Below are 108,650 nucleotides of genomic sequence, written 5' to 3'. Positions count from 1 at the left end.
GGGGGGGTGGGTCATTTGTCTTGATTTTAAGATAAATCGTGCATAATGGGTTTGTCTTGAATTGAAGATAAATCCATGTCCTCCTCCTCATCGTCCTGTGCCTCCACGGCTCCTGCTGCAGCCAGCGCTGCCATGTCATGGCGCGACATCCTGCTGACCGCGCTGGCGCCCGCCATCTGGGGCTCCACCTACATCGTCACTTCCGAACTGCTGCCGCCGGACCGGCCGTTCACGGCCGCGCTGATCCGCGTGCTGCCGGCCGGGTTGCTGCTGGTGCTGTTCACGCGGCGGCTGCCAGCGGGTTCGGGCTGGTGGCGGCTGGCGGTGCTGGGCGCGCTGAACATCGGCGTGTTCCAGGCGCTGCTGTTCGTGGCGGCCTACCGTCTGCCGGGCGGGCTGGCAGCCGTGCTGGGCGCCGTGCAGCCGCTGCTGGTGATGGCCCTGGCCTGGGGGGTGGACGGGCGCTCCCCCGCTCGGCTGACGCTGTGGGCCGCCGTGGCGGGCATTGCGGGCATGGCAGTGCTGCTGCTGTCGCCGCAGACGGTGTTCGAGCCCGTGGGCATGGCGGCGGCGCTGGCCGGCGCGGTGTGCATGGCGGCCGGCACGTGGCTGACGCGGCGCTGGCGCGTGGACTTGCCGGTGCTGGCGCTGACGGGCTGGCAACTGCTGTTTGGCGGGCTGATGCTGCTGCCGCTGGCCTGGTGGGCGGATGCGCCGCTGCCCGCGCTGTCTCTCACCCAGCTGGGCGCCTATGCCTACCTGTGTCTTGCCGGCGCGCTGCTGGCCTATGTGCTGTGGTTTCGCGGCATCGGGCGCCTGCCTTCGGTGGCCGTGTCGTCATTGGGCTTGTTGAGCCCGCTCACGGCCGTGGTCCTGGGCTGGGCGCTGCTGTCGCAGTCCATGACGGGCATGTCCTTCCTGGGCCTGCTGGTGGTGCTGGCCAGCGTGCTGGTGGTGCAGTGGTCTGCTTCGCGCGGCGCCTGAGTTTCTGGCATCGGGGTCCTCTTTTTGCCCACCGAGCGTTTCACATGACTTCTTCCGAACTTTCCTCCATGCCCATCGGGCAGGCCATCGCTTCACGCATTTCCGCAGACCGTTTCGAGCCGGGCCGCCCGCTGGCCGATGAGACGCTGGCCGCGCTGGTGGCCCAGGCCTCGCTGTCCCCGTCGGCCTACAACCTGCAGAACTGGCGCTTCATTGCCGTGCGCACACCCGAGGCCAAGGCGCGGCTGAAGGCCGCCGCCTATGGGCAGCAGAAGGTGGAGGACGCCTCTGCCGTCTTCATCGTCTGCGGCACGCTGGCCGCCCATGCGCGGCTGGCGGAGTTCTTGCAGCCCAGCGTGGACAGCGGCGTGATGAGCCAGCGCACGGCCGATGGCTGGGTGGCGCAGGCCCATGCCGCGCATGCGGACAACCTGCAGTTGCAGCGCGACGAGGCCGTGCGCTCGGCCTCGCTGGCGGCCATGACGCTGATGCTGTCCTCCCAGGGCCTGGGGCTGGCCAGCTGCCCCATGGTGGGGTTCGACGCCCAGGCGCTGGCGGCGGGCTTTGGCCTGCAGGCCCACGAACTGCCCGTGATGCTGGTCGCCGTGGGCCACGCGGCAGGCACGCCACGCCCGCAGAAGGCGCGCAGGCCGCTGGCCGACATCCTGGCCTACGCCTGAGCGTGGGATGGGTTGGCCGGGCGCGGGCTCAGCTGGCAGGCTGCAGCTGCATGCCCAGGCGCGAGAACAGGATCTGCCGGCCGTCGCCCTGCAGGCGCTGTATCACCATGCCACCATCGCGATGCAGGTAGATGCGCAGGGCGCTGCCGTTGCCGGGATCGTGGTCCAGGTAGCAGGGGTCCTTGTCCAGGTCCTTCCAGCCATGGGGTTCGACCAGCCGGCGGCCGGCGATGCGACGCAGCTCGGACTCGGGCGCCGCGAAATAGGTGTGGGTCTGCAGCCACAGCGTGCGCAGCTGTTCGAAGGCCTGGTCGCGAGAAGAACAGGCGGGCGCAGCCTCCAGCAGGGACAGCAGCATGTCCAGAAGCTGATCGAATGAATACTGCATGCCGCGCCCCTTTCAGCGATCGACGGTGCGCACCGCGCATCCTCGATCAGCGTAACCGGATATGGCGCGAATGTGAACAAAGCATGACCGTGGTGGTTTGTCGCTATTGCCAGTCCGTACCGACAGTGATTGGCGCGGCTGTTGCATGGGGGGCATGTGAGGGATGTGGGGCAAGGGCCTGGATGGCCGGACAATGGCCGGCAGATCCGGCGTGATGCCTGTCTTTTGCGCCTGCCCCGCTGTTGCCGCCATCTTCCTGTTTCCCTTCACTTGTGCTGCCCATGGAACGCTTCACCATCTCCATCGACGACGACCTGGCCCGTGATTTCGACGGCTGGATCGCCGCGCGCGGCTACGACAACCGCTCCGAAGCCATACGCGACGTGCTGCGTGCCCACCTGGCCCAGGTGCGCGAGCGCGAGGACGCCGACGGCCTGTGCGTGGCCAACCTGTCCTATGTCTACAACCACCACGAGCGCGATCTGTCCGAGCGCCTGGCCAGCCTGCAGCACGACCACCATGAGCTGCACATGGCCACCACGCACGTGCACCTGGACCACGAGCAATGCATTGAAACCGTCATGCTGCGCGGCCCGGCCAGCGCCGTGCGGCGCTTTGCCGACACCATCACGGCCGAGCGCGGCGTGCACCACGGCCAGCTCAACGTGGTGATGGTGCGCAGGGCAGAGCCTGGCGGGCACGATCACGCGCACCACCATCCGCATTCGCACGACGATTGAGCCAGCCCGGGGCTGGGCGCCTTGCGCAGGCCCTGTCATGCAGGTCGGTATGAAGTTTGCTTTTTTCTTCATACAACTCCTGGAAACGCATGACACATCCCCTGAATTCCCCTTCCCGGCGCCTTGCCGTGCACCAGATTGCAGCAGCTGGCCTGCTGGGCCTGGGTTGCATTCCCCATGTCGGTGCACAGCAGGCGGGCGACGCCACGGCCAGCCTGCAGGCTGTCGAGGTCAAGGGCCAGACCGCACGCGGCGCCTCGGCCGCCTACACCACCAGCGTGATCGAGGCCGAGGACATCGCCAACGCCCATGTCAGCCATCCGCAGGAGCTGCTGCGCCAGGTGCCGGGCATGAATGTGCAGAACTACCAGCTGTCCGGCGTGGGTGACGCCATCGTCATGCGCGGCTTCGGCGGTGGCGGGCACGGCGGCGACGTGGGCGTGGTGCTGGACGGCATTCCACTGAACGAGGCCATGTCGCATGCCGACGGCTATGTGGACCTGGGCGTCATCGTGCCGCTGGAGATGGAGCGCATCAGCATCTACAAGGGGCCGGTGTCGGCGCTGTACGGCAACTTCAACCGCGCAGGGCTGATGGCGATAGAGACGCGCAAGCAGGGCGACTACACCCCCTACCGCGAGGCCGACGTGAGCCTGGCCTCGCACGGCACGCTGGACGCTCAGGCGGCGCTGGGGCTGAAGCCGGGCGATGGCGAGTTCCTGAACCTGGCGGCCCAGCACTACCGCACGGACGGTTTCCGCGCGCAGTCGCAAATGCAGCGCAGCACGGCATCCCTGCGCTGGAGCAAGCGGCTCTCGTCGCAGCTGGAGGTGGCGCTGTCGGCACGGCTGCACCACGGCGAGGGCGACTCGCCTTCGTACCTGACGGCGGGGCAGTTCGCACGCGATCCGCGTGGCATCGATCCGCGCGCCATGAACGATGGCACGCGCAAGAACTTCGCCACGCTGCGCGCCGATGTGCAGTACGCGCTCTCGCCACGGCTGACCTGGCTGGGCTATGCCTACACCACGCAGCAAAGCTTCACGCGCTGGTTCAGCCGGCCCATCGACGCACTGCAGTGGCGCCAGCGCGAGGAAAGCTATGACCGCGCCGTCTATGGCGCAGGCACCAGCCTCAATGGCCGCCATGCCACGGCGCTGACCCCGATCAACTGGGTGGCGGGTCTGGAGGCCGTGCGCGAGTCCACCGACTACCAGTTCTACGACGGCCTGCAGTGGCGCGAGCGCACGGGCGCTGCCCTGGATGACCGCAATTCCAGGCTCAACACCCTCTCGGCCTTTGCCGAGGTGGATGCGCCCGTTCACCGACTGCTGCAGCTGTCCGCCGGCCTGCGCTGGGATCGCTTCACGGGCGGCTGCCGTCCCAACGGCCCTGAGGCGGGCAGCGACCCCTGCGGCCCGCTGGCGCGCACCTCGCATGCCAGCCCCAAGCTGGGCCTGCGCTCGCAGGTGGCGCCGGGTGTGCTGCTGCGCGCCAGCTGGTCCGAAGGATTTGCGCTGGCCAGCGATTTCGCCAAGTACGCGCTGGGCGCCGCGCAGCTCGATCCCAACATCTTCCGCCAGACTGAAGTGGGCGCGCAGATCAAGCCCATGCCGGGCCTGGTGCTGGATGTGGCCGCCTATCGCCTGCAGTCCTCGGGCGAGATCCGCAGCGTGGCACCCGGCGTCTATGAGAACTTCGGCGCAACGCGCCGCACGGGCGTGGAGGCCAGCGCGCTGTGGGCCGTGCGCAAGAACCTGGACTTGCAAGTGGCCTGGGGCAGCGCCCATTCGCGCGTGACCGAGAACGGCAACCCGGCCCTGGTCGGCAACCAGGTGGCCGGCGTGCCCCGGCAGACGGCCACCGTGGGCCTGGCCTGGCGCCCGCTGGCGCAGTGGGAAGGCTCGCTCACCTGGCGCCGCGTGGGCCGCTATGCCGTCACCGCCGACAACAGCGTCTTCTATGGCGGCTACGCCACCTGGGACCTGGGCCTGAGCTGGCGCCTGCCTTCGGCGCGCAGCCGCATCTACGCCGTGGTATCCAACCTGGGGGACAAGGCCTATGCCACGTCGGCCTCGGTCATCCGCGGTGTGCCGCTGTTCGCGCCCGGCGCGCCGCGCACGCTCAAGGTCGGCGTGCAGACGCAGTTTTGAGGAAACCCCAAATGAGAAACAGGTACATGACAGCCCGCCATCCCTTCGCCGCCGCAGCGTTCGCTGCGCTGCTGGCCTGCGCACCGCTGGCCCAGGCCCACAACGTCTGGCTGGAGCCCGACGCCGACGGCGCCTACACCGTGCAATTCGGCGGCCATGAGGGCAAGCTGGAGAACTTTGCGGCCGGCAAGCTCAAGAGTGTTGAGGCCTACGACACGCGCGGCCGCCGCATCGACGTGGCCGTGCAGCCCGTGCCCGGCGGCGCCCGCGCCACGCCGGCGCGCAAGGCCGCGCTGCTGTCCGCGCATTTCGACAACGGATTTTTCAGCCGCGTGGGCGAGGGGCCGATGATTGAAAAGCCCATGACCGAGAACCCCGGCGCCACCAGCGGTGTGCATGCGCTCAAGTTCCACAAGACCATCCTCGAATGGGGCCCGGTCACCCGCGAGAAGCTGGGCCAGACCCTGGAGATCATCGCCAGGACCCGCCGCTCGCCCCACGCGGGCGAGCCCCAGCAATTCCAGGTGCTGCTGAACGGCCAGCCCCGGGCCGGCGTGCGCGTGTCGCTGGGAGAAAGCGGTCCGCCACTGGCAACCGATGCCGACGGCCTGGTGACCGTCACACCGCGTGCCGGCATGAACCAGCTGCTGGCCATCGTGCGCCTGCCCGTGGCAGGCGATGCGCGCACCACCAGCCTCAGCTACGAGTACCTGCTGGGGTTCTCGGCGCATTGAAAGGGGCTGGCGGCCAGGCCCGGCGTGGCCCGGCCTGGCGCGGCCCGGCGCTGTGGGGTCAGTCCAGCGCCAGGCGCCGGTCTGCAGCCAGCTTCTTCCACTTGGCGTTGTCCTGCGACATGAAGCGCTGGATTTCGGGCAGGGACATGGGCGTGGCCACGGCCCCGGCGGCCTGCAGCGTGGGGCGCAGCTCGGGCGACTGTATGGCCTGGTTGATCCACTGATTGAGCTGGGCCAGCCGCTCGGGGGGCGTGCCGGAGGGCACGGCCACGGCATACCACTGGGTGGCCTCGTAGCCGGGCACGCCGGCCTCGCGCATGGTCGGTACATCAGGCAGGCTGTCTATGCGCGTGGCGCTGGTCACGGCATAGGCCTTCAGCCGGCCCGACTGGATGTGCGGCAGCACGGGCGTCACGCCCAGCATGGCCAGGGGGATCTGCCCGCCCACCACATCGGTCACGGCCTGGCCGCCGCCCTTGTACGGCACATGCACCATGCTGGTGGCCGCCAGGGCGTTGAGCAGTTCGCCGGCCAGATGCTGGGAGGTGCCCGTGCCCGAACTGGCGTAGCTCCATTGGCCAGGTTTGGCTTTCATGGCGGCTACCAGTTCGCCCAGGCTGCCGGCCGCACCCGGGGCCGGGCCCACCAGCACCATGGCGCCCCGGGCCATCACGGCCACGGCGGTCAGCTCGCGGCCCACCTCGGGCTGGCGCGGGCCGGATAGCTGCGGTCCGGGCACGGAGACCAGGGTCAGGCCATCGGCAGGTGCCTTGGCCGCCGCCTGCAGGCTGATCGCGCCCGAGGCGCCCGGACGGTTTTCCACCACCACGCTGACACCGGCCCTGGCCTCCAGTTGCCGGGCCACATGGCGGGTCAGCACGTCCAGGCTGCCGCCGGGCGCAAAGCCCACGATCCAGGTGATGGGCTTGCCCTGCGGCGCGTGCGCCGCCGGCTCGGCCGCGCGGGTTGTGGGCAGTGCAAGGGCCAGCAGGGCTGCGGCGGCCAGGGGGCGCAGTGCATGGCGGCGGGTGGTCGGCAGGCGGCCGCTGGCCTGCGGGGCGGGTAGGGGTGCGCAGGTCATTGGTCGGGGGCGCCGGGCGCGGTGTTGGGGTGTGCCTTGCAGCTTTCGTTGAAGCGCTGGACCATGGTCAGCATGGGGTTGAGCACCCAGGTGTTGAAGATCAGCACGTCATGCTCCTCCTTGGGATCGCGCACGATGTTGAACAGGTAGGGTGACTCCAGCTTGCCCTTGCTCTCGTTGACCTCGGGCTCCCAGTAGAAATGCAGCTTCCAGTCGCGCCACTTCGCGGCCCGCAACTGGCCCTTGATGTAGAAGAGAAAGCCCTCGCGCGCGGACCGGGGCTCGCCCAGCAGGAAGGCCGTCTGGTCCAGGCCGTCGATGGGCCGGTCCTGTGGCACGGCGGCGCCCGCCACCGCCGCCAGGGTGGAGAAGATGTCGGTCACGTGCATGATTTCGTTGCTGGTGCGCCCGGCCTGGATGCGGCCCGGCCAGCGTGCGATGAAGGGCACGCGCAGGCTGCCCTCCATGGCCGTGTGGTAGATGCCGCGCCAGGGGCCGGCCGTGCCGCGGTAGGGCTGGCGGAACTCGGGGCCGTTGTCGCTGCAGAAGATGAACAGCGTGTCCTCGCGCAGGCCGAGCCGGTCGATCTCGTCCGAGATCTGGCCCACGCGGTGGTCCATCTCCACCATGGAGTCGGCAAAGTCGCCCTGGCCGGTGCGGCCCGCGAAATCCGCATGCGGCAGCGTGGGAAAGTGCAGGTGCACCAGGGGAAGGTACAGAAAGAAGCGGCGGTCCCGGGCGTGGTTGCGGCGCATGAAGTCCAGCGAGCGCTCCACCAGCTCGGCATCGATGTTGCGCCGCGATTCCAGGTCATAGACCTTGACATCGTCCGAGAGCGCGCCCGCGCGGCCTTCCATGATGTGGGGCAGGGGCGCCACCAGGGGGTCGTAGCCCGTGGTCGCGGTGAACTGGCTTTCGTCCGTGGTGCGCGGAATGCCGTACCACTCATCGAAACCCCGGTCCGAGGGATAACGGCCCGGAATGTCCCCCAGATGCCATTTGCCGAAATGCGCCGTGGCATATCCCTGGGCGGACAGCAGCTGCGCCAGCGTGGTCTCGCCGCGCGTCAGGCCCTGGGGCAGCCCGGCCGGCACCGATTGCAGGGCACCCGTGCGGATGGGGTGGCGCCCCGTCATCAGGGCCGAGCGCGTGGGCACGCAGTCGCTTTCCACGTTGAAGTTCTGCAGCAGCAGTCCCTCGGAGGCCAACTGGTCGATGCGCGGAGTGGGCGCGCCGCGCAGCGCACCGCCGCCGTAGCAGCCCAGCTCGCCCCAGCCCAGGTTGTCCGCGACGATGAGCACGATGTTTGGTGGGTTCATGATGTGGCTCAAAAAGTTTCCATGCCAAAACTCTAGCCACAAGCCCTGTCTTGGTGATAACCAAACCAGCGAAAATCGATGCACATCTGGAATGGCTTTGCTCGGCAAGGTAGCAAGCTTTCTCGTTTTTCTTCGTTGACAAGGAATGGCATGACGGGATTTGCCTATAACGAGCTGGCCTGCTTTCTGGCCGTGGCCGAGCATGGCCATTTCGGGCGTGCGGCCGCTGCCCTGCAACTGACCCAGCCGGCCGTCTCCAAGATCGTGCGCCGCGTGGAGCAGGGCGTGGGAGCGGCCCTGTTCACGCGCGGAACGCATGGCGTGGCTCTGACCAGCAGCGGCCAGCTGTTCATGGAGCCCGCGCGTCAACTGGTCTTGCGGCATGAGGAGACGATGCGCGCCGCCAGCGACATCCAGGCCCAGCATGTGGGCCTGATCCGCCTGGGCTTCACGCAGGCCACCTCGGAAAGCCGCGCCACCCGGGCCGTGGCCGAGCTGCTGCGCCGCCGCCCCGGCCTGCGCGTGCGGCTGACCGTGGGCAAGTCCGATGACCTGGAGCGCGCGCTGCTCGACGGCAGCCTGGACCTGGCCGTGGTGCCGTCCTACCCGGGCCATGCCACGCGCTGCGCCCAGGTGGTCATCGGCGAGGACGAGCTATGGGCCGCCGCACGGCCGCGCCACCCGCTGTTCCAGCTGGCGCTGGAGCAGGGCCTGAGGTTCGGGCATTTGCAGGGCTACTCCTGGGCCTTGCCGGCACCGGGCGCCGCCGTGCGCAAGGTGGTGGACGAGGCCTTCGCGGCCCAGGGCCTGGGCGCGCCCACCGTGGCCCTGGAGATCCAGCACAACACCGAGGCCACCATCGACATCGTGGGCCAGACCGACCTGCTGTGCTACGTGCCCAGCCATGTGCTGCGCAGCAATCCCGAGCGCCTGCAGTCCCTGCCCATCCCCGAGCTGCGCACGCGCCGCAGCTGGCTTCTCATCAGCCACCCCAAGGCCCATTGGTCGCCGCTGATGTCCGCGCTGCGGGACCTGACGCTGGGGTAGCGGCCCGTAAAGCAGGGCCGGTGCGGGCTGGCTTCAGATGTTCAAGGTGTCTTGCGCTCAGGCAGAGACGGGCGTGGAGCTGCCCCCCAGATGCCGGGCCGGCCGGTGCGTGTAGCGGTCCAGCGCCAGGCCGTCGGTGCTGATCTCTGGGCTGCGGCCGGTGATCAGGTCGGCGATCAGCCGGCCCGAGCCGCAGGCCATGGTCCAGCCCAGCGTGCCGTGGCCGGTGTTCAGGAACAGGTTGGAGTAGCGCGTGGCGCCGATGATGGGCGTGCCGTCCGGCGTCATGGGCCGCAGCCCGGTCCAGAAGCTGGCGCGCGCCACATCGCCGCCCGGGAACAGGTCGTTGACCACCAGCTCCAGCGTGGCGCGGCGGCGCGGGTCCAGGCGCAGGTCGAAGCCGCCCAGCTCGGCCATGCCGCCCACGCGGATGCGGTCGTCAAAACGGGTGACGGCAATCTTGTAGGTCTCGTCCAGCACGGTGGACTGCGGCGCCAGCGCCGGGTTGCCCAGCGGCACGGTGAGCGAATAGCCCTTGACGGGGTAGACGGGCAGGTCCAGCCCCAGCGGCTCCAGCGCCTGGCGCGAGTAGCTGCCGAAGGCCATCACATAGCGGTCGGCGGTCAGCAGTTCGCCATTGACGCGCACGCCGGCAATGCGGCCGCCTTCGACCACCAAGCCATCCACGTTCTGGTTGAAGCGCAACTCCACGCCCAGGCCGGTGGCGATGCGGGCCAATTCATTGGTGAAGCGGTGGCAGTCGCCGGTCTCGTCCTTGGGCAGGCGCAGGCCGCCGGTCAGCCGGTCGCGCGCCTGGGCCAGGGCGGGCTCCACCTGGGCCAGCTGGTCGCGGTCCAGCAGTTCGTAGGGCACGGCGCATTCGCGCAGCACGGCCACATCGCGCTCCACGGCGTCCAGCTGGGCCTGGGTGCGGAACAGCTGCAGCGTTCCGCCCGTGCGCTGCTCGTAGGCGATGCCGGTGTCGGCGCGCAGCTGCTGCAGGCAGCTGCGGCTGTACTCGGCCACGCGCATCATGCGTTCCTTGTTGACGGCGTAGCGCTGGGCAGAGCAGTTGCGCAGCATCTGCGCCATCCAGCGCAGCTGGAACAGGCTGCCGTCCAGGCGCACGGCCAGCGGCGCGTGTTCCTGCAGCATCCACTTCAGGGCCTTGAGCGGAATGCCGGGCGCCGCCCAGGGCGTGGAGTAGCCGGGCGAGACCTGGCCCGCGTTGGCAAAGCTGGTTTCGGACGCGGGCGCATCCTGCCGGTCCAGCACCGTGACCTCGGCACCGGCCCGCGCCAGGTAGTACGCACTGGTCACGCCGATGACGCCGCCGCCAAGAACAAGGACTTTCATGGGATTCACCGCCAAGTCAACAAGATGAAATCAAAGTCTATTGACGATGAGGCAGTGGAAACCACTGAAATATTGATACTCTCCAGTGATTGATCATCCTCGGGAAGCACCGCCATGGCCGCCAGAAGTGAAAACCGCGTACTCGACCGCACCGACCGCAAGATCCTCGACATCCTGCAGCGCGACGGCCGCATCTCCATGACCGAGCTGGCCGAGCAGGTCAGCCTCTCGGCCACGCCCTGCTCGGAGCGCGTGCGCCGCCTGGAGCGTGATGGCGTGATCACCGGCTACCACGCCCATCTGTCGCCCGAGGCGCTGGGCAAGACGCTGCTGGTGTTCGTGGAGATCAAGCTGTCGTCCAAATCGGGCGAGGTCTTCGACAAGGTGCGCCAGGAACTGCTGCACGTGCCCGACGTGCTGGAGTGCTTCCTGGTCTCGGGCAGCTTCGACTACCTGGTCAAGGCCCGCCTGGGCGGCATGCGCGAGTACCGCCGCCTGCTGGGCGACATCCTCAAGAAACTGCCCGTGCCGGCCGAGTCGCACAGCTATGTGGTGATGGAAGAGGTCAAGGAGACGCTGGCGCTGCCTTTGGATCGGTGAGGGAGCCGTCCTCGGCGTTCCAGGGTCGGATCTACCCCCATTCCTTATTGTTATTTACTGTTTGAAACTTTTGTCACAATAGATTTGATTCAAATGGGGTATTGTGCGATCCAATCAAAATGGATATTGGACGGCAGATCGGTTGTTATGAAGTTCCGCATTCATTGGCGCTCTCCGTTGAAAAGTAGGCAGGATGGCAACTTGGAGTTCCATTCCAATGGCGGTATTGCAAATATTTGTCATTGAATGGTGAATTTTTGGGATTGGTGATTTTTAAAGTTCAATACCAGTGATACCTTGATAGCGCAAATCTATCTATCACTGGGAGTTCTATGAAAAATCACGCCCTCATGGCTGCCTTGATGGCCGGTGCAGCAATCTCGGCCTGCCCACCCGCCAGCGCGCAAGTGACGCGTTACTTCGGGGAGATGAGAACCTCCTACTCGGATTTCCAGGATCGCACGGCTTGTCCCCTGGGGCCTCACGGCTCATGCCAGGATTTTCCGAGGACCGCCCGCCTGGCCGGCTGGTTTGAAACGACCGCACCCTTGCAGCCCGACCTGGACGAGAGCGAAATAAGGGCGCTGGTCACTTCCTATAGTTTCTCGGACGGATTGACCACCTACAGCAGTGCCGACCCGGATGTGCGCGCATTCATATTCAGGGTTTCCACGGACAGTGGGTCCAATATCGTGAGAAACAGAATCCACCTTCAACGCTGGCTGACGGGAAACAATCCGCACCGCTCCATCAATGGCGTTGGCCCGGGTGGATCTCCCAATGATGTGGATATGCTGAGCCGGTTTGAAATGGCCACGGAACAGGTGGCGGCCGTGAACAACGCGATGTGCGCTTCCCTGTTCTCGGAAACATCCCAGCAGGTCAGCCATTCGGGTGAGAGCGACACCTGTCTGGGGACCTATGAGATGCCCGACAACGGCGTGTCCGTTGCGTGGACCGGGGCGCCCGTGCAAAACCAGAACGTCATGTCCTGGCACAGGGAGGCCGTGCATCCTGCCCTGTCGTTGACCCACAGCATCTCGCCCGCAGGCCAGGTGCAGGCGGGGCAGGAGGTGCGCTACACCATCACCGTCAGGAATACGGGGACCGTGGCCGCCACCCAGGCGCAGATTGCCGACAGCCTGCCTGCCGGCCTGGAGCGCGCCACCTGGACCTGTACGCCCGGCGCCAGCACGCCATGTCCCGTGGCGTCAGGCTCCGGATCGCTGGCGGTCACGGTGCCCGTGTTCGCGGCAGGAGACTCGCTGGTGTTCACCGTGATGGCCAGCGTGTCCAACCCGGCGCCCGCAACCATTACCAATGTGGCCACCGTGGATGCCGGGGACCCGGCGGTGCAGTGCATGCAAGCAGGGCAGGTCGTGGGAACGGTGCCGTGCATGGCTTCCGCGTCCATCAATACGGTGGCGGCTTTCCCCGGCGGTGGCCAGGTGACCCCCGTGCCGACGCTGCAGCACACAGCCCTTGCGGTCCTGAGCCTGCTGGCCGCAGCCATCGGATGGATGGGGCTGGGGCGGCGCCAGCGGGTCGGCGCGGGCCGCTGACGCGGCCACAGGGGCGCTGGCGCAGCTAGGTCGCGCTGGCGTCCTGCGCGGCGGCGCCCATTTTCTGGCGCGTGTCCTCGTCGAGCAGGCTGCGCACCTGGGCGAACAGAGGATCGGCGCCCGTGTACTTCCTGCCGTAGCCCAGGTTGAAGCCGTAGTCGAAATCCTGCGGATTGATCCCCTGGTTGTGCTGCAGGATGGTCTCCAGCTTGTCCAGGGCCTTGACGGCGCGGGCCTCGGGCGTGGCGGCGTCTTCGTACTCCTGCCACAGGGCCATGATGGCGTCGCGGTGCCCGGGCTGCAGCGAGCGGGTCAGGTGCAGCAGGTCGGCCTTTTCCTGCGCGCTCTTGTCGGGGTGCTGGTTCTTTTCCACGGCGGGGATGTCGCCGTGGATGGCCTCGCCCAGGTCGTGTATCACGCAAAGCTTGAGCAGCTTGAGCATGTCCAGCTGTGCGAACTGGTCCTCGAAGGCGATGGCCATCAGGCACAGGCGCCAGCTGTGCTCGGCCGTGCTTTCGGTGCGGCCGGTGGAGGTGTGGGCGCTGCGCAGCACGCTCTTGAGCTTTTCCGCCTCGCGCAGGAAGTCCAGGCGGCCCTTGATGTTGTTGATATCCATGGCGGATATTCTCGTCGGCTTTCACCAGGGCCGCGCGCGTCCGGGCTCAGTCGATCAGCCGCCCCTGCGCATCCCAGAACGGGTGCGGGCCGTCAAACTGGCCGCTGGCCACGGCATGGCTGACCAGCCGGCCGCCGGGCGGCAGGGCGTGCAGCATGAAGCCGGGCGGCTCCAGCGTCCAGGCCGATGCGGCGTCGGGCGCCAGGTCCAGGCAGACCTGGTGGGCGGGCGCAGGCGAGGTCATGGCCACCGTGCCGCCGAAGGCGACCTGGATGCTGCGGTGCAGGTGGCCGCAGATGACGCGCTGCACGTTGGGGTGGCGGCGCACCAGGTCTTCCAGCGCCTGGGCACCCTGCAGCAGGCCGATCTTGTCCATGTGGCCTATCAGGGTCTCGAAGGGCGGGTGGTGCATGGCGATGACCACGGGGCGGCCTTCGCTGGCGGCCAGTTGCAGCTCCAGCCATTGCAGGCGCTCCTCACACAGCGCGCCCTCGCTGTGGCCGGGCACCACGGTGTCCAGCGCGATCAGCCGTAGCGCGCCAATGTCCACGGCGTACTGGATGAAGCCTTCGCTGCGCAGCCAGGGATGCTCGGGAAAGGCGGTGCGCAGCGCGTCGCGGTCATCGTGGTTGCCGGGCAGCAGGTAGACGGGCAGGGTGCCCAGCGGTGCCAGCAGGCTGCGCAGGTGGGCGTATTCGGCAGGCCGGCCGAAGTCGGTCAGGTCGCCGGTGATCACCAGGGCGTGCGGCTGCTGGGGCAGGGCCAGCACGCTTTGCACCGTGCGCTCCAGGTATTGGGCGGTATCGATGCGGCGGTAGGTCAGGCGGCCGGGTTCGCGGATGTGCAGGTCGGTGAGCTGGGCCAGGAAGGTGGTCATGGAGGGGCGCAGGGTTTCAGGCGTGGGCATGGTTGGGCATCCATTGGTGGGGGGCGATGCGCAAGGCCACGCGGTCGCCCGATTGCGCGGCGTGGTCGCGGGCCACGTCGGCCATCAGCGGCGTGTGGCCCGCCAGTTCCAGCGTGAGCTGCAGGCGGTCGCCCAGGAAGACGCGGCGCGCCACCGATGCGGGCACGGCGCCCGGCGTGCCGGCGGCGCAGACCTCGATGTCTTCAGGGCGCAGCAGCAGCCGGGCCGCGCCCGTGCATTCGGCCGGGCAGGCCAGCTCCATGCCGGCCAGCGCCAGCCGGTTGCTGCGCGCATCGTCTTCGCTGCGTTCGACCTGGTTCACGCGCCCCAGGAAGGTGGCGACAAAGGGATGGGCCGGTCGGCGGTACAGGCTCTCACCGTCGCCCACCTGCAGAATGCGGCCTGCCTGCATGACGGCCATGCGGTCGGCAATGGCCATGGCCTCCTGCTGGTCGTGCGTGACGTGGACGGCGGTGATGCGCAGCTGGCGCAGCAGCTGTGCCAGCTCGTCGCGCAGGGTTTCCTTGAGCTTGGCGTCCAGCGCGGTCAGCGGCTCGTCCAGCAGCAGCACGCGCGGGCGCGATGCCACGGCGCGGGCCAGGGCCACGCGCTGGCGCTGGCCGCCGGACAGTTCGGCCGGGCGCTTGTGCTCCAGGCCGTTCAGGCGCACCAAGTCCACCAGTTCGCCCACCACGCGGCGCTGCTCCTGCTCGGACACGCCGCGTATGCGCAGGCCGTAGGCTATGTTGGCCTGCACGCTCATCTGCGGGAACAGCGCGTAGTGCTGGAACACCATGCCCACCTGGCGCTTTTCTATGGGCACGCGGGTGACGTCGGTGTCGCCGAAGGCGATGCGGCTGCCCGCATCCGGCGTCTCCAGCCCCGCGATGATGCGCAGCAGCGTGGTCTTGCCGCAGCCCGAGGGTCCCAGCAGGGCCAGCACTTCGCCGGGCTCCACGCGCAGGTCGGTGGCCTGCAGGCCGCGCGTTCCGTCGGCATAGGTCTTGGCGCACTGCCGGATGTCGATGGCGACGCTGTTACTTTCCATAATGCTTCTCGATGAAATGCCCCAGCGCCTGCAGCAGCCACATCACGGGCAGGATGACGATGAGGAAGATGAGGGTGTAGGCCGAGCCCACCTCGATGCGCATGGACGCATAGCTGTCGGCCAGGCCCACGGGCAGGGTGCGCGTCAGCGGCGTGTGCAGCATCCAGGTCAGGTTGAACTCGCCCATGGACAGGGTGAACACCATCAGGCAGGCAGCCACGATGGCAGGCAGCACGGCAGGCACCAGCACGCCCAGGAAGCGCTGCGCGAACGAGGCGCCCAGGCTGCGCGCAGCCTCCTCCAGCGCCACCAGCTCCTGGCGGCGCAGTGCCGAGCCCACCATGCGCACCATGAAGGGCAGGGTGAACACCACATGGCCCACCAGGATGAAGGCAAAGCTCTGGCGGAAGGCGGCCACGCTGCCATAGGCCAGCAGCAGGGCCAGGGCGCTGGCCAGGCCCGGAATGGCCACGGGCAGGGTCAGCAGTTCCTCGAAATGCCGGGCCCAGGGCGAGCGGCTGCGCGCCAGCGCATAGGCGCAGGGCACGCCCAGCACCAAGGTCATGGCCACGCAGGCGCAGGCCAGCAGCAGCGACATCAGCACGGTATTGCCGTAGCCGGCCCAGACCTCGGCCAGCCAGCGCGTGGTCAATCCGCTGGACAGGCCCTGGCCGTAGTTCTGCACCAGCCCGGCCAGCACCGACAGCAGCATGGGCGCCAGCATGAACAGGGTGACGGTGGCGGTCACCAGCCACATCAGCGGTGGCATTTTTTGTGTGGTCCGCATGGTCAGACTCCTGTGGCGGCGGGACCCGCCCAGCGCCGCGACAGCCACAGCACCAGCCAGGTGATCAGCCCCAGGCTGATCGACAGGCTGGCGGCCAGGGCAAAGTTGGCGTAGTTGGTGAACTCGTTGTAGATGGTGATGGGCAGCACCTCGAACTTGCTCGACAGGGTGAAGGCCGTGCCGAAGGCGCCGACCGACGTGGCGAACACGATGGCACCGCAGGCCAGCGTGGTGGGCAGCAGCTGCGGCCACCACACATCGCGCGCCACGCTCCAGCCATTGCCGCCCAGCGAGCGCGCGGCCTCTTCCAGGTGCGGGTCCAGCGCCTCGGCCGCTGCCGTGTAGGAGGCAATGGCGCGCGGCAGCGAGAAGTACAGGTAGCCCAGGAACAGGCCCAGCAGCCCGTAGGCGAAGGTGATCCGCTCGCCGCCCAGGGCCACCGACAGGTCGGCCAGCGCGCCCTGGCGCCCGCCCAGCAGGATGATGAAAAAGCCGATGATCACGCCCGGAAACGACAGCGGCAGCGTCAGCAGCGACAGCAGCAGGCCGCGCCCCGTGAAGCGGTGGCGCGCCAGCGCAATGCCCATCACCGCGCCGATCAGCAGCGTGGCCAGGGTCACGGCCAGCGACAGGGCCAGCGTCTGCAGCAGGCTTTGCAGGTACAGCGCGTCGGTCAGCGTGGCGAAATAGGTGCGCCAGCCTTCACGCGCCGGCAGCGCCAGCAGCAGGCCGGCCGGCAGCAGCCAGAACGCGGCAAAGAAGGCCACGGCCGGCGCGCTGCAGGCCAGCAGCAGCGCGCGGGCGCGCCAGTCGCCTGGCGCTTGGGAGGAAATGCCCACGATGCAGTCCGCCTGGCTCAACGCACTTCACGCAGGTAGCGCGTGGAGAAGCCCTTTTGCACATCCGCCATCTTCTGGTAGTCCACCGAGGTGGCGCGTGCGTACTCGCTGGCGGGCAGGAAATGGCCGGCCACCTCCTTGGGCAGGGCCACGTCACGCACGGGGCGCAGGTAGGCGTTGGCCCAGATGGACTGGCCCTTGTCGGACAGCACATAGTCCAGCACCTTCTTGCCGTTGTCCGTGTGCGGCGCCTTGTTCACCAGGCTCATCACATAGGGCATCACCACGGTGCCTTCCTTGGGGATCACGAAGTCCACGTCGGCCTTGTCCTTGTAGCGGGCGCGGTAGGCGTTGAAGTCGTAGTCCAGCAGGATGCCGATCTCGCCCGACAGCAGGCGTGCATACGAGGTCTGCTTGGGCACGATGGGCTCGTTCTTCTGCAGCTTCTTGAAGTAGTCGATGGCGGGCTGGAAGTTGTCCAGCGTGCCGCCCATGGCCTGGTTCACGGCCACGGCGCCCACATAGCCCACGAAGGCCGATGCCGGGTCCAGGTAGCCGACCAGGCCCTTGTACTCGGGCTTGAGCAGGTCTGCCCAGGACTGCGGCACGGGCTTGCCGCCCAGCGCCGCCTTGTTGACCATGAAGCCCAGCGTGCCCGAGTGGATGGTCACCCACTCGCCCTTGGGGTCCTTGAGGCCGGCGGGAACCTGGTCCCAGTGGGCGGGCTTGTAGGCGGCGACCACGCCTTCTTTCTGCGCCTGGATGGCGAAGGTCACGCCCAGGTAGGTCACATCGGCCACGGGGCTGGCCTTCTCGGCCACCAGCTGGGCCAGCGACTGGCCGGAGTTCTTGTTGTCGGGCGGCACGGTGATGCCGGTATCGGCCTTGATGGCCTTGATCTGCGTGCCCCAGTCGGCCCATTCGGGCGGGCAGTTGTAGCAGATGGCGCTCTGGGCCAGCGCCGTTCCGCAGACGGCAGTGGTGGCGGCCAGCAGGGCAAGGCGCTTGAAGGAGAGCTTGAAGGGGAGGGCAGTCAGTTTCATGGTGCGTACTCGAAGAGGTGGGGGAGCGTGGGGAAGGGAAGGGCGCGGCCTTGGCTTGCGCGGGCCGCTGTTGTTGGTTTCAGAGCCGGCAGGACTCGCCGCTGCGCCAGCCATGCGGCAGGCACAGGCTGTCTTGCGCGGCCAGGGTTTTCTTGCCCGCCAGCGCATCGCACAGCAGGCGCACGCAGGCCGAGCCGATCTCGTGGTTGGGCTGGGAAATCGAGGCCAGCGAAGGCGTGAGATCGCCGGCCATGGCAATCCCGTCAAAGCCGACCACGCTGAGGTCCGCAGGCACGGAGAACCCGGCCAGCGATGCCGCGCGTATGGTGCGTATCGCCAGCAGATCGTTGCTGCAGACAATGGCCGTGGGCGGGGCCTGCTCGCTCAGGTGCTGCTGCAGCATCTGCACGGCGGTGGCGGCAAAGGGCACCTCCCAGACCGGCAGCGGCGCCAGGCCTGCGGCCTGCATGCCCAGCGCATAGCCACGGCAGCGCTGCTGGGCGCGGTCGGACGCCTGCAACTGGCCCGTGACCATGCCGATGCGGCTGTGGCCTGCCGCAGCCAGGCGCAGCACCAGCTCCCTGACGGCGCCCGTGTTGTCCACGCCCACGCAGGCATGCTCATGGGTGTGGTGATAGGCCAGCACATAGGGCTTGCCGGCCTGGCGCACACGCGCCAGCGCCGCCGAATCGCCAGGGTTGGAGACCACCAGCACCAGCGCATCCACCCCGCTGGCCAGCAGCCGCGTGGTGGCCGCGTCTTCACCGGCGTGGTCGTATTCGGTGGTGCAAGGCGAAATCGCATAGCCGCGCAGCGCCGCCTGTGAGGCAATGCCCTGCAGGCACTCGGCAAACACCGGATTGGTGAGCGTGGGCAGCACCACGCCCAGCACCTTGCTGCTGCGCGTGCGCAGCGTGCGGGCGCTGGCATTGGCCACATAGCCCACTTCCTGCGCCACACGCAGCACCGTGCTGCGCGTTTGCGCATTGACCACCTCCGGCGAATTGAAAACCCGCGAAACAGTGGCGACGGACAGGCCCGCGCGGCGTGCAACCTCGGTGATGCTCATGGATGTAAACGATTTCTTGAAAACGTTTACATTGCACCCGCTGCGCGTGACGGTGCGGTGACGGAGATTTGAAGCTTTTGTGGCAGCCAGGCGTTTGGCGGCTTGGGCCCTGGCGTTGCCCGGTACCTAGACTGCCGTAGATGCAGCCCGCTGGCGCCGAATCCAGCTGATGAAGGCCGAAAGCTCTGCGTTGAAACGAGCTCTGGGTGCCTCGGGCGTCCTTGACTGCGCCAGAAAGAAAGCCATGGACTGCGCCATTCCCGGATGGAGCTGCGCAAAGCAATCGGCGAACTCCTCCAGCGTGCGCGGCCAGAAGCCCCCTGAGCAGGGGCGCAGCACATTGGTGGCCCGGATCAGCTTGCGTGCGGCTTCGCGTTGCAGGCGCAGGGCCTCCATGTCGTCCCGGGTTGCAGCAATGCGCTGCAGGTAGTCGTTCAGCACCTGCACGTAGTCACCATTGACGGCTTGTGCAATCGCCCTGGACAGCTCGAACGCCTCAAACTGCTGCGCCAGGTCTTCTCCATGGATGCAGCGGCACTCATGCTTGAGCCAGTAGCCCCAGCTGTAGAGATGGGCCGGGTCCAGCACCTCTTGCAGAGTGCCCAGGTCGAAATCGATCTTCACGACTTCTTTGTGACGTAGTTGCAGGTCCTGGCGCGATTGTTCCAACCGGGCGCTCTCCTGCCTGGAGAGGGGGCGGGCCAGCACGATCGTCAGGTCCAGGTCCGAGAAGCCCGCCCTCGCGCAGCCGCGCGCCACGCTGCCATACAGGTAGAGGCTGTCCAGCGCCTCGCCGAGGGCGCTGGCGATGGCTGCGCGCGCATCTGCCACCAAATCCACAAATTCCGGCTGGATGGGGGCTCTGACAAAGACTTCGAGAGTGCCAGCGGAGCCGAGGTTGTTCATTGGTCTTGCAGTAGTGGAACGGGAGGCACGGCTCTGAGCCAGTCTCCTGCGAACAAGCCTGGAGCCTACAGGCCCCCTTCAGGGTCAGGCATAGGATTTGTAGCGATTGGAAACCGCATGCATCCCAGCGTGCGGGCGTCCATCATAAAAACACAACTCCAAGCCTCCTATGTCTTCATTCGATGCCCAACTGCTGCTCATCGCGCTGGCCAGCGTGCTGGTCCTGGTCGCGCTGATCGTCTCGCGCATCCGTCTTCATCCCCTGCTGGCGCTGCTGGTGGTTTCCATCGGCGTGGGCTTTGCCACGGGCATGGCGCCGGGCGAGATCGTCAAGAACCTCACCAACGGGGCGGGCAAGACGCTGGGCGCGGTGGGCGTGGTGATTGCCTTGGGCGCCATGCTGGGCAAGATCCTGGCGGACTCCGGCACCACCGAGCGGCTGGCCGGTGCCATCCTGCAGCGCACGTCCGAGCGCATGATTCCCTGGGCCATGACCCTGGTGGCCTTCGTGATCGGCATTCCCATGTTCTTCGAGGTGGGGCTGGTGGTCATGCTGCCGCTGATCTTCAGCGTGGCGCGCAAGCTGGAAAGCAATGAGCGCTTCAAGGGATCGGCCTATGTCTATGTGGGCGTGCCCGTGATCGCCGCGCTGGCCGCCATGCACGGCATGGTGCCGCCGCACCCCGGCCCGCTCACCGCCATTGCCACGCTGCACACCACGGTCGGCCCGACCATGCTGTACGGCTTTCTGGCCGTGATCCCCGCCATGGTGCTGGGCGGCCCGCTGTACGGCGCCTTCATCACGCCGCGCATGAGCACGCGCCCCGATGCAGCCCTGCTGGAGCAGTTCACATCAGGCAAGAAGGAAGGCGGGGAGGGCAGTGCGCCCAGCATCGGCATGGGCGTGCTGTGCGCCTTGCTGCCCGCGCTGCTGATGCTGGTGCATGCGCTGGCCGAGGTGCTGCTGCCCAAGGATTCGGGCCTGCTGCATGCGGCGGCCTTCCTGGGCAATCCGCTGGTGGCCATGCTGCTGGGCGTGGTGTTTGCCTCCATCACCCTGGGCTATCTGCGCGGCGCCGATGCAGAGAAGCTGCGCGACGCGCTGGGCCAGAGCCTCAAGCCCATCGCCGGCATCATGCTCATCATTGCGGGCGGCGGCGCCTTCCAGCAGATCCTGACCAGCGCCAAGGTGGGCGATGCCATCGTCCACATGACCCAGCAGTTCGCCCTGCCTCCGCTGGTGCTGGGGTGGATGATCGCCATGCTGCTGTCGGTGTCCACCGGCTCGGCCACCGTGGGCATCGTGGGCGCGGCTGGCCTGCTGGCGCCGCTGGCGGCCTCCGATCCTTCGCTGAACGTGCCGCTGCTGGCGCTGGCCATCGGCTGCGGCTCGCTGTTCTTCAACTATGCCAACCACGCGGGCTTCTGGATGGTGAAGGAGTCCTTCGGCATGAGCATGGGCGAGGCCACCAAGACCATTACCGTGGTGCAGTCCATCGTGTCCTTTGTGGGCCTGCTGATGGTGCTGCTGTTCAACCTGCTGCCCAAGCTGGGATAGGTGAAAGGCATGAGTGAAAGGCATGAGGCGGGCCGCCGGCGGCCGCTTCGATGCCGCCACAACCACCAAGAGAGGGCACTACTTCCGGTTCGACTGCGAATTGCCCCAGTCGCGACAGGGAAAATGCCGCCCCGTACAGGTGCGGTACCCGGCACCGCTTCAACGCGGGGCCGGCAATTGACCTATACTGCTGGAGGTGCTGTCCTTGTTGTTCGCCTCCTCAGTGCCCGTCTGACATTCTTGCAGTCCCCGGACTGCCGTTGGCCGCCCACTGTGACGAAGTCCGCAACTGTCACTCCCATCGGCGAGCACCACGCGGGTCCAACACCCTTCCCCGGGCCCGCACTCTCCCTGCCACCTGCAGGGGCCTCTTTCCCTTTTTTCCGATGATCCGCTGCCTGTGTGCAGCGGTCATCCTGCGCTGGCCCAAGGCCGCAGCATGGTGCTGCACCGGCAACTTGCGGCGACGCACCCCTTTCAACATGTACTCACAGGAGTCCCATTGGCTAAAGAAGAACTGATCGAAATGCAAGGCCGGGTAGACGAAGTGCTGCCTGATTCCCGCTTCCGCGTAACGCTGGAAAACGGCCACCAGCTCATCGCCTATACCGGCGGAAAAATGCGCAAGCACCGCATCCGCGTGCTGGCCGGCGACAAGGTCACGCTCGAGATGTCGCCCTATGACCTGAACAAGGGCCGCCTCACGTTCCGTCATATTGAGCAACGCTCCGGCGGCGCCCCGGGCCAGCGCCCACCGCAGCGCCGCTGAGGTCTGCCAGCCCGCTCTTGCCTCGGAGCGGGCATGGGGGGTGCACAGAAAGGACCCGGCTTTGCGCCTGGTCCCATGGCCGGCAGCCCCGCCAGCCCGGCCGCCCGGGCGGCATCGGCCGGGACAGGCGAGTTCCCCGGCTTACTTGGACATTCCGTCCTTGCCCATGGAGTCCTTCTTCATTGCGTCCTTGGACATGCCATCCTTGTGCATGCCGTCCTTGTGCATGGAGTCCTTCTTCATTCCATCCTTGGACATGGAATCCTTCTTCATCCCGTCCTTGGACATGGAGTCCTTCTTCATCCCATCCTTGGACATGGAATCCTTGGTCATTGCGCCCTTGGACATGCCGTCCTTGGACATCTCATCCGCAGCGAATGCCGAGGTGGCGCCGGCCAGGGCGAGGCAGGCGGCGAGCACGGTGGTGGTGAACTTGGTCATTTGAGTCTTCCTTTGGATTAGCGGTTTGCAGGTTGCACAATCGGCCGGCCTTGCATGGCCCGGCCTCGCACCTTCGTTGGCGGCACAGCGGCTTGTGAGGCCGCTCAGCTGCCTCCGAACCAGTTGTAGCCCTGGTCTTCCCAGTAGCCGCCGGAGTAGGTGTTGGTGACGAACATGGCCTGGACGTGCTTCGGGTTCTTGTAGCCCAGCTTGGTGGGCATGCGAAGCTTCATCGGGAAGCCATATTTGGGCGGCAGGGGCTGCCCGTCGTAAGTCAATGCCATCAGCGTCTGCGGATGCAGGGCCGTGGCCATGTCGATGCTGGTGAAGTAGTCGTCCACGCACTTGAAGCCGACGTACTTGGCGCTGGTGTCGGCGCCTATATGGCGCAGGAAATCGGCGAAACGCACGCCGCCCCAGCGGCCTATGGCGCTCCAGCCCTCCACGCAGATATGGCGCGTGATCTGTTCTTCCTGCGGCATGGCGCGCAGCTCGGCCAGGCTCCAGGCATGGCGGTCGGCGACCATGCCGGTCACCTCCAGGCGCCAGCTGGCCTCGTCCACCTCGCGCACCTCGTCCTCGCCGTAGTAGGCATTGAAGGGGAAGGGGCGCGTGATCTCGGCTGCTGAATAGGTGGGCGCCAGCCGCGTGGGGCTGAACAGCAGGCCCTGCACGCGGTCGTTGAAGCGCGATACCTGATTGAGCGCGGCCTCGACGTGGCTGTCATCGCTGATGCTGCAGCCCGTGAGCAGGGACAGGCCGCCCAGCGTGAGCGATCGCTGCAAGAAGGCGCGGCGTGCGGGCTGGTCCAGCTTGCGGGCGATCAGCGAGCGTGCCTCGCGCACCACGGCCTCGCCATCGACGCCGGGCAGGGAAGGGGCTTTGAAGATTTTCATGGTGTCTTGGGCGCACGGCCGTGGATCATGGTCAGGAAGGTCCGGGGCACCAGGGCGACCATTGCCAGGTGCACCACCACAAAGGCGACCAGCGCAGCCATGCCGAAGAAGTGCACGCGCCTTGCGGACTCATAGCCGCCCAGCAGCTCGCGCAGCAGCGGGAACTGCACCGACTTCCAGAGCACCAGGCCCGACAGCACGATCACCACCAGGTCCAGCACCACGAACAGGTAGGCCAGCTTTTGCACATGGTTGTAGCGGGCCGGGTCGGCATGCGAGAGCCGGCCCTTGAGGGCGGACACCAGGTCCTGCCGCACGCCCTGCACCGTGATGGGAAAGAACTTGCGCAGCCACCGGCCGCTGGCGATGTTGAGCAGCAGGTACAGCAATCCGTTGAACACCAGCAGCCACATGGCCGCGAAGTGCCATTGCAGCGCCCCGCCCAGCCAGCCGCCCAGCGTGATCGAGCCCGGAAAGCTGAAATCAAAGAACGGCGCCGCGTTGTAGATGCGCCAGCCGCTGGTCACCAGGATGACCACGGCCAGCGCATTGAGCCAATGCGTCAGGCGCAGCCACAGCGGGTGGATGCGCTGACCATCCTGGGGCTGTGCCGGTTGGGGGGTGATGAGGGCGGTGTTCATGGGTCCCATTGTTGGAGGGACCCTGTAGCGGATGTATCACGCAAACTTCAAATAATCGTGATAACTCCCAAGGCCGGCTCAGCCCGCCTGGGCGCACCCGGCCAGATAGTCCACCAGCGTGCGCGCCGCAGGCGATAGCCGGCTGCCGTCCCTGAAGCAGATGGCGAACTGCCGCCGCGCCCAGGCATCGGTGAGCGGCACCATGTGCACACCCTGCGCGCCCTGCGCGCCCTGCACGCCCTGACCGGAGCCCGCCATGCCCAGGATCTCCCTGGGCATGATGGCCACGCCCAGGCCGGCGCGCACGCAGCGGATCGTGGCGTCGAAGGAGCTGACCACGGCGCGGTAATTGATGGGCCGGCCGATGATGGCCGCCGCCCGCGCCAGCATGGTGTAGACGGCCGTGGAAGCGGGCAGGCCCACATGCTCGCAATCCAGCGTTTCGCTGAAGCTGCAGCGGTCGCGCAAGGCCAGCGGGTGGCCGGCCGGCACGGCCACGGCCAGGGTGTCGCAGCGGTAGGGCAGGGTCTGCAGGCCCTCCAGATCGGCCGCGTTCCAGCACACGCCCACCAGGGCCAGGCCTTCGCGGATGGACCGGATGATTTCGCTGCTGGTCAGCTCCTCGATGTCCACACGGATCTGCGCGTGCTCGGGCTTTTGCAGAAAGGCCGCAATGTCATCGGGCAGGGACTCGGCAATCGACGAGACCGAGGCCAGTATCCGCACCTGGCCCTTCACGCCATGCTGGTAGGCCGCCATGTCGCGGGCCGCGCGGTCGGCGCTGGCCAGCATGGCGCGTGCATGCTCCAGCAGCATCAGCCCGGCTGCCGTGGGCACCACGCCCCGGCGGTGGCGCTCCAGCAGCGGGGCCTGCACCTGCTCTTCCAGCAGCGCCATGCGCTTGCTGATGGCCGATGAGCCGATGTGCTGCTGCTCGCCCGCGCGGGCGATATTGCCCAGGTCGCAGGCCGCGACAAAGAGCCGCAGGGTGGTCAGGTCCAGGTCTTTCATGGTGGTTATGGATTTCCATTCGGGAAACTCTGAGGCGAAAAATTATCGCTTCTGCACGCTGGTTGGAATGTCTAAAGTGCCATTCAAGACAAACCACCCCACGCGAACCTTCCCATGCCAGAACCCATCCGTGCCCCGCAGTCCGCCGTCATCCGCGAGGTCGGCCTGCGCGATGGCCTGCAAAGCATCCAGACCGTGCTGTCCACCGAGCGCAAGAAGGAATGGACACGCGACGCCTACGCTGCCGGCCAGCGCGAGATCGAAGTCGGCTCCTTCGTCCCCGCGCGCCTGCTGCCGCAACTGGCCGACACGGCCGAGCTGGTGGCCTATGCCCGAACGCTGCCGGGCCTGTTCGTCTCCGTGCTGGTGCCCAATCTGCGCGGTGCCGAAAGCGCCCTTGCCAGCGGGGCCGACCTGATGCTGGTGCCGCTGTCGGCCAGCCATGCCCACAGCCTGGCCAACCTGCGCAAGACGCCCGATGAGGTCGTGGCCGAGGTGGCCCGCATGCGTGCCGCACGCGATGCCGCAGGTTCGAAGATGCTGATCGAGGGCGGCATTGGCACGGCCTTCGGCTGCACGCTGCAGGGCCGGGTGGAGCCGGCCGAGGTGCTGCGCTGCATGCAGGCCCTGCTGGACGCGGGGGCCGACCGCGTCAGCATGGCCGACACCGTGGGCCATGGCGGGCCGGGCCAGGTGCAATCGCTGTTCGAGCAGGCGCGGCGCATTGCGGGCGAACGCTTTTGGTGCGGCCACTTCCACGACACGCGCGGCCTGGCCCTGGCCAATGTGCATGCCGCACTGCAAACCGGCGTCACGCGCTTCGACGCCACGCTGGCCGGCATCGGCGGCTGCCCCCATGCGCCCGGCGCCAGCGGCAATGCCTCCACCGAAGACCTGGCCTTCATGCTGGACACCATGGACATCGACACGGGCCTGGACATCGAGGCCCTGCTGCGCCTGCGCGCCAAGGTGGCCGCCTGGCTGGATGGCGAAAGCCTGCATGGCGCGCTGTGGCGCGCGGGCCTGCCTCGCAGCGTCACCGCCGACGCAGCCCCCGCCGCTGCATGAACCCCTTACCTTCCCACGAGCACACCTGTATGGCCACCGAACCCCTGCTGCCGCTGTCCGGCATCCGCGTCATCGAATTCACCCACATGGTCATGGGCCCCACCTGCGGCATGATCCTGGCCGACCTGGGCGCCGAAGTCATCAAGGTCGAGCCGCCGGGCGGCGACAAAACGCGCACGCTGCCCGGCCTGGGCATCGGCTTTTTCCGCAGCTTCAACCGCAACAAGAAAAGCGTGGTGCTGGACATCACCACCGAAGCGGGCCGCGCCACCGCTGCCGAGCTGGCCGCTGGCAGCGATGTGGTGCTGGAGAACTTCCGCCCCGGCCTCATGCAGTCCCTGGGCCTGGACTACGCCACGCTGTCGCAGCGCGCGCCCGGTCTCATCTACGTCAGCCACAAGGGCTTTCTGCCCGGCCCCTACGAGAAGCGCCTGGCGCTGGACGAGGTGGTGCAGATGATGGGCGGCCTGTCGTACATGACCGGCCCCGTGGGCCGGCCGCTGCGCGCGGGCACCAGCGTCAACGACATCATGGGCGGCATGTTCGGCGCCATCGGCGTGCTCGCCGCCCTGCGCGAGCGTGAGCGCACCGGGCGCGGCCAGGAGGTGCAAAGCGCGCTGTTCGAGAACTGCGTCTTCCTGTCCTCCCAGCACATGCAGCAGTACCTGATGACGGGAGAGGCACCGCCGCCCATGCCCTCGCGCGTGTCGGCCTGGAGCGTCTACGACGTGTTCACCCTGGCCGGTGGCGAGCAACTGTTCATCGGCGCCGTCAGCGACAAGCAGTTCGCCACCCTGTGCCGCGTGCTGGACCGCGCCGACCTGCTGCAGCGCCCCGAATACGCCGACAACGCCGCCCGCGTGGCCGTGCGCCCCCAACTGCTGGCCGAGCTGGGCGCCATCCTGGCCAGCCATGAATCGGCCCGGCTTGCGCCGCAACTGGAGGCCGCCGGCATTCCCTACGCGCCCATCACGCGTCCCGAGCAACTGGTGGACGACCCGCACCTGCGCCAAAGCGGCGGCCTGGCTTCCATGCAGACCGAAGACGGCGGCCAGACCGACGTGGTGCTGCTTCCCCTGCTCATGAACGGCCACCGTCCCGGCGTGCGCATGCCGCTGGCCGGGATTGGCGAGCACACCGAAGAAATCCTCGGAGCCCTTGCATCACGGACCTGACAGCCAACCCCGGGCGCCGAAGGCCGCAGAAAAACCACCCCGGCGCGCATGAGACAACACAAAAAGGAGACAACCCCATGCACTCGTCCCATCCCTTGCGCCGCCGCACCCTGCTGGCCCTGGCCGGCGCATCGCTGGGGGCCGCTGCCCTGGGCGTGCGCGCCCAAAATGGCACGCCGCTGCGCGTCATCCTGCCCGTGGGGGCAGGCTCGGGCGCCGACACCATCGTGCGCTCGGCCCAGACTGCGCTGGTGCGCTCGCTGGGCGGCCAGCCCGTGGTCATGGAGAACCTGCCGGGCGCGGGCGGCATCACGGGAACGCAGGCCCTGGTCAAGGCGCCGGCCGATGGCAACACCATCGCCTTCATCTCCAACAACCACGCCGTCAACCCCAGCGTGTTCAAGAAGCTGCCCTACGACAGCCTGGCCGACATCACGCCGCTGTCCATCGTCGGCGGCTCGCCCTTCGTGCTGGTCGTCCACCCCAAGGTGGCGGCGCGCAATGCGCGCGAACTGCAGGCGCTCATGAAGGCGCGGCCCGGCGACCTCAACTACGCCTCGTCCGGCAACGGCACCATCTTCCACCTCGCGGCCGAAGTCTTTCTGGACGCGGCCGGCACCACGGCGCGCCACATTCCCTACAAGGGCGTGGGCCAGATGGTGGTGGACCTGCTCAGCGGGCAGGTGGACTTCGGCGTGATCGCCGTGGGCACGGCGCAGGCGCACCTCAAATCCGGCGCGCTGCGTGCCATCGGCATCATGGGCCGCGAGCGCGTGGCATCGCTGCCCGATGTGCCCACCGTGGCAGAGCAGGGCTTTCCCGGCGTGGACATCGCCGGCTGGGTGGCCGCCATCGGCCCCAAGGGCATGCCGCCCGCCCAGGTGCGGCGCCTGCACGACGGCATCGCCACCGCCTTTGCCGACCCCGAGGTCAAGGCCGGCTTTGCACGGCGCGACGAATACACCGTGCTCAACAGCCCCGAGGCCGCAGCCCAGTTCCTGCGCTCCGAGCAGGAGCGCTTTGCGCGTCTGGTCAAGAAAGCCAATGTCACGCTGGAATAAAAACTCGGCCCTCTGACTCCTAAGGACAATGCTGGGGCTGTGATCAGCGGGGCGGAGTGGGTGCTGTTGCCGCTGGATCCGCAGCCGGTTGGCCGGACGACATCACCGCCTCCAGCCCGCTTCTCGGGAAGACCGGGCTGTAGTTCACCTGGATCTCGGAGAGCTTGTCATTCACCCGCGTCGTCATGAAATAGCGCGGCATGCCGAATCCCACTTTCATCACCAGGCCGCGAAGTTCGGAGAGGGCGCCGACCTTCACATCGGGATCGACCAGCACGGCAATGCGAACCGTACTTTTGGCATCGGGGGCAGCGGTCAGCTTCCTGGAGAGTGTGTTTCTCAACTGAGCCGGACTGACCCGCTGGCCATCCAGACTGTACGGGCGATCATTGCCGCTTGCCGCATGCATTTCGATCACGGTCAGATCTGCAGCAAGAGCGGGTGGGCCGAGCAGGGCGGCCAGCAGCAGGAATCTTGTTGGTTTCATGGTTCTGTTGTGCGATGCAGAGCTTGTTGACTCACTCGCTCTGTGAGCTTGTACCAGCTCGTCCCCACTTCTCCCAATTTCCCCCCAGATTGGTCGCAAGAATTCCTGTGCAACTCCAGGAAAAGACCATGATTGATTTCTCGCAAACCAACGCTTCACGCATTCGCCCGGCCCTTGTGCTGGCTGTGGCGGCCTTCGCGGCGGCCTGCAGCCATGCGCAGGGCCACGGGGGGCACGGCAATCCGCCGTCGCCGCCGCCCGAGGCCTATACGGCCTGCCAGGGCAAGGCCGAGGGCGACAGCGTGACGCTGACCATGCCCGATGGCAAGACGCTGGCCGGCACCTGCCGCAGCCTGAACGGGCAGCTGGTGGCCATGCCGGCCGGCGGACCCGGCGCAGGCGGGCCGCCGCCCCATCCGCAGCAGTGATCGCGTGGCCCGGCGGGCCACGCCGCCGGGCTGTCTGCAACCCCACGGGCCTGCGCACAGGCCCTCATGAAAAGCCATCCCCATGAACCATTCTCACGATGCCCATGATCTTGCCCACGACCTGGGCCTTCAGCACGATCTGCAAGTCATGGCGCGCCGCCTGTTCGACCGGCGCCGCATGCTGGGCCTGATGGCCTCTGGCGGCGCCGCGGCGCTTCTGTCCGCCTGTGGCGGCGGTGGTGATTCCAGTGATTCGACAGGAACTGGCACGGGCACCGGAACCGGGGCAGGAACGGGCACCGACACGGGTACGGGCACAGGTACGGGCACGGGGACTGGAACCACGACCGGCACCTGCATGGTCGATCCCACGGAAACCGAAGGCCCTTACCCCGCCGACGGCTCCAACGGCTCGCGCGGCAGCCTGGTCAACGTGCTGTCGCAAAGCGGCGTGGTGCGCAGCGACCTGCGCAGCAGCTTTGGCGGCATGAGCGGCACGGCTGCGGGCCTGCCGCTGACGCTCAAGATCACCCTGGTCAACGTCAGCACCAACTGCAGCCCGCTGGAAGGCTATGCCATCTACCTGTGGCACTGCACCCGCGAGGGCGAGTATTCGCTGTACTCCACCGACCTGCTCAACCAGAACTTCCTGCGCGGCGTGCAGGCGACGGACAGCAATGGCGAATGCACCTTTGTGACCATCTTCCCGGGCTGCTATGACGGGCGTTGGCCGCACATGCACTTCGAGGTGTTCCGCAGCCTCAACACGGCCGGCAGCTACACCAACAAGCTGCTGACCTCGCAGATGGCCATGCCCAAGGACGTGGCCAGCGCCGTCTATGCCGGTGTCAGCGGCTACAGCGCCAGCGTCTCCAACCTGTCGCGGGTCAGCGTGACATCGGACAATGTCTTCGGCGACAACACCAGCGAGCAGATCGCCTGGCAGACGCCCACCTTCACCGGAGACACCACCAATGGCCACACCGCCACGATATCCATCGGCATTGCCGTCTGACGCAGCAACTGAATGAGCCTCCGCCTCCCGCGCCTGAAGCTGCAGCACAAGGCCTTCTTCGCCCTTGCCGTGCTGCTGGTGGCCCTGCTGCTGGTGTTTCTCGGCTTCTCGCGCCTGGGGCTGCAGAGGGGCTTGGGGCCCTACATGGCCGAGGTGGAGCTGACCGGCATGGACGGGCTGGCCGAGCGGCTGGTGCAGCACCATGAGCAAAACGGCGGCTGGGATGCGGCGCGCGCCAACCCCGGTTTCTGGCGCGACATGGTGCGCCCGGGCGCAGGCATGGGCCGGGGCTTTCCTGCGGGCGAGCCCGGGCCACGGCCCCCCATGCCCATGCCCATGCCGGAGCCGAGGCCTGGTTTTGAGGGAAGCCACGGCCCGGGGCCGGGCCCGGAGTTTCCGCCGCCGCCTGGGCTGGAAGGCGGAGAGCGTGCCGATCGCTCAGATCGATCAGATCGCTCCGACCGTACAGACCGTACAGACCGCCCCGGCCCGCCGCCGGACCGCCCCTTCGGCGGCCCGTGGGCGCGCGTGGGCCTGCTGGATGCCCAGGGCCAGCTCATCTCCGGCATGGCGCCGCAGCCCGGTGCGGCGCACCGCGTTCTGCGCGCCGCCAACGGGCAGGCCATTGGCGAGATCGTGCTGTCCCCCGTGCAGACCGGGCAGGGCATGCAGCGCGACCTGGACCGTGCCTTCCTCGCGCAGCAGATGGGTTTTGTGGCCTGGACCGGGCTGGCCGGCCTGCTGCTGGCGCTGCTGCTGTCGGCCTGGCTCACGCGGCGCTGGCTGGAGCCGCTGACCGCCTTCGTCGACGGCCTGCGCGGCATTGCGGCCGGGCGGCTGGACACGCGCGTGGCCATCAGGGGCGATGCGGAACTGGCCCGCCTTGCGGAAACCTTCAACGACATGGCCGTGCAGCTGGCCACCATGGAAGCCTCGCGCCAGCGCTGGCTGGCCGACGTGGCGCATGAGCTGCGCACGCCCCTGTCCACCATGCGCGCCGAGGTCGAGGCCGTGCAGGACGGCGTGCTGCCCATGGACGACCGCATGGCGCTGCGCCTGCACCGGCAGATCATGCGGCTGATACGGCTGGTCAGCGACCTGCGCGTGAGCCTGGACGACCCGCAGGCCCTGCACGGCTCGGGCCATGTGCCCGTGCATGTGCTGACCCTGCTGGGCGAGGCGCTGGACGGCGCGCGGCCCGGCTTCGAGCAGGTCGGCATCGGCCTGGACCGCTCCACCGTGGACCAGCTGGCCGCGCGCATTCCGCCGCCGCTGGTGCAGGGCGATCCGCACCGGCTGCACCAGGTGTTTGCCAACCTGCTGGAAAACAGCCTTCGCTACACGGCTGCGGGCGGGCGGCTGCAGGTGTCTGCCGAAATCGTCCAGATGCAGGACCGCAGCATGCTGCAGCTGCGCTGGGACGACACGGCTCCCGGCGTGGCCAGCCAGCACCTGCCGCGCCTGTTCGACCGCCTCTATCGCGTGGACGCCTCCCGCGTGCGCGACGGCGACGGCCTGGGCGGCTCCGGCCTGGGGCTGGCCATCTGCCGCACCATCGTGCAGGCCCATGGCGGCAGCATTGAGGCGGCCGCCTCGCCGCTGGGCGGCCTGCGCATCACGCTGTGGCTGCCCTTGCTGGAAAATCCCGCGCCATGAAGCCTGCCCGCATCCTCCTGGTCGAAGACGAGACCGACATGGCCGCCATCGTCATCGACTACCTGCGCCATGCAGGCTACGAAGTCGAGCACATCCGCCACGGGCGCGAGGCGCTGGACCGCATGCTGCGCTCCCCGCCCGACCTCACCGTGCTGGACATCATGCTGCCGGGGCTGGACGGCCTGGACATCCTGCGCCAGTTCCGCCCCCACAGCGCCAGCCCCGTCATCCTGCTCACCGCGCGCGTCGAGGAAATGGACCGCCTGCTGGGCCTGGAGCTGGGTGCGGACGACTACATCTGCAAACCCTTCGCCCCGCGCGAAGTCGTGGCCCGCGTCAAGGCCGTGCTGCGCCGCAGTGCTGGCCCCGGCCCCGCGCAGCAACGCCTGACGCTGCTGCCCGAGCAGGGCCGCGCCATGCTCAACGGCAGCGTGCTGCCACTGACCAAGCGGGAGCTGACCTTGCTGCAGGCCCTGATGCGCCAGCCCGGCCGCCTGTACTCCCGCGCGCAGCTGCTGGAGCTGGCCTGCGCCGACACGCTGGACGTGAACGAACGCGCCATCGACAGCCACATCAAGAACCTGCGTAAGAAACTCAAGGCGGCGGACGACCGCCATGAGTGGATTCGCTCCGTGTACGGCGTGGGCTTTGCGTTCGAGCCCGATGGCGGGTCCGACACGCGGGCGCAGTGAAGGCTCGGTGAGGGCAGGGCGCAGCCCCTACCTCGACTCGTCGAGGTGCTCCATGAACGTGGTGCCCGTGTAGCGGGAGCGGAACAGGCCGGCCTCCACCAGGCGCGGCACCAGCTGCTCCAGCACGCAATGCAGGGACTCGACGGAGCCGCCGGGCGCGGCCAGAAAGCCGTCGATGGCGCCGGCGGCGCTCCACTCGGTGATCTGCGCCACGGCATCGTCCACCGTGCCGACCACCTGCCAGTGCGCGGCGGAGAGGATTTCCGGCCGCTGCAGCAGCTCGTCGATGCGCAATGACTCGCGTTCCATCAGGCGCCTGAGCAGGCCCGCATGCGTGCGGCTGGACGGGGTTGCCACGGGCGGCGGAAGGTCGGCTGCGGTGATCGGCCGGTCTGCGGGCCAGTCCGTCAGGTCCAGGCCGACCATGGCCTTGATCGATGCCAGCTTGCGGCCCCTGTCCACCCGGCCGTGCGTCTGCTGGAACATCTCCCGGGCCTGCTCGCGGGTGTCGGCCAGGTACAGGCTCAGGCCGGGCAGCAGGCGCACATCCCGCGCCTGGCGGCCATGGCGCTGTGCGCGCCGAGACAGGTCCCGGCGCAGCTCCAGCGCCGCGTCCAGGTCCGGCGTGGGCGCGAAGACGATGTCTGCCACCGATGCTGCAAAGTCGCGCCCGGTGCTGGATGCTCCCGCCTGCACCAGCGGAATGCGCGGGCCGCCGAACTCCGGCAGGTTCAGCGGGCCGCGCACCTTCAGGTGCGGTCCCTCGTGGTCTATGGGGTGGACCAGCGAGGCGTCGGCGTAGCGGCCGCTGTGCCGGTCGATCTTCAAGGCCTCGTTGGGGAAGCTGGCCCACAGCCGGCGCACCACGTCGGTGAACTCTGCGGCCCGCGCATAGCGTTCATCGGCATCGGGCATGGCCTGCAGCCCGAAGTTCTCGTGGCCCTGCAGGGCCGTGACGATGTTCCATCCGGCGCGGCCGTTGCTGATCCAGTGCAGCGACTGCAGCTGGCGCGCCACCGCATAGGGCGGGAAAAACGTGGTCGATACCGTGGACACCAGGCCGATGCGCGAGGTCTCGCGCGCCAGCGCGGCCATCAGCACCGTGGGGTCCAGGCTGGCGAAGCCCGCGCCCGTCTCCAGCGCCTCCATGGGCAGAAAGCTCACGTCCGGGCGGAAGACGAAGTCCAGGTGCGCGGCCTCGGCGCGCCGGGCCAGGTCCAGGGCGAAGTCGCTGGAGTACAGCCCTTCGATATGGCTGCCGGGCCGCCGCCAGGCGTCGCCGCTCAGCCAGGTGGGGGCCAGCGAAAGGCCGATGTGCAGGGGTTTGCGGGGTGTCATGTCTGCTGTCATTCCCATCTCAGAACGTTCCGCGCACGCCCACGCCGATCATGCGCGGCGCGGTCATGCTGGCCTCGATGCCGCCGATGCCGCGGTTTTGCTGCAGGTACGTCGGTGCGCGCCTGTCGAACACGTTCTTGATATAGCCGTACAGCTGCACGCGCGCGCTGTAGGCATAGGTCATGCGCAGGTCGGCGATGGTGTTGGAGCCGACCGCATAGGCGCGCGTGTTGGCGGTATCGGAGTAGTAGCCGTCCAGGTGGCGCACCTGGCCGGAGACATTGAACCGGGGGCTGGCGTCCCAGCTCACGCCCAGGCTCAGGTTGTAGCCGGGCGAGCGGGCGAAGCGGTTGTGCTCGTAGCCGGGGTTGCTGCCCATTTCCTCGATGCGGGTGCGCAGCACGCCCACGCCGGCCTTGATCCGCAGGTTGTCCAGCGCGCGGTAGTCGGCGCCCAGCTCGAAGCCGTAGGCATGGGCCTTCTCCGCGTTGATGGTGTAGGACTGGGCCACGCCCGGGGAGATGACCACGGGGATGTTGTACTGCGCATCCCGCATGTCCATGTAGAACAGGTTGGTGTTGAGCATCAGCCGGTCATCGAGCAGGCTGGCGCGGCTGAACAGCTCGTAGTTCCAGATCGACTCCTTCTTGAAATACGCCCACTGCCGGCTGGTGAGGTTCAGCGACACACCGCCCGGGTTGTAGCCCCGGCTGACCAGCGCGCCCACGGTCCAGCGCGGTGTGGCGGCATAGGCCAGGGACAGCTTGGGCAGCAGGGCCGAGAAGGTTTTCGTGTAGTCGAGGGCGGTGGGTGCCAGCACCGAAGTGCCGGTGCGCACCACCTCGTCCTGTTGGTAGCGCAGGCCGCTGGTCAGGGTCCAGCGGTCGGCCAGGCGCCAGTTCAGCTCGCCGAAGACGCCCAGGTTCTTCTTCGTGTCGTCGAAGGCGGACAGGCCGCGCAGCAGCAGGCTTTCGTCCGTGCCGGTGCGCGCGTAGTAGACGCCGCCGAAGCCGCTCAGGCGGTCCTTGTCGCTGCCCACCAGGGCGCGGAACTCATTGGAGACATTGTTCTGGCGGATATCGGCATCGCCCTCGCCGGGGATGCCCGTGTAGCGCTGCACGGACGAGCGCGAATACTGGGACTGGTTGACCAGCCGCACGCCGTTGCCCAGCTCGTAGCTGAGGTCGAGGATGCCGGTGTCGGTCTTCTGCTTCCAGCTGGGCATGGTCGTCGTCCAGTGCTCCAGCGCGTTGAACGGAGCGGACGCTGCCTCCTGGCTGGGGCGGTTGCTGTCGTTGTGGGAATAGGTGAACTTGGCCTCCAGGCCCGGAACGCTGCTGGGCAGCCACAGGAACTTCATGCGTGCGTTCAGCGCGCGGAAATCCTGATCGGCCTGGCCCCGCTGGAACTGCGGATTGGTGTAGTCGATGAAGGTATCGCGCCCAGAGTAGTCCACGGCCAGTCGCGCGGCCAGCTCCTCGCCCACGGGGCCGGAGACGGCGATGGACGCTCGCCGCGAGTGGTAGTCGCCCGCCTCCAGCTGGTAGGCCCCTTCGCGCTTGAAGCTGGGGTCCTTGGTGTTCACGACGATGGCGCCCGCAATGGCATTGGCACCCTGCGAGGTGGTCTGCGGGCCGCGGAACACCTCGATGCTCTCCACATCCCAGACCGAGGTCGCGCCGAAGAACATCTCGTTGTAGTTGAGGTAGTGCCCGTCCAGGTTGATGGTGGCGCGCGGCACCGTGCCGCCCCAGAAGACGTTCTGGCCGTTGTTGGGGCCCTGCGTGTCCTGCCCGCGGATGATGGGCGCGCCCACCGTGTCGGTGTAGACCACGTTGGGCACGTCGTGCAGCACCTCGTGGACCGAGGCATTGCCGGACTCCTGCCGGGCCAGGTCCTTGCCGGCCTTGACCGACACGGAGGAGGCCGTGTCCTTGAGTTCGCGCCTGACCTTTTCTCCGCTGACCACGACCGCTTCAAGCGCGTTGGATTCCCCCCCGGAACCCGATGTGCCCTGAGCGAAGGCGCCGGCCGGCGCCATCAGGGTAGAGAGTGCGATGGCGCCCGCCCGGGACGGGAGCCTGCGATGGAAACACAGCTTCACAGCATCTTCCTTTGATGAGAATGATTCGTATTTTTCAAAGGTCGCCATCATGCATTGAAATTCCACAGTAGGGAATGCATTCCCACATGCGGAAGAAAAAAACAGCGGCGAAATGGTGTGCGCGCACCTGTGCAGAGCCTTCGGCAGAGCCGGTATCATCGACACCGGCGGCGCCTGCGCCCCCACCTGCGATGCGCCTGGTACAGGCAAGAAAGCCCAGCCCTTGAAAACAACAACACCTCAGACGACAGCCGGCGAGAAGCGCTCCGGCACCATCCAGTCCGTCTCCATCGCCACCCGGTTTCTCATGGTCCTGGCCAATGCCGAAAGCGAGCTGGCGCTGGGCGAGGTGGCCCGGCGAACGGGAACGGGGGGCTCCACGGCCCACCGCTACCTGCAAAGCCTCGTCAAGGAAGGCCTGGCCAAGCAGGACCCGGCCAGCGGCCTGTATGACCTGGGCAGCGCGGCGCTGAGCATCGGCATTGGCGCGCTCAAGCGTGTGGATGCGGTGGAGATTGCGGCGCAGCGCATGAAGGCGCTGACGCACAGCCATGCGCTCAGCGGCGGCGTGGCCATCTGGACCGACCGCGGGCCGACCCTGGTGCGCTGGTACCGCAGCGCCTACTTCTCGATCAACCCGCTGGCGCTGGGCGACATCCTGCCCATAGACAACACCGCCTGCGGCCTGGTGTTCCAGGCCTTCCTGCCCAAGGCCACCATCGACGCCGCACGGCGCCAGCAGCCCGCCGATTTCCGTGGCAAGCCGCCGGCCAAGGCCGTGCTCGACGAAGTGCGCGAGCGCTGCTGGTCCGAGATGACCAGCCACCTGCTGTCCAACGTCACGGGCCAGGCGGCGCCGGTGTTCGATGCGCAGCATGAAATCGTCTGCGCGGTCACCACCGTCTCGGACCTGGGCCAGCTCAAGTCACCGGAAGACCGGGTCGCGCTGTTCCGCGAGGCCAGCCTGATCAACCAGTCCACGGGCGGGCGGGCCTTCAGCGCAGATTCGCCTTGAAAGCCGCGCCGGGAAGAATGGCCGGGCGCCTCAGTTCCCTGCGGCGCGCTCCACGGCATTCGCGGCCCTGCGCCCCCTGGGCACCACCAGGGGTGTCCCCGACACGGGGTCCGCAATGATCACGGCCGGCAGGCCGAACACCTCCTGCACCAACTGCTCCGTGAAGATCGCCCCGGGCGCGCCCTGCGCGGCAATGCGCCCGTCGCGCATGGCGATCAGGTGCGAGGCATAGCGGCAGGCCTGGTTGAGGTCGTGCAGCACCGCAACCACCGTGCGGCCGGCGTCGTTGAGATCCGCCAGCAGCTCCATCAGCTCGATCTGGTGGGCGATGTCCAGGAACGTCGTGGGCTCGTCCAGCAGCAGGATCGGCGTCTGCTGCGCCAGCACCATCGCAATCCACACCCGCTGGCGCTGGCCGCCTGACAGCTCGTCCAGCAGGCGGTCGGACAGCGCTGCCACATCGGTGGCCTGCATGGCCTCGGCCACGGCCTGCTCATCCGCGTCCGTCCACTGCCTCAGGAAGGATTGATGGGGGTAGCGCCCCCGCGCCACCAGGTCCGCCACCGTGATGCCCTCGGGCGCCACCGCGCTTTGCGGCAGCAGGCCCAGGCGCCGTGCCACCTCCTTGGCGGGAAATTGCGAGATGTGCCGGCCATCGAGGATGACCTGCCCGGCCACCGGCACTAGCAGCCGCGACAGCGCGCGCAGCAGGGTGGACTTGCCGCAGGCATTCGGCCCCACGATGACGGTGAAGGAGCCATCGGGAATGGCAAGGGACAGGCCCTGCGAAATCGTGCGCTCGCCGTAGCGCAGCGTCACCGCATCAGCACTCAGGCGCTGCGTCATGGCCGGTCATTTCCCACAATCGATAGGTCCTTCGGTGTTTGCAATGTGGAATGAATTCTACAATACGGAATACGCTGAAGACGCCGCCCTGGCGCCCGGCCCCGTCGCTTCGGATCGAGATGAACAGACTCCAACTTGCCGCCCTGGGCGCGGCCGCCGCACTGGCCGTGCTGGCCTGTTTCGCATGGTTTCCACGCGCCGCCGTTCCCGTGGCGGGCGCCGCACCGCATACATCGCATGCGTCGCATGCATCGGGTACACCGGCTGCAGCACACGCAGACCATGCACCGCTGCCCCGGCGCATCGTCTCCACCTCGCCCAGCGTGACCGGCATCCTGCTGGCCATCGATGCGCCGGTCGTTGCGACCGCCGCGACCACGCCCAGCCGCATGACCGACGACAAGGGCTTTTTCTCGCAATGGGCCGCGGTTGCCGACAAGCGCGGCGTGCAGGTGCTCTACCGCAACCTGCAATTCGACATCGAGGCCGCCATCGGCGCCAGCCCCGACCTGCTGGTGGCCTCCGCTACCGGGGCCGACAGCGTGGCCCAGCACCGCACCGAACTGCAGGCGCAGGGCGTGCCCATGGTCGTGGTCGACTACTCCAGCCAGTCCTGGCAGGACATCGCCACCGAGCTGGGCCGCATCACGGGCCATGCGAAGCAGGCCGCCGCAGCCATTGCCCGCTTCGATGCCCATGTGGCGCAGACCGCCGCCTCCATCACGCCCCCGGCCCAGCCCGTCAGCATCGTCGCCTACAACCTGGCCGGCAGCTACTCCATAGGCCGCGCCGCCAGCCCCCATGCGCGGCTGCTGGCCGCACTGGGCTTCAAGGTGGAGGGCCTGCCGCCCGCGCTGGCCGCCCAGGTCACACGCGCCTCGGACTTCGAATTCATCTCCCGCGAGAATCTTTCGGCCGCCATCACCGGCGACCCCGTCTTCCTGCTCGGCGCCTCGCAGGGCGATGTGCAGGCCTTCCTGGACGATCCGCTGCTGGCCAACCTGCCCGCCGTTGCCGGCCGGCGCGTCTATCCGCTGGGCCCGACCTCGTTTCGCATCGACTACTACTCGGGGCAGCAGATGGTCGACGCCGTGGCAAGCCATTTCCGCTGAGCCATGCGTGCACGGCTCCAAGGCGCGGTGGCTCGGCCTGCCTCGCGTGCTCCGCGCGCTCCCCTGCACTGCAGGCGTTGGCTGGGCCTTGCAGGCGGGCTGCTGGCGCTGGCCATCATTGCCGTGCTCGGCATCACCGTCGGCTCGCGCGACATAGCACTGGCCGACATCCTCGGCGCGCTGCGGGCTCCGGACCTGCGTGATGACCAGCACCTGATCGTCAGCCTGCTGCGCATGCCCCGCACCGTGGTGGCCATCCTGGCCGGCATGGCGCTGGGTGTGGCTGGTGCGCTCATGCAGGCCGTCACCCGCAATCCCCTGGCGGAGCCGGGCCTGCTGGGCGTCAACGCGGGTGCGGCGCTGGCCGTGCTCATCGGCATGACGGCCTTCGGCCTGACGTCCGTGCTCCAGTACGTCTGGTGCGCCTTTGCCGGCGCGGGGCTGGCGGGCGCCGCCGTCTTCGCGTTCGGGCAGTCCCGGGGCGCGGGCGCGCACCCGGTGCGCCTGGTCCTGGCCGGGGCCGGCCTGTCGGTCATGCTCACCTCCAGCGCCGGCATCATCCTGCTCAACGCGCCCCCGGAAGTCTTTGACGGCTTCCGCCACTGGGCGGCCGGCTCCCTGGAGGGCAGCGGCTATGCCAGCGCCGCCGTGCTGGCGGCCGCCGTGGCGGCGGGGCTGGCGGCGGCCTGGGCCATCGTCGGCCAGCTCAACGCCATGGCGCTGGGGCATGACGTGGGCCTGGCGCTGGGCGTCAATGTGCGCGCCACCGCGCAACTGGCCTGCCTTGCGGTCATGCTGCTGGCCGGGGCGGCCACGGCGGCCGTGGGGCCCATTGCCTTCGTCGGCCTGGTGGCGCCGCATCTTGCACGCCTCTCGTGCGGGCCGGACTACCGCTGGATACTGCCGCTGTCCGCGCTCTACGCGGCGGTGCTGCTGCTGGGGGCCGACGTGCTGGGCCGCGTCGTCGCGGCGCCTGCCGAAGTGGCTGCGGGCATCGTCGCCTGCCTGATCGGCGGGCCGTTCTTTGTCTGGGTGGCGTGCAGATACCGGTTGAGCAGGCTATGAAGACCTCCGTGAACACATCGGTTGTGCGCTGGGGAGCCTGTTCGTTTCTCTGGCGGCCCAGGCCGCTGGCCGTGGGCATGGCGCTGGTCGTGCTGGCCCTGGTGCTGGGTGTGCTGCTGCTGGGCACGGGAACCCTGCCCCTCAGCCCCGCCGAAGTGCTCGACAGCCTGCTGGGCACGGGCTCCAACCCCGCAGCAGAGCGCATCGTGCAGCGGGTGCGGCTGCCGCGTGTCCTCACGGCCGTCTTCGTGGGCGCGTCGCTTGGCATGGCGGGCGCCATCTTCCAGTCCATCTCCCGCAACGCGCTGGGCTCGCCGGACGTGATCGGCTTCACCACCGGCGCGGCCAGCGGGGCGATTGCGCTCATCGTGCTCGGTGACGCCGGGCCGCTGTGGACATCGCTGGCCGCCGTGCTGTCGGGCATGGCCACGGCGGCGGTCGTGCTTGCGCTGTCCGGTGGCCGGCGTGCGGCCGGCGGTTACCGGCTGGTGCTGGTGGGCATAGGCATGGGGGCCACGCTCTCGGGCCTGAACACCATCTTGCTGGTCATGGGGGACCTGGACCGGGCCGTCGCCGCGCAGCGCTGGCTGGCCGGCTCGCTCAGCGCGCGGACCTGGGCGCATGTCGCGCCCGCCGCACTGGGCTTCATCGCCATCGTGCCCGTCGTGCTGTGGTGCGCCCGCCGCATCAACCTGCTGGAGCTGGGCGACGATGCCGCCACACAGCTCGGCGTCAACGTGCCGCGCACGCGGCTCACCATGGTGATGGCTGCCGTGGCCCTGACCGCTATCGCCACGGCAGCGGCGGGGCCCATCGCCTTCATCGCGCTGGCCGCGCCCCAGGTGGCCAGGCGCCTGGGCCTGTCGCCCGACGTGCCCCTGTTCACGGCGGCAGCCATGGGCGCCGTTCTGCTGCTGGCGGCCGACATGCTCAGCCAGTGGGCACCCGTGCGCCTGCATCTGCCCATCGGATTGGTGACCGGGCTGCTGGGCGGGGTGTATCTGCTGTGGCTGCTGTTTCGCACGCGCAAGGGATAGACGGCAGTGCAGGGTGCAACGGGGCGCAGCCCCATGGCCTCCGGGACTACCTGACGCCCCGCGCTGCCCCAGGCCCCACCACGGTGTACACATGCCCGGCCTCTTCGGCAGCCACCTTGGCCGCCTCGCTGCGGCGCACCTCCGCCTGGTCCTCGTATTCGCAGTTCATCACCCGGGCTTCGCTGCCGGCGTATTCCGCCAGCGATTCAGCGCTGTTGCGAATGGTCACCAGCGCCTGCGCCACCACGTCCAGCCGCTGATGGCCCTCGGGAATCTCCAGCCAGGCCAGCGCCAGCTGGGCCAGGGCGGAAACCTCGGCACAGCCTTGCTGCACGAAGCGGTCCATTTCATGCAGCGCTGTTGCAAGCTTCTGGGCGTGGGTGTTTTCGGGGGGAGGGGATGGGGGGATGTGCTTCATGGGTTCGACTCTCCACGAAGCATTCCATTGGCGTCTGACATCGCATCTCCTTCAGAAAGGGGTGATGCTTGCCGGTTTTTCGTGATGCAGATACTACGAGTTGCGTAGTTGATTGGCAGGGTGTTCAAGAAGATGGGGGCTGTCGAGTGGGTCTGAGGGGGCGGCCAGCTTGTCGCAAGCGCACAGATCAATCGCTATGCGTTGGGCAAGCCCAAGCCGTACCTGCTGTACCGTGCGCAAGCTGGCCGAAGTCCTCAAGGTGCCGACGGCGTTTTTCTGCTCGGATACGGATGATGGAGTTAGCAGTCGCTGCTCAGCGATGGGCAGGCGAGTGAGGATGTGCGGGAGAACGTACGAGGATGTTGGGGAATTAGGGCGGCTCTGCCCTGCCATCCCTAGGGCCGGCGAAGACAGTCAGCTCCTGCTTGGTTCTTGTGCGCTGACACAGCAATTCCTCGATAAACAGGATGCCGACATCGATACCGTATGGCTGGCTCAATCCGGTTACGACCTGCCCCTCAGCGACGAATACCTCGTCAAGGTCGAAGATGCCAACAGGCACTACGTTCGTTCGATCACCGGGCCCATCGTGATTTGCGTCGCTCAAGCCGGGGAGCATGCCTATGGCGCGATAGTAGGCTGCCTCGGCATCGCTGGCAGCGAACAGATGCGACGCGATGAAATGGCGTTTCTCTCTGCGGTTGACGTCGTAAGGTGGCTGCGTGCTGAGCGAAGCGTTCTCCTCCTTCATGAGGAAATGGGCAATGTATAAGGACATCAATAAGGTACTTTCAACTGCAGTGCCGTGGTGAATCCCCCATCTGGCCGTCAGAAGCCGGATGCGGACGGCTCAGTCGACGGACATCGTCTGGATGAAATGGTCAGACATTGTGATCGATCACTTCTATTTCCTCGCATATTACGAAGTGATTTCCAATTTCCAGGACAACCGCGCTTGTTTCGACGATATGCGTGTCGATCAGTTGTGTTTTTAAATAGGATCCAATGCGATCTCGAACGCTGGTGAGGACAGAGATAGGACCGCGCAAGAGCAAGCCATAGCCTCCAGTCAGCAGTGTATGAAAGGATGCCGGTGAACCCGGCATCATTCTGGATGCGGCCAGCCAGCCTTTGTAGTGGTGATGAAGAATTTCCCAAATATAGGCATAAATTTGGTAAGGATCCTGGGGGCACGAGGAGAAGTAAAGGCTGCCTTGTCTTCCGGAGCGGTTCAGGAGCAAGGGGTGCTCCCGGTATACGGATATTGCATTTGCACTGCAAATGCACACGTCGGTGTCCAGCCATTGCTTGCACACGATTTTGGATTCTCTGCGTATCCGTGAATTTTTCCAGTCATCGCATTCGATCGAAATGAAGAGTTCATTGTTCTCTGAACGACTTATGGATGTAATCAGGCCGTTGCTGTCATCATGGAAAATTTCTGCCAGTGCCTCAATATTCATGTCTTCTGGAATGTCATGGGTGGATGTTCGGCGCCCCAGGACATGAGAGCCACCATATGTCTGACGTTTTATTAATTAGTGATTTTTACTGAGTTTTCGCAGATGCGTCTGATCGGCCGAAAGCAGTTCTCGGCATCTTATTCCTCAAGTGTCAACATTTGCTTTAGCCATTGATCCGCCGTCATGTCCTCAACTCCGATCACATGATGTATATACATCATCGCCTTTTGCAGGCCGTATCGTCCGTCCAGCCTGTATAGAAGATAGTTGGCTGTGATCACTGCGCCGGTGGGCCAGAGCCGCCGAAAACTCTCCAGATCCTTGTCAACGATTTCGCCATAATTGGCCAGATCACCGCACTCCGCTTCGATGGATCGACCAAGAATATTCTCGATCGTGGTTCTTGTATCTGCATTTATCTTGAATGCCATTGTTATCTCCATGCGGCCGTATTGATTGTGCTTGATCTCAAGAGCTTGTACCACGGACTGGCATTGTCTGTCGTCGCACGCCGGTTGTCATCTGCATCAAGCCCGCCTAGACCAATCTATTGAATGACGCAGCTATTCCGATTCGTTCGCACTCTGCTTCGGCCTGTTGGACTTCAAAATCCAGAAAATATCCTAGGTCCCAACAGAGTTTCCCGGCTCGGTGCTGCTCATCAAGTCTGGCAGGCACAAAATGCTCTGCAAATGAAAGAGCTTTCTTTAACTGGATCAATGCCTTAAGGCCCTTTATTCCTGTGGAAACCGATGCCGTTCCAACGAACAGGTCATGGCCTTTCACGTCCGAAAGATCGGGGATGTAATTGCAGCGCACTGCACATCCATTCCCGCATTTTTTGCAGTGCCATATTTCCATTGCAGATTTCTCCGCGGGGCGATGAAAATCAGTACTTGTACAGATGGGGCATTCCATGTTGGAGGCGGGTTGCTGGTGCTTCCAGTAGATTCAAACCTGGCTTCAGGGTCGCAGTCGGCTGATTGTGCCGCATGATGAGGAGCCTGGCATCGTGATTCAGGCGTGCTGCCATGCATCCTCAGCGTTTGCGGTGGCGGTGAGTAGGCATGGTGGCAGGTCGCCTCGCGATGGCGTGCATGTCTTCGGGCGGAGTGCCCGCATGTGTCACGCGACAGGGATGGTGAGCCTACGGAGGGTGAAGGAGGTTGACGGGACCTGTGCGAGGTAAGGACAATCGATCGTCATGGACACTGAAAATTAAATCTTGACACCACATGAACGTTATTGAAGCTGTAATGCACATGTCGCTTTGCGCGAAGGCTCCCCATCCTGTCCTGGTGGTTGACGGGGTGCCGCTTGAGTTATGGTTGAAAGAGGCAGATTGCTCGGCTGTCTTTGGAGAAGATACTGTGGGTGGCCTTGTCCCGGCCCAAGGGTGGCTTATTGATGAGTGCGATTTGCAAAATGCCTGGTATCTTTTGAATCCAAAAAATGAAAATTCGTCGACGATAGTGCCAATCATGATCTGTCCAGATGATATGGATATGAATTGCACTGTTGCGGTGGTAGAGCAGCTGGTTGATGAAGAAATGGTGAGTTGGGCGAGAATCGGACGTGCTATCGATGTGAGAAATGGTATTGTTGTTTCGGTTGAATGGGTAGCGGGAAATAAAAGAGCAGTATTTGACAAGACGGCTTTTTCTGCGGCGGTTGATGAGTTGAGGCGTCTGACAGAGGAGGTCTGGAGCTAGCCTCTGGCCACAGTCGCAAAGCTGGAATTGAGCGCCTTGCGGAAAACCAGTGATTCCTGGTCGATCGAGGTTGCCAATCCTCACCCAAACAACCCCCCCTCATCCAACAACTCAAACGCCACCTCAGGCGTCCTCTCCATCCCCCGTCGAATCGCTGCAGGAATCGCTTGCCGCGTCTTGCTGCACAGCCCGCGCATGGGCAGGACCTCGATCTGTATGCCGCGCACGGTGCGCACTTCGCTGGCGCCGGGTTCGATGCGCACGCGGATGCCAAGCTGCTCATACATGCGCTGCTCCACATGGCGCAGGTCCTGCAGGCTGGTGATCTGCTCCAGCCGGTGTAGCAGGCGCTTTTCCTCTTCCCTGGTGAGTCGCAGGATGCGCTGGTCGGCCATGGAGTCGGCGAGCAGGGCGTCGTGCTCGCAGATGCAGGCGCCCGGAGGGCAGGGGACTCGGATCGGAATCTGAACGGGAAAGCTCATCGATGCCCAAGGAAGATCCGCCCCGGCCGGGACGGTGCAGGCCATGCTAGTTCAAGGCTGCAGCGGGGCCAAGGGGAAAGTCCTGGGCAGCTTCCATCTCTGCAATGTGGCTTGCCTGATGCCGCAGGATGCGGAGGGCGGGGCAGAGATTCGGTGTGTCTGCGAGGCCGAATGCAGGCTTTGAGAAGCAGCTGTTGGCAAGGTGATGAAGGGATGCAATCCGAAGTGGGAATCCGCATCGTCCATTGCGCGAATGATTCAAATGCAACTGATAAGATGCCCGCGCCCAAGTCGGGCATGAATGAATCAATTGAATAAGGGAGCGGAACACATGAAGAAGCTGATCATTGCAATGGCCGTTGCGCAGATGGCATTGGGCGTTGCCGCCGCACCTGTGGCCAATCGCGACAGTGCGATAAAGGCTTGCCTCAAGACATTCCCCGAAGCGGCTTCTCCCGTGGACGACAAGATGCGAACGTTTGCACAGGACGATCGCATCAATCTTGAGTTCAACTACATGGGCGCAAAGCTGGTGTGCTCCGTGGGCAAGACCAGTGCGGAGGTGGAAGAGGCCAGCGTGATGGGGCGCAAGTTCTCAAAGGCTGATTTGGAATCCTCGCAGGAAAAGCGCCAATCCAATGAACAGGCAGTTGGCCAGATCGCCGCTGGCAATTGGAAGAGCTTCGTGGCAAACGCGAAGATCAGTACATCCAAGAAGCTCCAGAATCCCCAGTCTGCACGCTTCAAGGACTTGTTTATCAGCAACGTGGATGAACAGCCCACGCTGTGCGGAAAAATTGATGGCAAGAATGAAGCCGGTGCCTATTCCGGCTATCGCGCTTTCTATTCGAATGCTGCCAGTACGCTGGTGGCCGCAGAGACTGGCCAAAGCCCGATGTTCAAGGCGATGGTGGATGAGTTCTGCAGCTCTAAATTCGCAGACGCTGAGTAACGTGAAGGTCGAACGCTACGGGTCAGACTGACTGCTCACGATTTCTGACTCCTCCCATAAAGATTCTCCAACCCCGCCCACACCCTGCGCGTGAGCGGCTTGCTCTGCGCCGCAGGCCGCCGGTAGAGCCGCACGTTGATGGGCACGTCCTTGTCGGGCCCGGCCGCGCGGGCCAGGCGGCCCTCGGTCAGGTCGGTCTTGACCAGGGTGAGCGGCAGCCAGGCCAGGCCCAGGCCCTGGTGGACCATGGCGTGCAGGGAGTCGGCCAGGTCGGCCTCGTAGACGGTGCGCAGGCGCGTGGTGTCGCACAGCTCGTGCAGGTGGCTGCGCAGGATCTTGCCCAGGGACATGCTTTGCGCGTAGTCCAGGTAGGGCACCAGCGGGCCGCCGCCGTGGGCGGGCAGGGCGTACTTGGGCAGTTGCGGGACCAGGGGGATGCTGACGGGGATCAGCGTGTCCTGGCCCACGGGCAGCCAGGCCAGGTGGTGGCCCTGAAGGCTGCCTTCGATGGCGGGCTGGGCGTGGCACATGAGCAGGTCCACCTTGCCTTGCAGCAGCATTTCCACGCCGTAGTCCAGGCTGGTAGTGACCACTTTCCAGCACAGCTGGGGCATGGCCTGGTTGAGGGCGGTGATGATGCCCGGCAGGACGGTGTGCGACAGCGTGCGGCCGGCCGCGATGGTGATGGTTTCATCGCGCGTGCGGAGGGGGCGCTGCAGCAGGCCGTGGGTCTGCTCCAGGATGCCCAGCACTTCATGGGCCGAGGCCAGCAGCGTCTTGCCGGCGGCCGTGAGCGTGGTGGACTGGTGGCCGCGCTCGACCAGGGGCGTGCCCGCCCATTCCTCCAGCGCGCGGATGCGGCGGCCAAAGGCAGGGTGGGTGATGTGGCGGCGCTCGGCGGCCTTGTAGAGGCTGCCGGTGTCGGCCAGGGCCTGCAGGTCCTGCAGCAGTTTGAGGTTGAGTTCGTGCATGGGTAGGGTGGGTGCAGGACTGTGCTGATCCGGCACAGCGCCGCCGCAATCGGCACAGCACCAAGGCGGGGCATGCCTAGCATGGCGGCATGCGAGAGAAGCCCTGTTATGCCTGAAGTTTGCCTCAGGAAGATGCAAAGCCATTTCATTGGCGGTGCGCAGCGCACGGTGCGGGATCTGCCGATCCAGCACAGGGAAGTGGTGCGCAACGGCGGCGAGCGGCCGCTGGACATGAATGGCAGCTATGCCGTGGGCCAGATGTATGCCATGGAGTACCGGCTGGCGCGTCCGCGCAGCCCCCTGCCGGTGCTGCTGTGGCACGGCGGCGGCATGACCGGGGCGCAGTGGGAGTCCACGCCCGATGGGCGCCAGGGCTGGCTGTGGCGCCTGCTGGAGGCCGGCCATGACGTGGTGGTCTGCGATGCCGTGGAGCGCGGCCGCGCGGGCTGGGCGATGTTCCCCGAGATCTATGCCGAGGCGCCCGTGTTCCGCAGTGCCGAGGAGGCGTGGACGCTGTTTCGCATAGGCCATGCGGCGCCTTCAGGCGTGGACCTTAGCCTGGGCGAGCCCTTCGTCGGCCAGCGGTTTCCACATGAGAATTTTGGTGCCCTGGTGCGGCAGATGGTGCCGCGCTGGCTGGGGCATGAGGCCATGGCCATGGCGGCCTATGACGCGCTGCTGGAGCAGTTCGGCCCCTGTGTGGTGATGGGCCACAGCCAGGGCGGTGGCTTTGCCGCGCATGCGGCCATCCGCAAGCCGCACCTGGTGCGCGCCGTGGTGGGGGTGGAGCCTACGGGCATGCCGGTGCTGCAAGAAGGGCAGCAAGGTCAGCAGGGGGCGGATGCCTTCGCGCCTGCCTCGGCCATCCCGCACCTGGCGGTGTGGGGCGACCATTTCGCGCACAGCCCGCAGTGGCAGAAGTACCGCGCGCAGACCGATGTGTATTGGCAGCTGCTGCGCCGCCTGGGCGGCCGTGCCGAGGTGCTGGACCTGCCGGCCGCAGGCATCACCGGCAATTCGCATTTCTGCATGCTGGACACCAATGGCGACGAGGTGCTGGGCCGGGTGCTGGCCTGGCTGGAGCGCCTGGGCCGATGACTGGCGGGTTACTGGCGGGTCGCTGGCCGATGACTGGCCGGTGCTGGTCCCGAAGAATTTCAACGAGGAGAAAAATCTCATGCAACGCCGCAATTTCATGATCCGCAGCCTGTCTGCAACCACGGCGGCCCTGGCCCTGGGCGCCCTGGCGCCCGCGCAGTCGGCCCTGGCTGCCGATGCCGGCTGGCCCACGGCCGAGCCCATCCGCCTGATCGTGCCGTTTCCGCCCGGCGGCACGGCCGATGTGGTGAACCGCCTGTTCGCGCAGCAGCTGGGCAAGGTGCTGGGCGCCTCGGTGATCGTGGAGAACAAGGCCGGTGCCGGTGGCTCGCTGGGCACGCGCTTCGTGGCCGATGCCAAGCCGGACGGCTATACGCTGCTGGGCGCCACGTCCAGCACGCACGGCACGAATCCGGCCGTCTACACCAAGCTGCCCTATGACGCGGTGAAGGATTTCACGCCCATCACCCAGGTGATCACGGTGCCGGGCGTGCTCAGCGTGCATCCCTCGGTCAAGGCGGCGAATCTGAAGGAGCTGATCGCGCTGGCCAAGGCGCAGCCGGGCCATCTGTCGTATGCGTCCTCGGGCGCGGGCGGTCTGGGCCATCTGGCCATGGAGCTGTTCAAGGCCAAGGCGGGCGTGCAGATCATGCATGTGCCCTACCGTGGCGCTGGCCCGGCCTTCACCGATCTGATCGGCGGCCAGGTGTCCATGCTGTGGGAGCCGCTGCCGGCCTCGCTGCCGCACATCAAGTCCGGCAAGATCCGCCCGCTGGCCGTGGCCACGGCCCAGCGCAGCAGCGAGCTGCCCGATGTGCCGACCTTTGCAGAGTCCGGCGTGCCCGGCTACGCCGTGCAGGCCTGGAATGGCCTGCTGGCGCCCAAGGACCTGCCCAAGGACATCCGCGACAAGCTGCACAAGGCCAGCGTGCAGGCCCTGGCCGATCCGCAGCTGCGCCAGCGCCTGGCAGAGCTGGGCGGCACGGTGGTGGCCAATACGCCGGAGCAGTTCGGCGCGGTGATCCTCAAGGATGTGACGACCTGGAAGCAGGTGGCCTCTTCGTCGCAGATCAGCCTGGACTGATGCAGCGGGCACCGGGGAAAGCCCTGTGTCCCGGCGCCCACGGGTGGCGGGGCCAGGCGTCGTGACGGTGCCATAGTCCGGGGGTGGCGGTCCGGGTGCGTTGCCTGCGGCCGCGAACAAGGCGGACCGCCTGACCTGCCGCTCTCAAGCCATGGACATCAACCTCATCCGCAATTTCGTAGAGATCGTGGACGCGCGCAGCCTCAGCGCTGCGGCGCGCAAGCGCGACATCACGCGCTCCAAGGTGAGCAAGGAGCTCAAGGCGCTGGAGACGGCGCTGGGCGTGACCCTGCTGCACCGCACGACGCGCAGCTTTTTGCTGACGGCGGCGGGCGAGGTGCTGTACGAGCACGGGCGCAGCATCATCCAGGAGGTGGAGGCGGCGCAGGGCGCCATCGACGCGCTGCAGCATGTGGTGACGGGCTCGGTGCGGCTGAGCATTCCCACGGGCCTGGGCGAGCTGTACCTGGCCGACATGCTGCTGGCCTTCCAGAAACGGCACCCGCAGGTGCGCATCCGCGTGCTGTTCTCCAACCGGGTGAGCGATCCCATGAGCGCCCAGGTGGATGTGGCCGTGCGCGTGGCGCGCGACGTGCAGGAGCACCTGGTGGCCCGCGATCTGGGGCCGGTGGGCTTTGGCCTGTACGCCAGCAGCGCCTATGCCAAGGCGCGGCCGTTCCATGACCCCGCCGAGATTCCCCACGGCGTGCTGCTGACGCCGCCCGGCGACGGCAAGACCTATGCCGTCTCGGTGAAAAAGGGGCAGCAGGAGATTGCGCTCAAGTGCGAGCCCTGCATCACCAGCGAGCATTTCCCCTTCCTCAAGCAGTCCATGCTCCGGGGAAGCGGCGTGGCCACCTTGCCCAACTACATGGTGATGGACGAGCTGCGATCGGGCGCCGTGCAGCGCGTGTGCCCGGACTGGACGGTGTCCGGCCTGGGCGACAGGCTGTACATCATCACGGCCGAGGACCGCCGGCCCTCGCATGCCGTCAAGGTAATGACCGAGTTCCTCAGGGCCAGCCTGCTGCGCTTCGTGGAGCAGGCCGGGGATCATCTTTAGATTTTCAGAGTTGGTGCGGCCGCAATCTAACGCTGCCCCGATCCTCTTTGCTTGACGATGGACGGCTGCAAAAGATTTTGAGAGGACTGCGCATTCCAAGTCTTTGCGGTGCTTGTGCAACTACTGGCTACTTAATTGCTCGCGTCGGCTGAAAACTAATAGCACATTTCATTACTTTCAAGTGAATTAATTGAGGCCATTTGGTCCGGTTTTTTAAATAATTGGCGCAATTGAGTGCCGATAAGATAAAAATCCATTTCACACGGAGGAGTATAAATGGTCATTAAAAAATTCATCTTTGCCACAGCAATCATGGTTTCTGCTGGTGCTTCGCACGCCTGGAATCTGGTTTATGCCCATGATGCAAATGGATCGCCAACAGCAGGATCATTGCAGACGCTACGTGGTGCATTAAAAAATGGCTCTAGCGTAAAAGTGCATATAGTTGACTCCAGTGCTGCTTGGAATCATAGCTGGTCTATTAATTGCACACAGGTCTCTATAAAAACAGATGCAACGCAAGCTGTAGTCTGTATCGGTGAAATGGGGCTTGGTATAGATCTTCGTGTGGGCTCAACTTTTGGGGCGGTTTCGGGTCAGCCAATTTCGGTCCACTATGCAGCAAACACACTTGGGCAGTATGCAGAGTCTCACGTTGTCCGTAGTAATGGCTCATTGCAAAGCCGAAATTTGAATAACGCCACGATGCAGTGGTTTGTTAATTAAATAAATTGAAGATACTTCAACCGTAAACTGCTGATTCCGAAGCTGGGGGCAGCAGGAGATTGCACTCAAGTGCGAGCCCTGCATCACCAGCGAGCATTTCCCCTTCCTCAAGCAGTCCATGCTCCGGGGCAGCGGCGTGGCCACCTTGCCCAACTACATGGTGATGGACGAGCTGCGATCGGGCGCGGTGCAGCGCGTGTGCCCGGACTGGACGGTGTCCGGCCTGGGCGACCGGCTGTACATCATCACGGCCGAGGACCGCCGGCCCTCCCATGCCGTCAAGGTGATGACCGAGTTCCTCAGGGCCAGCCTGCTGCGCTTCGTGGAGCAGGCCGAGGTGTCCGGCCCTTAGGCCCTTAGTTCATCACCTTTTCGGTCTTCAGTTCTCCAGCGCAATCGCGTTGTCGGCGATCACCTTGCGCCACATCTGGCCGTCAGCGGCCAGGAAGTCGTCTAGCTGGGCCTGGGTCTGGGGCTTTCTGGCGGCCAGGGTCTGGTTGCCCAGGGCGCTGGCGAATTCGGGGTTGAGCATGACCTTGTTGACAGCGGCCTGCAACGTGTTGCGCGCGTCCGCGGGCGTGCCTGCGGGCACGGCAATGCCGAACCAGGTGGAGGCCCTGAAGCCCGGCACGCCCGATTCGGCAATGGTGGGCGTCTGCGGCAGGAACTGCGAGCGCTCGGGCCCGGTGGTGGCAATGGCCACCAGCTTGCCGGCCTTGATGTGGGGCAGGGAGGTGCCGGCCACGTCCACCATGAGCTGGGTGTCGTTGGCCATGAGGGCGGTGAGGGCCGGGGCGCTGCCGTTGAAGGGAATGTGGGTGGCGGCCACGTCCAGGCGGGACTTGATCAGCTCGGTGGTCAGCTGCAGCGGGTTGCCCAGGCCGACCGAGCTGTAGTTGAGCTTGCCCGCGTGGGCCTTGGAGTAGGCCTTGAGGTCGGCCACGTTTTTGATGCCGGTCTGGCTGTTGGTGACCAGCACCAGCGGGGCCTCGGCCAGGATGTTGGTGAGTTTCAGTTCCCGGTCGGGGTTGTAGCTCAGCTTCTTGTAGAGCAGGGGGTTGAGCACCATGCTGGCATTGCTGGCCAGCAGCAGGGTGTAGCCGTCGGCCGGCGAGCGCGCCACGGCCGAGGCGGCAATCATGGTGTTGGCGCCCGGCCGGTTCTCCACGACCACGGACTGCTTGAGCTCGGTGGACAGGTGCGTGGCCAGGGTGCGGGCCAGCACATCGACCGAGCCGCCCGGCGCATACGGGGCGATGAGCTTGATGGGCTTGCTGGGGTAGTCGGACTGGGCGAACCCGGGGGCTGCGGCTGCGGTGGCCGCAGCGGCAAGCAGCAATGCAATGGCCTTGTTCATGCGTTGTCTCCTTCTCTTTCGGTGTTGGCGGGTTCAGATCTTGCGCTGCGTCGCGCCCCAGTGGGCGTCGCGCAGCTTTCTTTTGGCGATCTTTCCGTTGTCGTCGCGGGGCAGGCGCTGGAAGACGAAGCTGCGCGGCAGCTTGTAGGCCGCCAGCCGGCCGCGCAGCCATTCTTTCAGTTCGGCCTCGGGCAGTGTGCCTGACTGGCCGGGCTCGACCAGGGCCAGCAGCCGTTCGCCGTACTCGGCATCGGGCACGCCGATGACGGCGCAGTCTGCTATGCCGGGGTGCCTGAGCAACTCGTTCTCTATCTCGGCCGGGTAGATGTTCACGCCGCCGGAGATCACCATGTCCGAGTCGCGGTCGCAGACGTAGAGAAAGCCTTCCTCGTCCAGGTAGCCCATGTCGCCCAGGGTGATGAGGCCGCCCTGGTCCATCTTGCGGCGGGCCTCATCGTTGCCCTTGTAGGTGAAGTCGGCATAGGCGGGCTGGCGCACGTAGATCAGGCCGACCTCGCCTGTGGGCAGGGCCTGGCCCTGCCTGTCGAGGATGCGGACCTCGGCGTCCTGCAGCGGCAGGCCCGCGCTGCCCGGGTGGGTGAGGGCATCGGCCGAGCCGATGAAGGTGACCAGGCCCGACTCGCTGGAGGCATAGGTCTCATTGATGATGGGCCCCATCCACTCGATCATGGCCTTCTTGACCTCGGGCGCGCAGGGCGAGCCGGTGGAGGCGATGAAGCGCAGCGAGGAGATGTCGTAGCGCTCGCGCACTTCGCGCGGCAGCCTGAGCAGGCGCACGTACATGATGGGCACCATGTAGGCGGTGTCGATGCGGTGCTCCTGCACCAGCTGCAGGAAGCGCTCGGGGTCGAAGCGCTGCTCCAGCACCACCAGCTCGCTGAGCATGAGCGCGTTCTGGAAGTACAGGCTGGGCGCGCTGTGGTAGATGGGCGCGGTCAGCAGGGTGCGCGCGCCGGGCTGCAGGCCGTAGGCGGTGGCGATCAGCGCCTGGTTCACGGCCAGGCGCCGGGGCAGTTCTTCCACGGGAAACGCCTTGCGCAGCACGCCCTTGGGGCGGCCCGTGGTGCCCGATGTATAGGCCATGTGGCCGCGCGGCGCGACCAGCGGGCCATCGTAGGGTGCCTGGGCGGCCAGCCAGGTTTCGTAGTCCTGCTCCGGCTCGCGTGCGTGGGCGACGCGCCGGGGCAGGTCCGCATAGAGTTCGCCCTTGAGGCCGTCGAGCAGGTCCTGGCTGGTGATGAGGGCGCGGGCGCCGCTGTCGGCCAGGATGTAGTCGATCTCCGTGGCCGTGAAATGCCAGTTGACGGGGCAGTAGTAGATGCCCGCAATGCGGCAGGCATGGACCACGTCGGCGTATTCGATGCCGTTGCGCAGGAAGACGGCCAGCACGTCGCCTTCGGCCAGGCCCAGGCTGCGCAGGCCCTGGGCCAGCTGGCGGCCGCGCTGCTGCTGGGCGGCGCCGGTCAGCGTGCGCTGTTCGAAGACCAGGGTGGAATGGGGCGTGGCGGCGGTGCTCATGTGGGCGTGGCCTCCTGCTCCCCATCGTTGACGTTGGGCTGGTTGGCGGCCTTGGCCATCTGCCGGGCGCGCGCCCAGTCGGCATCGTCCCAGGCCTGGTATTCGGTGAAGTAGGCGCCGTTGGCCAGGGCGTCGCCGCCGTCCAGCGTGATGGTCTGGCCGTTGAGCCAGGTGTTGCCCGGGGCCAGGATGAAGGCGGCCATGTTGCCGATGTCCTCGCCCGTGCCCAGGCGGCGCGTGGGGTTGTCCAGGCGGCGGCGGTCGGCCGAGTCCTCGTTGCCGTCGATCCTGGGGCGCAGGCGCTGGCTGGCGCCCTGGGTGGGAATCACGCCCGGTGCAATCGCGTTGAACCGTATGTGCTTGGGGCCCCATTCCACGGCCAGCGATTTGGTCATGGCGTCCAGCCCGGCCTTGGACATGGCCGAGGGCACGACGAAGGGCGAACCCGTATCCACCCAGGTGACGACGATGGACAGCACCGAGCCCGACAGCCCTTCGGCGATCCAGCGGCGGCCCACGGCCTGGGTGACGTAGAAGGTGCCCCGGAAGACGATGTCCGAGATGGCATGGAAGCCGTTGATGCTCAGGTCCTCGGTGCGGCTGACGAAGTTGCCGGCCGCGTTGTTGACCAGGCTCGTCAGCGGGCCGTGTTCGGCCCAGATGCGGTCGATGACGGTGTGCACGGCCTCGGGCTGGCGAATGTCGAGTTCATGCGCAAAGGCCTGCGCGCCCGTGTCGTTGTTCAGCATCTCGCAGGCCTGCTGCACCACGGAATGCCGCCGGCCGCACAGGTGCAGCTCGGCGCCCAGTTCCGCCAGCTTGGCCGCCATGGCCAGGCCCAGCCCCGTGCCGCCCCCGGTGATCAGGACGCGCTGGCCCTGGAATAGATTGGCTTCGAACATGCTTGTCTCCTTTTGCTTTCACTCTAGGGAGACAGCGGCGGCTGGCAAAGGAGGGTGGTGGAACGCGGTTGGTTCCGTGGTGGAAACAATGGGCGGGGTTTCGGGCTGTGATCACAGCCAGTTCACGAAGCAGTCCTGTCCTTCGGCAGGACTGCAACCCCGCAACCGCCGCAAGCGTGCAAGACGCAGGCGGGGGCATACGGGGCGGGGTCTGCAGAACCGCCCGGGGGTTCAGGGCGCAGCCCTGTGCCCCGCCTTGCCCGCTGCGCTGCGCAGGTCTGCCACCTGGGCGGCGGTCACGTCGGCAGGCTGGCCGCCCAGGGCCGTGCGGGTGTAGTTGGCCAGGGCGGCGACTTCGCCATCGGTCAGCTCCTGCATGAAGCCGGGCATGCCGGGCAGGGGCGTGGGGCCCTGCTGGGTGGCCGGGTGCTTGGGCAGGCCGACGAGGATGGCCAGCACCAGGTTGCGGGCGTCGGCCTGGCGCACGGTGCTGTTGCCCTTGAGCGGGGGCATGGTGAGGCTGCGGCCCAGGCCCTCGCTGCCGTGGCAGCTGGCGCACAGCGCCATGTAGTGGCCCCGGCCCGCGTCCAGCGTGCCCGCGCCGGAGCTGTTGCCGGTGCCGGAATCCGGGGGCGCGGCGGCCGGCAGCGGCTGGGGCGCGGGCGGGTTGTCGCCCAGCAGGAAGGTGGACAGCGCCGTCATGTCCTCGGCCGTGAGGTACCGGGTGCTGTTGGCGATGACCTCGTGCATTTCATCGAATGCGCTGCCGTGGGCCGAGAAGCCCGTCTGCAGGAACTGGGCCATGCCCTCGCGCGTCCAGCCGCGTGCGGCCAGGGCTTCTGCGGTGATGCCGGGGGCCGTGAACAGCGACAGCGTGCCGCCCTGCAGCCAGCGGTCCTTCTGCATCTGGCCGAACATGCCGCGCGGCGTGTGGCATTCGGCGCAGTGGCCCATGACATTGCCCAGGTACTGCCCGCGCAGCCAGGCCGGGCTCTGGCCCTGCGAGCCTACGGGCAGGGGAGCGCTGGACAGGAACAGCGTCTTCCAGCCGAACATGAGCACGCGCAGGTTGAAGGGGAAGGGCAGGGCGGGCTTGGTGTTGGGCTGGGCCACGGGCCGGATGTTCATCAGGTAGCCGTAGATCAGGTCCGAGTCTTCGCGGCTCATCAGGTGGTAGGAGGCATAGGGCATGGCCGGGTAGAGCTGGCGCCCGCCCGGCGCCGTGCCGCGGGTGACGGCGGCGTGGAATTCCTCGGCCGTCCAGCGGCCTATGCCGTGGTCCGGGTCGGGGGTGATGTTGGTGCCGTAGAGGGTGCCGAAGGGCGTGGGCAGGGGCTTGCCGCCCGCAAAGGGCTGGCCTTCCCGGGCGCCACCCATGCCACCCACCCCGTCATGGCAGGCCATGCAGTCGGCGGCGCGCGCCAGATACAGGCCCTGGGCCAGCTGCTGGGGGCTGCGGTGCACGGCCTGCGGCTCGCGCTGCGGCACATGGGGCCGGTTGCCCCAGACGGCGGCAATGGCAAACAGCACGGCCAGCAGCAGGAGGATGAGCAGCAGCCCGCGCCAGCGGCGCCTGGGCCTGCGCGGTGGCGGGGGGCGGGCACCGCTGTAGTCTGCGGGTGGCGCGGCGGTGGCGGCGGTGGGGGCGGCTGCGCTGGGGTCGGCGGCGGACATGGCGCTCATCCTTTCAAGGTCAGCCCGGGCGTGTTCAGGACCAGGTCCTTCACGGCCGCGTAGTAGCGCACATAGCCGGTGCAACGGCACAGGTGGGGCTGCAGCGCCTCGCCCACGACCTGTTCCACATCGGCCGCGCGGATGGGTGCCTTGGCCAGGCGCTCGACCAGCACCGTGGCCGCGATGACGAAGCCCGGCGTGCAGTAGCCGCACTGGAAGCTGAAATGCTCCAGGTACTTCTGCTGCACGGGGCTGATGGCGATGACCTTGCGCGGCTGGCCCGAGGCGCCGGGCGAGGGCGGGGGCGCGGTGTCCGCGCCGGCCGGGTCGGCAATGCCTTCGATGGTGCGGACCTTGCGGCCCTGGAAGTAGTGGGCGCCGGTGATGCAGGTGCGCATCTCGCGGCTGCCTTCGGGACCGTCCACGATGATGGTGCAGGCCCGGCATTCGCCGATGCCGCAGCCCAGGCGCGAGCCGGTGAGGTTCAGGTATTCGTGCAGGAAGTCGATCATGGGCATGCCTTCGGGCACGTCCATGGGGCCGACGGTCTGGCCGTTGACGGTCAGCGACAAGGGGCGCGGGACAAGGCTCATGGTGCGAGTGCCTCCCTGATCTTTTGCGGGGTCACGGGCAGGTCGTGGAAGCGCTTGCCAATGGCGTGGTGCAGTCCGTTGACGATGGCGGCGACGATGGGAATCATCACCACCTCGGCAATGCCCTTGGGTGGATCGGTGTCGGACAGCGGGGGCAGCAGCTCGGCCGTCTGCTTCCAGACCGCCACCTCGCTGCCGCGCGGCAGGTGGTAGCGGTGGAAGTTCCAGTTGCCGTCGCCGGGGCCGCCCTCGTACAGCGGCATGGTTTCGTACAGCGCATGGCCTATGCCCATGGCGATGCCGCCTTCGAGCTGGCCGTGCACCAGCTCGGGCACGATGGGCCGCCCGCATTCCATGATGGAGTGGTGGGCCAGCAGCTCGACCGCGCCCGTGCCCGTGTCCACCGCCAACTCGACCAGGGCCGCATTGGCGCTGTAGTAGGTGACGCCCGCGTTGTTGCGCTGCATGGGCGGATAGAACAGGTTGCGCCGCGCAATCATGCGGTAGCCGGCGGCGCTGCGCCGCGCGGTGACAGAGGCCTCGACGGGCGTGGCCGCCTGCGGCGTGTCGCTGGTGTCAGGGGCCGGCGTGACTGCGGCAGCATCGGGCGCGCTGCCCAGGCGCACGGCCAGCGCGTCCAGCGGCCGGCGCGCGCTGGTGCCCAGGATGTCGAAGTCGGCCTCGGCCCATTGCCAGCGGTTGAAGGTATGGCCCACGGCGCCCGTGACCAGCTGCATGGCATGGGCCTTCTGGGCCAGGGCCTGCAGGGACAGCGGCTGCATGCCGTTGGCCGTGAGCATGCCGTTGACCCAGCGCGCGTCCTCGCGGCGCACCACGTAGGGCACCTTCTGGCCGCCGCCCGTGCCCTGGCTCCAGATGGCCACGGCGGCCGGCCACAGGCCGTGCTCGAAGATTACGCGCGCCGTCTCGCTGGTGGCGTGGCTGTAGTAGTAGGCCGAGTTGCTGGCGCTGGCCGGCGAGGCGTAGACCGGCGTCCACAGCGGCCGGGTGGCGAAGCGGTCCTGGTCGGCCTGGGGCATGGTGTAGTTGTCGCCCTCGGCCTTGAGCGGGAGCTCCGGCCAGTCCAGGCAGGCGGTCTGCAGCTCGTCGGCGGGCTTGCCGAACCATTGAACGCACAGCTGGGCCTGCGAGGTGCCCATGCCCGTGCCGATCTCGGTGCCCGAGTGGTGCAGCAGCACGCGGCCCTGGGGCGATATCTCGATGCGGGCGAAGGCCGCCTCGCCGCCCGTGCCGAAGTCCTTTTGCACGCAGGCAAAGCCCACGCCGTAGCGCTGGCCCGGGTGGCTGGCCTCGTAGGCGGTCTTGCGCTTGGCGCGCTCGGTCCACAGCGGATGGCGGCGGGCGCGCTCCAGCACCTCGTCGGCGCGCAGGGCACCGGCGGCAATGGCGCCCTGGGTGTTCTTGGCGCCCGAGGTCAGCACGTTGCGCAGGCGCAGCTCGATGGGGTCGATCTGCAGCAGTTCGGCGATTTCGTCCACCATCATTTCGGTGGCCGCCATGCTCTGCAGCGTGCCGTAGCCGCGTGCCGAGCCCGCGTCCAGCGCGCGGCTGGCCAGGGCCACGGCGGTGATGTCGTTCTTGGGAAAGTAGTAGATGGACTGCGCCGCCGTGCCGCCGACCATGGCGACCGAGGGCGAGAAGTTGGCCCGGCCGCCGCCATTGGCCGTCATGTTGGCCACCAGGCTCTGGAAGAGGCCGGTCTTTCTGTCGATGGCCATGGTGTAGTCGATCTCGAAGGCATGGCGCTTGAGCGAGGACTGGAACTGCTCGAACCGGTCATTGGCCAGGCGCACGGGCTTGCCGTCCGCATAAAGCGCGCAGACCAGGCCGTAGTAGGGCATGGGCGCGTGGTCCTTGGAGCCGTAGCCCACCGTGTAGCACGGGTGCACGAAAAGGCGCTTGAGCGGGAACCTGCTGGCCTGCACCATCTGCGCAGCCCATTCGGCCACCTCGTGCGGCGACTGCGTGGCCAGCACCATGTGCAGGCTTTGCGTGGCCGCGTCATACCAGCAGTTGGCGTTGTCGGGCTCCAGCGCGGCCGTGTCCACCGATTGCGTGGCGTAGTGGCGCTGCAGCACCAGCCAGTCGGCGGGCGGCGTGGCCAGCTCCTGGGCGATCTGCTCGGCCGCGCGCAGGCCGCGTGCCGTGACCGCGTCGGCCTTGGAGATCTGCGGCCAGACCAGCGGCTTGCGTTCGGCGGGGAACAGCGGGGCATCGCGCAGGCTGGAGAACACGTCGTCGTCAAAGGCCGTGGCGCCGCCCTGGCGCACATAGCGGAACACGCCCCAGGGCGGACGGTCCAGCGCGCCCGTGATGCGGCCGTAGCGGATGACGCCGGCCGTGGCCTGCAGCCTTTCCTTGGCAAAGCGAAAGCGCGCGAAGTCGTGGTAGATGAGGATGGCCACGGCCTGGCCCAGGTAGGCGGGGGTCTTGCCTGCGGGCAGCAGCATGTCTTCGCCATAGAACTCGGGAAAGGCCAGGCCGTCGCGCGCCAGGTCTTCGGCGGTGACCACGCGGTCGGGCGCCAGTTCGCCGTCCAGGGAAGACAGGTCCATGCCGTCGAACAGCCGGTCGGCCAGCGTGGTGCGCACGATGAAGGCATGGGATTGCTGCTGGGGCCAGTGCGGCATGTCGCGTGCGCGGATATCGCGGGCGAAGACCTTGGCGCCCATGACCTTGGAGCGGCCATCGAGCCGCATGCGCGGCAGCTGGGTGGCCGGCTCGCGGGCCACGCTGCCGAGCACGCGGTCTTCAAAGAGGGCTGCATAGGCCTGGCTGGCCAGCGGCGCCACCCAGACGCTGACGCCTGCGATGCTGGCGGCCTGCAGAAAGCCGCGCCGCGACAAGGGAGCCGCGCCGGCCTGGCTGCCGGCGCCGGAGTGTTGTTCTGGGCGCATGGCGCTCTTCTCCTGTGGGGTTGAGCCCACTGTAGGAGGGCGCATGCCGCGCGGCCTGTCAGCAAAGGCTGCTTCTGGCGTCAGCGCGGCGGCAGCGGCGGGTGCCTGCCATCGTCAAAAGCAGGAGCGGGCCAGGGCCGCCAGGCCGCGACGGCAGCGTGCCGGCCGCACTGTCAATCAGACGCCGCCGCAAGAAGGGCCTTGCCGCAGTGCTCCGTGGCGCCGCGCATAGCCCGGCAGGGCAAGGGCGTGTCCACATTCAGGCATAGTTGAGGGTTGTGCAGAAAGTAGTGAAGTCCCGGGCATAACCGGAGCTTCTTATTACTTTATTTTTTTATAGTTTGCGTTTTTATACGCGCAACCTATATTTGCTCCCACTTCCCAACAATGCGCAGCGGCGTCCCCAGGCCGTCCTGCGCCGCGGCGTTTTTTCATGATCGAGATTCGGGATCTTTCCCTGACCTACAAGGGCCCCACCGGGCCCGTCCATGCCTTGCGGGGCATCAACCTGCAGATCGAGTCGGGCGAGGTGTTCGGCATCATCGGCCGCAGCGGCGCGGGCAAAAGCTCGCTGGTGCGCTGCCTGAACCTGCTCAACCGCCCGACCTCCGGCCAGGTGCTGGTGGGCGGCCGTGACCTGATGCAGCTCAGCGATGCCGAGCTGCGCACGGCGCGCCGCGACATCGGCATGGTGTTCCAGCATTTCAACCTGCTGTCCTCGCGCACGGTGTTCGACAACGCCGCGCTGCCGCTGGAGTTGGCGGGCATGTCGGCGGACGACATCAAGAAGCGCGTGGACCCGCTGCTGGACCTGGTGGGCCTGAGCGCGCTGCGCGACCGCTATCCGGCGCAGATCTCGGGCGGGCAAAAGCAGCGCGTGGGCATTGCGCGCGCGCTGGCCAGCCACCCCAAGGTGCTGCTGTCGGACGAAGCCACCTCGGCCCTGGACCCCGAGACCACGCGCTCCATCCTGGACCTGCTGCGCAAGGTCAACCGGGAGCTGGGCCTGACCGTGGTGCTGATCACGCACCAGATGCAGGTGATCAAGCAGATCGCCGACCGCGTGGCCGTGATCGACGGCGGCGAGATTGCCGAGCTGGGCCCCGTGATCGACGTGTTCACGCGCCCGCAGCAGGCCATCACGCGCAGCCTGATCGACGAGATCGTTCCCCAGCAACTGCCCGAGTCGGTGGCCGTGCGCGTGAACGCGCTGGCCGCCCAGCTGGCGCCCGGCCAGCGAGGCCGGCTGCTGCGCCTGTCGTATGCGGGCGAGAGCGCCTACCAGCCCATCCTGTCGCACCTGATCCGCGAGCTGGGGCTGGACCTGTCCATCCTGCATGGCCAGATCGACGAGATCCAGGAGCAGACCTTCGGCTCGCTGGCCGTCTTCGCCAGCGGCGATGCGGCAAAGATCGATGCCGCCGTGGACCATCTGCGCGCCACCGGCGTGCAGGTGCAGATCGTTTCCACCAGGGATTGAGCGATGTTTGAGAATTTTTCGGAAATGATGCTGGAGCTGTTCGTCAGCTCGCTGTGGGAGACCATCATCATGGTCGGCGTCTCGGGCCTGGTGGGTGGCCTGATCGGCATTCCCCTGGGCGTGTTCCTGCGCCTGACCGACCACGGCGGCGTGCTGCAGAACGGCCCGGCCAACAAGATCGTGGGCTGGATCGTCAATGCCCTTCGTTCCACCCCCTTCATCATCCTGCTGGTGGCCATCATCCCGCTGACGCGTCTGATCACGGGCTCGTCCATCGGCACCTGGGCGGCCGTGGTGCCGCTGACCATTGCGGCAGCCCCCTTCGTGGCGCGCCTGGTGGAGACCGCGCTGCGCGAGGTGGACAACGGCCTGGTGGAAGCGGCCCAGTCCATGGGCGCCACCACGGGCCAGATCGTCTGGAAGATCCTGCTGCCCGAGGCGCTGCCCGGCATCGTGGCGGGCCTGACCATCAGCTTCGTGAGCCTGACCGGCTACTCGGCCATGGCCGGCGCCATTGGCGGCGGCGGCCTGGGCGACCTGGGCATCCGCTACGGCTACCAGCGCTTTTTGCCCGACGTGATGCTGGCCGTGGTCATCATCCTGATCTTCTTCGTGCAGGCCATACAGAGCCTGGGCGACTGGGCTGTGCGCAGGCTCAGCCACCGCTGATCCACACACCCCGGCGGCCGGCGCGGCTGGCGTGGCCGGGGCGGCAAGCTGCCGCGAGATTGTCTGAAAGAGGGATTCCATGAAAAAGCGCGCATTGCTTCAATCGCTGGCTCTGGCCGCCGTCCTGCCCCTGGCGGGAATGGCGGCGCTGCCGGCCCATGCGGCCGACGGCTCGGTCACCATCGGCGTGACCTCGGGCCCGCATGCCCAGATCGCCGAGGTGGCCAGGAAAGTGGCCGAGAAGAACGGCCTGAAGGTGAAGCTGGTCGAGTTCGGCGACTTCATCCAGCCCAACGCTGCCCTGTCGCAGGGTGAGCTGGATGCCAACATCTACCAGCACCAGCCCTTCATGGACGCCCAGAACAAGGACCGTGGCTACAAGCTCGTGCCCGTGGCCCGTGCGGTCAACCAGCAGATGGGCGTGTACTCCAAGAAGATCAAAAGCCTGGCCGACCTCAAGAGCGGTGCGCGCGTGGGCATCCCCAACGACCCCACCAATGGCTCGCGCGCACTGATGGTGCTGGCCGCGCAAAAGCTGATCGAACTGAAGACCGGCGCGGGCGCCCGTGCCTCGGTGCTGGACATCACGGCCAATCCGAAGAAGCTGAGGTTCGTCGAGCTGGAGGCCGCCCAGCTGGCGCGCTCGCTGGACGATCTGGACGCCGCCGCCGTCAACAGCAGCTACGCCGTGGCCGCAGGCCTGTCGCCGCAAAAGGATTCGCTGGCGCTGGAAGCCACGGACACGCCGTACGTGACCGTGCTGATCGCCACGCGCGCCGGCCATGAAAAGGACGCCGGCCTGCAGGCCTTCGTCAAGGCCTACCAATCGCCCGAGGTGCGCCAGTTCATCGACACGCAGTTCAAGGGCGCCTACACGGCGGCCTGGTAAGAGCATGGGCAGCCTCGCATCGCACCAAGTTTCCGACGCGGACTTCGTGGCCGCCATCGGCGTGCAATGGCAGCACCGCCCGCTGGCGCCCGAGCCCGGCCTGGCCGCGCTGCTGGCGCAGGCCCAACTGGACGATGGCGGCAAGGCCACCGTGGTCCAGGCCGTGGGCATGCTGGTGGTCGACGAATGCGTGGCCCATGGCTACCACAGCATGGACCTGGTCGTGCTGCACCCAGGCACGCCGGGCCTGGACGAGGCGCTGGAGCGCTTCGACAAGCCCCACACCCATGCCGATGACGAGGTGCGCTACATCCTCGAAGGCGAAGGCCTGTTCGGCTTTTTTGATGCCCACGGCCAAGAGCGCGTGCTGCGCGTGCAGCCCGGCGACTACCTGCGCATACCGGCGGGCGTGGAGCACCGCTTCACGCTGACCGCCACGCGGCGCATCAAGGCGCTGCGCCTGTTCGCCGATACGGCGGGCTGGGTGGCGCAATATACCCAGCGGCCCGCCGCTGCCATGGAGGTGCCCGCATGAGCCTGCCTGTCCCGACACTGTTCCAGACACTTGACGATGCGCTGTTCACGCGCGCCCAGGACCTGCTCGACGAGGAATGGCTGCGCAGGGATGCCGACCTCGCCCCCGTGCTGCCCGTGGTGCTGGCGCGCGGCGTGGGCCAGGACTGGCACAAGGCCGGCACCTTCCGCCACCACCTGGCGGGCGTGGCCCGTTCGCTGGCGCTGTGGCGCCAGCCGCGCGACGTGCGCCTGCTGGGCCTGCTGCACAGCGTCTACGGCAACGCCTTCGTGGACCTGGTCAAGTTCGATGCGGGCAGCGAGCGCGGCCGCCTGCGCGAGCTGGTGGGCGAGGGCGCCGAGCACCTGGTCTACCTGTTCTGCACCATGAGCCGCACGCAGTTCATGCAGAAGATCCTGGCCGGCGACCTGGCCGAAGACGGCTCCATGGCGCTGGAATCCGCCGGCCGCAGCCAGCGCCTGAGTGCCTATGAAGTGGCGGCCTTCACCATCGTGAGCATGGCCGATGCCATGGAGCAGTGGTTCAGCTGGCAGGAAGACATCTACTCGCAGTTTCCGCAGGTGCAGAACCAGCGGCAGCAGGGCGTGCACTGGGCGGCCTCGCTGTGGCCCGGCCCCATGCGGCCTGCCAGCCGCATGCTCAGCCAGATCAGCGACCTGGGCCGTGCGCTGCATCACCCGGCGCTGCGCGCCCAGCTGCCGCTGCCGCCGGTGTTCGACCATTGCAGCCGGCAGCTGTCGCCCGGCGACGAGGCCGCTGCCGTGTCGCTGTATTGGTCGGTGATCCAGCTGGACCAGCCGCTGGTGGACCTGGACGCCGCCACGGCCGTGCTGGAAAGCGCCGTGCGCCTGAACCCCTGGGTGGGCGAGCCGCAGATGGTGCTGGCCCAGCTCTACCTGTCTGCCGGCCGCGCCGACGACGCCGCGCGCGCAGCCACCAGCGCGCTGCAGTGCTTCAGCGGCTGGGGCAATGCCTGGGACAAGCGCGTGCAGTGGGACGCCTGGATCGCCTGGACGCGCATCCTGCTGCAGTCGGCGCAGCAGGGAAGCTGGCCCGAGCGTCTGGACAAGCTCAACAACCTGGCCCTGAAGGGCTGAGATGCAAAAAAGCCTGGCGCGAGAGCCAGGCTTTTTTGTGATGGGTGCGCGCCCGCGCCTTATTTGGCCGGCGCCGTTTCGGCCTTGGCGGCCGGCGCAGCGCTGGCGGGCGCGGCGCCATCCTCGATCGCCTCGGGGTGCATGGGCCGGCGTGCATAGCGCTGGGCCAGCACGGCGCAGACCATGAGCTGCAGCTGGTGGAAGATCATCAGCGGCAGCACGATGGCGCCCACGGCGCTGGACTCGAACAGCACCTTGGCCATGGGCACGCCGCTGACCAGGCTCTTCTTGGAGCCGCAGAACACCAGGGTGATCTCGTCCTCCTTGGAAAAGCCCAGGCGGCGCGCCGTCCACGACGTGATGACCAGCACCAGGGCCAGCAGGATGGACGACAGCAGCAGCAGGCCCAGCAGCGCAGGCAGGGGCGTCTGCTGCCACAGGCCGCTGATGACGGCGGCGCTGAAGGCCGTGTACACCACCAGCAGGATGGAGCCCTGGTCCACGAACTTCACGCGCTTGGCATGGCGCGAGATGAAGCCGCCGATCACGGGCCGCAGCAGATGGCCCAGCACAAAGGGCAGCAGCAGCTGCAGCGCGATCTTGCCGATGGCCTGCAGCGCGTCGCCCCCTTCGGCGCTCTTGTGCAGCAGCATGCTGACCAGGATGGGCGTGATCACGATGCCCATCAGCGTGGAGGCCGATGCGCTGCACACGGCAGCGGGCATGTTGCCGCGCGCCATGGCCGTGAAGGCGATGGCCGACTGCACCGTGGCCGGCAGCGTGCACAGGAAGAGCACGCCCATGTACATCTCGGGCGTGACCAGGGGCTCCAGCACGGGGCGCAGCGCCCAGCCCAGCAGGGGAAAGAGCACGAAGGTGGCCGCGAAGATGGTCAGGTGCAGGCGCCAGTGGCCTATGCCGGCAAAGATGGCCTCGCGCGAGAGCTTGGCGCCGTGCAGGAAGAACAGCAGGCTGACCATGAGCGTGGTCGCCACCTCCAGCCATTGCGAGACGGTGCCCGAGGCGGGCAGGAAGCTGGCCAGTGCCACGGTGGACAGCAGCATCAGCGTGAAATTGTCAGGGGCGAAGCGGGGGCGTGCCATGGGAAAACTCTCTCCAACTAACTATCGGTTCGTGCAGCCAGGCTGCAAGGCCCGATTGGACGCCACGGCCATTGAAAAGAGAAATGGATTTATCTGATGGTTTTATAATTTTTCCGTATGAATATCAGCCTGCGCCAGCTGCGCGCCTTCCTGGCCGTGGCGGAAAGCCGCAACTTCAGCCGCGCCGGCGAGCTGATGGCGCTGACCCAGCCCGCCGTCAGCCGCAATGTCACGGAGCTGGAACAGGCCCTGGGCGTGCAGCTTTTGCACCGCACCACGCGCGAGGTGGAGCTGACCGACGCCGGCCGCCTGCTGCAGGGCCATGCCACGCGCGTGCTGGACGCGCTGGATGAATGCCTGCTCGAAGTCAGCGGCCTGGCCACCCAGCGCCTGGGCAAGGTGCGCGTGGCCAGCAGCCCCACGCTGTCGGCCCACCTGATGCCGCGCTGCATTGCGCGCTGCCGCGAGCAGGCGCCGGGCATCGAGCTGCTGCTGCTGGACCGCATCCAGAGCGACGTGCTGCAAAGCGTGCGCAGCGGCGAGGTGGACTTCGGCGTGGTCATCGACCCGCAGGGCCGCGATGACCTGCACTGCGAAACCATACTCAGCGAGCCCTTTTGCCTGGTCTGCCCGGCCACGCACCGGCTGGCCCGCAAGCGCCAGGTGGCCTGGAGCGACCTGGCCGGCCAGCCGCTGGTACTGCTGGACCACGCCTCCGGCAGCCGCCGCCTGATCGACGCCGCGCTGCAGGCCCACGATGCCGAGGCCGCCGTGGTGCAGGAAGTCGGCCACACCACCACCATCTTCTGCATGCTCCAGGCGGGCCTGGGCCTGAGCGTGGTGCCGGAACTGGCCGTGCCGCAGGCATGGCGAATTCCCGCGAGTGGCGCCACCACCCCCGACGCCCTTGCCAGCCGCCCCCTGCTGCCGCGCGTTCAGCGCGACATCATGCTGGTGCGCCGCCGCCAGCGCGAGCTGTCGCCCGTGGCGCAAAGCGTGTGGGATTTGATCAGGGGGGAGGCGGGACAGCTGTGAGGCTCGCGTTGCAGGCTGCCGCATACGGCCGTATCGCCTCGCGCACGCGGTCCAGCACCAGTGCGTGGGGCGAGGGTGCCAGCCGCCCGGCGCGCGCGGCCTGGTATTGGGCGGGAAGGAACTGGCTGAGCATGTTCTCGGGCAGGGTGCAGGCGGACAGGTTGTCCAGCAGCCGGGCCACGGCGGCGTTCACCGTGGGGTCGGCCCAGTAGTAGCGGATGCGGTCGCTGTAGCTGTAGATGCGCAGCAGCCTTTGGGCGCCGGGATCGGGCTGCTCGCCGCGGTAGTAGCGCTCCCAGCTGGCGGGGCGGCCCAGCATGGCGGACTCCAGCACGGCGGGCAGGTGGGAGCGCTGGTGCGCGTCGATGAGCTGCTCTTCGATGGCGGCCAGCGCGAACAGCACCTCGCGCAGCGCAAAGGTGGCGCCGGGGCCGACCTTGAGGATGGCAAAGCCGTCCTGCACCAGCTGGCGCAGGGCCTCGGGCCGCTGGTAGTCGGTGGAGTGGGCCTCGAAGACCAGTTGCGGATGCTGGCGCAGCAACTGCCGGAGGTCGGCTGCCCCGGCTGGCGCGTAGTCCACCACGCGCGTGTGATCGAACTCCACGCCGGGCTGGACCACCATGGCAATGATGCGCGGCCAGACGGGGTCCAGCCCCTGTTGCGCGAAGACTTCACTGTGCACCTGCAGCGTGCGCTGGGCGTCGGCGCGCGCGGTGACTTCCACATGCTCCAGCGCATGCGCGGCGCCACCGGGCACGGGGACTTCGGTGCCGATCACGTAGACGGGGCCGGGCGCCGGGCAGGTGCTGCCGCGCTCGGCCGCCTGGCAGAGCAGGGCGGCGCGGCGGGCCACGGTTTCGTCGTCCAGCGCCTGGGGGTCGTCTGCGCAGGCCATGCTGGCGTCCAGGTGCAGCTTCACGAAGCCGGCCGCCGCATAGGCGTGTACCAGGTCCTGCGCCAGGTCCATGGCCTCGGCGGCAGGCAGGTGTGTCCACGCCGTGGGGCCCAGGTGGTCGCCGCCCAGCAGCACGCGGTCCCGCGGCAGCCCGCAGCGGTCGGCAATGGCCAGCACGAAGCGGCGAAAGTCGGCGGGCTGCATGCCGGTGTAGCCGCCGAACTGGTTGACCTGGTTGGCGGTGGCTTCCACGAGCAGCGGCGTGCCGTCGTCCAGCGCCTGGTGCATGGCCGCCTCGATGACCAGGGGATGGGCCGAGCAGATGGAGTAGATGCCGAGTGCGCCGTTCGCGCCGCCAGCGGCTGCTGGCGCCTGCCCGCAGCGTGACTGTGCCAGACGGGTGAGGTGGGTGAGCATGGTTTCAGCCCTCCATCACCGCATGCCGCAGGTGCTGCGGCTGTTGTGCCAGCAGCGCGTCGAGCCCGGCAAAGCCGGATGTGCCCTCCATCGGCCCCTTGCTGGAGACGGCCAGCGCGCCGGCCGCATTGGCGTAGCGCAGCGATTGCAGCGCGGTCTTGCCCAGGCGACGGCAGGCGATGAAGGTGGCGCCAAAGCAGTCGCCCGCGCCCGTGGGGTCGGCCACGTCCACGGCAAGGGCGTCGAGGTCGATGCGCTCGTCGGCACTGAAGTAGCTGCAGCCGTCGGCGCCGCGCTTGACCACGATTTCGCGCACGCCGCGCGCGAAGATCTCGGCGATGGCGCCGGCCTCGTCGGCCGAGCGGGCCAGCTGCGTGACCTCGTGGCCGCTGGGCAGGAAGATGTCGGTGAACTCCAGGATGTAGGCCAGGGCTTCGCGCATTTCGGGGATGCGCAGCATCTCCTTGCGCACGTTCGGATCGAAGGACACGGTGCCACCCTGGGCCTTGACGATCTCGATGGCCTTCTTCATGGCATCGATGATGCGAAACGAGAACAGCGACGAGCCCATGACATGGAAGTGCGCGCAGTCCTTGAGCACGGCCTGGTTGACCTGCTCGGGCTGCAGCTGTGCCGAGGCGCTGTTGGTGATGTTGAAGATGAAGTCGCGCTCGCCGCTGTCGCGGTAGGTGACGAAGGCGCTGCCCGTGACGGCGTTCTGGCACACGGCGATGGCGCTGGTGTCCACGCCGTCGCGGCGCAGGCGGTCGATGTTGAGCCAGCCAAAATCGTCGTCGCCCACGCAGCCGATGATGGCGGCCGGGTGGCCCAGCCGGGCCACCTGGTCGATGAAGATGGCGGGCGCCCCGCTGGCATAGGGCCCGGCCAGCGGCCCCGGCGCGCGAAAGCTCTGGCCTTTTCGGCCGGCCATGATTTCGACGAGGATCTCGCCCATGGTCATGATGGATTGCATGCTCTCCCTCCCTTTGGAATCAAACCCCGTGCGCCGTTCGCGGCACCGCCGGCCCATGCGTCAGCGCCTGCGCCTGCTGTGCACATCGATGCACACGGCCACCAGAATCACGCTGCCCTTGACGATGAGCTGATAGAAGTAGGGCACGCTCATCAGGTTCATGCCGTTGTTGATGACGCCGATCATCAGTGCGCCGATGAGCGTGCCGACGATGGAGCCGTGGCCTCCGGCCAGGCGCGTGCCGCCCAGCACGGCGGCGGCAATGGCGTCCAGCTCCCAGCCCATGGCCGCGTTGGGCTGGGCCGAGTACAGGCGCGAGGTGAGCAGCAGGCCGCCCACGGCCGCCATCAGCCCCGACAGCATGAAGATGGCGATCTTCAGCCGCCCCACGCGTATGCCTGCATAGATGGCCGCCTCGGCATTGCCGCCTGCCAGATAGGTCTTGCGGCCGAAGACGGTACGGGCCAGCACGAAGTGGTTGGCGGCCAGCAGTGCGGCCAGGATCCAGATGGGCACGGGCATGCCCAGCCATTCGCCGTTGCCGATCCACAGAAAGGCCTCGTTGTCCACCGGCGCCGGCATGCCGCCCGAGACGATATAGGCCAGCCCCCGGAAGATGCCCATGGTCGCCACCGTCACGATGAAGGACGGCAGATGCAGCAGCGCCGACAGCGAGCCGTTGACCGCGCCCAGCAGCAGGCCGCACAGCAGCACGGCGGGCAGCACCAGGGCGGGCGCCAGGCCCTGGCCCAGCATCAGGCCGGCCACGCTGCCTGCCAGGGCGACCACCGATCCCACCGAGAGATCGATCTCGCCCAGCAGCAGCACATAGGTCATGCCGAAGGCCACGATGGCGATGATGGACACCTGCAGCAGCACGTTGCGCAGGTTGCCGCCCGTCAGAAAGGCCGGCGACAGCAGGGAGAACAGCAGCACCAGGGCGGCCAGGCCCATGAGGGTGCCGGCGTGGCGCCGCAGCGATCGCCAGCCACCTCGCAAGCCGTCTCGCCATGTTTCCTGGCGGTTCGGGATGCTTTCGGCGGCGTCGGAAGCGTTGGAGGCCTTGGAGTAGTCAGATGCGGTGATGCTCAGTTCGGAAGGGGTCATGGCAGTCCTGCTCCGGTGGCGTGCGCCATCACGGTCTCCTGGCGCAGATGGAGGGTGTCCATGCTCTGGACCAGGCGCTTGTTGCGCATGACCAGCAGCCGGTCGCTCAGGGCCAGTGCCTCGGGCAGCTCCGACGACACCAGGATGACGGCGGTGCCGGCCGCTGCCAGCTCGCGGATCAGGGCGTAGATCTCGAACTTCGCGCCCACGTCCACGCCGCGCGTGGGCTCGTCCAGCACCAGCAGCCGGGGCCGCATGGCCAGCCATTTGGCGAACACGATCTTTTGCTGGTTGCCGCCCGACAGCTGGCGCACGGGCTGGTGCAGGCCGGCAACGCGTATCTTCAGCCGCTGCACGCAGGCGCGGGCCAGCGATTGCTCGGCGGCCTCGTCGGTGAGCAGTGCGCCGCCGCGCCCGCTGTGCACCTGCACCATGCAGATGTTGTGCTGCACGGACTGGTCCAGCACCAGGCCTTGCTCCTTGCGGTTCTCGGTCACGAAGGCCATGCCCTGGCCAATGGCGTCGGCCGGCGAGCGCAGGCGCAGCGGCCGGCCGTGCATGAGGATGCTGCCCGTGCAGCGGTGCATGCCGAACAGCGCATCCATGACATCGGACCGGCCCGAGCCCACCAGCCCGAAGAAGCCCACGATCTCGCCCGCGTGGACCTCGAAGTCAATGCCTTCGAAGCGCCCGGCCAGGCCCAGGCCGCGCACCTGGAGCAGGGCGCGCGTGCTGCGGTCAGGGGCGGGGCCGCGCGGCGGATAGATGTCCTGCATCTGGCGTCCGACCATGAGCGCGATCAGCGCCCCGATGTCGGTCTCGTCCCGCGCCAGGGTGCAAATGGAGCTGCCATCGCGCATGACGGTGATCTCGTCCGAGATGCGCATGATCTCGTCCATGCGGTGCGAGACATAGATGATGGCGCGCCCCTCGGCCTTGAGGCGGGCGATGAGGGTGAAGAGAATCTGCGCCTCGCTGTCGCTGAGCGAGGACGTGGGCTCGTCCATGATGACGATGCGCGCGGGCTGGCACAGCGCCTTGGCGATCTCCACCAGTTGGCGCTGGGCCAGCGACAGTTCGGCCACCTGCGCGTTGGGGTCCAGGTCCATGCCCAGTCGGGCCAGTAGCGCGGCGGCGTCGCGGCGCAGTGCGCGGCGGTCCACGCAGCCGGCCCGCTGCGGGAGGCGCGCGGCAAACAGGTTGTCCGCCACGCTGAGGTTGGGCGCCAGGCTCAGCTCCTGGTGAACGATGGCGATGCCGTGGCGCTGCGCATCGGCGGGGCTGGCCAGCTCGGTGCCGGTGCCCTCGATCAGCAGCTGGCCGCCATCGGGCCGGTGTACGCCGGCCAGGATCTTGAGCAGGGTGGATTTGCCGGCCCCGTTCTCGCCCAGCAGCGTGTGCACCGTGCCTGCGCGCAGGCGGAAGGAAACGCCTTTGAGCGCCTGCACGGCGCCGAAGGATTTGGCCAGCGCCCGGGCTTCGAGCATGGGGGGCGGCGCAACGGCGTCGAGCATGGCACGGCCTGGGTGGCTGTGTGCAGTGGGGCCTGGCATGGCGAGCTCCGCAGGTCCATTTACCTGGTGGCAGCCGTGTACACGCCGGGCGGCACGGGGTGGAATTTTTCCACCGGCTTGCCCTGCAGCAGCTGCGCGGCAATGGCCACGGCTTGCAGTCCCAGCTGGTCGGGGTACTGGCGGATCACGCCCACGAAGGCCGGCTCCCGGTCCACGGCCGCGCGCGCCTCGGCCATGCCGTCAAAGCCCACGATCTTCACCTGCTCCAGCTTTCTGGCAGCCTTGACGCTGGCCAGCGCGGCCAGGGCCGCATCGTCGCCAAAACCGAAGATGCCTGCCAGGTCGGGGTGGGCCTGCAGCATGTTCTGCGATGCGGACAGGGCCTCGGCGCGTGTGATGCCGGGTTGTACCGAGACGATCTTCATGCCGGGGAAGGCCGCGATGGCCGACTTGAAGCCCTCCACGCGATCGACCACGGACTGTATGGACGGGTAGTGCAGCACCCCGATCTGGCCCTTGCCACCCGTGGCGCGGGCCATGAGCTGGCCGGCGAGCACGCCGCCGGCGCGGTTGTCGGTGGCCACGTGCGAGGCCACTTCCACCCCGCTGGCCGCAATGTCCACGGTGATCACGGGTATGCGGGCGGCGGCGGCCTTGAGCACGGCGGCCTTGACGCCGCGTGAATCCACGGGCGACAGGATGATGGCATCGACCTTCTTGCTGACGAAGTCCTCCACATCGGAGATCTGCTTGCCCAGGTCCTGGTTGGCAATGCTCAGGTCCAGCTTCAGCCCCTGCCGCGCGGCTTCCTGCTGCATGGCCTGGGCCAGCTCCAGGTAGAACGGGTGCTGCTGCGTGAGCAGGGACACACCGATGGTGCGCGCGGGGCCGGGGCCCGGCTGTGCAAGCGCCGGGCTGGCCGGCAGGCCGAATGTGAATGCGCCGGCCAGCATGCGCCGGAGAAACGTGTTGCGGTCCATGGCGGTCTCCCTCCCTCTGTCGTTGTGGAAAAACTCAGCTTCTGGCGAACTCGATGCGGCCCTCGGCCTTGTGGGTGGCCTGCAGCCGGTGGTGTGCCAGCAGATCGAAGGCGCCGGGCTCCATGTCCTGGTGTGCGCACAGGCCGTCGAGTTGAGCGATGTCGCAGACCGGGTGTCCGCCCGAGGTGCTGTCCAGATCCAGTGCCAGCGCCACGGCCTTGGCGCTGTGCTCCACGGCTGCCGCGTACAGCCGTGCGGCGCCCGGGTCGCGGCACAGCAGGCGGTTGCGCTCGTCGATGCCACAGATCTCGAAAAGGCAGATGTCCAGCGGCCGGCCGCGCAGGCCCGTTTCAGCGCCGGGGCCGATGAGGCAGGGCTCGTCGCCGGCCAGCGAGCCGCCCGTGACGTGGATGGCGCAATCGAGAAACTGACGTGCCGTCGCCACCATGGACAGGTCGTGCAGCGTCAGCGCAATGCCCTGGCGGCTGGCCAGCAGCGGCAGCACGCGGTGGGTGATGCGTCCGCTGCCCAGGAAGACCGAGGCGTCGTCCTCGATCCAGCCCAGGGCGCCCTGGGCCACCTGGGCCTGTGCCGGGCCTTGTGCGGCGGCGTGGGCGCCAGGCAGCTCGGCCGCCGTCTTGAGCAGGGCCGGGTTGTAGCGCGCCTTGCCGAAGGCGCGCACCACATAGCCCTGCTGCTCCAGGTAGTGCAGGTCGTTGCGGATGGTGACGGTGGAGACGCCGAAGAGCACGCTCAGCGCCTCGACCCGCACCTCGTCGGTCTTGCGCGCCAGCTCCACGATCTGCAGCCTGCGCTTGAGTGAACTGTTGCCTTGTTCCTGCATGGATTCTTTCGATTCGAAAGTTTTCTATTTCGTATCGAAAGTTTCCCTGCACGCAAAAGCTGCGTCAAGCGCACCCAGGGTATTCACCAGGGATTGCCTGGCCTGGAAGGTTTACCGGCTGGCCGCGCTCAGGGGCACGACCACGGGCCGCTGCAGCTGTGACGTCCAGGCCCGGTAGGTGCGGTGGGCCAGGGCGTGCAGCACGGGAATGCGCAGGTCCAGGTGGCGCAGGATCTCGCTCTCGGTCTGCGCCGCGGGGCCGCGTGCGCGCAGCAGCTCGTCATGGCCTTCGGCGCACCAGGCAGCCACGCTGGCGGCGGTCACTTCCATGTGGCCCTGGAAGGCCCAGTGCCGGCCATGTCGAAAACCCTTGTTCAGGCAATGGCTGCCGTACATGGTGCGCACGGCGCCGCGCGGGATCTCGAAGGTGTCGTAGTGCCAATGGAAGATCGTGGCCTCGCGCGGCAGGTCCATGAGCTGCTGGGCGGCGGCCGTCACCCAGATGCGGCTCCAGCCAATGTTGGGGCAGGGGTTGCGCCAGACCCTGGCGCCCATGGCGCGCGCCAGCATCTGTGCGCCGAAGCAGTGGCCGAGCACGGGAACGTCATGCCGCAGCGCGTCGGCCAGCAGGGACTGTTCATCCTCCATCCAAGGCAGGCCCTCGTTGACGCAATGGTTGCTGCCCAGCACCACGATGCCGCTGTAGTCGGCGGCATGCACAGGGGCTCTTCCATCGAGGGCGGGCTGCAACATTCGGTAGGGAATGCACTGCTGCTCCAGGTGTTCACGCAGAACGCCGGGGCCCTGGGTGGATTCGTGCTGGAGGATGGCGACAGGTCTCATGGCGGCGCGGCTTCATCGGGAAGCCATTTGTTGTGAGGCCTTGACTCTAGGGACGGCTGCCTCAAGGGCGGATTGTGTTTGCGCACAACGCCATCAAGGTCGCATCAAGGCAGCACCGGGACAGCACCACGGATGTCGCCCCCGTCCCTCTCAAGCCGTGGATGCTCCAGCCTTGCGCCGGCTCCATTTCAGCTCGCTGACCAGCACCCCGCCCACGATCAGCACTGCCCCCAGGATGGCCAGCCCCGGCAGCCGGTCGCCTGCCATGCGCCCCACGATGCCGGCCCAGACCGGCTCGCTGGCATAGATCACGGTGGCGCGCGTGGGCGACAGGGACTTCTGGGCCCAGTTCATGGTCAGCTGGATCAGGATGCTGGCGCAGGCCATGGCCACGGCGGCCGTCAGCCAGATCCACGAGAAATCCGGCACCGACTCGCCAGCCACGGGCATGGCCAGCAGCGCCATGGTGCCGGCCGCCAGCAACTGCACCGTGGTCACGCGCCGCGCATCGACCTTGCCCGCGAAATGCCCGATCAGGAGCACCTCGGCCGCAATCGCCAGCGTGCTCAGCATGGTCGCCATCTCGCCCACGTTCAACTCCATTCCCCCGGACTCGGGCCCCGCCACCAGCATCAGGCCCGTGAAGGCCAGGCCGATGCCTATCCAGCTCATCAATCGCGGCGGCTTGCCCATCACCAGCCATTGCAGCAGGGGCACGATGGGCACATACAAGGCGGTCAGAAACGCCGACTTGCTGCTGCTGATGGTCTGCAGGCCGAAGGTCTGCAGGCCATAGCCCAGAAAGATGCTGGCGCCGATGGCCGTGCCTGCGACCAGCTCGGTGCGCGTGAGCCCGGCCATGACCTTGCGGAACACCAGCAGCCCGATCAGACCCGCCGTGACGAAGCGCAGGCCCACAAAGAACAGCGGCCCGCTGTGCTGCATGGCCAGATGGACCACGAGAAAAGTGCCGCCCCAGACCATGGTGACGGCGATCAGGGCCAGCTCCTGCCGGCTGAGCAGCGGCGTGCGCGAACTGTGAGAAGATGACGTGTGCAACATATTGCGCAGATCATATGAGAAATATATTGCACAGCGCTGGCGAGCGCTCCGATGTCCTGGCTTTCGTCAGCGAAAACCTGCGCCGCCTGCGCCAGCGCGCGGGACTGAGCCAGGCGGCCCTGGCCGAGGCCGCAGGCCTGAGCCGGCGCATGGTCGTGCAGCTGGAAGGCGGCGACACCAATATCAGCCTGTCCAGCCTGGATCGGCTGGCCGATGCGCTGGGCGCCAGCTTCATAGAAATCGTCAGCGACCCGGCCGCGCAGCGCCTGCGCATGGACGCCATGGCCTGGCGCGGCACCCGGCCCGAAAGCCAGGCCATGCTGCTGGGCAGCGTGCCCGCCACGCGCGAGGCCCAGCTGTGGTCCTGGTCCCTGGGCCCCGGCGAACGCTACCAGGCCGAACCCGACCCGGAAGGCTGGCACGAGATGATCGTCGTGGTCGAAGGCCGCCTGCTGGTGGACCTGAGCGAAGGCCCCATGACCATCGAGGCCGGCGACTACGCCATCTACGGCAGCGCCCAGGACTACGCCTACGTGAACCTGCACGAAGGCGTGACGCGGTTCATTCGGAATGTGATTTCCTGAGGGGGGAGCCTTCTCCTCCCGGTCCATGCTCGCTCCAGCCCGGCCGGCTTCGGCCCGTGCGCTGCGCGCGCCAGCCGTATTGGCGGGTACCTAGAACAGGGGAGGCCGGCCCTTGTTGCACTGCGTACGCCCCACGGGCGACGGAGCCCCTTTCTGGTCGGGCACAAGCGCCTGCAGCGTGCCCACCTGCGTGGCCGACGGCTGGACGGCCATATCGGCATTGGCCGTGGGCGTGCCGCACTGGCGCCGCGCCGCAGCTCAGGAGCAGCCGGCGCATTGGGCAGGAGAGCCGTCGGCCACGATGCCGTCGTACCCATGGGACCGACGCTGCGCCCGCTGTCGCCAGTAGCACTTAAGTAACAGATGTTGAAAATAGATGCTATTGAATTTTTTGTTTCAATAGTTAAGATGCATCGGTTTTTTGTCAGAACAACGGCCGGTAGCGATCGGGCGTGAAATTCAAACATCGGCATCAGAGGGAGATTTGCGTGCGCCACGTTTTTGCGATTCGGGCGTGGTCGGCGCTCGCGCCTGGACTGCAGGAGCCTGCCCAGTGGCGGCAGTGGGCACGTCAACCCATCCTGCCGCAAGGGCAGGTGCATCCGGATCTTGCCCATGTTTCACCCATCGTCCGCAGGCGCTTCGGGCGATTGGCGCGATGCGTAGTCATCCCTGCCGACGCCGTTCTGGCGCAGGCTGCAGTGGCCGATTTGCCCGTGGTCTGGGCTTCGCGCTACGGCGATGCCGAAAAGTCCCTTGACTTGCTGCAAACGCAGGCCCTGGGGCAGGCTTTGTCTCCCACGGCATTCGGCCTGGCGGTGCATAACGGCATTGGCGCCCAGCATTCCATTTTGCGAGGCATGCGTGCCAATGCCTTGTGCGTGGCGTCCACCGATTGCGCGCCGGAAGCGGGCATGGTCGAAGCATTGGGCTTGCTGCACGAAGGCGCGCCGCAAGTCATGCTGGTCTGCTATGACGCGCCACTGCCTGCTCCGTATGACGGCTTCCACACAGAGCCCCAGGTGGTATTCGCCTGGGCGGTCTTGGTGCAATGGGCAGTACCCGGGGAGTCCGGTTTCCAGTTGAGCAGGCAGCCCGGCATGGACGCCGCGCAGCCGGAACCGGACCACGCGCCGCATTTGCAGCATTTACCGCACGGGTTGCAGGTGTTGCAGTTTCTGTTGCACGACGGCCAGGCATCCCTGACAGGCCCGCAGCGCCCGGTACGGCGCCGTGGCGCAGGTACATGGCGATGGGAGCGCGCTCATGGCTGAGTGGCTCAATCGTCAGTGGCGCCTGGCGGCCACCGGCCTGTGCTTTGCCGTGTTCGGCCTGGGTGGGCTGGTGGTGCGCTGCGTGGTCTATCCGGCCTTGCTGCTGACCGTGCGCCAGCCGCAGTCGCGCCAGTGGGCGGCCCAGTCGGTGATCCATCACAGCCTGCGCTGGTTCGTGGCCCTGATGGCGGGTGTCGGCGTTCTGTCCTATGAAGTGCACGGCCGTGAACGTCTGCAGCGGCGCGGCCTGCTGATTCTTGCCAATCACCCATCGCTGATCGACGTGGTATTCCTGATCTCCTTCGTTCGCCATGCCGATTGCATCGTCAAGGCGGCGCTGGCAGGCAACCCTTTCACGCGCGGCCCCATCCGGGCGGCCGGCTTCATTGCCAACAGCCGTGGCGAGGGCCTGCTGCAGGACTGCCTGCGCTCGCTGGCATCAGGCAACAACCTGATCATCTTTCCCGAAGGCACGCGAACACCGCTGCACGGCAAAGTCCGGCTGCAGCGCGGCGCGGCCCATGTGGCGGTCAGAGGCCGCATCGATATCACGCCGGTGCACATCCATTGCAGCCTGCCCATGCTGACCAAGGGCGCGCCGTGGTGGCAGGTGCCGCCGCGCAAGCCCCACTTTTTCATCGAAGTTCGTGACGACATCGGTATCGAGGCCTTTTGCCAAGGGGCGGCCAGCGACTCCGTGGCGGCCCGACATGTCACGGACCACCTGTCCGCACAACTATTCAAGGAACCGTCCCGTGCCTGAGCTTGAGCAAGAAATCAAAGAACTCATCATCGAGTCCCTGGCGCTGGAGGACATCACGCCGCAGCAGATCGATGCGGGCGAGCCCCTGTTTGTCGAGGGCCTGGGGCTGGACTCCATCGATGCGCTGGAGCTGGGCCTGGCGCTGCAAAAGCGTTTCGGCGTGAGCCTGTCCGGGGACTCGGAACAGACGCGCCAGCATTTCCGCAGCGTCCAGGCGCTTGCCGCCTTCGTGGCGGCCCATCGCACGCACTGAGTGCGGCCCTCCGCGCAGACCGCAGCAAAGACATTTTCATGAACAAAGAAACCATCTACGAACGCATCGTCGAAATCCTGACGGAAACCTTCGATATCGAGGCGGAGCGCATCACGCCCGAAGCCCGTCTCCATGACGACCTGGACATCGACAGCATTGATGCCGTGGATCTGATCGTCCAACTGAAGCCTCTGGTCGGCAGGCGGCTCAATGCCGAAGCCTTCAAGTCGGTGCGCACTATCCAGGACGTGGTGGATGCGCTGCATCAGCTGATGCAAGAAGACAGCGCCGTCGCCTGAGGAACACGCCTGCCATGCGCAAAACCGCGACAGGCCTTGTGCTGCTGGCCACGGTGCTCTATCCGCTGGCCGTCTATGCCGCGCTGGGACGTGTGGCTGCGCACTGGATTGCTGCCGCATTGGTGGCGCTGGCGCTGGCGCGTGCCTGCAGCAGCTGCGAAGGATTTTGGTGGGTGGTCGCTGCGGGGGCGGCGGCGCTGTCTGCCGTCTCGTGGTGGCAGGGCAATGGCCTGGCGCTCAAGTTCTATCCGGTGCTGGTCAATGCCGTGCTGCTGGCCGGCTTTGGTTGGAGCCTGTGGTTTCCGCCGTCGGTGGTGGAGCGCCTGGCCCGGCTGCGGCAGCCTGATCTGCCTGCGCCGGCCGTGCGCTACACCGCCCGGGTGACGGCCGTTTGGTGCGTCTTCTTTGTCTGCAATGGCGCAGTGGCGGCCGGTACGGCTCTGTATGGCAGCGACGAGGCCTGGGCCTTGTACAACGGTTTGATCGCCTATGGGGCCATGGGGCTGCTGATGGCGGTGGAGTGGCTGGTGCGCCAGCGTGTGCGCAGGCGCCATGGACATGTGTGAGGCAAGGATGACGGCCACAAAGAGCGAACAAGGTCTGGCACTGGCATGGGTGGCATTGGCGCAGGTGGCACTGCCGCAGTCCAGGGACGCAGGGCATGTGGTGGCAAGGCCGCAGGATGCGGCGGTCACGCACGCGCAATGGGTCGATGCTGTCCGGGCGTGGTGCGCGGCCTTCCAGCGTGTGCAAGGGGCGGAAGTGGCCTTGTACTGCGGCAATCCGCTGACCTTTGCCGCTGCGCTATGGGGTGCATGGCACGCGGGCAAGACGCCGGTGCTGGCCAGTGACCTGCATGCGCACACGCTGTCGGCGCTGCTGCCCCAGGTGGCGGCCTGCGCGGGCGAGTTGCCCCAGGCCCTGGTGCCTGATGCCGCTGGCGCGGACGGCGTGGTACTACAGCCCCTGGACATGCAAAAGGCGCGCGTCGTGCTGTTCACGTCCGGCTCCACGGGGGTGCCCGAGCGCATTGAAAAGCGGCTGTCGCAGCTGGATGCCGAAGTGCAGGCCCTGCAGGCCGTGTTCGGTGTCGGCATGGCGCAGGGGCCGCACGTGCAGGTGCTCTCCACCGTCGCGCACCATCACATCTACGGCCTGCTGTTCCGCATTCTGTGGCCGCTGGCGGCTGGCCGCGCCATGGGCACGCATCTGGCGCACTATCCCGAGGATCTGGTGCAGCCACTGCAGCAGGCGCCGCGCAGCCTGCTGGTATCGAGCCCCGCCATGCTCGGCCGCTTGCCGGCGCACCTGGACTGGTCGCAGGCGATGGAGCGGCTGGGCGGCGTGTTTTCCTCCGGCGGCCCACTGGCCGAGAGCGCCGCGCAGCACGCGCTGCAACTGCTGGGCCATTCGCCCACCGAAGTCTTCGGCAGCTCTGAAACGGGCGGTATCGCCTGGCGCCGCCGCGCAGAACACGGCGAATCCTGGCAGGCCCTGCCTGGCGTGGAGCTGCGCCTGTCGGACAGCGGGCTTCTTGCCGTGCGCTCGCGCCATCTGCCTGATGCGCAGCTTTGGTGGGAGACGGCCGACCGTGCCTTGCCCGGCACCGACGGCCTGGGCTTCGTGCTGCAGGGGCGTGCAGACCGCATTGTGAAGATTGCCGAAAAAAGGGTGTCTCTGACCGCCATGGAGCGTGTTCTGGAAACCCATGGTGGAGTCCGGCAGGCCAGGGCTGTGGTGCTGGAGCAGCCGCCCGGCGCCAGCGGCATCGCTGGCGGCGCGCCGCAGCGCGTGGGCATGGTGGTGGAGCTGTGCGAAGCGGGCTGGCAGGCGTTGCAGCAGCAGGGCCGTCGCGGCATGGGTCAGGCGCTGCGCTCGCTGCTGCAACCCTGCGTGGACCGCGTGGCCTTGCCGCGCCACTGGCGTTATGTGGAGCGCATGCCCATGAATGCGCAGGGAAAGACCACGCATCACAGCCTGCTGACCTTGTTCAATCCCGTGATTCCCGTGCCGGCATGGCAGGAACGCAGCGCGCAGCGCGCCACGGCGCAATTGCTGGTGCAGCCCCGGCTGCGCGTGCTGGAGGGGCATTTTCCCGAGGCATCCCTGGTGCCCGGCGTGGCGCAACTGCATTGGGTGGTGAGCCTGGCGACCCAGGCCTTCGGCCTGGAGCACGGATTTGCCGACGCGCAACTGCTCAAGTTCCAGCAGCCCATCCTGCCCGGCGATACGGTGCAGATGCAGCTGCAGTGGCAGCCCGAGAAAGGCTGGCTGCAGTTCGAGTTGAGTTCCGCGCGGGGCGTGCATGCCACTGGCCGCCTGCTGGAGCGCAGGCCATGACGGCACCTGGCTTTCGTCCCACGGCCCTGATCCCCGTCTACAACCACCCCGACACGGTGGGCGTGATGGTCCGAGGCTGCCTGCACGCCGGCCTGCCGTGCCTGCTGGTGGACGACGGCTCGGAGCCGCGCTGCGCCGCCGTGCTGGATGCGCTGGCAGCGCAGCACGCAGGGCAGGTCCAGGTGCTGCGCCTGGCAAGCAACCAGGGCAAGGGCGCCGCCGTGATGGCCGGCCTGCGCGCCGCGCTGGCCCAGGGCTGCACGCATGCGCTGCAGATCGATGCCGATGGCCAGCACGCCGTCAGTGACATTCCCGCCTTCCTGGCGCTGGCCCGTGCCCACCCGGGGAGCATGGTCTGCGGGGCACCCGCCTATGACGCCAGCGTGCCCAAGGCGCGTCTTTATGGCCGGTACCTCACCCATGTGTGGGTGTGGATCAACACCTTGTCGTTGGACATTCGCGATTCCATGTGCGGCTACCGCGTGTATCCGCTGAAGACCACGGTGGCGGTGCTGGACCGCTCCCGCATGGGGCGGCGCATGGAATTCGACACCGAGGTGCTGGTGCACCTGCACTGGCGCGGCGTGGCCTTCGTGACCTTGCCCACGCCCGTGACCTATCCCGCCGATGGGCTGTCGCACTTCAGGGTCTGGGGCGACAACCTTCGGATCTCCGGCATGCACGCGCGCCTGTTCGGCGGCATGCTGCTGCGCAGCCCGCAACTGTTGGCGCGCCGACTGCGAACGCGGGGGGCGTCATGAGCGGGCCTTCCACACGCAGCCCGCACCACTGGGCGCAGATCGGTGAAAGCACCTGCGTGGGCGGCATGTGGCTGCTCTACCAGCTTCACCGCTGGCTGGGCCGCTGGCCCTTTCTGCTGTGCCTGTATCCGGTCGTCGGCTACTACTGGCTCACGCGCCCGGTGGCGCGGCGCGCTTCCCTGCAGTACCTGCAGCGCCTGCAACAGGCGCATGGCCTGTGGCCGCGCGGGCCGGGCTGGGTGCACGGCCTGCGGCACTTTGGTGTCTTTGCCCAGGTGATCCTGGACAAGCTGCTTGCCGTAACGAACAGCTACCGCACCGAGCACGTGCGTTTGGAGGGGCAACAGCCCTTGCTGGACCTGATGGCCCGCGGGCAGGGGGCCGTGCTGGTGACCGCACACATGGGCTGCATCGAGCTGTGCCAGGCCCTGGCCCGGCAATGCCCTGGCCTGCAACTGACCATCCTGGTGCATACCCGGCATGCCGAGCGCTTCAACCGCCTGCTGCGCCGCATGGCGCCGGACAGCGGGGTGCAGCTGCTGCAGGTCTTGGACTTCAACATGGCCACCGCCATGGCACTGGCCGACCGCGTGGCGCGCGGGGAGTTCATCGCCATTGCCGGTGACCGCGTTCCTGTGCATGAGAGCAAGACCACGCAGGCCCTGTTTCTGGGCCATGAGGCCGCCTTCCCTTGCGGGCCCTACATCCTGTCTGCCCTGCTCAAGTGCCCGCTGTATTTCATGGGCTGCGTGCATGAGGGACGGGGCTATGCCGTCGAGTTCGTGCCGCTTGCCGCCCAGGTTGAACTGCCGCGCGCGCGGCGCGCGCAGGCGCTGGCCGGCTATGCCCGGCTCTATGCCCGGCAGCTTGAACGCCTGCTGTGCAAGGCGCCTTATGACTGGTTCAACTTCTTCCCGTTCTGGGAGCAGGGCATGCCTGCACCTGCACCCACGCATCCTCTCAACCATGGGTAATTTGCCCTTCACGCGGAGCCTTCATGGCCACTGACCAGGAAATCGCCTCGCGCGAGCGGCTGAGCTACGAGATCGAAGTCACGCCGGCGTTCTACGACATCGACGTGATGGAAATCGTCTACCACGGCCACTACGTGCGCTATCTCGAACTGGCTCGCAGCGCCTTGCTGGCCCACTTCGACTACGACTATCCCCGCATGCGCGACTCCGGCTACGGCTGGCCCGTGGTGGACATGCGTCTCAAATACGTGCGCCCGGCGCTGTTCGGACAAAAGCTCCGGATCAAGGCCACCATCACCGAGTGGGAAAACCGCCTGCGCATCGACTACCTGATCAGCGATGCCGCCACGGGCGAGAAAGTGAACACGGCCCACACCACCCAGGTGGCCGTGGACATGCGCACGCGCGAGATGTGCTTTGTCTGCCCTCCCGTGCTGTGGGAACGGCTGGGGGTGCAGCCATGACTGCCCGAGGGACGCGCCTGGCTGCATGGGGCATGGCCTGCGCCCTGGCCTGCACCTTGTCTCTTCCGGCTGCCTTGCAGGCCGCGCCTGCTGCCGGTGTTTCCGGCGTTGGCGACGGTTCCCAGACCGCCCCGGCCTCCCAAGTGTCACAGCAGGCCCTGTTGGCCCAGGTGCGTGAGCGCGTGCAGAGCGCGCCTGTGGTGCGTGGTCAGTTCACGCAGCTCAAGACCGTGCAGGGCTTCAGGCAGCCGCTCAAATCCTCGGGCGACTTCGTCGTGGCACGTGGCAAGGGCATCGCCTGGCAGGTGCGCCAGCCCTTTGCCTCGACGCTGATCGTCAGGCCCGACAGCCTGCTGTCGCGCGGCGCCGATGGCAGCACGGCCGTGCAGATGCGCGCGCAGGACGAGCCCGTGCTGCGCACCATCAATGCCATGCTGTTTGCCGTGGTGTCGGCGGACCTGGCGCAGCTCACCCACTACTTCGATGTCAGCGGCCAGGTGCAGGGTGCCGGCTGGAGGCTCCACCTCGTGCCGCGCGACCCCGTGCTGGCCCAGTGGCTGCAGGCTGTGGACCTGAGCGGCCAGCAGTTTGTGCAGTCCGTGCAATTGCAGGAGGCGCGCGGCGACCGCAGCCAGATCCAGATGGCGAACCCCATTGCCGAGCAGGCGCTGCGTGCGCAGGATGCCGCCCTGTTTGACTGAGCCCGCGCCATGAGCACCAGTCCATCCCCCGCGCACGACACCGGCAGCCAGGACCGTCCCGGCCTTCTGTGGCGTGCAGCCGCATTGGCCTGGCTGCTGGCCGTGCTGGTGGTGGCCGTGCACCAATGGCATTTCTGGCATGGCCAGCGCATGGACACCGATGTGCTGGCACTGCTGCCGGTCAATGAACAGGCGCCCGAGGTGACGCGCGCCACGCAGCAGCTGGCCGACCAGTTGTCGCGCCAGGTCACCGTGCTGCTGGGTACGCCCGACTGGGCCGGCAGCCGACAGGCTGCACAGCAGTTGCGGCAAAGCCTTTCACGTCAGGCGGCCGCGCCGCTGCGCGAACAGGCGCTGGCGCAGCAGGTCTCCATGCAGGCGGCCCTGGATTTCTACCAGCCCTGGCGCCAGTCCCTGCTTACGCCGCAGCAGCGCGACCGGCTGCAGCACACGCCGGGCGAGCTCCTGGTGCAGCAGGTCCTGCAGGACCTGTACCAGCCCGGCCTGCAGGCGCGGTTGACCGACTGGATTCGTGATCCCCTGGGCCTGTGGACCCCCTGGTGGACGGCGCGCGCTGCGCAAAGCCATGCGCGGCCGCGCGACGGCGAGCTGTGGGTGTCCGGGCAGGGGCAGCAATGGGTGCTGCTGCAGTACGCGCTGTCGGGCTCGGCGTTTCGCCTGTCAGGCGAACCCGTGCTGCAGGATGCGCTGCAGCAGGCCCTGGCCGATGTGCGCCGGCAATGGCCCGATGCGCAACTGCTGGTGGCCGGCGTACCGCTGCATGCCGAGGCAGCGGCCACGCAGGCGCATGGCGAGATCAACACCATCGGCTGGGGCTCCCTTGCCGCTGTCCTGTTGCTGGCGTGGCTGGCATTTCGCGCCGTGCGCCCGATGGCCCTGGTGGGCCTGTCCCTGCTGATCGGCACGGCGGTGGCGCTGAGCGTGACGGCGGCCCTGTTCGGCCAGGTGCATTTGCTGACCCTGGTGTTCGGCGCCAGTCTGGTGGGTGTGGCCGAGGACTATGGCATTCACTACTTTGCTGCCCGGCAGGGCGCCTCACGGCGCACGCCGCATGCGCTGATGCGTTCCCTGCTGCCGGCACTGTGGCTGGCGCTGGGCACCAGCGTGATTGCCTATCTGGCACTGGGCGTCGCGGCTTTCCCGGGACTGCGGCAGATGGCCGTTTTCTCCGTGGTGGGACTGGCCGCCGCCATGTTGACCGTGGTCTGCTGGTTCCCCTGGCTGGACCGGGGCCACATGCCCGCCAGCCCCGCTGCACGGCGCATAGGCCTGAGCCTGGTGGCCTGGCCGCGCTGGCGCGCAGCGCTGCCGGGTTCGGTGGTGCTGTGTGCCGCCATGGCGGCCTGGCTGGCGTGGGGTGGGCGCCTGAACATCCAGGACGATGTGCGCCAGCTGCAAAACGGCGCGCCTGCCCTGGTTGCCCAGCAGCGCCAGGCGGGTGACATGCTGGGCCTGCCCAGCCCGGCCCAGTTCTACCTGCTCGACGGGGCCAGCGACCAGGAGCTGCTGCAGCGCGAGGAACTGCTCAAGCAGCGGCTTGATGTGCTGGTGCAGCATGGTCAGCTTGCCGGTTACACGGCTGTGTCCGACTGGGTGCCTTCCGCCCGGCGCCAGAGCGAGGATCTGGCCCTGGTGCGCCGTGTCGAGGACCAGGTGCTGCAAGGGATCAATGCCCAATTGGGCGAGTCTTTCAGTGCGCCTGCCGCCGCACCGGTGCAGCCCCTGACCGTGCAGGCCTGGCTGGAGCAGTCCATCTCCGCGGCGGCCGGCCCGCTGTGGCTGGGCGAGCGCGATGGCCGTTGGCGCAGCATGCTCATGCTGCGCGGCGTGGCCGGTCAGGCCGCACTGCCGGGGCTGGCGCAGGCAGCGCAGGGGCTGGAGGGCGTGGTCTGGGTGGACAAGCCCGCCGAGATCTCCGGCCTGCTGCAGCGCTACCGCCTGTCGATGACGCAACTGCTGGTGCTGGGCCACGGCCTGGTGCTGGCCGCTCTGTGGCTGCGCTTTGGCAGCCAGGCCTGGCGAGCCTGGCTGCCCACCGTGCTGGCCAGCCTGGCGGTGGCGGTGGTCCTGTCCGTCTGGGGCCAGCCCTGGCAGCTTTTCAACGTGCTGGCGCTGATGCTGTTGCTGGGCGTGGGCATCGACTACGGCATCTTCCTGCAGGAGCACGAGGACGATCCCCACGCCTGGCTGGCCGTGGTGATCGGCGCGGCCAGCACCTGGCTGTCATTCGGCCTGCTGGGCCTGTCCCAGACGCCGGCCTTGCGGGCCTTTGGCGTCACGCTGATGCTGGGCCTGCCGCTGGTGCTGGTGCTGGCGCCGCTGTTTCGCGCGCCGCCGCAGGCGCCTGCCGGCACCCCTCTCTGAAAAAGACACCGTACATGCAACGTATCGAACAGACTGAAATCCTGATCATTGGCGCCGGTCCCTCCGGCGCCGTGGCGGCGGGCCTGCTGCGCCGGCAGGGGCGCCGGGTGCTCATCCTGGAGAAGGAAGAGTTCCCGCGCTTTTCCATTGGCGAGAGCCTGCTGCCGCAAAGCATGGCCTACATCGAGCAGGCCGGCATGCTGCAGGACGTGGTGGAGGCGGGCTTCCAGCACAAGAACGGCGCGGCCTTCGCCCGGGGCGATCTGCGCACGGCCTTCGACTTCCGTGACAAGTTCTCCTGCGGATGGGGCACGACGTACCAGGTGCAGCGCGCCCATTTCGACAAGGTGCTTGCCGATGCCGCCCAGAAGGCGGGCGCCGAGATCCGCTATCGCCATACGGTGACCGGCGTGGACGTGGCAGGCGCCCGACCGCAGGTCACGGCCCGCACGCCGCAAGGCGAGGAATATGTGGTGCAGGCCCGCCATCTGCTGGATGCCAGCGGCTTTGCGCGCATCTTGCCGCGCATGCTGGGGCTGGAGCGGCCCTCCGGTTTTCCCGTGCGCGCGGCCCTGTTCACGCATGTCGAGGATCGCATCGCGGCACAGGACATGGACCGCGACAAGATCCTGATTTCCGTGCATCCCGAGCACCGGCATGTGTGGTTCTGGACCATTCCGTTTTCCAATGGCCGCAGCTCGCAGGGCGTTGTCGCCACGCCCGAATTCCTGGAGCGCCATGCGGGCTCCGAGGTCGAGCGCCTGCGCGCCATCATTGCCGAGACGCCCAGCCTCGCGCAGGTGCTGCGCAATGCCCGGTGGGACACGCCCGGGCGTTCGCTCACGGGCTACTCGGCCAATGTGACGGCGCTGTGGGGCCCGGGCTATGCCTTGCTGGGCAATGCGGGCGAGTTTCTGGACCCGGTGTTCTCCAGCGGCGTGACCATTGCCCTGAAGTCGGCCAGCCTGGCCGCCGACTGCATCGCCCGCAGCTGGCAGGGCGAGGCGGTGGACTGGCAACAGGACTATGCCCAGCCGCTGCAGGCAGGTGTCGATACCTTCCGTGCCTTCGTGCAGGGCTGGTACGACGGCAGCTTCCAGGACGTGATCTTCCACCCGTCGCATGCGCCGGACATCCGCCGGATGATCTCGTCCATCCTCGCCGGCTACGCCTGGGATGGACGCAACCCCTATGTGGCCGAGCCGGAGCGCCGCCTGGACGTGCTGAGCCAGCTTTGCCAGCCGGGGCAGGGGGTGATGGCATGAGGCGGCTGCGTCTTTTCCCGGCCCTTGCGTGCCAGCGTGCGCCAGCCTTGTTCGCGGTGTGCTCCGTGAGCGCTGCCATCATCACGGCCAGCGCGTTGGCAGGCTGCTCCACCGCACCAGAGGCGCGTGCACCGCAGGGCAATGCCACGCCGCCGCGGCTGGCATTGCCGCCGGCTGCGCTGGGCTGCGCGCTGGCGCTGCAGCAGCATCTGGTGGTGCAGGCGCCTGGCCAGCCCGCGCAGGAACTGGACGCGCTGCTGGAGGTCGATGCGCAGACGGTGCGCCTGGCGCTGGTCCACCTGGGGCAGCGCGTGGGCGTGATCGTCTGGGATGGGCGGCAGCTGCAGGCCGAGCTGTCACGCTGGTGGCCGGTGCAATTGGCGCCGGCGCAGGTGCTCGGCGACATGCAGCTGGCGCTGTGGCCGGTGGATGCCATTGCGCAGGCCTTGCCTGCATCCTGGGTGTTGGAAGAGGTCGGAATGTCCGGTGGATCGGCCAGACACCTGTCTCGCCAAGGGCAGACGCGCGTCGAGATCCGGCCTGCCGGCAGCGACGGGTTCGAGATCGTGTATGCCGCAGGCGCCTGGCAACTGCGCGTTGCCTCGCCCGGCGGCATGCGTCCCTGTGCCAATGCAGGGGAGGGCGCATGACCGTAGTCACCCCGACGGCACAGGCCGTGTTTGTGCAAACCCTTTCAGCCACCAGCGCCCTGGGCGCCGATGCGGCCAGCCTGCGCGCCGCATTGTTCGCCACCCAGGCCCCCGACAGCCTGCAGTGCAGCGACCGCTACAGCCCGGGCCGGCACCTGCCGCTGGGCTGCCTGCCGCCCCATGTGGTGCTCCCCACGCTGGACTGGGCACCGCCGCCGCAGCGATCGCGCAACAACGCCCTGGCATGGCACACCGCCCAGGGCGTGCGCGGCCCGGTGGAGCAGGCCCTGTCGCGCTGGGGCCCGGCGCGTGTGGGCGTGGTGGTGGGCACCAGCACGGCCGGCGTGCAGGAGGGCGAAGCCGCCGCCGCCCATTGGCAGGCACAGGGCCGGTTCCCGCAGGACTTTGACTACGCCTTGCAGGAAATGGGCAATGTGTCGGAGTTCCTGGCCCAGCACCTGGGCATCCAGGGGCCGGCGCACACCCTCTCCACCGCCTGCTCCTCCGGGGCCAAGGCGTTGGCATCGGCCGCGCGCTGGCTGCAGGCCGGCCTGGTCGATGCCGTGCTGGCCGGCGGGGTGGATGCGCTGTGCGCTTTCACCGTGGCCGGTTTCAGCGCGCTGCAGGCCGTGTCGGACCAGCGCTGCAACCCGCTGTCTGCCCGGCGCAGCGGCATCAACCTGGGCGAGGGCGCGGCGTTCTTCCTGCTGACGCGAGAGCCAGGCCCCGTGCGTCTGGCCGGTTGGGGCGAGACCCAGGATGCCCACCACATGTCGGCCCCCGACCCATCCGGCCAGGGCGCCATCCAGGCCATGGAGCAGGCGCTGCGGCGTGCGGCCATGCGGCCCGGTGACGTGGACTACATCAACCTGCACGGCACGGCCACGGTACACAACGACGCCATGGAAAGCCTGGCCATTCACAGCGTGTTCGGCGAAGCAACGCCCGTGAGCTCCACCAAGCCGCTGACCGGCCACACCCTGGCGGCGGCCGGGGCGCTGGAAGCGGCCATGGCCTGGCACCTGCTGCACGACAACCCGCAGGGCTGGCTTCCTGCGCACTGGTGGGATGGCGAGCAGGCGCCCGAACTGCCCGCCCTGGCCGTGGTCCGCCCGGGCATGGCGCTGGGGCGTGCGCCCCGGGCCGTGCTCAGCAATTCCTTTGCCTTTGGCGGCAGCAACTGCGCCCTGCTGTTGGCCGCTGCCTGAGGAGCCATCGAGATGAACGCATTTCTACCGATTGAAAACTACGTGCCCCATCGCGGCGTGATGCTGCTGCTGGACTGCCTGCTCGATGCATCCGCCGACAGCGCCCATGCGCAGGTCACCGTGCCGCGTGATGGCCTGTTTCTGCAGGACGCCGGCATGCCCGCCTGGGTGGGGCTGGAGTACATGGCCCAGACCGTGGCCGCCTGGGCTGGCTGGCAGGCGGTGCAGGCCGGGCGGCCCGTCAAGCTGGGTTTTTTGCTGGGCACGCGCAAGTTCCAGGCGGCCTGCGCACATTTTTCCCCGGGCAGCGTGCTGCGCGTGAGCGTGCACTGCGAACTGGTGGGCACCAATGGCCTGGGCATGTTCGATTGCCGCATCCAGCCCCTGGGCGAGGACCGCGTGCTCGCCCAGGCCCGCATATCCGTTTACGAACCAGACAATGGCAGCGCATTCATACAGGCGCTGGAGCAAGAAGGAGTTGGACAAGCATGAGTGCAATCGCCCTGCCAGCCACGGTGCTGGTGACCGGGTCGAGCCGGGGCATAGGCCGGGCCATCGCCCTGCGCCTGGCGCGCGATGGTTTCGACATCGTGGTCCATTGCCGCAGCGGCCGCGAGCAGGCCCTGCAGACGGTGGCCGACATTGCCGCGCTGGGCCGGCAGGCCCGCGTGCTGCAGTTCGATGTGGCAGACCGCGCTGCCTGCGCTCTGGCGCTTGAGGCCGACATGGAACAGCACGGCGCCTACTACGGCGTGGTCTGCAATGCCGGCATCGCCCGGGACAACGCCTTTCCCGCCATGACGGGCGAGGAGTGGGATGCCGTGGTGCATACCAACCTGGATGCGTTCTACAACGTGCTGCACCCGGTGGTCATGCCCATGGTGCGCCGCCGCAAGCCGGGGCGCATCGTGACGCTGGCTTCGGTCTCCGCCCTGATGGGCAACCGGGGCCAGGCCAACTACAGCGCGGCCAAGGCCGGGGTGATCGCAGCCACCAAGTCCCTGGCCGTGGAGCTGGCCAAGCGCGAGATCACGGTCAATTGCGTGGCGCCCGGCCTGATCGACACGGAAATGGTCAGCGAGGAAGTGCTCGAACATGCCTTGGCGCTGATTCCCATGCGCCGCATGGGCACGGTGGACGAGGTGGCAGGTGCGGTCGCCTTCCTCATGGGCGGCGAGGCCTCGTACGTCACGCGCCAGGTCATCTCCGTCAATGGAGGGATGGTGGGATGAGCGCAGCAAGCAAACGGCGTGTGGTCGTCACGGGCGTGGGCGCCTTGAGTCCCCTGGGCCACGACTGGACCACGGTGCGGGAGCGACTGCGCTCCGGCAAAACCGCCATCCGGGTGATGGACGAGTGGGCTGCCTATGAGGGCCTGAGCACCCGGCTGGGCAGCACCGTGCCGCCCTTCGATCTGCCGCCGCACTACAACCGCAAGTCCATGCGCAGCATGGGCCGCGTCGCCTTGATGGCCACGCGTGCCATGCAGCATGGGCCGCGTCGCCTTGATGGCCACGCGTGCCAGCGAGCTGGCGCTGGCCGATGCCGGCCTGCTGGGCAATGCCTTCGTCAAGAGCGGGCACATGGGCGTGTCCTATGGGTCGTCCGCCGGAACGCCCTCGGCCATCGGCGACTTCGGCCGCATGATGGCCGACAAGAGCACCGAGGGCATCAACGCCAACACCTACATCAAGATGATGTCGCACACGGCGGCGGTGAACATCGGCGTGTTCTTCGGAACCACAGGCCGCGTCATCACGACGTCCAGCGCCTGCACCTCGGGCAGCCAGGGCCTGGGCTATGCCTTCGAGGCCATTCAGAGCGGCAAGCAGCTTGCCATGCTGGCCGGCGGGGCCGAGGAGCTGGATGCCACGCAGGCGGCTGTGTTCGACACCCTGTTTGCGACCAGCGTGAAGAATGACAGCCCCGAGTGCACGCCACGTCCCTTCGACGCCCGGCGCGACGGCCTGGTGCTGGGCGAGGGCGCCTGCACCTTGGTGCTCGAAGAGCTGGAGCATGCACTTGCCCGGGGCGCCTGCATCCGGGCCGAGTTGATCGGCTTTGCCAGCAACTCCGATGGCACCCATGTGACGCAGCCCAACGCCGCCACCATGGCCCAGGCCATGCGCATGGCGCTTGATGACGCGGGGATCGAACCTTCGGAGGTCGGCTACGTCAACGCCCACGGCACGGCCACGGACCAGGGGGACATTGCCGAATCGCAGGCCACCCGCGAAGTGCTCGGCAGCCAGGTGCCCATCAGCAGCCTCAAGGGCTACATGGGCCACACGCTGGGCGCCTGCGGCGCGCTGGAAGCCTGGATGAGCATCGAGATGATGCGTGAAGGCTGGTTTGCAGCCAACGCGAATCTGCAGCAACCCGATCCGCGCTGCGCCGATCTGGACTACGTCATGGGCGAGCCGCGTGCCTTGCACACCGATATCGTCATGAGCAACAACTTTGCCTTTGGCGGCATCAACACCTCATTGATTTTTCGACGTTGGAAGCAACAGGAGCCAGTGAAATGAAACAGACGAGAACCGCCGCCATTGTCCTGGTCCTTGCCCTGGCCGCAGGCAGCGCGGTGGCACGAAGCACGGACATCTATGAACCCCCGGCGGTCATGTGGACCGCCTCGCCCGAGACTACGGCGCAGCAGTTGCACGATCGCATCGTGGTGGCGTCGAAGTCGCTGGGCTGGGTGGTGGTCGGCGACGAGCCGGGCCGCCTGGAGCTGCACTACGACAAGCAAGGCAAGCACCAGGTCAACATCGCGGTGCACTACAACACAGATACCTACCGGATCAGCTATCTGCACAGTGTGAATCTGAATTACTCGGAAGGCGATGGCAAGCGGGAGATCCATCCCAACTACAACCGCTGGGTCCGGAATCTGATGAAGAAAATCAGTACCCCGTAATCCATCGCTGTCCCTGTTCCATGCTTTTTTACAGAGAGGGAGTTTCCATGAGAAAGATGATCTTGGCAGCCATGGCGCTGGTGGCCGCAACGGCGGTACATGCCCGCAATGAAGCAGTGATGCTGCCGCTGGCCGACGTGGTGAAGCTCGGCCTGGAGCAGGGCAAGCTCGACGGCAGCGTGAGCTTTCACCTTTCCGGTGCCAGCACGCCTGCCATCTCCGAAAAGCTGGGCGATGACGTGTCCAACAAGAAAACCAACGGCGTGGGCAAGGACGATGCCACGGCCTGCAACTGGGCAGCGCTGTCTGCCCTGATGGCCTTCGAGGCCAAGGCCAAGCAAAAGGGCGCCAACGCCGTGGTGGACCTGCACAGCTTCAACAAGAAGCAATCCACCCGGGATCCAGTCAATTTCGAATGCCGCGCAGGCAATGTGATGGCCGGCGTCACCTTCAAGGGCACCTATGCCCGCGTAGGCCGGTGATTTGAGCGCGCCGGCCGCCTGCGCCTTGCTGCTGGGGGCGCAGGCGCCCTTGTGGGCCAATGCGCAGTCGCTGGCTGCGGGCTGGCTGACGGACTCGGAGCGGGAGCGCCATGCCGGTATGCGCGAGGCGCGCCAGCGCGAATTCATCGCCTGCCGCTATGCCATGCGCCTGCTGCTGGCCGGCGGGCACGATGCCGCATCGACCTGGCGGCTGGCAGCGCCCCGCAATGCTGCCCCCCACGTGGAGCAAGGCGGGGAGGGCGGCATTTTTGGAGCGAAGCCCCGTTTGAGCCTCTCGCACAGCGCCGGCTGGCTGGCCTGCGCCGCCGCACAAGGCCCGGTAGGCGTGGACCTTGAGCGAAGGGCTGCGCACCGCCAGCGCGACGTGCATGCCATGGCCGAGATGGTGTGCTCCCCGCCCGAACGCGCATGGCTTCAGGCGCAGGACGGAGCCCGCCTGCAGCACAGCCTGGTGCAGCTGTGGAGCCTGAAGGAGGCCTATTTCAAGAGCCTGGGCCAGGGCCTGGACTTTGTCCGGATGCGGCAGCTTGCGTGGATACCCGTCTGCGCTGCGCTCGACATGGCTGGGCCGCCCCTGGCCCACGGCCGCCTGTGGCAAGGCCGGGATTGCGATGCACAGGCCGTGTGCCTGGCGCTTTGCATGCCTGGGCCCCTGCCCGAGGTGGCTATATCAGGAAGCGAAGAAGTGCATTGGCAGCCCGCTGCGAATTGGCGACTTGTCGTGCTGGCCTGATGGCACAAGGCACATGTCCAGCTGCAGAAATTCTGACCACTGGGGTGGTTTCGCCGTTAGCTTTGCGTGTTACGTGCTGGTAGCTATGTTGGGTGGTGGCGACAAGGCAACCCAGCAGGTGGACATTGCGGCTGCAATTGCCCTGTCCAAGACCCTGGAGAACTGACCATGACCAAGATTGCTGACCTTCCCACCTTTGACATGGCCGAGCACCTGAAAACCGATGAGGACGTGGCTGCCTATCTGTCCTTGGTGCTGGAAGAAGATGACCCCTCCGAACTGGCCCATGCCCTTGGCGTGATCGCACGCACGCGCGGCATGAGCGAGATAGCCAGTGCCAGCGGTCTGACCCGGGAGGCTCTGTACAAGGCACTGCGGCCGGGCAGCCAGCCTCGGTTTGACACCATCCGTCGCGTCTGTGGCGCTCTTGGCGTGCGTCTGGTGGCTCAGCCTATCCGCACCTGATCATTGTTGCCGGAATGCACTCAGAGTGCCCAACGAAAAAGCCCCAGACTCTTGCGAATCTGGGGCTTCTTGTTTGGTGCCGGAGAAAGGAATCGAACCCTCGACCTTCTCATTACGAATGAGCTGCTCTACCAACTGAGCTACACCGGCGACAGAAAAAAATTATAACGGCAAATTTATGCCTCGGAATGGTACTGCGTCACTTTTTCGACTTCGTTCTTCGAGCCGAGGATGACGCTCACACGTTCGTGCAGCTGCGTGGGCTGGATGTCGAGGATGCGCTGCTTGCCGTTGGTGGCGGCGCCGCCGGCCTGCTCGACCAGCCAGGCCATGGGGTTGGCTTCATACATCAGGCGCAGCTTGCCGGGCTTGTTGGGCTCGCGGCGGTCCCAGGGGTACATGAAGATGCCGCCGCGGGTCATGATGCGGTGCACGTCGGCCACCATGGAGGCGATCCAGCGCATGTTGAAGTCCTTGCCGCGCGGGCCTTCCACGCCGGCCAGGCATTCGTCCACGTAGCGCTTGACGGGGGTGTCCCAGTGGCGCATGTTGGACATGTTGATGGCGAATTCCTTGGTGTCCTCTGGGATGCGGATGTTTTCCTGCACCAGCACGAAGGAGCCTTGCTCGCGGTCCAGCGTGAACATGGAGACGCCGTCGCCCACGGTCAGCACCAGGGTGGTCTGCGGGCCGTAGATGCAGTAGCCGGCGGCGACCTGCTGGGTGCCGGGCTGCATGAAGTCTTCCTCGGTCACGCCGGGGTGGCCTTCGGGCTTCTTGAGCACGCTGAAGATGGTGCCGATGGAGACGTTGACGTCGATGTTGGACGAGCCGTCCAGCGGATCGAACATCAGCAGGTACTCGCCGTGCGGGTAGCGGTTGGGCACCAGGTAGATGCCTTCCATTTCCTCGGAGGCCATGGCTGCCAGGTGGCCGCCCCATTCGTTGGCCTCAATAAGCACCTCGTTGGCGATGATGTCCAGCTTCTTCTGGACTTCGCCCTGCACGTTCTCGCTGCCGGCCGTGCCCAGCACGTCGCCGATGGCGCCCTTGTTGACGGATTGGCTGATGCGCTTGCAGGCGCGTGCCACGACTTCCAGCAGCAGGCGCAGCTGGCCGGGGATGAGGCCGTCCACGCGTTGCTGCTCGACCAGGTAGCGGGTCAGGCTGACGTTTTTCTTCATGGGTTCAACTCCTAAAAATCCGGGAGCAGATGCGGCATGGCGTATGCATCTGCTGATGAACAGCATTTCAGTGATTCCTGGCTTGCAGCATAAAACCGGCGCTGCTCAAGCCAGGGACACCGAGGAAGAGCCGCCTCGCACCGAGGGTGTCGTCCCCCTGCAAGGGGGAAGGCGCGAAGCGACTCAGGGGGTGGCTCGTCAATCCGCGAGGGCGCGGGTGACGACTTCACGCACGTCGTTGCTGAGTTCGGCGCGAGCCGCCACGCGGGCGATGGCTTCACGTGCAGCCGTGCGGTAGGGCTCGGCCAGCTTGCTCCAGCGGTCCAGGGCACGCGCCAGGCGGGCGGCGACCTGGGGGTTGATGGCGTCCAGCTCGATGACGCGCTCGCTCCAGAACACGTAGCCCGCCGCGTCGGCGCGGTGGAAGGCGCCGGGATTGGCGCTGCAGTAGCTGAAGATCAGGCTGCGCGCGCGGTTGGGGTTCTTGATCTGGAAGTCGGGGTGCTTCATCAGCTGCTTGACGGCCGGCAGCACGTTGCCGCCACGGTCGCAGGCGCCGCCCTGCAGCGCGAACCACTTGTCCAGCACCAGCGCATCGTGCTGGAACAGCTTGTGGAAACGCGCCAGGGCCTGGGCGGCCAGCGGGTGGCCGCTTTGCACCAGTGCCGTCAGGGCGCTCATGCGGTCGGTCATGTTGCCTGCGTCCTTGAAGCGCTGCAGCGCCTTGCCGGGCCAGACCGTGTCGCCCGAGGCGCGCGCGGCCAGGCACAGCATGGACAGTGCCATGCCGGACAGGGCGCGGCGGCCGGAGCTGACGGGGTCGGGGCGGTAGGCGCCGGTGTCGCTGTGCTCCTGCCATGCCTGCTGCCAGTCGGCCTGCAGTTCGGTGGCCAGTTGCTGGCGCATGGCTTCGCGCACGGCGTGCACGCGCTGCGGATCGACCACGGCCAGCTGCTCGGCAATGTAGCTTTCGCCGGGCAGGGTCAGCATCAGTTCCTTGAAGGCCGCATCCAGCTGCGGATGGCGCAGCACGCCGCGCATGGCCTCGACGAAGGAGGCCGGCAGCAGGGCAGCGGCGATCTGGCCGCTGGCGTCTGCCGTGATGGAGGTGTCGCCAATGGCCTGCAGCGCGATGCGCAGGCCCAGGCGCTGGCCGGCTTCCCAGCGGTTGAAGGCATCGCTGTCATGGGCCAGCAGGGTCAGCAAGGCGGCATCGCTGTCGCTGTGCTGCAGCACCACGGGGGCGCTGAAGCCGCGCAGCAGCGAGGGCACGGGCTCCTGGTCCACGTCGGTGAAGACGAAGCTGTGGCTGGGTTCGGACAGCACCAACAGGCGGCTGTCGCCGGCTGCCTGCGCATCTTCGCCCTGCAGGCGCAGGGTCAGCGCGCGGCCGTCCTGGCCCAGCAGGCCCATCTGCACGGGGATGACGAAGGGCAGCTTCTCGGCCTGGCCGGGCGTGGGCGCGCAGCTTTGGCTCAGGGTCAGCGTGTAGGTGCGGGCGGCCGCGTCATAGCTGCCTTCGGCGCGCAGCTGTGGCGTGCCGGCCTGGCTGTACCAGCGCTTGAACTGGTCCAGGCGCCGGGCCAGTTCGCTGTCGGGGTTGGCGTCGGCCATGGCCTGGGCGAAGTCGTCGCAGGTCACTGCGTGGCCGTCATGGCGCTCGAAATACAGCTTCATGCCCTTGGCGAAGCCTTCGCGGCCCACCAGGTTGTGCTGCATGCGCACGACCTCGGCACCTTTTTCGTAGATGGTGACGGTGTAGAAGTTGTTGATCTCGATGTAGCTGTCGGGCCGCACCGGGTGGGCCATGGGGCCTGCATCCTCGGGGAACTGGGCGGTGCGCAGCACGCGCACGTCCTCGATGCGCTTGACGGCGCGCGCCGAGGGGCTGCCCGCCATGTCCATGCTGAATTCCTGGTCGCGGAAGACGGTCAGGCCTTCCTTGAGCGACAGCTGGAACCAGTCGCGGCAGGTGACGCGGTTGCCGGTCCAGTTGTGGAAGTACTCGTGGCCGACGACGGACTCGATGTTGGCGTAGTCGGTGTCGGTGGCCGTGGACTGGCTGGCCAGGACGTACTTGGTATTGAAGACGTTCAGGCCCTTGTTCTCCATGGCGCCCATGTTGAAGTCGCTGGTGGCGACGATCATGAAGCGGTCCAGGTCCAGGGACAGGCCGAAGCGGGCCTCGTCCCAGGCCACGCTGGCCATGAGGGAGTTCATGGCGTGCTCGGTCTTCTCCAGGTCGCCGGGGCGCACGAAGACCTGCAGCAGGTGGTCGCGGCCTGCGCGGCTCTTGATCTTTTGCTCGCGCGCAACCAGGTTGCCGGCGACCAGGGCGAACAGGTAGCTGGGCTTGCGGTGCGGATCGGCCCACTTGGCGAAGTGGCGGCCGTCTTCCAGCGCGCCTTGCTCGACCAGGTTGCCGTTGGACAGCAGCACCGGGTACGCGGTCTTGTCGGCGCGCAGCGTCACGGTATACATGGCCATCACGTCGGGACGGTCCAGGAAATAGGTGATGCGGCGGAAACCCTCGGCCTCGCACTGGGTGAAGAACGTGCCCTGGCTCACATACAGGCCCATGAGCTTGGTGTTCTTGGCGGGCGTGCAGGTGGTGAAGATTTCCAGATCGACGGGGTCGCCGCCCTCGGGCAGGTTCTCCAGCACGAGCTGGTCGCCGTCCATCTTGAACGAGGTGCCGCCGCCGTTGACCAGCACGCGCGCAAGGTTCAGTTCATCGCCGTCCAGGCGCAGCGGCTGCGCCGGCACCTCGGTGTTGCGGCGCACGCGCATCTTGTTGAGCACGCGGGTCTTGGCCGGATCGAGATCGAAGGTCAGGTCCACGGTGTCGATCCACCAGGCAGGAGCCTGGTAGTCGGCGCGGTGGATGGCGGTGGCAGGGGCCTGCCCGTCACGCAGTTGCAGCATACAGATTCCTTCCTATGCCAATATCAGGGGACAGAGTCCAAGCCCCTGTGCGGCCGGTGCCGCCCAGGGGCTTGGAACTCAGAGGCCTTGCTTGAGCGAGGCTTCGATGAAAGCGTCGAGGTCGCCGTCCAGCACCTTCTGGGTGGCCGAGATTTCGACGTTGGTGCGCAAATCCTTGATGCGGCTGTTGTCCAGCACGTACGAGCGGATCTGGTGGCCCCAGCCCACATCGGTCTTGGTGTCCTCCAGCTTTTGCTGCTCCACCATGCGCTTTTGCATCTCGTGCTCGTAGAGCTTGGAGCGCAGGCGCTGCCATGCGACGTCGCGGTTGCTGTGCTGGCTGCGGCCATCCTGGCATTGCACGACGATGCCGGTCGGGATGTGCGTCAGGCGCACGGCCGAATCGGTCTTGTTGATGTGCTGGCCGCCGGCGCCCGATGCGCGGTAGGTGTCGGTGCGCACGTCCGAGGGGTTGATCTCGATCTGGATCGAGTCGTCGATCTCGGGATAGACGAACAGCGAGGCAAAGCTGGTGTGGCGGCCGCCCGAGCTGTCGAAGGGCGACTTGCGCACCAGGCGGTGCACGCCGGTTTCGGTGCGCAGCAGGCCGTAGGCGTACTCGCCCTCGATGTGGATGGTCGCGCTCTTGATGCCGGCGATGTCGCCCGGCGTCTCTTCCTCGACCGTGGCCTTGAAGCCCTTGCGTTCGGCGTACTTCAGGTACTGGCGCAGCAGCATGCCCGCCCAGTCGCAGGCTTCGGTGCCGCCGGCGCCGGCCTGGATGTCCACGAAGCAGTTCAGCGGATCGGCTTCCTTGCCGAACATGCGGCGGAATTCCAGTTCCTCGATCAGGGGCTGCAGCTTGGCGGTCTCGCCTTCGATGGTGAGCAGGCCGGTCTCATCGCCTTCTTCCTTGCTCATCTCGAACAGCTCGGCGTTGTCGGCCAGCTCGGTGGTCAGCTTTTGCAGCGTCAGCACGACGCCGTCGAGCAGCTTCTTTTCCTTGCCCAGTTCCTGGGCCTTCTTGGGGTCGTTCCAGACGCTGGGATCTTCCAGCGAGGCATTTACCGTGCGCAGTCGTTCGTACTTTGCATCGTAGTCAAAGATACCTCCGTAGATCTGCCGTCCGCTGCGACAGATCTTCGAGGGTGTTGCCGATGAGGTTGATGCGTTCTGCTTCCATGATGTGTTCCGTCTTCTGATGAATGTGTTCTTGGCTGAATCGCCGATTTTCTCATGCTGGGGCACCGTGCCGGGCCAAGCGCCTGTCGCGCGGGGCTGCGGGAGGGCCGCAGACTGGCGAGGGCTTTCAAAACAAGGGCTTGCAGCGGTCGATCATGGCAGATTTGAAGGGCTTGGCCATGGCAGGGGCGTGATCCGCCTGCGAGGCGCCCGGAAAAAAGGCCCGGCCAGCAGGAGCTGGTCGGGCCTTGGCCGGTGTGTCCGCCCCCGGCGGGGCGGGCGAAAACCTGGTTCAGAAGGTTTCCCAATCGTCGTCGGAGGCCGTGCTGGCCGCCTTGGCCTTGGCCCTGGCAGGTGCGGTCACGGCAGGCCGGGCCGGCTGCGCCGGCTGGGCCGGGCGCGCGGCGCCTGCCGGAGCAGGGGGTGCACCGGCCGCACCAGTTGCAGAAGGCAGGGCGGCCGATGCGCGTGCGGGCACAGCGCCTTTGGGAGCGGCAGGCGCCAGATGCGGACGGGGCGCCGCCGGTGTCTGGCGGGGCGCTGCCACGGCGGCGGCGTGGCTGACACCGCGGCTGCTGCCCAGCATGCCGGTGGACGGCGAGAGCTTGAACACGCTCACCACCTCGGCCAGCGCCTTGGCCTGGGCCTGCAGGGCGCCGGTGGCCGCCGCCGATTCCTCGACCAGGGCCGCGTTCTGCTGGGTCATCTGGTCCATCTGCGTGACGGCCTGGTTGACCTGCTCGATACCGGCCGTCTGCTCATGGCTGGCGGCCGAGATCTCGCCCATGATGTCGGTCACGCGGCGCACGCTGGCCACGATCTCCTCCATGGTCTTGCCGGCCGAATCGACCTGGGCGCTGCCTTCCTCGACCTTGCCCACCGAGTCGTCGATCAGCTGCTTGATCTCCTTGGCGGCGGCGGCCGAGCGCTGGGCCAGGGTGCGCACTTCCGAGGCGACGACGGCAAAGCCCCGGCCCTGGTCGCCGGCGCGGGCCGCTTCCACGGCGGCATTCAGCGCCAGGATGTTGGTCTGGAAGGCGATGGAGTCGATGACGCCGATGATGTCCACGATCTTGCGCGAGGCATCGTTGATGGCGGACATGGTCTGCACCACCTGGGCCACGGCCGTTCCGCCGCGCACGGCGACCTGGGACGCGGCGGCGGCCAGCTGGTTGGCCTGCTGGGCGTTGGCGCCGTTTTGCTTGACGGTGGAGGTCAGCTCCTCCATGGAGGCGGCGGTCTGCTCCAGCGAGCTGGCCTGCTCCTCGGTGCGGGCCGACAGGTCCTGGTTGCCCGATGCGATCTGGCCGCTGGCCGTGGCGATGGAGTCCGTGCCCTGGCGCACCTGGCCCACGATGCGTTGCAGGCTTTCGTTCATGTGCTGCAGGGCCAGCAGCAGCTGGCCGGTCTCGTCCTTGCCATGCACCTCGATGCGGCTGCCCAGGTCGCCTGCGGCCACGGCCTGCGCCAGGCTCACGGCCTGCTGCAGGGGGCGCGCCACGCTGCGGGCGATCAGCAGGGCCATGGCCAGGCCGAAGACCACGGCGCCCACCAGCAGGGCGATCACCCACCAGCGCGCAGCCGTGAAGATGTCGTCACCGGCCTGGTTGGCATCTTCGATGCCCTGGGCGTTGAGCTTGATCAGTTCATCGAGCTTGCTGTTGATGGCGCGGCTGGTCTTGACCGAATCGCCGCGCAGCAGCTCGGACGCCTCGTCGGTGCGCAGGGCGTGGGACAGGTCCACGATCTTTGCCGTGTGCTGCGCGTACTGGCCCAGGTCGTCCTTGATGCCGGCCATCAGCTCGCGCTCGCGAGCCGTATTGGCATAGCGCTCGAAGGCCTGCTGGTTCTTCAGCAGCTCGGACCACAGCGCGGGCATGTTCTTGTCGTAGACGGCCATCTCTTCCATGGAGGTGGCCAGCACATGCTGCATGGTCTGCGAGCGGTAGCGCTGCAGCTGGTAGCGCATCTCCAGGAGCACGCGCTCGGCAGGCATCCAGTGGTGGGCCAGGTCGGTGGCGGTCTGGTTGACGCGGTCCAGCTGGACCACGGAGAACAGGCCCAGGCCTGCGGTCAGCAGCAGCAGGGCGATGAAGGAGGCCAGCAGCTTGGGGGCCAGCTTCAGATTGCGGAAAAACATCATGGTGGGGGAGTGCCGTATGGCGAAGAGCGAAAGCGGATGAGCGGCTGGGGCTGGGAGTCGGCGGAAACGGTGGCGATCTGTGGCGATCAGCGGGGCCGACACTCAGCCGCCGCCATGCCGCAGATATCGGTCACTTGCCGGCGAGGCTTAGGGAAAAATAGGTCCAGTCCGAATATTTATTGCGGATTGTTACTTTTGCCGGCCAAGGTCTCCGCGCGCATGGCCTGGTCCGCTCACACGTCCGTCGTCAGGCCGGCCTGCGCGCTCAATGCCTGCAGCCACCGTTCCAGATCAGCGGCCGGCAGCGGGCGAGAGAACAGATAGCCCTGTGCCACCGGATAGCCCTGTTCGCGCAGGATGGTGTTCTGCGCTGCCGTCTCCACGCCCTCGGCCACCACGGTCAGGTGCAGGCTGCGGCCTATGCCCAGGATGGCGTTGCTCAGCGCCTGTGCGGCCTCGTCGTGCTCCAGGTCGGCGACGAAGCTGCGGTCCAGCTTGAGTTCGCTGACCGGCAGGCGCCGCAGGTAGCTGAGGCTGGAGTAGCCCGTGCCGAAGTCGTCCATGGACAGGCGCACGCCCTGGGAATGCACGGCCTGCAGCGTGCGCATGGTGCCCGGGTTGGTGTCCAGCAGCAGGCTTTCGGTGATCTCCAGCGTGAGGTCCTGCGGCTTGAGCGCGTTGTGCTCCAGCGTGTCGGCAATCATGCGCGGCAGGTCCAGGTTGTGAAAGCTGGTGGGCGAGAGGTTGACCGACATGGCCGGCACGTCGATGCCCCGGCTGCGCCACTCGCCCAACTGGCGGCAGGCCTCGCGCAGTGCCCAGGTGCCCAGCTCGCCGATCAGGCCGCATTCCTCGGCCAGCGGAATGAAGCGTGCGGGCGAGATCTCGCCGAATTCCGCATGGCTCCAGCGCGCCAGGGCCTCCACGCCGTAGAGGCGCCCGTCCTTCAGGTCGAGCTGGGGCTGGTAGTGCAGGCGCAGGCCGCCGCTGCGCAGGGCGTCGCGCAGCGCCGTCTCCAGCACCAGCCGCTCCTGCGCCAGGCGGTTCATCTCGGGGCTGAAGAAGCTGTAGAGCCCGCGTCCGCCGGATTTGGCCTGGTACATGGCCATGTCGGCGCGGTGCAGCAGGGTCTCCATGTCGCGCCCGTCGGCGGGAAACACGGCAATGCCGCAACTGGCCGTGCTGGCCAGGGATACGTCGTCGATCATGCAGGGCTCGCCAAGTGCCGACTGCAGCCGCTCTATCACCTCGGCCGCCTGCGCACCGCCGCAGTGTGGCAGCACGATGACGAACTCGTCGCCCGACAGCCGTCCGGCAATGTCGCCCGTGCGCAGCTCCGCCTGAATGCGCTGGGCCACGCTGCACAGCAGCCGGTCGCCGGCCGGGTGGCCCAGCGAATCGTTGACCTGCTTGAAACGGTCCAGGTCGATGAAGACCACGGCCAGCTCGTGGCCCTCGTGCGAAGCCACGGACAGCGCCTGCTCGGCCTGGGCCAGCAGCAGGCTGCGGTTGGGCAGGGTGGTCAGCCCGTCGTAGAAGGCCAGCTGCCGGATGCGGCGGCGTGCCTGCTCGCGCTCCAGCGCCAGCGCGCACAGGTCGGTGCAGGCCTCCACCAGCCGCTGGTGGAAGGGATCGGGGCCGGGCCGGTTGAAATGGCGGTAGTAGAAGGCAAAGGTGCCGGCCACGCCGCCCTGCAGCCCGCAGATGGGCGTGGACCAGCAGGCCGTATACCCCAGCGGCAGGATGAGGTGCTTGTAGTCGGCCCACAGCGGGTCGGTGGCGATGTCGCCCACCAGCACGGGCCGGTTGTGAAAGGCCGCCGCGCCGCAGGAGCCGACATTGGGGCCGATGGGCACGCCGTCCAGCGCCGCCGAATAGGAGGCCGGCAGGCTGGGCGCGGCCAGCGGATGCAGGCGGTTCTGGTCATCGACTTCCAGCACCGAGACCGCGATATCGGGCGCAATGCGCTCGACCTCGCGGCACACCAGGTCCAGCACCTCGGTCAGCGGCTGGTCGCGGGCCATGGCCTCCAGGGCGCGCCGCTGCAGCACCTCATGCATCTTGGCTTCGGTAATGTCGGTGATCACCGTCACCGTGGTCTGCAGCCGCCCGTCCGGCCCCATCACGGGATTGGCCTGGGCGCTGACCCAGTAGCGCTCGCCGTCCTTGCCCACCAGGATCTCCTCGCGGTACACGGGCTTGCCCGCGTCCAGCTCGGCACGGTAGGCGGCCGTGAACTCGGGCGAGGCATGGGGCACCAGCAGGGCGATGGGCGCACGGCCCACCACTTCCTCGCTGGTCCAGCCGAACATGCGGCTGAAGCCCGCATTCACATAGCTGATGGTCCAGTTGCCATCGGCGATCACCACGGCAGCATCGGTGGCATCGGCCACCAGGGACAGGCGCCGCATGTGCTCCTGCCGCCGGCGGTCGGCCAGCATGCGGGCCGAGACATCGGTGGCAATGCACAGCACATGGCTGAGGGCGCCGGCCGCATCGAGCACGGGCGCATAGGTGGCCTCCAGCCAGCACGTGCTTCCGTCGCGGCGCCGGTGCTCTCCCACGCGCGAAACCGTCTCGCCCGCGCCCCAGCGCTGGCGCCACTGACCGTAGGCGGCCGGGTCGGCCTGGGCCTGCGTGCACAGATCGCTGTGAAGCAGACCTTCAGCGCCCGTGGCCGGATAGCCGAGGATGGCCTCGTAGTTGGCATTGGCGCGCATCAGCCGGCCTTCGGGCGTGAATTCCGCCAGCGCCATGGCCTTGTCCAGCGTGCTCCACAGCGCCTGTTGTCCTGCCGTGCCTGCTACCCGCGTTTCGAACATGGTTCGCTCTCCTGATGGATGCTGAGCTGATGATTGATTGTTTCTAAATGATACCGATCCGGCGCAGCAGCTGGATGTCAGCCACTCTGGTCGCACTTGCTCCCACTGTTCGCCTTTGGATGGTCCGCCTGATGGCACTCTTAGGCAAGTGATTCCGCTGGTTACAATAAGTTGAGAATGATTCTTGTTTGATGGTGCCTCCCGCCTTCAAGCCATCGGGTCCTACCATGCCATCCGCCCCAGCCTCCACCCCCCAGCACCGAGAAGCCGCCTCCCTGTACGCCGCCCACCATGGCTGGCTGCAGGGCTGGCTGCGCCGCAGGTTGGGCAACGGGGCGGATGCGGCCGACCTGGCGCAGGACACCTTTGTGCGCATCCTGGGCGTGCGCGACTTGGACGGTGTGCAGGAGCCGCGTGCCTACCTGACCACGGTGGCCAAGGGCGTGCTCGTCAACTGGTACAAGCGCCAGGCGCTGGAGCGCGCCTACCTCGAAGCCCTGGCCGCCTTGCCCGAGCCCGTGGCGCCGTCGCCCGAGCAACGCGCCCTGGTACTGGAGACCCTGCACGAGATAGACGCCATGCTGGACGCGCTGCCGCCCATCGTGCGGCGCACGTTTTTGCTGTCCCAGCTGGACGGCGTGAAGTACGAGGACATCGCGCAGCAGCTGGAGATCTCGCTCACCAGCGTCAAGCGCTACATGGCCCAGGCGTTTCGCCAATGCCTGGTGGCAATGGCGTGATGGAGACGCCCCTGCAAGCGCGCGTGCTCGACGAGGCCGCCGAATGGCTGATGCGCCTGCACGACAGCGGCGCCACCGACGCCGACCGCGCCGCCTGCGAGCGCTGGCGCCAGGCCGACCCACAGCATGCCCTGGCCTGGGAACGCGCCGAGCGGCTGCTGGGCAAGTTGGGCGGCCTGCCTGCAGCGCTGGCCATGCCGGCGCTGGACCGGCCCCGAAGCCACCGCGCCCAGCGCCGCGCCACCGTGGCCCGGCTGGCCGCGCTGCTGGCCGTGGCGCCTGCAGGCTGGCTGGCCTGGCAAGCCTGGTATGCGGCGGACCAGCGCGGCTGGGGCGCCGACCTGCGCACCGCCACCGGCGAGCGCCGTATCGAGCATCTGGCCGATGGCAGCCGCCTCCTGCTGGACACGGCCAGCGCGGTGGACATCCGGTTTGATGGCGCACTGCGCCTGCTCACCCTGCGCCAGGGCGCGATTTCCATAGAAACGGCGGCCGATACCGCCACGCCGCACCGTCCCTTTGTCGTGGACACCGCCCATGGCCGGCTGCGCGCCCTGGGCACCCGCTTCACCGTGCGGCAAGAGGGGGGCAGGGCGGACGGCGGCCCCGTGCGCCTGGCCGTGACCGAGGGCGCCGTGGAGGTCACGCTGCGCGGCGCCGCCAGCCCGGCGCTGGTCGTTCAAGCCGGTCAGCAAACGGTATTGCGAGCGGGGGAGGTGACCGCGCCCCAGCCCCTGCAGCCCGAGGCCACGGCCTGGACCCACGGCATGCTGATGGCCGACGCCATGCCGCTGGCCGCGTTCTGCGCCGAACTGTCGCGCTACCGGCCCGGCCTGCTGCAGTGCGCGCCCGAGGTGCGCGCGCTGCGCGTGTCCGGCTCCTTTCCGCTGGGCGATACGGACCGGACGCTGACCATGCTGGCCTCCACCTATCCCGTCGACGTGCAGACGCGCATGCGCGGCTACTGGATCACCGTGGTCGCCAGGAACTAAAAAAATCGAGGCAGGGTGACACTTTTTCGGATCTCGGCTGGCAACGGGGAAAGAGCTTCTTTCTTCACCGCCTCCAAGGACCGATTTCCATGCCTGCCGTACCCATGCCGCATCCCGTCTTCCATCCCCTGGCGCATGCCGCCCGCCTGGCCCTGCTGGGCATGGCATTGGCCGCAGGCGCCGGGCAGGCGGCCGAACCGGCCCCCGCTTCCGTACCTGCCCCCGCTCCCGCAGCCCAGACCTACCAGATTGCGCCCGGGCCGCTGGGCCGCACGCTGGCCGGCGTGGCCACGGCGGCGGGCATTTCGCTGTCCTTCGATCCAGCGCTGACCGAAGGGCTGACCAGCCCGGCCCTGTCCGGCCACTACGCGCCGCAGCAGGCGCTGCAGCGCCTGCTGGCCGGCAGCGGGCTGGACATGGTGGCGCGCAGCGATGGCAGCTACACGCTGCGCAGGCAGGCCGCACCGGCCGGCGCTGGTGCCGGTTCCACCACGGTCCTGAACGAAGTGCAGGTGACGGCCCGCGCCGAGCGCAGCGCCACCAGCGAAGGCACGGGCAGCTACGCGGCCCGCGCGGTCACGGTGGGCAAGGGCGAGCAGGCGATCAAGGACATCCCCCAGTCCATCAGCGTGATCACGCGCCAGCGCATGGACGACCAGAACCTCCACACCGTGGACGACGTGCTGGCCAGCACCACGGGCATCACCATGTACGACAGCCCCATGGGCGGGCGCTATGTCTACTCGCGCGGCTTCCGCGTGGATACCTACCAGTTCGATGGTGTGAACCGCGCCTTCTACTACCCGCAGGCCGACAACTTCACCAGCAACGCCGCCACGCTGGACCGCGTGGAAGTGGTGCGTGGTGCCACGGGGCTGCTGCAGGGGGCGGGCTCGCCCAGCGCGGCCATCAACATGGTGCGCAAGCGCCCCCTGGCAGAGCGCCAGCTGGAGGTCTCGGCCAGTGTGGGTTCCTGGAACAACCTGCGCAGCGAGATCGATGCCACGGGCCCGCTCAACGAGGCCGGCACGCTGCGCGGGCGCGTGGTCGCCAGCCTCAACAGCCGCGACTATTTCTACGACGTGGCCAGCAGCCGCACCGGCGTGCTCTACGGCGTGCTGGAGTACGACCTCAGCTCCCAGACCCGGCTGACGGTGGGCGCCACCCACGAGCGGCTGCGCTCCACGCCGTTCTTCCAGGGCCTGCCGCGCTATGCCGACGGGGCGGACCTGCGGCTGCCGCGCTCCACCTTCCTGGGCGCGGACTGGAACCGCTGGGACAGCGAGCAGACATCGCTGTTTGCCGAGCTGCAGCACCGCTTCAACGCGGACTGGACCGTCAAGGCCACGGCGGGCTACACCCGGGAAAAGCACGACATGAAGTACGCCTTCGCCCTGGGGGCGATCAATCCCGCCACGCTGGCGGGCAACGAGATGTATGCCGGCCTGTTCGATGTCACCACCGACAACAAGACCCTGGACGTGGCGGTGGACGGCAAATTCGACGCCTTCGGCCGCCGGCATTCGCTGAGCTTTGGCGCCAACACGGGCCGCATGGTCAACGACAGCGACTATTCGCTGATCCGCATGGGCCTGCCCAACAACGTGTTCGACCCGAGCGCCGCCATCCGCGAGCCGTCCCGCGCGGAATTCCTGGCCAACCGCTATCGCGGCGATGAAAGCCGCACCCGCATGACCCAGTCCGGCGCCTACGGCGTGGCGCGGCTGGGCCTCACCGATGCGCTGACCCTGATCGGCGGCGCCCGCATCACCCGCTTCACGGGCAGCAGCAACTACCGCAACACGGGCGAGGCCTACAACGACCCGTACAAGGAAAGCGGCGTCATCACGCCCTATGGCGGCCTGGTCTATGCGCTCAATGACCAGTGGTCGGCCTATGCCAGCTACTCCGACATCTTCCAGGCCCAGAACGCCGTGACGGCGGCCGGCGACCTGCTGGCTCCCATCAAGGGGCGCAATCTGGAAGTGGGCATGAAGGGCGAATTGCTGGACGGCAGGGTGAACGCGGCCGTGGCCCTGTTCCGCATCGACCAGAAGAACCGCGCCGAAGAGGACCTGGTCAACCCCTGCTCGGCCAGCACCTACTGCTATGTCTCCGTGGGCAAGGTCCGCAGCCAGGGGCTGGATGCCGAGATCAGCGGCGAGGTGGCGCGCGGCTGGCAGCTGTTTGCCGGCTACACCTTCAGCCATTTCAAATACCTGGACAACACCTCCAATGCCGGCGTGGAGTTCGCCAGCACCTACACGCCCAAGCACATGCTGCGGGTCTGGAGCGACTACCGCCTGCCGGGCGAATGGAGCGCCTGGAACGTGGGCGGCGGCGTCAACTTCCAGACCGCCAGCTCGCGCGCGGTGGGCGCCATCACCGACGTGCAGCCAGCCTATGCCGTGTGGTCTGCCCGCCTGGGCTACCGCATCGACCGCAACTGGT

103 protein-coding genes, 1 tRNA gene and 2 pseudogenes (1 of these 106 only partly in view) are annotated in these 108,650 nt (G+C 67.2%); 59 read left to right on the top strand and 47 right to left on the bottom strand.

Annotated features, from left to right (window positions below):
* Positions 1-132: 132 nt before the first annotated feature.
* Both DTS01S_RS09225 and DTS01S_RS09220 read left to right on the top strand, forming a co-directional pair.
* Entirely contained in the window at positions 133-984 is an 852-nt protein-coding gene (locus DTS01S_RS09225) for an EamA family transporter (protein ID WP_061287620.1), read from the top strand.
* A gap of 44 nt (positions 985-1,028) precedes the next feature.
* Positions 1,029-1,664, top strand: coding sequence for a nitroreductase family protein (locus DTS01S_RS09220; protein WP_061287619.1), 636 nt, complete (start codon positions 1,029-1,031; stop codon positions 1,662-1,664).
* Positions 1,665-1,692: 28 nt separating this feature from the next.
* On the opposite strand, the gene DTS01S_RS09215 is transcribed toward DTS01S_RS09220, so the two are convergent.
* Positions 1,693-2,052, bottom strand: coding sequence for a hypothetical protein (locus tag DTS01S_RS09215; RefSeq protein ID WP_016448140.1), 360 nt, complete (start codon positions 2,050-2,052; stop codon positions 1,693-1,695).
* Positions 2,053-2,333: 281 nt separating this feature from the next.
* Between DTS01S_RS09215 and nikR the strand changes: the two genes are divergently transcribed.
* The 3 genes from nikR to DTS01S_RS09200 all read left to right on the top strand — a co-directional run bounded on the left by nikR (position 2,334) and on the right by DTS01S_RS09200 (position 5,679).
* On the top strand, positions 2,334-2,792 hold the full coding sequence (gene nikR, locus DTS01S_RS09210) for a nickel-responsive transcriptional regulator NikR (protein WP_016448139.1): 459 nt from the start codon (positions 2,334-2,336) through the stop codon (positions 2,790-2,792).
* A gap of 89 nt (positions 2,793-2,881) precedes the next feature.
* Positions 2,882-4,945, top strand: a complete 2,064-nt coding sequence (locus DTS01S_RS09205) for a TonB-dependent receptor (protein ID WP_061287618.1) — start codon at positions 2,882-2,884, stop codon at positions 4,943-4,945.
* A 26-nt stretch (positions 4,946-4,971) separates the two neighbouring features.
* Positions 4,972-5,679: a DUF4198 domain-containing protein gene (locus DTS01S_RS09200; RefSeq protein ID WP_061287617.1), complete on the top strand. Its 708-nt coding sequence runs from the start codon at positions 4,972-4,974 to the stop codon at positions 5,677-5,679.
* A 58-nt stretch (positions 5,680-5,737) separates the two neighbouring features.
* On the opposite strand, the gene DTS01S_RS09195 is transcribed toward DTS01S_RS09200, so the two are convergent.
* Together DTS01S_RS09195 and DTS01S_RS09190 are read right to left on the bottom strand one after the other, a co-directional pair.
* Entirely contained in the window at positions 5,738-6,760 is a 1,023-nt protein-coding gene (locus DTS01S_RS09195) for a tripartite tricarboxylate transporter substrate binding protein (protein ID WP_017407389.1), read from the bottom strand.
* Positions 6,757-8,079 carry an arylsulfatase gene (locus DTS01S_RS09190; protein WP_061287628.1) on the bottom strand — a complete coding sequence of 441 codons (1,323 nt, stop codon included), beginning with the start codon at positions 8,077-8,079 and terminating at the stop codon, positions 6,757-6,759. Before DTS01S_RS09190 ends, DTS01S_RS09195 begins: the two co-directional genes overlap by 4 nt.
* A gap of 150 nt (positions 8,080-8,229) precedes the next feature.
* Here DTS01S_RS09190 and DTS01S_RS09185 point away from each other — a divergent pair, with 150 nt between their 5' ends.
* Positions 8,230-9,126 (top strand): LysR family transcriptional regulator, encoded by an 897-nt coding sequence (locus tag DTS01S_RS09185; RefSeq protein ID WP_013802902.1) that lies wholly within the window; start codon positions 8,230-8,232, stop codon positions 9,124-9,126.
* Between the two features lie 57 nt (positions 9,127-9,183).
* On the opposite strand, the gene DTS01S_RS09180 is transcribed toward DTS01S_RS09185, so the two are convergent.
* Positions 9,184-10,482, bottom strand: a complete 1,299-nt coding sequence (locus DTS01S_RS09180) for a D-amino acid dehydrogenase (protein ID WP_016448135.1) — start codon at positions 10,480-10,482, stop codon at positions 9,184-9,186.
* Between the two features lie 114 nt (positions 10,483-10,596).
* On the opposite strand from DTS01S_RS09180, the gene DTS01S_RS09175 reads away from it, so the two are divergent.
* Entirely contained in the window at positions 10,597-11,082 is a 486-nt protein-coding gene (locus DTS01S_RS09175; RefSeq protein ID WP_017407393.1) for a winged helix-turn-helix transcriptional regulator, read from the top strand.
* A 791-nt stretch (positions 11,083-11,873) separates the two neighbouring features.
* Positions 11,874-12,644 (top strand): DUF11 domain-containing protein, encoded by a 771-nt coding sequence (locus tag DTS01S_RS31145; RefSeq protein ID WP_017407394.1) that lies wholly within the window; start codon positions 11,874-11,876, stop codon positions 12,642-12,644.
* 25 nt (positions 12,645-12,669) lie between these two features.
* On the opposite strand, the gene DTS01S_RS09165 is transcribed toward DTS01S_RS31145, so the two are convergent.
* The 8 genes from DTS01S_RS09165 to DTS01S_RS09130 all read right to left on the bottom strand — a co-directional run bounded on the left by DTS01S_RS09165 (position 12,670) and on the right by DTS01S_RS09130 (position 19,859).
* Positions 12,670-13,260, bottom strand: coding sequence for an HD domain-containing protein (locus DTS01S_RS09165; RefSeq protein WP_016448132.1), 591 nt, complete (start codon positions 13,258-13,260; stop codon positions 12,670-12,672).
* 46 nt (positions 13,261-13,306) lie between these two features.
* Complete coding sequence (locus DTS01S_RS09160) at positions 13,307-14,167, bottom strand: phosphodiesterase (protein ID WP_047328104.1); 861 nt, start codon at positions 14,165-14,167, stop codon at positions 13,307-13,309.
* Positions 14,154-15,215: an ABC transporter ATP-binding protein gene (locus DTS01S_RS09155; RefSeq protein WP_016448130.1), complete on the bottom strand. Its 1,062-nt coding sequence runs from the start codon at positions 15,213-15,215 to the stop codon at positions 14,154-14,156. Before DTS01S_RS09155 ends, DTS01S_RS09160 begins: the two co-directional genes overlap by 14 nt.
* On the bottom strand, positions 15,205-16,002 hold the full coding sequence (locus DTS01S_RS09150; RefSeq protein ID WP_026062847.1) for an ABC transporter permease: 798 nt from the start codon (positions 16,000-16,002) through the stop codon (positions 15,205-15,207). The genes DTS01S_RS09155 and DTS01S_RS09150 overlap by 11 nt, the downstream gene beginning before the upstream one ends.
* Positions 16,003-16,004: 2 nt before the next feature.
* Positions 16,005-16,862 (bottom strand): ABC transporter permease, encoded by an 858-nt coding sequence (locus DTS01S_RS09145; RefSeq protein ID WP_061287616.1) that lies wholly within the window; start codon positions 16,860-16,862, stop codon positions 16,005-16,007.
* Positions 16,859-17,884 carry an ABC transporter substrate-binding protein gene (locus tag DTS01S_RS09140; RefSeq protein WP_061287615.1) on the bottom strand — a complete coding sequence of 342 codons (1,026 nt, stop codon included), beginning with the start codon at positions 17,882-17,884 and terminating at the stop codon, positions 16,859-16,861. The genes DTS01S_RS09145 and DTS01S_RS09140 overlap by 4 nt, the downstream gene beginning before the upstream one ends.
* A gap of 79 nt (positions 17,885-17,963) precedes the next feature.
* On the bottom strand, positions 17,964-18,953 hold the full coding sequence (locus DTS01S_RS09135; RefSeq protein ID WP_017407210.1) for a LacI family DNA-binding transcriptional regulator: 990 nt from the start codon (positions 18,951-18,953) through the stop codon (positions 17,964-17,966).
* A 126-nt stretch (positions 18,954-19,079) separates the two neighbouring features.
* Positions 19,080-19,859: a nucleotidyltransferase domain-containing protein gene (locus DTS01S_RS09130; RefSeq protein ID WP_026062849.1), complete on the bottom strand. Its 780-nt coding sequence runs from the start codon at positions 19,857-19,859 to the stop codon at positions 19,080-19,082.
* A gap of 169 nt (positions 19,860-20,028) precedes the next feature.
* Here DTS01S_RS09130 and DTS01S_RS09125 point away from each other — a divergent pair, with 169 nt between their 5' ends.
* Entirely contained in the window at positions 20,029-21,417 is a 1,389-nt protein-coding gene (locus tag DTS01S_RS09125) for a GntP family permease (protein ID WP_061287614.1), read from the top strand.
* A 502-nt stretch (positions 21,418-21,919) separates the two neighbouring features.
* On the top strand, positions 21,920-22,186 hold the full coding sequence (gene infA, locus DTS01S_RS09120; protein ID WP_016448120.1) for a translation initiation factor IF-1: 267 nt from the start codon (positions 21,920-21,922) through the stop codon (positions 22,184-22,186).
* A 141-nt stretch (positions 22,187-22,327) separates the two neighbouring features.
* Here the strand turns inward: infA and DTS01S_RS09115 are convergent, their stop codons facing one another.
* The 4 genes from DTS01S_RS09115 to DTS01S_RS09100 form a co-directional block, all read right to left on the bottom strand.
* On the bottom strand, positions 22,328-22,627 hold the full coding sequence (locus DTS01S_RS09115; RefSeq protein ID WP_016448119.1) for a pentapeptide MXKDX repeat protein: 300 nt from the start codon (positions 22,625-22,627) through the stop codon (positions 22,328-22,330).
* 104 nt (positions 22,628-22,731) lie between these two features.
* Positions 22,732-23,523, bottom strand: coding sequence for a molybdopterin-dependent oxidoreductase (locus DTS01S_RS09110; protein ID WP_017407215.1), 792 nt, complete (start codon positions 23,521-23,523; stop codon positions 22,732-22,734).
* Positions 23,520-24,173: a cytochrome b/b6 domain-containing protein gene (locus DTS01S_RS09105; protein WP_026062850.1), complete on the bottom strand. Its 654-nt coding sequence runs from the start codon at positions 24,171-24,173 to the stop codon at positions 23,520-23,522. Before DTS01S_RS09105 ends, DTS01S_RS09110 begins: the two co-directional genes overlap by 4 nt.
* A gap of 69 nt (positions 24,174-24,242) precedes the next feature.
* Positions 24,243-25,175: a LysR family transcriptional regulator gene (locus DTS01S_RS09100; RefSeq protein ID WP_017407217.1), complete on the bottom strand. Its 933-nt coding sequence runs from the start codon at positions 25,173-25,175 to the stop codon at positions 24,243-24,245.
* Between the two features lie 114 nt (positions 25,176-25,289).
* Here DTS01S_RS09100 and DTS01S_RS09095 point away from each other — a divergent pair, with 114 nt between their 5' ends.
* From DTS01S_RS09095 to DTS01S_RS09085, 3 genes are all read left to right on the top strand, one after another.
* Positions 25,290-26,243 carry a hydroxymethylglutaryl-CoA lyase gene (locus DTS01S_RS09095; RefSeq protein ID WP_017407218.1) on the top strand — a complete coding sequence of 318 codons (954 nt, stop codon included), beginning with the start codon at positions 25,290-25,292 and terminating at the stop codon, positions 26,241-26,243.
* Positions 26,244-26,272: 29 nt separating this feature from the next.
* Positions 26,273-27,418, top strand: coding sequence for a CoA transferase (locus tag DTS01S_RS09090; RefSeq protein ID WP_017407219.1), 1,146 nt, complete (start codon positions 26,273-26,275; stop codon positions 27,416-27,418).
* Positions 27,419-27,495: 77 nt separating this feature from the next.
* Entirely contained in the window at positions 27,496-28,479 is a 984-nt protein-coding gene (locus DTS01S_RS09085) for a tripartite tricarboxylate transporter substrate binding protein (RefSeq protein WP_026062851.1), read from the top strand.
* A 43-nt stretch (positions 28,480-28,522) separates the two neighbouring features.
* Here the strand turns inward: DTS01S_RS09085 and DTS01S_RS09080 are convergent, their stop codons facing one another.
* Positions 28,523-28,966, bottom strand: coding sequence for a hypothetical protein (locus DTS01S_RS09080; protein WP_017407221.1), 444 nt, complete (start codon positions 28,964-28,966; stop codon positions 28,523-28,525).
* Positions 28,967-29,094: 128 nt separating this feature from the next.
* Between DTS01S_RS09080 and DTS01S_RS09075 the strand changes: the two genes are divergently transcribed.
* From DTS01S_RS09075 to DTS01S_RS09060, 4 genes are all read left to right on the top strand, one after another.
* Positions 29,095-29,394 (top strand): hypothetical protein, encoded by a 300-nt coding sequence (locus DTS01S_RS09075; protein ID WP_016448111.1) that lies wholly within the window; start codon positions 29,095-29,097, stop codon positions 29,392-29,394.
* Positions 29,395-29,476: 82 nt separating this feature from the next.
* The gene (locus DTS01S_RS09070; protein WP_061287613.1) at positions 29,477-30,409 is read left to right on the top strand and encodes a dioxygenase family protein; all 933 of its coding nucleotides are present in this window, start codon (positions 29,477-29,479) and stop codon (positions 30,407-30,409) included.
* Between the two features lie 12 nt (positions 30,410-30,421).
* Positions 30,422-32,065 carry an ATP-binding protein gene (locus DTS01S_RS09065; RefSeq protein ID WP_017403980.1) on the top strand — a complete coding sequence of 548 codons (1,644 nt, stop codon included), beginning with the start codon at positions 30,422-30,424 and terminating at the stop codon, positions 32,063-32,065.
* On the top strand, positions 32,062-32,757 hold the full coding sequence (locus DTS01S_RS09060) for a response regulator (protein WP_012204984.1): 696 nt from the start codon (positions 32,062-32,064) through the stop codon (positions 32,755-32,757). Before DTS01S_RS09065 ends, DTS01S_RS09060 begins: the two co-directional genes overlap by 4 nt.
* 27 nt (positions 32,758-32,784) lie before the next feature.
* On the opposite strand, the gene DTS01S_RS09055 is transcribed toward DTS01S_RS09060, so the two are convergent.
* Both DTS01S_RS09055 and DTS01S_RS09050 read right to left on the bottom strand, forming a co-directional pair.
* The gene (locus DTS01S_RS09055; protein ID WP_017403981.1) at positions 32,785-34,095 is read right to left on the bottom strand and encodes an NtaA/DmoA family FMN-dependent monooxygenase; all 1,311 of its coding nucleotides are present in this window, start codon (positions 34,093-34,095) and stop codon (positions 32,785-32,787) included.
* A gap of 19 nt (positions 34,096-34,114) precedes the next feature.
* Positions 34,115-36,064 carry a TonB-dependent receptor gene (locus tag DTS01S_RS09050; protein WP_244386199.1) on the bottom strand — a complete coding sequence of 650 codons (1,950 nt, stop codon included), beginning with the start codon at positions 36,062-36,064 and terminating at the stop codon, positions 34,115-34,117.
* Between the two features lie 358 nt (positions 36,065-36,422).
* Here DTS01S_RS09050 and DTS01S_RS09045 point away from each other — a divergent pair, with 358 nt between their 5' ends.
* Positions 36,423-37,214, top strand: a complete 792-nt coding sequence (locus DTS01S_RS09045) for an IclR family transcriptional regulator (RefSeq protein ID WP_026062019.1) — start codon at positions 36,423-36,425, stop codon at positions 37,212-37,214.
* A 30-nt stretch (positions 37,215-37,244) separates the two neighbouring features.
* On the opposite strand, the gene DTS01S_RS09040 is transcribed toward DTS01S_RS09045, so the two are convergent.
* Positions 37,245-38,060: an ABC transporter ATP-binding protein gene (locus DTS01S_RS09040; RefSeq protein WP_016453650.1), complete on the bottom strand. Its 816-nt coding sequence runs from the start codon at positions 38,058-38,060 to the stop codon at positions 37,245-37,247.
* Between the two features lie 119 nt (positions 38,061-38,179).
* On the opposite strand from DTS01S_RS09040, the gene fepB reads away from it, so the two are divergent.
* The 3 genes from fepB to DTS01S_RS09025 are packed head-to-tail and all read left to right on the top strand — an operon-like array spanning position 38,180 to position 41,274.
* Positions 38,180-39,172 carry a Fe2+-enterobactin ABC transporter substrate-binding protein gene (gene fepB, locus DTS01S_RS09035; RefSeq protein ID WP_017403984.1) on the top strand — a complete coding sequence of 331 codons (993 nt, stop codon included), beginning with the start codon at positions 38,180-38,182 and terminating at the stop codon, positions 39,170-39,172.
* A gap of 3 nt (positions 39,173-39,175) precedes the next feature.
* Complete coding sequence (locus DTS01S_RS09030) at positions 39,176-40,237, top strand: FecCD family ABC transporter permease (protein WP_017403985.1); 1,062 nt, start codon at positions 39,176-39,178, stop codon at positions 40,235-40,237.
* Positions 40,234-41,274: a FecCD family ABC transporter permease gene (locus tag DTS01S_RS09025; protein WP_061287610.1), complete on the top strand. Its 1,041-nt coding sequence runs from the start codon at positions 40,234-40,236 to the stop codon at positions 41,272-41,274. The genes DTS01S_RS09030 and DTS01S_RS09025 overlap by 4 nt, the downstream gene beginning before the upstream one ends.
* A 46-nt stretch (positions 41,275-41,320) precedes the next feature.
* On the opposite strand, the gene DTS01S_RS09020 is transcribed toward DTS01S_RS09025, so the two are convergent.
* From DTS01S_RS09020 to DTS01S_RS09010, 4 genes are all read right to left on the bottom strand, one after another.
* Entirely contained in the window at positions 41,321-41,692 is a 372-nt protein-coding gene (locus DTS01S_RS09020; protein WP_046240848.1) for a hypothetical protein, read from the bottom strand.
* 370 nt (positions 41,693-42,062) lie between these two features.
* On the bottom strand, positions 42,063-42,443 hold the full coding sequence (locus tag DTS01S_RS09015; RefSeq protein ID WP_156493764.1) for a hypothetical protein: 381 nt from the start codon (positions 42,441-42,443) through the stop codon (positions 42,063-42,065).
* 130 nt (positions 42,444-42,573) lie between these two features.
* On the bottom strand, positions 42,574-43,155 hold the full coding sequence (locus DTS01S_RS30325; protein ID WP_139223802.1) for a hypothetical protein: 582 nt from the start codon (positions 43,153-43,155) through the stop codon (positions 42,574-42,576).
* 137 nt (positions 43,156-43,292) lie between these two features.
* A complete protein-coding gene (locus tag DTS01S_RS09010) occupies positions 43,293-43,586 on the bottom strand; it encodes a hypothetical protein (RefSeq protein WP_061287627.1) in 294 nt (97 codons plus the stop codon).
* A gap of 804 nt (positions 43,587-44,390) precedes the next feature.
* Here DTS01S_RS09010 and DTS01S_RS29470 point away from each other — a divergent pair.
* Positions 44,391-44,867 (top strand): hypothetical protein, encoded by a 477-nt coding sequence (locus tag DTS01S_RS29470; RefSeq protein ID WP_074931670.1) that lies wholly within the window; start codon positions 44,391-44,393, stop codon positions 44,865-44,867.
* An 80-nt stretch (positions 44,868-44,947) separates the two neighbouring features.
* On the opposite strand, the gene DTS01S_RS09005 is transcribed toward DTS01S_RS29470, so the two are convergent.
* Complete coding sequence (locus DTS01S_RS09005) at positions 44,948-45,394, bottom strand: hypothetical protein (protein ID WP_370671610.1); 447 nt, start codon at positions 45,392-45,394, stop codon at positions 44,948-44,950.
* 286 nt (positions 45,395-45,680) lie between these two features.
* Between DTS01S_RS09005 and DTS01S_RS09000 the strand changes: the two genes are divergently transcribed.
* Complete coding sequence (locus DTS01S_RS09000; RefSeq protein ID WP_061287608.1) at positions 45,681-46,301, top strand: hypothetical protein; 621 nt, start codon at positions 45,681-45,683, stop codon at positions 46,299-46,301.
* Between the two features lie 35 nt (positions 46,302-46,336).
* Here DTS01S_RS09000 and DTS01S_RS08995 read toward each other — a convergent pair whose 3' ends face one another.
* Positions 46,337-47,272 carry a LysR family transcriptional regulator gene (locus DTS01S_RS08995; protein ID WP_061287607.1) on the bottom strand — a complete coding sequence of 312 codons (936 nt, stop codon included), beginning with the start codon at positions 47,270-47,272 and terminating at the stop codon, positions 46,337-46,339.
* A 132-nt stretch (positions 47,273-47,404) separates the two neighbouring features.
* Between DTS01S_RS08995 and DTS01S_RS08990 the strand changes: the two genes are divergently transcribed.
* From DTS01S_RS08990 to DTS01S_RS08975, 5 genes and pseudogenes are all read left to right on the top strand, one after another.
* The gene (locus DTS01S_RS08990) at positions 47,405-48,370 is read left to right on the top strand and encodes an alpha/beta fold hydrolase (RefSeq protein ID WP_016454662.1); all 966 of its coding nucleotides are present in this window, start codon (positions 47,405-47,407) and stop codon (positions 48,368-48,370) included.
* Between the two features lie 79 nt (positions 48,371-48,449).
* Positions 48,450-49,454: a tripartite tricarboxylate transporter substrate binding protein BugE gene (locus tag DTS01S_RS08985; protein WP_016448095.1), complete on the top strand. Its 1,005-nt coding sequence runs from the start codon at positions 48,450-48,452 to the stop codon at positions 49,452-49,454.
* 151 nt (positions 49,455-49,605) lie between these two features.
* Entirely contained in the window at positions 49,606-50,517 is a 912-nt protein-coding gene (locus tag DTS01S_RS08980) for a LysR family transcriptional regulator (RefSeq protein WP_061287606.1), read from the top strand.
* Positions 50,518-50,793: 276 nt separating this feature from the next.
* Complete coding sequence (locus DTS01S_RS30320) at positions 50,794-51,243, top strand: hypothetical protein (protein WP_139223801.1); 450 nt, start codon at positions 50,794-50,796, stop codon at positions 51,241-51,243.
* 55 nt (positions 51,244-51,298) lie between these two features.
* Positions 51,299-51,595: pseudogene (locus tag DTS01S_RS08975) on the top strand (LysR substrate-binding domain-containing protein); the annotation flags it as partial.
* Between the two features lie 27 nt (positions 51,596-51,622).
* Here the strand turns inward: DTS01S_RS08975 and DTS01S_RS08970 are convergent.
* The 6 genes from DTS01S_RS08970 to DTS01S_RS08945 form a co-directional block, all read right to left on the bottom strand.
* Positions 51,623-52,600, bottom strand: a complete 978-nt coding sequence (locus DTS01S_RS08970; protein WP_012205004.1) for a Bug family tripartite tricarboxylate transporter substrate binding protein — start codon at positions 52,598-52,600, stop codon at positions 51,623-51,625.
* A gap of 33 nt (positions 52,601-52,633) precedes the next feature.
* Entirely contained in the window at positions 52,634-54,139 is a 1,506-nt protein-coding gene (locus DTS01S_RS08965) for an acyl-CoA synthetase (RefSeq protein ID WP_061287604.1), read from the bottom strand.
* Positions 54,136-55,041, bottom strand: coding sequence for an SDR family oxidoreductase (locus tag DTS01S_RS08960; RefSeq protein ID WP_061287603.1), 906 nt, complete (start codon positions 55,039-55,041; stop codon positions 54,136-54,138). Before DTS01S_RS08960 ends, DTS01S_RS08965 begins: the two co-directional genes overlap by 4 nt.
* A gap of 231 nt (positions 55,042-55,272) precedes the next feature.
* Complete coding sequence (locus DTS01S_RS08955; RefSeq protein WP_061287625.1) at positions 55,273-56,715, bottom strand: cytochrome c; 1,443 nt, start codon at positions 56,713-56,715, stop codon at positions 55,273-55,275.
* Positions 56,716-56,720: 5 nt separating this feature from the next.
* Entirely contained in the window at positions 56,721-57,308 is a 588-nt protein-coding gene (locus tag DTS01S_RS08950; RefSeq protein ID WP_061287602.1) for a (2Fe-2S)-binding protein, read from the bottom strand.
* A complete protein-coding gene (locus tag DTS01S_RS08945) occupies positions 57,305-60,226 on the bottom strand; it encodes a xanthine dehydrogenase family protein molybdopterin-binding subunit (protein WP_061287601.1) in 2,922 nt (973 codons plus the stop codon). Before DTS01S_RS08945 ends, DTS01S_RS08950 begins: the two co-directional genes overlap by 4 nt.
* Positions 60,227-60,659: 433 nt before the next feature.
* Between DTS01S_RS08945 and DTS01S_RS08940 the strand changes: the two genes are divergently transcribed.
* The 5 genes from DTS01S_RS08940 to DTS01S_RS08920 all read left to right on the top strand — a co-directional run bounded on the left by DTS01S_RS08940 (position 60,660) and on the right by DTS01S_RS08920 (position 64,896).
* Complete coding sequence (locus DTS01S_RS08940) at positions 60,660-61,706, top strand: methionine ABC transporter ATP-binding protein (RefSeq protein ID WP_061287600.1); 1,047 nt, start codon at positions 60,660-60,662, stop codon at positions 61,704-61,706.
* Between the two features lie 3 nt (positions 61,707-61,709).
* Entirely contained in the window at positions 61,710-62,375 is a 666-nt protein-coding gene (locus DTS01S_RS08935; protein ID WP_012205011.1) for a methionine ABC transporter permease, read from the top strand.
* 79 nt (positions 62,376-62,454) lie between these two features.
* Positions 62,455-63,264, top strand: coding sequence for a MetQ/NlpA family ABC transporter substrate-binding protein (locus tag DTS01S_RS08930; protein ID WP_012205012.1), 810 nt, complete (start codon positions 62,455-62,457; stop codon positions 63,262-63,264).
* 4 nt (positions 63,265-63,268) lie between these two features.
* Complete coding sequence (locus tag DTS01S_RS08925; RefSeq protein WP_061287599.1) at positions 63,269-63,799, top strand: cupin domain-containing protein; 531 nt, start codon at positions 63,269-63,271, stop codon at positions 63,797-63,799.
* On the top strand, positions 63,796-64,896 hold the full coding sequence (locus DTS01S_RS08920) for a DUF6817 domain-containing protein (RefSeq protein WP_061287598.1): 1,101 nt from the start codon (positions 63,796-63,798) through the stop codon (positions 64,894-64,896). The genes DTS01S_RS08925 and DTS01S_RS08920 overlap by 4 nt, the downstream gene beginning before the upstream one ends.
* A 59-nt stretch (positions 64,897-64,955) precedes the next feature.
* Here DTS01S_RS08920 and DTS01S_RS08915 read toward each other — a convergent pair whose 3' ends face one another.
* Entirely contained in the window at positions 64,956-65,999 is a 1,044-nt protein-coding gene (locus DTS01S_RS08915) for a bile acid:sodium symporter family protein (protein WP_016448085.1), read from the bottom strand.
* Between the two features lie 117 nt (positions 66,000-66,116).
* On the opposite strand from DTS01S_RS08915, the gene DTS01S_RS08910 reads away from it, so the two are divergent.
* Positions 66,117-67,034 carry a LysR family transcriptional regulator gene (locus DTS01S_RS08910; RefSeq protein WP_017404670.1) on the top strand — a complete coding sequence of 306 codons (918 nt, stop codon included), beginning with the start codon at positions 66,117-66,119 and terminating at the stop codon, positions 67,032-67,034.
* Here DTS01S_RS08910 and DTS01S_RS08905 read toward each other — a convergent pair.
* From DTS01S_RS08905 to DTS01S_RS08870, 8 genes are all read right to left on the bottom strand, one after another.
* Entirely contained in the window at positions 67,009-68,346 is a 1,338-nt protein-coding gene (locus tag DTS01S_RS08905; RefSeq protein WP_061287597.1) for a D-tagatose-bisphosphate aldolase, class II, non-catalytic subunit, read from the bottom strand. The genes DTS01S_RS08910 and DTS01S_RS08905 overlap by 26 nt on opposite strands.
* Before the next feature lie 4 nt (positions 68,347-68,350).
* A complete protein-coding gene (locus DTS01S_RS08900) occupies positions 68,351-69,319 on the bottom strand; it encodes a tagatose kinase (RefSeq protein WP_017404672.1) in 969 nt (322 codons plus the stop codon).
* A gap of 60 nt (positions 69,320-69,379) precedes the next feature.
* Positions 69,380-70,426, bottom strand: coding sequence for an ABC transporter permease (locus DTS01S_RS08895; RefSeq protein WP_017404673.1), 1,047 nt, complete (start codon positions 70,424-70,426; stop codon positions 69,380-69,382).
* Positions 70,423-71,979 carry a sugar ABC transporter ATP-binding protein gene (locus DTS01S_RS08890; RefSeq protein ID WP_061287596.1) on the bottom strand — a complete coding sequence of 519 codons (1,557 nt, stop codon included), beginning with the start codon at positions 71,977-71,979 and terminating at the stop codon, positions 70,423-70,425. The genes DTS01S_RS08895 and DTS01S_RS08890 overlap by 4 nt, the downstream gene beginning before the upstream one ends.
* 20 nt (positions 71,980-71,999) lie before the next feature.
* Positions 72,000-72,920 carry a substrate-binding domain-containing protein gene (locus DTS01S_RS08885; RefSeq protein WP_017404675.1) on the bottom strand — a complete coding sequence of 307 codons (921 nt, stop codon included), beginning with the start codon at positions 72,918-72,920 and terminating at the stop codon, positions 72,000-72,002.
* A gap of 34 nt (positions 72,921-72,954) precedes the next feature.
* Entirely contained in the window at positions 72,955-73,764 is an 810-nt protein-coding gene (locus tag DTS01S_RS08880; RefSeq protein ID WP_017404676.1) for a DeoR family transcriptional regulator, read from the bottom strand.
* A gap of 111 nt (positions 73,765-73,875) precedes the next feature.
* Positions 73,876-74,607 (bottom strand): type 1 glutamine amidotransferase, encoded by a 732-nt coding sequence (locus DTS01S_RS08875; protein ID WP_016448076.1) that lies wholly within the window; start codon positions 74,605-74,607, stop codon positions 73,876-73,878.
* Between the two features lie 150 nt (positions 74,608-74,757).
* The gene (locus tag DTS01S_RS08870; RefSeq protein WP_017404677.1) at positions 74,758-75,669 is read right to left on the bottom strand and encodes a DMT family transporter; all 912 of its coding nucleotides are present in this window, start codon (positions 75,667-75,669) and stop codon (positions 74,758-74,760) included.
* Between the two features lie 14 nt (positions 75,670-75,683).
* Between DTS01S_RS08870 and DTS01S_RS08865 the strand changes: the two genes are divergently transcribed.
* The 22 genes and pseudogenes from DTS01S_RS08865 to DTS01S_RS08760 all read left to right on the top strand — a co-directional run bounded on the left by DTS01S_RS08865 (position 75,684) and on the right by DTS01S_RS08760 (position 94,211).
* Positions 75,684-76,253, top strand: a complete 570-nt coding sequence (locus DTS01S_RS08865) for a helix-turn-helix domain-containing protein (protein ID WP_026062195.1) — start codon at positions 75,684-75,686, stop codon at positions 76,251-76,253.
* Positions 76,254-76,705: 452 nt separating this feature from the next.
* A complete protein-coding gene (locus DTS01S_RS08860; RefSeq protein WP_082774889.1) occupies positions 76,706-77,527 on the top strand; it encodes a beta-ketoacyl synthase chain length factor in 822 nt (273 codons plus the stop codon).
* Complete coding sequence (locus DTS01S_RS08855) at positions 77,520-78,290, top strand: lysophospholipid acyltransferase family protein (protein ID WP_017406833.1); 771 nt, start codon at positions 77,520-77,522, stop codon at positions 78,288-78,290. Before DTS01S_RS08860 ends, DTS01S_RS08855 begins: the two co-directional genes overlap by 8 nt.
* Positions 78,283-78,543: a phosphopantetheine-binding protein gene (locus DTS01S_RS08850; RefSeq protein ID WP_017406832.1), complete on the top strand. Its 261-nt coding sequence runs from the start codon at positions 78,283-78,285 to the stop codon at positions 78,541-78,543. Before DTS01S_RS08855 ends, DTS01S_RS08850 begins: the two co-directional genes overlap by 8 nt.
* Positions 78,544-78,581: 38 nt before the next feature.
* Positions 78,582-78,842 carry an acyl carrier protein gene (locus DTS01S_RS08845; RefSeq protein WP_017406831.1) on the top strand — a complete coding sequence of 87 codons (261 nt, stop codon included), beginning with the start codon at positions 78,582-78,584 and terminating at the stop codon, positions 78,840-78,842.
* 14 nt (positions 78,843-78,856) lie between these two features.
* On the top strand, positions 78,857-79,408 hold the full coding sequence (locus DTS01S_RS08840) for a COG4648 family protein (protein WP_017406830.1): 552 nt from the start codon (positions 78,857-78,859) through the stop codon (positions 79,406-79,408).
* 7 nt (positions 79,409-79,415) lie between these two features.
* Positions 79,416-81,182: an AMP-binding protein gene (locus DTS01S_RS08835; RefSeq protein WP_017406829.1), complete on the top strand. Its 1,767-nt coding sequence runs from the start codon at positions 79,416-79,418 to the stop codon at positions 81,180-81,182.
* Positions 81,179-81,943 (top strand): glycosyltransferase family 2 protein, encoded by a 765-nt coding sequence (locus DTS01S_RS08830; protein ID WP_017406828.1) that lies wholly within the window; start codon positions 81,179-81,181, stop codon positions 81,941-81,943. The genes DTS01S_RS08835 and DTS01S_RS08830 overlap by 4 nt, the downstream gene beginning before the upstream one ends.
* Entirely contained in the window at positions 81,940-82,917 is a 978-nt protein-coding gene (locus DTS01S_RS08825) for an LpxL/LpxP family acyltransferase (protein WP_017406827.1), read from the top strand. The genes DTS01S_RS08830 and DTS01S_RS08825 overlap by 4 nt, the downstream gene beginning before the upstream one ends.
* Before the next feature lie 23 nt (positions 82,918-82,940).
* Positions 82,941-83,381, top strand: coding sequence for an acyl-CoA thioesterase (locus tag DTS01S_RS08820; protein ID WP_017406826.1), 441 nt, complete (start codon positions 82,941-82,943; stop codon positions 83,379-83,381).
* Positions 83,378-84,082 (top strand): outer membrane lipoprotein carrier protein LolA, encoded by a 705-nt coding sequence (locus DTS01S_RS08815; RefSeq protein WP_244160557.1) that lies wholly within the window; start codon positions 83,378-83,380, stop codon positions 84,080-84,082. Before DTS01S_RS08820 ends, DTS01S_RS08815 begins: the two co-directional genes overlap by 4 nt.
* 9 nt (positions 84,083-84,091) lie before the next feature.
* Positions 84,092-86,467, top strand: a complete 2,376-nt coding sequence (locus tag DTS01S_RS31045) for an MMPL family transporter (RefSeq protein ID WP_074931667.1) — start codon at positions 84,092-84,094, stop codon at positions 86,465-86,467.
* Between the two features lie 14 nt (positions 86,468-86,481).
* Complete coding sequence (locus DTS01S_RS08805) at positions 86,482-87,732, top strand: NAD(P)/FAD-dependent oxidoreductase (protein WP_017406823.1); 1,251 nt, start codon at positions 86,482-86,484, stop codon at positions 87,730-87,732.
* A 65-nt stretch (positions 87,733-87,797) separates the two neighbouring features.
* A complete protein-coding gene (locus DTS01S_RS08800) occupies positions 87,798-88,382 on the top strand; it encodes a DUF3261 domain-containing protein (RefSeq protein ID WP_169804692.1) in 585 nt (194 codons plus the stop codon).
* Positions 88,379-89,590, top strand: a complete 1,212-nt coding sequence (locus tag DTS01S_RS08795; protein WP_061287593.1) for a beta-ketoacyl-ACP synthase — start codon at positions 88,379-88,381, stop codon at positions 89,588-89,590. Before DTS01S_RS08800 ends, DTS01S_RS08795 begins: the two co-directional genes overlap by 4 nt.
* 12 nt (positions 89,591-89,602) lie before the next feature.
* Complete coding sequence (locus DTS01S_RS08790) at positions 89,603-90,082, top strand: ApeP family dehydratase (RefSeq protein WP_061287592.1); 480 nt, start codon at positions 89,603-89,605, stop codon at positions 90,080-90,082.
* Complete coding sequence (locus tag DTS01S_RS08785) at positions 90,079-90,822, top strand: 3-ketoacyl-ACP reductase FabG2 (RefSeq protein WP_017406819.1); 744 nt, start codon at positions 90,079-90,081, stop codon at positions 90,820-90,822. The genes DTS01S_RS08790 and DTS01S_RS08785 overlap by 4 nt, the downstream gene beginning before the upstream one ends.
* A pseudogene (locus DTS01S_RS08780) lies at positions 90,819-92,118 on the top strand (beta-ketoacyl-ACP synthase). The gene DTS01S_RS08785 and the pseudogene DTS01S_RS08780 overlap by 4 nt, the downstream one beginning before the upstream one ends.
* On the top strand, positions 92,115-92,510 hold the full coding sequence (locus DTS01S_RS08775; protein ID WP_017406817.1) for a hypothetical protein: 396 nt from the start codon (positions 92,115-92,117) through the stop codon (positions 92,508-92,510). Before DTS01S_RS08780 ends, DTS01S_RS08775 begins: the two are co-directional and overlap by 4 nt.
* Before the next feature lie 47 nt (positions 92,511-92,557).
* Positions 92,558-92,992 (top strand): hypothetical protein, encoded by a 435-nt coding sequence (locus tag DTS01S_RS08770; protein ID WP_026062752.1) that lies wholly within the window; start codon positions 92,558-92,560, stop codon positions 92,990-92,992.
* 1 nt (position 92,993) lies between these two features.
* Positions 92,994-93,746, top strand: a complete 753-nt coding sequence (locus DTS01S_RS08765) for a 4'-phosphopantetheinyl transferase family protein (RefSeq protein WP_017406815.1) — start codon at positions 92,994-92,996, stop codon at positions 93,744-93,746.
* Positions 93,747-93,914: 168 nt separating this feature from the next.
* Complete coding sequence (locus tag DTS01S_RS08760; RefSeq protein WP_017406814.1) at positions 93,915-94,211, top strand: addiction module antidote protein; 297 nt, start codon at positions 93,915-93,917, stop codon at positions 94,209-94,211.
* 74 nt (positions 94,212-94,285) lie between these two features.
* Here the strand turns inward: DTS01S_RS08760 and DTS01S_RS08755 are convergent.
* From DTS01S_RS08755 to DTS01S_RS08735, 6 genes are all read right to left on the bottom strand, one after another.
* Positions 94,286-94,361 (bottom strand) — tRNA-Thr (locus tag DTS01S_RS08755).
* A 26-nt stretch (positions 94,362-94,387) separates the two neighbouring features.
* Complete coding sequence (locus DTS01S_RS08750) at positions 94,388-95,395, bottom strand: class 1 fructose-bisphosphatase (protein WP_016452944.1); 1,008 nt, start codon at positions 95,393-95,395, stop codon at positions 94,388-94,390.
* A 198-nt stretch (positions 95,396-95,593) separates the two neighbouring features.
* Positions 95,594-98,320 (bottom strand): aminopeptidase N, encoded by a 2,727-nt coding sequence (pepN, locus tag DTS01S_RS08745; protein WP_061287591.1) that lies wholly within the window; start codon positions 98,318-98,320, stop codon positions 95,594-95,596.
* Positions 98,321-98,398: 78 nt separating this feature from the next.
* Positions 98,399-99,503, bottom strand: a protein-coding gene (gene prfB / locus DTS01S_RS29465) for a peptide chain release factor 2 (RefSeq protein WP_126312227.1) whose coding sequence is annotated in 2 segments (ribosomal slippage) — positions 98,399-99,421 and positions 99,423-99,503 — 1,104 coding nt in all. Because the reading frame shifts where the segments join, the coding sequence is not laid out codon by codon here.
* A gap of 291 nt (positions 99,504-99,794) precedes the next feature.
* On the bottom strand, positions 99,795-101,645 hold the full coding sequence (locus tag DTS01S_RS08740) for a methyl-accepting chemotaxis protein (protein ID WP_016452942.1): 1,851 nt from the start codon (positions 101,643-101,645) through the stop codon (positions 99,795-99,797).
* 233 nt (positions 101,646-101,878) lie between these two features.
* On the bottom strand, positions 101,879-104,467 hold the full coding sequence (locus DTS01S_RS08735) for a sensor domain-containing protein (RefSeq protein WP_017406813.1): 2,589 nt from the start codon (positions 104,465-104,467) through the stop codon (positions 101,879-101,881).
* A 227-nt stretch (positions 104,468-104,694) separates the two neighbouring features.
* On the opposite strand from DTS01S_RS08735, the gene DTS01S_RS08730 reads away from it, so the two are divergent.
* The 3 genes from DTS01S_RS08730 to DTS01S_RS08720 form a co-directional block, all read left to right on the top strand.
* Complete coding sequence (locus DTS01S_RS08730; protein ID WP_017406812.1) at positions 104,695-105,207, top strand: sigma-70 family RNA polymerase sigma factor; 513 nt, start codon at positions 104,695-104,697, stop codon at positions 105,205-105,207.
* Positions 105,186-106,199, top strand: a complete 1,014-nt coding sequence (locus tag DTS01S_RS08725) for a FecR domain-containing protein (RefSeq protein WP_061287590.1) — start codon at positions 105,186-105,188, stop codon at positions 106,197-106,199. Before DTS01S_RS08730 ends, DTS01S_RS08725 begins: the two co-directional genes overlap by 22 nt.
* 89 nt (positions 106,200-106,288) lie before the next feature.
* Positions 106,289-108,650, top strand: the 5' portion of a protein-coding gene (locus tag DTS01S_RS08720) for a TonB-dependent siderophore receptor (protein ID WP_017406810.1). 125 nt of this gene lie beyond the right edge of the window; 2,362 of the gene's 2,487 nt are visible here — the first part of the coding sequence; its start codon is at positions 106,289-106,291; the stop codon falls past the right edge of the window.

The sequence above is a fragment of the Delftia tsuruhatensis NBRC 16741 genome, from assembly GCF_001571325.1.
Lineage (GTDB): Bacteria > Pseudomonadota > Gammaproteobacteria > Burkholderiales > Burkholderiaceae_C > Comamonas > Comamonas tsuruhatensis.
The sequence above is the reverse complement of the archived record's forward strand: the minus strand, read 5'-3'. Positions and strand labels throughout refer to the sequence as shown.

Excerpts from the sequence above, each read along its gene's own strand:
- DTS01S_RS09225 (WP_061287620.1), top strand. The coding sequence starts at position 133 with ATGTCATGGCGCGACATCCTGCTGACCGCGCTGGCGCCCGCCATCTGG.
- DTS01S_RS09220 (WP_061287619.1), top strand. The coding sequence starts at position 1,029 with ATGACTTCTTCCGAACTTTCCTCCATGCCCATCGGGCAGGCCATCGCT.
- DTS01S_RS09215 (WP_016448140.1), bottom strand. The coding sequence starts at position 2,052 with ATGCAGTATTCATTCGATCAGCTTCTGGACATGCTGCTGTCCCTGCTG.
- nikR (WP_016448139.1), top strand. The coding sequence starts at position 2,334 with ATGGAACGCTTCACCATCTCCATCGACGACGACCTGGCCCGTGATTTC.
- DTS01S_RS09205 (WP_061287618.1), top strand. The coding sequence starts at position 2,882 with ATGACACATCCCCTGAATTCCCCTTCCCGGCGCCTTGCCGTGCACCAG.
- DTS01S_RS09200 (WP_061287617.1), top strand. The coding sequence starts at position 4,972 with ATGACAGCCCGCCATCCCTTCGCCGCCGCAGCGTTCGCTGCGCTGCTG.
- DTS01S_RS09195 (WP_017407389.1), bottom strand. The coding sequence starts at position 6,760 with ATGACCTGCGCACCCCTACCCGCCCCGCAGGCCAGCGGCCGCCTGCCG.
- DTS01S_RS09190 (WP_061287628.1), bottom strand. The coding sequence starts at position 8,079 with ATGAACCCACCAAACATCGTGCTCATCGTCGCGGACAACCTGGGCTGG.
- DTS01S_RS09185 (WP_013802902.1), top strand. The coding sequence starts at position 8,230 with ATGACGGGATTTGCCTATAACGAGCTGGCCTGCTTTCTGGCCGTGGCC.
- DTS01S_RS09180 (WP_016448135.1), bottom strand. The coding sequence starts at position 10,482 with ATGAAAGTCCTTGTTCTTGGCGGCGGCGTCATCGGCGTGACCAGTGCG.
- DTS01S_RS09175 (WP_017407393.1), top strand. The coding sequence starts at position 10,597 with ATGGCCGCCAGAAGTGAAAACCGCGTACTCGACCGCACCGACCGCAAG.
- DTS01S_RS31145 (WP_017407394.1), top strand. The coding sequence starts at position 11,874 with ATGCTGAGCCGGTTTGAAATGGCCACGGAACAGGTGGCGGCCGTGAAC.
- DTS01S_RS09165 (WP_016448132.1), bottom strand. The coding sequence starts at position 13,260 with ATGGATATCAACAACATCAAGGGCCGCCTGGACTTCCTGCGCGAGGCG.
- DTS01S_RS09160 (WP_047328104.1), bottom strand. The coding sequence starts at position 14,167 with ATGCCCACGCCTGAAACCCTGCGCCCCTCCATGACCACCTTCCTGGCC.
- DTS01S_RS09155 (WP_016448130.1), bottom strand. The coding sequence starts at position 15,215 with ATGGAAAGTAACAGCGTCGCCATCGACATCCGGCAGTGCGCCAAGACC.
- DTS01S_RS09150 (WP_026062847.1), bottom strand. The coding sequence starts at position 16,002 with ATGCGGACCACACAAAAAATGCCACCGCTGATGTGGCTGGTGACCGCC.
- DTS01S_RS09140 (WP_061287615.1), bottom strand. The coding sequence starts at position 17,884 with ATGAAACTGACTGCCCTCCCCTTCAAGCTCTCCTTCAAGCGCCTTGCC.
- DTS01S_RS09135 (WP_017407210.1), bottom strand. The coding sequence starts at position 18,953 with ATGAGCATCACCGAGGTTGCACGCCGCGCGGGCCTGTCCGTCGCCACT.
- DTS01S_RS09130 (WP_026062849.1), bottom strand. The coding sequence starts at position 19,859 with ATGAACAACCTCGGCTCCGCTGGCACTCTCGAAGTCTTTGTCAGAGCC.
- DTS01S_RS09125 (WP_061287614.1), top strand. The coding sequence starts at position 20,029 with ATGTCTTCATTCGATGCCCAACTGCTGCTCATCGCGCTGGCCAGCGTG.
- DTS01S_RS09115 (WP_016448119.1), bottom strand. The coding sequence starts at position 22,627 with ATGACCAAGTTCACCACCACCGTGCTCGCCGCCTGCCTCGCCCTGGCC.
- DTS01S_RS09110 (WP_017407215.1), bottom strand. The coding sequence starts at position 23,523 with ATGAAAATCTTCAAAGCCCCTTCCCTGCCCGGCGTCGATGGCGAGGCC.
- DTS01S_RS09105 (WP_026062850.1), bottom strand. The coding sequence starts at position 24,173 with ATGGGACCCATGAACACCGCCCTCATCACCCCCCAACCGGCACAGCCC.
- DTS01S_RS09100 (WP_017407217.1), bottom strand. The coding sequence starts at position 25,175 with ATGAAAGACCTGGACCTGACCACCCTGCGGCTCTTTGTCGCGGCCTGC.
- DTS01S_RS09095 (WP_017407218.1), top strand. The coding sequence starts at position 25,290 with ATGCCAGAACCCATCCGTGCCCCGCAGTCCGCCGTCATCCGCGAGGTC.
- DTS01S_RS09090 (WP_017407219.1), top strand. The coding sequence starts at position 26,273 with ATGGCCACCGAACCCCTGCTGCCGCTGTCCGGCATCCGCGTCATCGAA.
- DTS01S_RS09085 (WP_026062851.1), top strand. The coding sequence starts at position 27,496 with ATGCACTCGTCCCATCCCTTGCGCCGCCGCACCCTGCTGGCCCTGGCC.
- DTS01S_RS09080 (WP_017407221.1), bottom strand. The coding sequence starts at position 28,966 with ATGAAACCAACAAGATTCCTGCTGCTGGCCGCCCTGCTCGGCCCACCC.
- DTS01S_RS09075 (WP_016448111.1), top strand. The coding sequence starts at position 29,095 with ATGATTGATTTCTCGCAAACCAACGCTTCACGCATTCGCCCGGCCCTT.
- DTS01S_RS09070 (WP_061287613.1), top strand. The coding sequence starts at position 29,477 with ATGAACCATTCTCACGATGCCCATGATCTTGCCCACGACCTGGGCCTT.
- DTS01S_RS09065 (WP_017403980.1), top strand. The coding sequence starts at position 30,422 with ATGAGCCTCCGCCTCCCGCGCCTGAAGCTGCAGCACAAGGCCTTCTTC.
- DTS01S_RS09060 (WP_012204984.1), top strand. The coding sequence starts at position 32,062 with ATGAAGCCTGCCCGCATCCTCCTGGTCGAAGACGAGACCGACATGGCC.
- DTS01S_RS09055 (WP_017403981.1), bottom strand. The coding sequence starts at position 34,095 with ATGACACCCCGCAAACCCCTGCACATCGGCCTTTCGCTGGCCCCCACC.
- DTS01S_RS09040 (WP_016453650.1), bottom strand. The coding sequence starts at position 38,060 with ATGACGCAGCGCCTGAGTGCTGATGCGGTGACGCTGCGCTACGGCGAG.
- fepB (WP_017403984.1), top strand. The coding sequence starts at position 38,180 with ATGAACAGACTCCAACTTGCCGCCCTGGGCGCGGCCGCCGCACTGGCC.
- DTS01S_RS09030 (WP_017403985.1), top strand. The coding sequence starts at position 39,176 with ATGCGTGCACGGCTCCAAGGCGCGGTGGCTCGGCCTGCCTCGCGTGCT.
- DTS01S_RS09025 (WP_061287610.1), top strand. The coding sequence starts at position 40,234 with ATGAAGACCTCCGTGAACACATCGGTTGTGCGCTGGGGAGCCTGTTCG.
- DTS01S_RS09020 (WP_046240848.1), bottom strand. The coding sequence starts at position 41,692 with ATGAAGCACATCCCCCCATCCCCTCCCCCCGAAAACACCCACGCCCAG.
- DTS01S_RS09015 (WP_156493764.1), bottom strand. The coding sequence starts at position 42,443 with ATGAAGGAGGAGAACGCTTCGCTCAGCACGCAGCCACCTTACGACGTC.
- DTS01S_RS30325 (WP_139223802.1), bottom strand. The coding sequence starts at position 43,155 with ATGAATATTGAGGCACTGGCAGAAATTTTCCATGATGACAGCAACGGC.
- DTS01S_RS09010 (WP_061287627.1), bottom strand. The coding sequence starts at position 43,586 with ATGGCATTCAAGATAAATGCAGATACAAGAACCACGATCGAGAATATT.
- DTS01S_RS29470 (WP_074931670.1), top strand. The coding sequence starts at position 44,391 with ATGAACGTTATTGAAGCTGTAATGCACATGTCGCTTTGCGCGAAGGCT.
- DTS01S_RS09005 (WP_370671610.1), bottom strand. The coding sequence starts at position 45,394 with ATGGCCTGCACCGTCCCGGCCGGGGCGGATCTTCCTTGGGCATCGATG.
- DTS01S_RS09000 (WP_061287608.1), top strand. The coding sequence starts at position 45,681 with ATGAAGAAGCTGATCATTGCAATGGCCGTTGCGCAGATGGCATTGGGC.
- DTS01S_RS08995 (WP_061287607.1), bottom strand. The coding sequence starts at position 47,272 with ATGCACGAACTCAACCTCAAACTGCTGCAGGACCTGCAGGCCCTGGCC.
- DTS01S_RS08990 (WP_016454662.1), top strand. The coding sequence starts at position 47,405 with ATGCAAAGCCATTTCATTGGCGGTGCGCAGCGCACGGTGCGGGATCTG.
- DTS01S_RS08985 (WP_016448095.1), top strand. The coding sequence starts at position 48,450 with ATGCAACGCCGCAATTTCATGATCCGCAGCCTGTCTGCAACCACGGCG.
- DTS01S_RS08980 (WP_061287606.1), top strand. The coding sequence starts at position 49,606 with ATGGACATCAACCTCATCCGCAATTTCGTAGAGATCGTGGACGCGCGC.
- DTS01S_RS30320 (WP_139223801.1), top strand. The coding sequence starts at position 50,794 with ATGGTCATTAAAAAATTCATCTTTGCCACAGCAATCATGGTTTCTGCT.
- DTS01S_RS08970 (WP_012205004.1), bottom strand. The coding sequence starts at position 52,600 with ATGAACAAGGCCATTGCATTGCTGCTTGCCGCTGCGGCCACCGCAGCC.
- DTS01S_RS08965 (WP_061287604.1), bottom strand. The coding sequence starts at position 54,139 with ATGAGCACCGCCGCCACGCCCCATTCCACCCTGGTCTTCGAACAGCGC.
- DTS01S_RS08960 (WP_061287603.1), bottom strand. The coding sequence starts at position 55,041 with ATGTTCGAAGCCAATCTATTCCAGGGCCAGCGCGTCCTGATCACCGGG.
- DTS01S_RS08955 (WP_061287625.1), bottom strand. The coding sequence starts at position 56,715 with ATGTCCGCCGCCGACCCCAGCGCAGCCGCCCCCACCGCCGCCACCGCC.
- DTS01S_RS08950 (WP_061287602.1), bottom strand. The coding sequence starts at position 57,308 with ATGAGCCTTGTCCCGCGCCCCTTGTCGCTGACCGTCAACGGCCAGACC.
- DTS01S_RS08945 (WP_061287601.1), bottom strand. The coding sequence starts at position 60,226 with ATGCGCCCAGAACAACACTCCGGCGCCGGCAGCCAGGCCGGCGCGGCT.
- DTS01S_RS08940 (WP_061287600.1), top strand. The coding sequence starts at position 60,660 with ATGATCGAGATTCGGGATCTTTCCCTGACCTACAAGGGCCCCACCGGG.
- DTS01S_RS08935 (WP_012205011.1), top strand. The coding sequence starts at position 61,710 with ATGTTTGAGAATTTTTCGGAAATGATGCTGGAGCTGTTCGTCAGCTCG.
- DTS01S_RS08930 (WP_012205012.1), top strand. The coding sequence starts at position 62,455 with ATGAAAAAGCGCGCATTGCTTCAATCGCTGGCTCTGGCCGCCGTCCTG.
- DTS01S_RS08925 (WP_061287599.1), top strand. The coding sequence starts at position 63,269 with ATGGGCAGCCTCGCATCGCACCAAGTTTCCGACGCGGACTTCGTGGCC.
- DTS01S_RS08920 (WP_061287598.1), top strand. The coding sequence starts at position 63,796 with ATGAGCCTGCCTGTCCCGACACTGTTCCAGACACTTGACGATGCGCTG.
- DTS01S_RS08915 (WP_016448085.1), bottom strand. The coding sequence starts at position 65,999 with ATGGCACGCCCCCGCTTCGCCCCTGACAATTTCACGCTGATGCTGCTG.
- DTS01S_RS08910 (WP_017404670.1), top strand. The coding sequence starts at position 66,117 with ATGAATATCAGCCTGCGCCAGCTGCGCGCCTTCCTGGCCGTGGCGGAA.
- DTS01S_RS08905 (WP_061287597.1), bottom strand. The coding sequence starts at position 68,346 with ATGCTCACCCACCTCACCCGTCTGGCACAGTCACGCTGCGGGCAGGCG.
- DTS01S_RS08900 (WP_017404672.1), bottom strand. The coding sequence starts at position 69,319 with ATGCAATCCATCATGACCATGGGCGAGATCCTCGTCGAAATCATGGCC.
- DTS01S_RS08895 (WP_017404673.1), bottom strand. The coding sequence starts at position 70,426 with ATGACCCCTTCCGAACTGAGCATCACCGCATCTGACTACTCCAAGGCC.
- DTS01S_RS08890 (WP_061287596.1), bottom strand. The coding sequence starts at position 71,979 with ATGCCAGGCCCCACTGCACACAGCCACCCAGGCCGTGCCATGCTCGAC.
- DTS01S_RS08885 (WP_017404675.1), bottom strand. The coding sequence starts at position 72,920 with ATGGACCGCAACACGTTTCTCCGGCGCATGCTGGCCGGCGCATTCACA.
- DTS01S_RS08880 (WP_017404676.1), bottom strand. The coding sequence starts at position 73,764 with ATGCAGGAACAAGGCAACAGTTCACTCAAGCGCAGGCTGCAGATCGTG.
- DTS01S_RS08875 (WP_016448076.1), bottom strand. The coding sequence starts at position 74,607 with ATGAGACCTGTCGCCATCCTCCAGCACGAATCCACCCAGGGCCCCGGC.
- DTS01S_RS08870 (WP_017404677.1), bottom strand. The coding sequence starts at position 75,669 with ATGTTGCACACGTCATCTTCTCACAGTTCGCGCACGCCGCTGCTCAGC.
- DTS01S_RS08865 (WP_026062195.1), top strand. The coding sequence starts at position 75,684 with ATGAGAAATATATTGCACAGCGCTGGCGAGCGCTCCGATGTCCTGGCT.
- DTS01S_RS08855 (WP_017406833.1), top strand. The coding sequence starts at position 77,520 with ATGGCTGAGTGGCTCAATCGTCAGTGGCGCCTGGCGGCCACCGGCCTG.
- DTS01S_RS08845 (WP_017406831.1), top strand. The coding sequence starts at position 78,582 with ATGAACAAAGAAACCATCTACGAACGCATCGTCGAAATCCTGACGGAA.
- DTS01S_RS08840 (WP_017406830.1), top strand. The coding sequence starts at position 78,857 with ATGCGCAAAACCGCGACAGGCCTTGTGCTGCTGGCCACGGTGCTCTAT.
- DTS01S_RS08835 (WP_017406829.1), top strand. The coding sequence starts at position 79,416 with ATGACGGCCACAAAGAGCGAACAAGGTCTGGCACTGGCATGGGTGGCA.
- DTS01S_RS08830 (WP_017406828.1), top strand. The coding sequence starts at position 81,179 with ATGACGGCACCTGGCTTTCGTCCCACGGCCCTGATCCCCGTCTACAAC.
- DTS01S_RS08825 (WP_017406827.1), top strand. The coding sequence starts at position 81,940 with ATGAGCGGGCCTTCCACACGCAGCCCGCACCACTGGGCGCAGATCGGT.
- DTS01S_RS08820 (WP_017406826.1), top strand. The coding sequence starts at position 82,941 with ATGGCCACTGACCAGGAAATCGCCTCGCGCGAGCGGCTGAGCTACGAG.
- DTS01S_RS08815 (WP_244160557.1), top strand. The coding sequence starts at position 83,378 with ATGACTGCCCGAGGGACGCGCCTGGCTGCATGGGGCATGGCCTGCGCC.
- DTS01S_RS31045 (WP_074931667.1), top strand. The coding sequence starts at position 84,092 with ATGAGCACCAGTCCATCCCCCGCGCACGACACCGGCAGCCAGGACCGT.
- DTS01S_RS08805 (WP_017406823.1), top strand. The coding sequence starts at position 86,482 with ATGCAACGTATCGAACAGACTGAAATCCTGATCATTGGCGCCGGTCCC.
- DTS01S_RS08795 (WP_061287593.1), top strand. The coding sequence starts at position 88,379 with ATGACCGTAGTCACCCCGACGGCACAGGCCGTGTTTGTGCAAACCCTT.
- DTS01S_RS08790 (WP_061287592.1), top strand. The coding sequence starts at position 89,603 with ATGAACGCATTTCTACCGATTGAAAACTACGTGCCCCATCGCGGCGTG.
- DTS01S_RS08785 (WP_017406819.1), top strand. The coding sequence starts at position 90,079 with ATGAGTGCAATCGCCCTGCCAGCCACGGTGCTGGTGACCGGGTCGAGC.
- DTS01S_RS08775 (WP_017406817.1), top strand. The coding sequence starts at position 92,115 with ATGAAACAGACGAGAACCGCCGCCATTGTCCTGGTCCTTGCCCTGGCC.
- DTS01S_RS08770 (WP_026062752.1), top strand. The coding sequence starts at position 92,558 with ATGAGAAAGATGATCTTGGCAGCCATGGCGCTGGTGGCCGCAACGGCG.
- DTS01S_RS08760 (WP_017406814.1), top strand. The coding sequence starts at position 93,915 with ATGACCAAGATTGCTGACCTTCCCACCTTTGACATGGCCGAGCACCTG.
- DTS01S_RS08750 (WP_016452944.1), bottom strand. The coding sequence starts at position 95,395 with ATGAAGAAAAACGTCAGCCTGACCCGCTACCTGGTCGAGCAGCAACGC.
- pepN (WP_061287591.1), bottom strand. The coding sequence starts at position 98,320 with ATGCTGCAACTGCGTGACGGGCAGGCCCCTGCCACCGCCATCCACCGC.
- DTS01S_RS08740 (WP_016452942.1), bottom strand. The coding sequence starts at position 101,645 with ATGATGTTTTTCCGCAATCTGAAGCTGGCCCCCAAGCTGCTGGCCTCC.
- DTS01S_RS08735 (WP_017406813.1), bottom strand. The coding sequence starts at position 104,467 with ATGTTCGAAACGCGGGTAGCAGGCACGGCAGGACAACAGGCGCTGTGG.
- DTS01S_RS08730 (WP_017406812.1), top strand. The coding sequence starts at position 104,695 with ATGCCATCCGCCCCAGCCTCCACCCCCCAGCACCGAGAAGCCGCCTCC.
- DTS01S_RS08725 (WP_061287590.1), top strand. The coding sequence starts at position 105,186 with ATGCCTGGTGGCAATGGCGTGATGGAGACGCCCCTGCAAGCGCGCGTG.